The following is a 115,343-nucleotide window of genomic DNA, read 5'->3' as shown; positions in this document are numbered from 1 at the left end:
TCTCTAATAATGGTGGATTTACCTACTCCTTTAAGACCTTTAATTATGAGTAATTTCTCGTACTTGTTTTTGCCTGGTAAATCACTATTTATCCAAGTAAAAATTTCAATAGTTTCTTTTCTAGAAACATGAGTATTAGTGTTTTTGGAAAAATAATTCTTTAAATCTCTAACAAAGAAGGATGCAGACCTAAGTTCATGTTCTAAATCCAATTTCCCTGAAACTACAACTTCATGAATTTCATTAATAGCAGTTCGATAGTCGTGGTCAAAAACCTCGTTATAAAAATCATATTTTCTTAAATCTTCAATAAGATCTTCCCCATCATATAATTCTATGAATTCTTGGGATAAATTGTAATTGGCGATTTGCCTATTCTTCCAATCCGACCACCATTTATGCTCGCTAATACTTAGTTTTTCAGGAATACACAATATCCATTGACTTGGCATAAAATCATCAGATGTAATAATTTTCTTAAATGACTCTCTAATCTGGGACCTTTGGGAATCCTTGATCCCATCTACGAAAAATTTACATTGAACAATTTTGATTGGCTCTATTCCTAATTTACCTATAAAAATATCAATCCCTCCATCACCAACACTAACCCGCACTGACTTTACATTTTGACTAGGGAATTTTCTTTTGAACAGACTAGCACAAATCTCTTCAAATTTGTGTCTCGCTCCTGCGATACTAAATTTTTTTACAAGATATAGCCATTCATCAATCATGTTGATTTAAAAATATGTGATAAATTTTAATTAGAACTTCTAGAGACTAAACACTTTTCTGTTAATAAGTGAAAGACTGACTTTATGTTCAGCGGTTCTTGACTATCAATAAAACCATCATACTGTGTAATATATGGAGTTTATAATTAACAGCCATCCCCATATTTCCGAATTTCGTGTTCAACTCAACTAAACATAATTATTCATCTTGGTCCGACCTAAATACTTTCATGAATTTTTCTAATTCAAAATTCATTTGTTGTTCAAAAAAATTATCCTTTCGTGATTTATCGATTGGTCCATCATGATAAGCTGGCCCAAAAGACAGATCGTATTTAATATTATTAATTATAACTTTATTTATAGAATGAATTTTCACTTTACCCTCTTTAATAGGCCATCCAAATAAAGCGATGTTCGGAACACTTTGTGACTCAGCATATTTCTTCATAGGAGGGATGCGACGTATAGACATCCCATAAATGGTTTCAAAAGGAATTGCCCCAGTTCTTGAATGGCTGAAATAAGAAGGGAATATAATACCATCAAATCCTTGTTCTTTGATAAATTGCGCAATTCGAGAACAAATAGGATAAGCGTGTTTAGGAGCTAAGAACAGAAAATGAACAGCTAAATCTATACTAGTAAATTCATCTACCCCTTCTTCTGAAACTAGTGCCGCAAGATTTAACATTTTTAAAGGTTGTGATGGAACGAGTTTCGCTACATAAAGTTCATCTTCCACGGTTGCGCGGCATTCATGAATACAGAGTTCAAGATCCGGAGATGCATACATAATGGGTTCTCCATCAAAATTCAATCTATTTCCACTTCCAAATCCTTTCGGTGGAGTGTCATACTCAGGAAAGTTATATGGAGTATCTGGATTGACTCTAATTCGATAAAACGAATGATCTTGGTTTAAAATATGTTTTGGATAAAGTTTTAAAATACGTCCTAAAACCTTTTCAACTTCTACCTCACTTTGAAGGTTTTTAAGTGGTTCGATTTCTCCGAACATCCAAAATCTTGGACTGTAATAGAATAAGCCAATTTCTCCAGCTTGCTCAATAAGTTTCACATCTTCAGAAAGCCATTTAGACACCTTTATATCAGTATCATTATATCGCTCCTCATTCATTTGTACCAGAGGAAATCCACCATAATCAAAGCGCTCAATCGTTCCACGGACGAAAAACCTGTAACATAATTCCCGTACAATTTGCCTTGTCAGCTTTCTTCCATTGCTCGACGAGCAATTTTGGCACTTGATGTCTTTGTGTATTCCAATTTTGTATGCATCCAAACGGAGACCTTCGTCATGAAAACAATCGGAACACAAGATCAGGTTCCCCTCTTCTCTTTTGATATTAGAGAAATACGGGTACAGACCTTGAGTTTTCTTTAGTTCCCTATATATTAATTTATTATTTTCCATGAGTATATTTTACTATATGAGTTAACTGGATTTTTCAAGCTCCAACCTCCAAAAATACTTAAGGGGAAAAAGCTTTCCCCTTAAGTATCCCTTTCCCAGTGAAGGCTTCCCATTCTTTGGACAGTTTAAAATTAGACAGATAAATTTAGTTAATACTATTATTAAGGGTGTTAATTGTGGGTAACTTCTTGGAAGTTATCCACTGTTAACGCCCCATTTCTTTGGGCAAACTCCTTAGGGGACATGTCACCCAGGCTGTCATGGGGCCTGTTTTCATTGTAATCCATCATCCAATTTTTGGTGAGTTCCCTTACCTCCTCCAGGTCAAAGAACAGGTATCTGTCAAGGATCTCATTCCTGTAAGTTTTGTTAAAACGTTCGATATAGGCGTTCTGCATCGGTTTTCCCGGTTGGATATACTGTAGATCAATACCTGTGGAACGGCACCATTCCTTTAATGCCAAAGAAATGAATTCAGGACCGTTGTCCACCCTGATCCTTTCCGGCTAGCCCCTCCATGAGATAACTTCTTCCAGCACCCTGATCACCCTTTTGGCAGGGAACCCTGTTGCTATCTCTATTTGGAGCGATTCCCGGTTATAATCATCAATAATATTGAGCGTCCGAAAGCGTCTTCCCGATACCAAGCTATCGCTCATAAAATCCATTGACCAGCTTTTGTTTGCATACAATGGCTGTAACAAAGGCTCCTTTACCCTTTCAGGAACCCGCTTCTTGCCTTTTCTTCTCATGCCCAGATTCAATAGTTTATAGCCACGGTATACCTTTTTGTGGTTCCAACATAGCCCATCCTTACGCATTCTTTTATACAGTTTCCAGAACCCATAGCTGGAATGTTCCTCGGCTTTTTCACGCAATACATCCAAGAAAGTACTGTCATCTTTCCGGCTTTTATAATAGTGTCCTGAACGGCAGGTTCCCACCAAACGGCAGGCCCTGCTGATACTTACAGGGTAGTTCTCCGTTACATAACCGACCCCGTTCCGCTTCTCAGCAGGGGTCAGAACTTTTTTCCCAGAATATCTTTAAGGATTTTATTGTCAAGGGCCAGGTCGGCATACATTTGCTTGAGCCTGCGGTTCTCTTCTTCAAGCTCTTTGAGGCGCTGCACTTCCTTTACTTCCATTCCCCCGTATTTTTTCTTCCAATTGTAAAAGGTAGCCCGGTGGATGCCCAAATCCCGGCATAGTTCGTTAACGTCACGACCGGATTCATGTTCCTTGAGCGCTTTGATGATCTGGCTCTCTGTAAATCTTCCTTTTTTCATACAGTTCAAAGTTAGCAATTTTGTCGCCTTTTAAACTGTCCAGTTTTTGGGGGAGCTTACAGAATATTGATCAATTAATGCTAAGGCTAAACAGTCATTCAAGAGGTTCAGGTCATATAAGAAAGAAGAAAGTGTCTCAATTGAAACTTTAGCTTCATCTCCAATAAAAAATTCTCCATCTTCTTTGAATGTGAATTTAATTTTTACCGGAGATTTATAGTAATAGTAGTAATGCATTACAGATTGTGGTTATTTAGAGTTTCAAAAGAGTCTTTCAAAAATTGATACAAGTCGGCTGGATTGTCAGAATTTATTGCCCTTGATTTTAAGTCAAGCAATGCGTCAACCAAGTCGTCATTGTTGTTTATTTTGGTTGCACGATAAAGTAAGTTGTTGTATGCGTTGTCTATATATTGTTTGACTTCTGCAAACTTCTTGTCATACTCAGCTTTATTTTTTGTCTCTGACGCTGTCCCGATTGAGTTGTCAAAGTTATATTTCTTATAAAGTAAACTTTCCCAAGTGTCTGTGTTGGCACCTTTTTCAAACCTGTCACACTCCCAAGCTCGTCTAATGAAAAATTCGTAAGTTGTATTGTCCATATTTTTTGTTTTAAGTGTCTGTTTATAATGCCTGCTAACTTGTTTATGTGTCTGGTTTTATTTTTTTCAAAACCTAAAACTAAAAAGTCCATTTAATAAATAAAATACCCCAAGCGGGGTATTTTTCACCAAAACCCTATAAAAAAACCCTCCAGGCGAAGGGCTTTACCTAATATATCAAAAAGGGCTCAAACAACTTTTATTAATTTCTTATCTTTCTTAATTTAGCAAATATTTCTTTTTTATCCACTGTTTGTTTATAGTATGAAATTATTCAATACCTCTTTTACGCTGTTAATTACTCTTACCTTCTTTTCCTTTGTCCTTCAAAACGAGAAGTATCTAAAGGTCCAGAAGGTGTTTGCATAGACCCATTAAGATTATTTTCTCCATATTTTACTTTTTGCTTACCAATTCTATAATCAATTGCCTCTCCCCAAGTAGAAGGGGTTCTTTTTTTTGTAGTAAATCTTTCAATTAAATTTTCTGGTAGATGATCATCATAGTTGTGCATGACAGCTTTCACGTCAATTCCCACTTCATGAGCTGCCAATACTTTTGTATTAGTTTAAGCCCTCCGCCCTCCATTTTACAACATCTATAGGATCACCTATCCATGAAAATATTCAAACATTCCTCCTTCTACCACATGATCACATATTCACTTAGCAAGCATATCTTAGGGGAAACCACGATTTCTTCATCTTCAACTGTTCTTGTCTGACTGGTACTCCATTGTGCCAAGAGGGGAAAAGCCAAAAGAAAAATTGTCATCCCATATAATGAACAAAAGGACCTTACAACCTTCCACCACCTGAAAAGGAATAATATCCTTCAGTTGTGATGATAATATGATCCAATACAAGAAAAAGAACACAAAAAATGAAGACTAGTTACCACATAAAAATATTCGAATAGCAACTCATAAATAAAGAAATCCATTTTTAAAAGTAAAGGCCAGTGAATGTGTTTCTGGCGATTTCGAGTAATATATAGAAGGCTAGATGAATATATCACCTAGCCTCTCAATTACCTACTTTTAAATGAGACTCAAATTCAAGTAAATATAAAAGTTCAGGAAATGTTTTTTTTCACTAATGTAGCCCCTTGATTTTTCTTTCCTATTTTAAAATTCACACCCAATAAGCTAAATAGGAGTTAAAAATAATTTAAATTAGTTCAGTATTAATCTCCAGTTTAAGTATAACATTTCCAGGATCTTCGCTTTTAAACAATTTATATAATTTCTCTAATTCCGGATTTCCCTTCATATACATAGTCCATTCCTCTTCATTTAAGTTTTCTTTTATCCCGTCATATATACTAACGAATTCATATGGATCTACTTGACAAAAAAGAAAGTTATCATTTGACCCAATTACAATCTTGGAAAAATAATACAGTTCATCTTCAATAAAGTTATTCTCTTTAGTTCCAATCTTAGATACTATAACCGTTTTTTGATTATGCTTATTATAGAAACTTCTAAATCTATTCGATTTATATTGAAAGGTAAAATATAAATATTTATCTAAATTGTAAAAGTTCGTAGCCTGGTAGGCATAGTTGGATTCTCTCAAACGGGTAACAAATTCAACTACGTCTTCATAATTGTTTTCACGAATTTCTTGAGGTAAGGTGAAATCCCCAAAATTGATAGCATATTTAGGTACAATTTTATCTTTTTCCATATTATAAATTGTATCCTTAAATGAATAAGAAAATAAAATATTATTGCCATCATCCCAAAAATTATTGGCATCAATAAAAAAATCGTACTTATGCTCATCACCAATGGGGAAAAATTTACCTATTATTTTTTTATTGTCCGCTGACCATAAAAAGCATCTATAATCTAATCCACCATAGAAGGCCGCTCCTCCATATATAGCAAAATTATTATTATCCAACTTTGTAAATCCAATAGCTGTTGTGAAATTAGGATTCCTAAATTCTTCAATAAATTCCCCTTCATAATTATAAATGATAATTTTTCCAGATTTACCATCAAGTATGTTGATGGTAGAATCCTGTTTATCAATATATAAATCATTTACAGAAATATATTCACCTGGACCATTACCAGGCCTTCCTATCATTAATGCCCTATTTTCATTTAAGTTTGATCGAAATACTACATTATCAGATTCAAAAATCAGATTATCTCCAGCAACATTCACCTTGTTTATATTACTGATTATGTTTTCTTCATTCTTGAAAGTTAAAAATTCTACTGAATTAAAAATAGTCGAAGGCTTGACGTTTTTCGAGTTCGACGGGTCTACTGTAATATCAATTATGTTTTCGGTATTTATTATTTTATTGCCGATAGGATTATTGTTACATGAACTAATAAATAAAACTAATGATATTAAGGAAAATATTTTCATATTAATAAACTTAAATTTAAAATAGGTGCTTTATTTAAAGCACCTATATAAGAATTATTTACAATCATCGGAGAGTGTAAAAATGCTTAAGGATTTTTTTTCTATACAATAGTATGTGCTAGAGGTCTTCACAATTTGTTGAAGCTGTACATCTATCTAAAGAATTATTTGTTTCCTTACAACAATACGTATTCGTTTGTGTGTTTATAGCTGTTGCTCTCCCCTTTTCCTCTCCACTAGAACCTGTCCCAGAGCTAGAGCGAGCCATAGCTGTACTCACAAGTGAAAAACCTCCATTTAAACTAGTTTGAATATTAAAAATAAAAGCAAGTAAAAATAACGATGCCCCAAGGCTTTTAATGATTTTTTTTCTTTTCATTATTGTTTGGTTTATGTTCAAATAATTTCTGTTAAATATAGAATAATAATTGATATACTGCAAGTTTTAATTTAACATCACCTGTAATTATAGTTATTATTAATCAAGATATAATTTTAAATAAAAGCATTGCTTTCTTTGAACAACTTAAAATAAGATAGATTAATTTAGTTTCCCATTACTAATATCTCTATTCTGCGCCCCCCTCCTTGGGGACATATCACCCAGACCGTCATGGAGCATATTTTTATTATAATCACCTATCCAATTTCTGGTCAATCCCCTTGCCTTCTCCAGGCCCAAGATCTGGTACCTTTCAAGGAATTCATTTCTATAGGTTTTGGTATAACGCTCGATATAGGCATTCTACATGGGTTTCCCCACTTGGATATACTGCAGATCAATGCCTGTTTCCTTTATTAAGGCCAAAGTAATGAATTCAGTACCGTTGTCCACTTTGATTTTTCCGGTCGTTCATTTCAGAATGATCACTTCTTCCAGCACCTAAATCACCCCTCTTGGCGGAAAAGCCTGTTTCAATCTCAATATGCAGCGCTTCTTTATTATAGTAGTGAACTTATTTAAAACCCTTGTACCTCTTGGATTAGGTTGTAAAGTATAATGCAATCTTTTACTTCAATATATTGGAAGTTTAACTTAATAAAATTTCTGCTCAAATATTTATCATATCATTCTAAAAAGGTTTTGCAAAAAAAATGAAAGAATTTGTACATAAATCTACAAAAAAATCTTAGCTAAAATTAAATTAAAAAAACAAAAAGGTACTTTACATAATCAACAAAAACGAATAATTTTAAAATACAAGATTTTGATTTTTGCATATAAGATGTTATTACCCTAACCTCTACATTCTTATAAACACTTAAATTAACAATTAAAATTCGCCCTCATATGAAAGCTCATAATATTACCGATCAATAAATCCTTAACCATCTTAATTCCAAAAAAGATTATCTATTAATTGAATTAAAGAATATTGAGTTAGCTACTCAGGTATTCAATGTAAATTGAAATTCTAAAAAAGAAACGAATTCAAATATCAGTAAAATCGAAGCCCCAAAAAATACAACAAAAATGATAAAACTGATTTAAAAATCACTTTTGTTTTAAGCTAATTAAATCGAGCAGATAAAAATGAAATAGTTAATGAGATTTCAAATTTAGAGCCTAATAAGGACGAAAAGAAACTTTTAAACAATGTTTCTTTTCAATTGTCCTATTTACTTAAAAATAATAGATGAAAAGGCTGGTAGAAATTACATTTATTCCTTAGAGTAAATCTTGTATTGTTAATAATTACTCCACAAAAACACCGGCAAAGCCACAAATACCCCTACCATACTGAACACCAAACCGCCAATGGTGCCCATGGCCAAAGAAAACCAGAAAACCTCATTCTGTCCTTCCATGATAAAAGGGATCAGACCAAAACAGGTGGACAAAACGGTCAACAAAATAGGTATGGCCTTTCCTGCTACCGACTTTAATACATTGCGATTATAGTTTCCACGGTCCCGGTTATTCAGGTCATTGACAATAAAGATAGCTGCATTCACGGCCAAGCCTCCCAGCATCACAAAGGCCGCATAGCCCCCTTGGTCAAAATAAAAATCAAAAACCGAAAAGATCAGGAACAAACCTATAAAGGCAATCGGGATCACCGCAATGATATAAAAGGGCTGCTTGAGGTTTTCAAATAATACTCCGCAGATAAAGAAAATCGCCACAATTAAGACCAATAGCAGGGTATACTGTCGCTTGTTTTTTCCATAGCCCCAGCCATAGGAGGAGGTCTCTGCCGAATAGCCAATAGGCATACTGGTTTTCATTTCTTCCAGGACATCCTCCAGGTATTCATTTCCGAATTTCCTTGAGCCCATATATTCAAAAGCCACCCTACGGATATACTGCCTATCCTCTTTGTGCAGGGAGTTGGTGGTAGTTTCCTTTATCAGTGTCCCTAAACTGGACACTTTAAACATTTTGTCTTCCGAACTGATCAGGCTGGTCTCCTCCAAGTCAAAGCGGGAGAAGTCCTCTGTATGCTTTTCCCTGACGACCACACCATAATTCTTGTCCTCCAAATTCAAATATAGACTTGGTCCGGTAGGTTTGGACCTATCACTCAGGGCAGACATCACCTCATACTGATTGGTGCCCTGCAGGGCCAATTTTTTCTGGTCAAATCGGAGTACAAACTCTTCAGAACTACGGTCTCTATAGGCCAGCCTTTCATTGGTATTCACCTCTTGGATCCTTTTGTGCTGCAGGAGCTTTTCGGCCAGTATTTCAGACTGTCGTGCCAACTCATCATAATTATAGCCTTTCATCATCACCGTAAAGGATGGAATCCCTTCTCCCCCCGGCCCTGCACTAAAGCCCTGTCCTACTCCATAAATACTCCAATTTGCCCCGCTCCAGTCCGTGGCTTTGACCGACAGTCTTCCTTTCAGCTGATAAGGTAAGGCAGAACTTTCATAGGCTTCTTTAAATGTGATGGTAATGGAAGCATATTGCCCTGAGGAGACATTGCTGACAAACTTGTCCACACCTTCCACTCTCTTCAGGAATTCTTCAAACTCACGAATGATAAAGTCCATCTGGTCCAGGGTATTGCCAAAGGGCAGGCGCACATTCACATACAACCTCGTCTGGGCAGCTTCCCTATAGCCGGACTTTTCAAATACGCCCCGAACAAACATCCGCAAAGAACCGCCCAGGGCCTTGTCCACATAAGGCCGGATATCCTCCTGATAAAGGGTGCTTCCAATGGTTTTATTGTACCAATCCTGCCCTTCCCATTTGGCTGGCAGGTAAAATATGGGCAGGCCAAAAAGCAAAACCAAGCATATTACAAAAGTCTTACGATAATGGGATGTAAAGCGGATGAGCTTTTGATACCTCCCCAACCACCTGGCCCTTCTTCTGAGCTTGGACAGGGACAGTGACCTGCCAGCACCGACCTTCTCCCTAAAGAGCAAGTGGTACATGGCCGGGGTAAACAAAAGGGCAACCAAAAGAGAAACCGCCAACATCACGGCTACCACTACCGCAAAGTCTGTCAGGTTTTTCTGATCTTCTTCCGGTAATAAAAAAACCATCAACAAGGCCGCAATGGTGGTCAGGGAAGCCGCCAACAATGCCAAAAAAACCTTTCTGTTTTTGTGCTTGTGAAGGTGATCGATCATAATGATGGCATTGTCCACGATAAGCCCAAAGGAAATGGTCAAGCCAGCAATGCTGTACAGGTGCAAGTGTGTGCCCAAGCTATAGAGAATAATCCCAGTCACACTCAGATTGACCAGAATGCCCAAAAACAGCACGGTCAGGTAACGCCAGTTCCGGTTGATCAAAAAGATAAAGACCACCAAAATCAGGATGGACAGGCCAGATCTTTTGTAGATTTTGTTCAGCTCCTTGGACAGGTATTCGGTATCATCCTGCTCCAGACGGACCTCGTAGCCTGGAGGAAGCAGCGCCCCAGCTTCCTCCACTGCATGCTTTAGTTGCTGCGCCAAAACCACCTTGTTTACCCCTTCCCTACTCGTAATACTCATGGTCACGGAGTTATTGCCATTGATGCGGTAATAACGGCTGGGCTCGGCTTCCTCCAGGGTGAGCTGAGCCAAGTCCCTGAGATAAATCTCCTTGCCTCCCTTATTGGTGATCCGCAGCATCTCCAGTTGTTCCAAATCGGTCAGTGAGCGATCCACCTGAATAAAAAGTGCTTCTCCCTGATGGTTGAGGGCCATACCGGGATAACCGGTCCCAAAAGCACTACTTAGCACTGCATTCAACATGCTTCGGGTGACCCCATAAGCCTGAAGCTTCTGTATATCATAAGTCACAAAGAGCTGCAGGTCATTGGCCCCATATACCTTGACTTCCTCCACTTCATCAAAGCGGTTGATAACTGCCTTCAGCACATCCTCCGTCACCTTTTTGATTTCAAAAGGGGCAAAAGGTGCATTGATGCTGTATTGGAGTATGGGCGGCTCATTATTGCGCTGGGCAGACTGATAGACCAGTGGAAAGCTGACTTTGGCATCCAAGGAGGGGTATACCTGCCTGATTAGGGAAGTCACCTCAAATTTCTTGAACTCCATGTCCGTATGCTTATCGAAGCGCAAAGTCACCGAACCGCTATTATAAGCAGAAACCGACTCTATTTTCTTGAGCTCTGACAGCTGACTGAACAATCCCTCCAAAGGTGCTGTCCCCAATTTTTCCACTAATTCCGGTGAAGCATCCCGCACGGAATAGGAAACACGCAGGACCGGCTGCTGTTCCCTGGGATTCAGCTCCACGGTCAGTCCGGGCACCAAGGCAAAGCCTATTATGGCCAGGACAAAAAATGATATGACGATTCTAAATGGACTCAAATTTTGTTTTAGACACTAGATGTTAGACATAAGATTTTAGACTTTAGATTAGTCTTGAGATATGAATATTGAGTATTGAGCCTCAAGTCATGTTGTCCATTCAGCTGTGCTGATGGACCAATTAAATCTGAACCTGTGGCCCATTTGTCGAGCTGAAAGCTCTGATTTAACCGTGCCAGGGCACAGCCCTAGGCACAACGAGCTTTTTTTTCCCAAGACTTCGTACTAAATACTAACTACTCCATACTTCGTACTTGATACCTGATACTTCGTACTAACTAATAGCTACTCCAACCTTTCTTCTTTCCTCTTTATTCTTTTTTCTACAAAAAGCCCAATAACACAAAGGCACAAAATACAAGGCCGTCAAGGTACCTATGGTCAGGCCACCAATTACACTAAAGACCAAAGGCCGCTGCAAATCTGCCCCTAGCCCTGCACTGAAGACCACTGGCAGCAAGGCCAAAATGGTGGTTATGGAGGTCATCAGGATGGGCTTTAGCCGGATCGCTCCTGCCTCATATAGGGCCTTTTCCAGGATCTCCACAGAGGACAAATGGCCTTCCTTTTCCGCATACTTCACCCGTAGGCGGTTAATGGTATCGATCTTTAAAATGGCGTCATTGACCATAATTCCCAGCATCACGACCAAGCCAATGGCCGACATTACATTCAATGAAGTACCGGTCAGCCAAAGGACCAATAGGGCTCCTCCAATGCCCAAGGGCAAGGTAAAGATCACGATCAAGGGCTGCACAAAACTTTCAAACTGGGCAGCAAGGATAAAATAGAGCAGCAGCACGGCCACCAAAAGAATACCCATCAACTGCTGCAGATTTTCCCTGTCCTTGAAGTATTGCCCGGAAAAGGACACACTCAGGTCCCTTTCAAGTCCCCAGTTCCTAAGCTCCCTTTCCATGGTTTCCGGATGATCTTCGGTAATTTCCACCGATTGGTAAATCCCGGTCTTGTCCGCTGTCACATATTTATAATGGTCCTCATAGCTTACTTGGATAAAATTTGCCAAGGCATAGGACTGCCCATCTTTGGAACGGACATCATTATTGGATAAAATCTTGCTGTAATCTTCATTGCTTTCCAAAAGGTTGATGGGGGTCACCTCGCTGAACTGCTTGATCTCATCAATGGTATAGGGGCCAAAGCGCTTTTCAATCTGGGCCCTAAGTTCGGTGATATCTATTTGGTACAGGGCCAGTTTTTCCAGGTCCAAGCGAAAAACCACTGCAGCTTCTTCCTGCAAGCCGGGACCTTTCTTCCACTTTTTCACCGGCAATTCCTGCAGCCAGGGCTCCATGGTGGCTGCCTCCACGGGCTGCTTGTGCTTGAGTTCCTTCCATCGCATTTCATAGTAGGGCATATTGGAAGCAAAAAGCTGGTCAAAGGCATTGGGGGCATCCATCAGATGAATGCTGGCCTGTGGGTACTGGCTGCGGAGTGTTTTTTCCAGCTGGTTGGTATAACGCTCCTTACTGCTCTGATCCTTAAAATCGATATAAATGCTCGCCTGCTGCACAGCATTCTCCCCGTCGAAGAGCAAAAACTGCCTAAAGCCCAGGTCTGCCTCAGCATGCTCAAAATTATTTCCCAAAGTGGCCATTATATGCTTTACCCGGTCCCGGTTTTGTTCCACCCCAATGGGCTCATTCCAGTCCAGTTCCAGCAGCACATCCTTTTTCCCGATTGGCGGCAAGCCCTCTTTGGGCAATACCAGTCCGATCATCAAAAAGAGGGGAATAAGCGCCAATAATATGATCAGGCTCAGGCGCCTTTGGGCCATCAGCCTTTTATAGCCACTCTTATACAAAGCCAACACTCCTTTAAAAAAGCGGCTGTCCTCCTGTTCCCTGTGCCAGTCCTTATTGGCAAAGAAAAGCCTGTAAAGCAGGGGCAATAACACAAAGGCTACCAATAGGGACACAAAAAGAATAGCTGCTACCGACACCGCCTGATCAAAGAACAAGGCACCCGATATTCCACTCAAGAACACCAGGGGAACAAAAACTGCCAAGGTGGTCAATACCGAGCTGATCAATGCCGACATCACCTCGTTTCCCCCCCTGACACAAGCTTCAAACAGCGGCAGTCCTTCTTGTCTCTTGCGGGTGATATTGTCCAAAACAATAATGGCATTGTCGATCAGCATGCCCAGGCCGAGTGCCAGGCCACTTAGGGAGATCACATTGATGGAAATCCCAAAAGCATAAAATACCAGGAAGCTGATCACCAAGGAAGTGGGTAGGCTGACACCGATGATCAAGGGCATGCGGTAATTGCCCATAAAGATAAAGAGTACCCCAAAGGCAAAGATACCACCAAAGAGCAAACTGGTCTGCAGGTTGTTGATACCCGCATTGAGCAGATTGGATTGGTCTTGGCTGATGGCAAAATCCACTTGAGGATAATCCTGCTTAAACAGTTCCACGGACTCACTGACCTTCTCCATCAGCTCGTTCATCTTGGCTGCAGCCTGCTTATGCACGGTGATAACCAACCCCTCCCTTTGCCCATAAAGGTGATAACCCATGGGCGCTCCCATGCGGTATTGCACATGGGCCACTTTGGCCAGTTCGACTATATTTCCTTCTGGCCCCATGACGGGAAGCTTGGCAATATCTTCCGGCGTATCCACCCTAGTGGCCAAGCGCAGGAAGTAGCGGTACTGTCCATCCTTGACGCTTATTCCTGCCGGTTCGCTATTGCCAGAACGGATCGCATTGATGACATTTTGTTCCGTCATGCCCAGGCCGGCCAAAACCGCCTTTTTGGGTTCTACCGTAATCACCCTTTCCTGCTTGCCATTGATGTCCACCAAGGAAATGCCCTGCAGTTGCTCTATGCGCTTCTTCAGGACATTTTCGGCCAGTTTGGTCACTTCAGCGTAATCCGTCCCTTCCTTGGGTATGACCTGAATGCGCACCATGGGAATGTCATTGGTATTGATGCGGATGACCTGCGGACGGGAAAGCTCCTCGGGGAGGCCATTGGTCAGTCGATCTATTTTTTCATTGACCTCGATATAGGCCAGCTCCATGGAAGTGCCATAGGCAAACTGCAGCCTGAGCGTGCCTGTTTCACTGCCCGCCTTGCTTTCTATATCCTCCAGGCCATTCAGGGTGATCAGGCCTTCACGGATCCGGCTGAGCACATTCTGCTCAATGGCTTCCGGGGAGGCATTGGGATAATTCACCTTGACCACGATCTGTGGCACATCTATGGGGGGCAATAGGGATATGGGCAGCTTGGTAAAGCCTATCAGGCTAAAGACCATCAGTGCCAGAAAAACCATGGTGACCGCTATGGGCCTAGACAATAAAAAACGGACCATGGGCTATTCGTTTTCTTTGACGATCTGTACGGGTGCTTGGTGGGCCAGCTGAAGGTTATTGCTGGTGATGACCGTTTCCCCATCCTTGATCCCATCGAGTACCTCTATCTCCCGGCCATTGTCCTTACCTACCTCCACATAGTTCCATTTGGATTCCTCGCCATTGAGGGTAAAGACCACCGGGCGTCCTGAGCGGTAGACCAATGCCTGCTTGGGCACGACCACATTATCATTTTGCGGGGCGCGGATCACTGCCCGGGCATTCATCCCAGGAAGTAATTTCTCTCCATTTTTAAGCTTGATATTCACTTCCACCAGGCCGTTTTCATCCACCTTTGGATTGATGCTGCTGACCTTACCTGATAGGCTGCCCGTTCCTGCAGCAACAGGATATATCTCCGCCTCCTGAGCAAGGGAAATAAAGGGAATATCCGATTCCAGCACCTTGACCCTTAGGTTCAGTTCCTCTGTACTAAGGATCTCACAAAGCTCGTCCCCTGCATTGACCAGGCTGCCGGGCTTAAGCTGAAGGTCGGCGATCTTTCCTGATATGGGGGCTTTGATGCTGGATTTTTCCAGTTCCAGTTCTGCTTCCTTCAGTTCGATTTCAGCTGATAATAGCCCACTACTGGCCTTGAGCTGCTCCTGCAGTTCCGCAATCTTTTCTTGATCATCTCCTTCCATGATGGTGGAAAAGCCCAGCATTTCACTGTTATAGTTGGCCTGGGCATTTTTCAACTGCACCAAGGCCTTTTCCTTGCGGAAGAGGTTGTCCGTATTATCCATTTGGGCCAATAGGGTCCCTGCCTTTATGTACTGTCCTTCTTTTATACTAAATGCTTTGAGATAGCCCCTTCTTTCGATAAAGACTTTTACCTGCTGGGCGGCCTCCACCTTGCCAGAAGCATTGATCAGGTAATCAAAGGAACGCTTTTCCGCCTTGGCCACGGTGACCTTGGTGGCAGTCACTTCATTGCGTATGGATTCCAGGGAAATCTCCTCTGGTTTCTCCCCTTTGCTGTCGCAGGAAAAGCAGAGCGGAAGGGCTAAAAATGGCATTAAAAAATATGGTTTTAACTTCATGTATTTAATATAAAATTTTCCGATCCTTAATTAACTAAATTATTAAGTAAAAGAAAAGAAATATGGGGGAGATATTAGATTTGAGCCTGCCTGGCGATCAGACAGGATGGGAGGTAAAAGCTTAAGCACAGAATAAATTAAGAAGCCATTAAGGTAACTATATTTCTATCTTAATTCCTTTAACATCAAGTATCTATGGATCTAAATCTCTATTCTCCATATATAATTATAAATTATTGACAATTATTCTTTATACTATTTTTATAACATTTAATACTTACCAAGGACGCTCCACTTACTTAAAATATCTTTTGATTTTATTAACACTAAACTTATAACTAATTAAATATAATTCCAATAATCTATATACCAGAAAGTATAAATAAACAATCCAAACAAATATATAATTAAAGCTATAAATTTTTGTCGACTCAAATTGTCCAAAACATATTTTTCGATTAATTGAGAAAAGATAAAAAATAACCCAATCGAGCCCACATAAACATATCTATCTGCCATAAATACTCCTCTTGCCATAGGAACAATATGTAATGTTAAAAAAATATTAATTATAAAAAACATTAGCCCAAATAATATATATAAATTGATTTGTTTGTCTTTTTTTACTAAGGTGAAAATGAAGTAAAAAAAGGAAACAATAAACAAGGGATAAAAATAATATTTTAAGGGTAAAGGACTACCCGGTTCCATAGGAAAGCTATACCAGTATGAAAGTTTTATTGGTAAAAAAATTTTAAACAAATATTCCGAAAATGCATAGGTTGCTAGAATAGTTCTTTCAAAAAAAGGATAATATTCATTTTCAAGCTTATTTGAAAACCCCTCCTGCTGTGCAAATAGAGACACTAAACAAAAAACACCTGCTAATATTAGAAATGGAAGCTTTTCTAAAACCATTTTCTTTGTTCTAAAGGATCGGTCAAAAAAATAATCTAAAAGAATTAACAAAAAAGGAAAAACTACAATTTGCTCTTTAGCACCAAAACCTAAAACAAAGAAAAGCAATGACCAGATTAATAAAGAAGTTTTCAATTTTCTAACATATCGGATATATGATAAAAGACCACAAAATAAAAAAAAACTATAAAGAACTATCTTAGAGGCTGAAATCCACACAACAGACTCAACTTGAATAGGATGAATTAGAAAAAGTAATGCAGTCAAAAACGGAACAAAAGATTCCCGTCTCAAATATAACCTTGTTCCATCCCTAGAAGTTAATTCTTCAACTATTTTAAAAACTAAAACACTATTTAAAATATGTAATACCAAACTCATTAAATGGTAAGCAAAGGCATCCATCCCTATATAGTAGTAAATAATTCCATATAACAATGTGTTCAAGGGGGAATATTGCCCACTATAAAATCTAGTAAAATAGGTGGAAATTGTATCAAGATCCAATGAATACACATATGGATTATTATAGAGCATCCAGTCGTCATCTCCAGCTGATACTGAGAATCCATTGTTCCACAGTGGAATGTATAGGACCGTCCCAACTATAATTAATAATATTTCAAAATTATTCTTTAGGTACAGGCGATTCATAATTTAACTTTCAATTAATGTACTAGCCTCCTATTAACACAAATTTAATAGGAGTAAATATCTATATTTATCAACCAGGACATGCTTTATAAGACAGTCCATTAAATTAAGTGAAAAAAATGATTTAAAATATTAAAATGAAATATTATCTCAAAGTTGTTTATATCCCCCAATAATAATATTTTATATGTATCCGTTTTACTGCACGTATGGGTAAGTGCCCGCAATAACGAGCCTTTCAAAGAGTCCTTTGCCAAAATATCTTCGGTTCAATCTGTAAACAAACTCATTTAAATAGTTCTGTAAATATTTATAAGTTATCATGTGATATACCCCCAACAGCGTTCTTTTAAGATTACTGATTGCTTTGTGTACCCATTTTAAGGTGTCGTTTACGGACCCCTTTCCCGATGGAACGGCCAAATGGGTGGCCACCACTTCCTCTATTTTCGAGTAGGCCGTGTTCTTGTCTGTAAACAGTACCACATCCCCTACGGTATTGGCCCGGATAAAGGCATTGACACTCTCGCAGTCCACTTTGTCCATGACCCTCATTTTGAAATAGCCACAGCGCTTTGTTTTCTGCCCGGAATCCAGGTCTTCCAAGGGTACCGATTCGGCCGCCACCGCTACTGCGGTCTGTTTCTGGCTGCCTTTTCCACGTTTAAGCTGACCCAAGATCTGGTTCTCCTGTACGGTTTCCATATAACACTCGTCATATTCAATCATGTCACTGAGGATATAAAGCTCATCTCGTTGTCCCATGGCTGACCGTATCCTGTGCATCAGACGGAAAGTGGTCTCATATCGGCTAAGCCCCAGTTGCCGCTGGAGCTCAAGGCAGGAAAACCCTTTCTTGGTCGCCGACATAAACAGCATGGCCAATAGCCAGATACGGAGCGGAAGCTTGCTGTTTTCCATTACCGTCCCTGATTTAAGAGAAGAACGTCTCCGACAACTGCTGCATTCGAAAAACCTGCCGTTGGCAAACCAATAGTGTCGGGTTATCTTCTCACAGTTTTTGCACCGTATACCGCTTTTCTCACGGTATTTCTTGATGTATTGTTCACAACTTTCCTCATCTGGGAAATGGCCCGTAAATTCTATAAGGTTCATAGCTTTTCTTGTTTTTATGCAAGAAAACAACTATCCTGATACCTTGAAATTTAATGACACGTATTGTCATATTTTATTACGTGCACTCTTACGGATACACATATAATATTTTTATTCAAATTTAATATTTTAATGAACAAAAAAGAGATTATTTTTAATATTTCGGTCGTAATTCCTTGTTATAATGAAGCGTTAAATGTTAAAGACTTTTATAACAGGATTAAAAAAACCCTTAGTATTTATGAAAACTATGAAATTATATTTATTGATGACGGAAGTACAGATACTACTTTATTTGAACTTAAAAATATAGCCTGTATAGATACAAATGTTAGGTATTTATCATTCAGCAGAAATTTTGGCCACCAAAATGCACTTTTAGCAGGATTAAATTGGGCTAAGGGTGATTGCATTATCAGTTTAGATTGCGACCTTCAGCATCCACCTGAATTAATTCCTAAAATGGTGAAAATCTGGATGGAAGGATATAAAATTGTAAATACAATTCGAGAATCTACTCAAAAAATATCATTATTTAAGCGTATCAGTTCTTCATTTTTTTATAAAGCTTTCAATTATTTAACAGGTGAAAGGATAGAAAAAGGCACATCTGATTTCAGGTTATTAGATAAATCTGTAGTTAAAAATGTTGTGGAAATGGCCAAAACCTCTTTGTTTATAAGAGGCACTGTGTCATGGCTAGGATATAAAACAAAATATATCAAATTCAATGCCCCTCCTCGTTCAAAGGGAAAATCCTCGTATTCAGTCTTAAAAATGATAAACCTTGCAATAAGTGGTATCACTTATTTTGGAATAACTCCTTTAAGACTCTCATTTAATTTGGGGCTTTTTGTATCTCTTATTGCATTTCTCTATGGAATTTATGCTATTGGAATTCATTTATTTTCTAACAACGCAGTTCCAGGCTGGACTTCCGTCATTGTAAGCGTTCTTTTTCTATCTGGAGTACAATTGACTATGTTTGGAATAATTGGAGAGTATATTGGGAAAACCTTTCTACTGAGCCAGGATAGACCAAATTATATCATAGAAGAAACAAACATAAAATATGAAAAAGAATTATTTATTAAATAAATACGATTTATCTCTATACTTTCTGCTAATAACAGTTTTTATATTTTGTCTTCTTAATCATTATATAGGCCATTCTTGGGGGGATGATTTTTCTCTATATTTAAACCAGGCAAAAGCCCTTCTTAACGGAAGTGTTGAAAGAGTAGTATCTGATACTGTTTTAGCAACAACTAGATCTTCAATTCAAACATTTTCTCCTCAAGCATATCCTTGGGGTTATCCTATCCTATTAAGTCCCTGCTATTATTTTTTTAATATGAATATAAATCAATATAAAATTGTCCAGGCATTATATTTTATTTCCTTCTTAGGCACATTCTTTTTATTGATTAAAACAAGGATCGGGAATTTATCAGGTTTAATTGTAATTGGATTAATAGGCCTGAACCACACCTTTATTTTCTATACCAATCACATACTTACAGAAATCCCATTTATGCTATTTTCAACATTATCGTTACTAGCTATTGATAAAGGTATAAAGAGAGCACAGCAATCGATAATTATTCAAATTGTAATTGGAATACTACTTGTTTTTACATTTTCGATCAGAACAGAAGGTGGAGTTCTATTACTGGTCCTTTTAATTTCACAATTATTGGACATTAAAAACAAAAGGAAACTTAATTCGAAAGTAAAACTACATTTTTACTTAATTCCATATTTTGTTTTTTTCACTTTTTACCTAATCGGAAAAGAATATCTTCCAACAGGTTTTACTTCTCATTTTGGATTCTTAACAAATTTCAAAATTTCTAAATCCATTTCAAATCTAGAAATGATTATAAATTTATTGGGAATTTTTATTAACAGAAACATAAACATAGTAAGTCTTATAATTATTTTATCCATCTTTGTAATTGGGGTAATAAATAGATTTAAAAAGGACTTGTTTTTTTAGTCTATTGGATTGGAGTGTTAATTGTATTATTAATATGGCCTTACTTTTGGACAAGATATATGTATTCATTAATTCCATTTTTTTGTTATTTTCTCTTCGTTGGTTCAAAAATCACGAGTAAGTACTTGGTTAAAAAAGATTTATCATTTTATTTTTTCGGAATGTTAATCGCTTTTAATTTTTATTTTCTATTAACCAAATCTATCGAAAATTATTCATCAAATAGAATTATTAATGGGCCTGATACAAATGAGAATAGAGAAGCATTTTCTTTTATTCAAAAGAACGTCAAACGAAATGAAATAGTAATATTTGCTCTTCCTAGATTACTCAATTTTTATACTGGAAGAATGTCAGTCTTTAGGAATGATAGTATAGAAGATTTAATTAATACTGGGGATTATGTTATGATTTTTAAAAACTGGAACCATCATTTTCAAATCGTCAGATATCAAAGGCTAAATACAAATTCGAAGTTTAATAAAATTTATGAAAACTCTACTTTTATTCTTTATAAAATCCTAAAATAATCTATAATGAGTAACCAAAAAGCCATAATTATAGGGGCGGGACCAGCAGGACTAACTGCAGCTTTAGAACTACTAAGAAAAACAAAAATCAAACCAATCGTATTAGAGAAAACTAACTATGTTGGAGGGATATCTAAAACAGTAAATTATAAAGGGAATCGAATTGATATCGGTGGGCATAGGTTTTTTTCAAAGTCTGATGATATAATGAAATGGTGGACAGAAATTTTACCAATTGAGGGCGAAAAATCAATAAAATTTGATGAAATCGTAAACATATCATACCAAAATAAACACAGATCAATAACAGTTAATAGTAATGGACCAAATCCTGATTTTGAAGAAAAAGTAATGTTACTTCGAGAAAGACTTTCACGTATTTATTATCAGAAAAAGTTTTTCAGTTACCCCATTCAACTTTCAATAGAGACTTTAAAAAATTTAGGAACTATAAAAGTTTTCAAAGTGATATTTTCATATTTGAAAATCAAATTTTTTCCGCTGAAGGAAATTAATTCTCTTGAAGACTTCATTATTAATAGATTTGGAAAAGAACTATACATTACATTCTTTAAGTCATATACAGAAAAAGTATGGGGCGTTCCATGCCACAAATTAAGTGCTGATTGGGGAGCCCAAAGGATAAAGGGTCTTTCAGTAACAAAAATAATAAAACACGCAATTTTAAAAGTTGATAAGAATTCAATTAACCAAAAGAAAACTGAACAAAGTCTAATAGAACGATTTTTATACCCTAAATACGGGCCCGGTCAGATGTGGGAAGAAGTTGCAAAGGAAATTGTAAATATGGGCGGAGAAATAATTTTTCAAGCTAATGTCGATGGACTTACATTGCAAAATAAAAATATAACCGAAGTATATTATTCTAAAACTGGAAATAAGAAAGTAATAAATGCAGACTATGTTTTTTCATCAATGCCTATTAAAAAACTTATTTCCCTATTCGGTAATCATACACCAAAATTAATTAGAAATTTAGCAGATGGATTAAAGTATAGAGACTTTTTAACTATAGGTATCTTAGTTAGTAATCTTAAAATAAAAAACAAAGATGGAAGCGAAATAAAAGACAATTGGATTTATATTCAAGAACCTGGAGTTAAAATAGGCAGATTGCAAATTTTTAATAACTGGAGTCCATACATGGTTAAAGATAAAAACACAGTTTGGCTCGGTTTAGAGTATTTTTGTAATAAAGGGGACCAATTATGGGAAATGAACAATAAATCTATTATTTCATTTGGGTTAGAGGAGTTATCAAAGATTGGAATAATTAATAAAGATAGTTTCTTGGACGGAACTGTAATTAGAATGCCAAAAGCATATCCAGCCTATTTAGGCACCTATAATGAAATTCACAAAATTCAAGAATTCCTAGATTCTTTTGAAAACCTATTTCCCATTGGTAGAAATGGAATGCACAGATATAATAATCAAGATCATTCTATGTTAACTGCAATCGCTTCAGTAGATGATATTAAATATAATTTAGGAACTAAAAGCAAAATCTGGGAGGTCAATGAAACTAACGATTATCTAGAAAAGAAATAAGCCTGTTTTTAATAAAGCATTACAATTACAGAATACATATTACTCATTACTGCTAATTTGTTAAATGTAAAAAGTAAAAGCATAGCTCCGGGCCATACTCCCCCGCCCTGGTCAAGAGGTTGGAAAGCACTTTGGAAGGCCTCATCCGGGCCGTGGGCAACGGATCATTTACACCTACTCCAAACATAAATATTTTTTTGTATTGTTGTGAAATTTATTTTTGAAATATTTCTATTGAAATAATTGTGTAGGCGAATGGGGGAATTGATTAAGGATTATTTTCTGTTTACTTCCATAGGTTAATATAATAAAGCTATCAAATAGAAAAAATTCTATCTGACATAAAATTTGTGGTTGTTTCTTATTTTATGTCAAGATTTTAACCATAGTCCATTTCGATTGTTAATTACCCCCTAAAAGGATTTAGTTATCTCGGATTGATTTGGAAAAGGATATATTATTTTTTTTCCGAACAATTTAAAACATAATTAAGCGAATTTTAATTTACCAATCGCTTTAAATTGTTGATAAAAACGACTAATATTGAATTACAATCTAATGTTTTCTGTATATAAGATGTTATCACCCAATCCTCTAAATTCTTATATATGTTTAACTTGATTATTATAATTCACCCTATTATGAAAGAACAAAACATTACAGATCAACAGATACTAATTCATCTTAATTCTAAAAAGAAATATCTATTATCAGAATTAAATAAGATTGAGTTAGCCATTCAGGCTTTTAAAGGAAATTTCAATTCAAAAAAAGAAATGGAATCAAATTTAAAAAAAATCGAGATTCCCAAAAAATATAATAAAAATGACAAAACTGATTTAAAAATCGCATTTGTTTTAAGCAAATTGAATCGTGCTGATAAAAATGAAATAGTAAAGGAAATCTTAAATTTGGAACCTGATCAGGACGAAAAAAAACTTATCAACAATGTTTCTGTACGATTGTCTTTTTTACTTAAAAACAATAAGATTATTGCTGAAAAGGCTGGTAGAAATTATATATATTTCCTTGAATAAAGCTTGGGAGATTAAATATCTCCCATCCACCAAAACACTGGCATTGGCAAAATGCCCAACCATGCTAAAAACTAATCTGCCAATGGCCAATGAAAACCAAAAAATCTCATTCTGCCTATCCATGATAAATAGGACTAGGCCAAAACAAGTGAAAAGAATGGTGAGAAGGATGAGAACAGCCTTGCCTGCCGATGATTTCAGTACCTTGTGGTTATAGCTTCCGGTTTGGTGGTGGTTCAGGGATTGACGATAAAAATGGCTACATTCACTGCTAATCCCCTTAGCATTACAAAGGCCGAATAACCTCCCTGGTCAAAGTGAAAATCTTACCGACAAAAATTCAAAAACAACCAGATAAAGGAAATGTGAATCACGGCAACGATGTAGAATGGATGCTTTAGTTTTTCTAAGAACAACCCGCAAATAACGAAAATCGCTACGATCAGCACAACAGTAGGGAGTACTCCAATAGGACCATCCCATATCACAATTTGCCCAAGAAAGTTTCCAAAAAAAACTTTGGGTATGTTGTCTATAAAGAATGTTTCTTGGCTATTGTTAACATTCGATGGTTATTTGGCATTATCGGCTGTTTCAGAAAAAGAAAAATGTCAGTGGAAAACTATCCTATTGGTAGGGAGAAATTGTTTATGAACTTTTGCAGGTACTAACTAAATTTCATTGACTCTCGCAGGGGAACTGATAGAGGTGGAAGTGTTTCCGGGCATTTTTCCCAGTATCCAATATACTTACGTCCAGGCTATTATCAGCTAAGAACGGGAGAATTTTATCAGGTACCTGGTATATTCCTTTGGCTAGATGAACTGTGTCCTTTTTATAAATGTCTTGGACAAGCCCATGTCAGCAGTGGACCGAGCCTCCAAATATTCTCCTGGTCTCAACCAAACCATCTCGGACAAGGAGTTTCACTATGACCTTGCCTTAGATCCCACCTGCCTATATCATCTAAAGATAAAAGTTTGGAGGCAGGAACTAATTCCTTGTTCTTCCAAATGATAATTTTCCTTTGTTCGACGTTTTTTTTAACGTGAAAGAACACAATGGTTATCTGTCCAGCCCTGATCGGGGTAGCAGGAGGGGCAAGTTGTTGGATATCTAAAAGGAGTCCCTACTGCCCCTTCCAAAAAGTATTTACAGCATTCCTTATTATAGAAAGCCACTTTTCTAAAGTCCTCACATACCTATCGGGGAGAGGATAAATGCTACAAACGCCATTCCTGTCTCTATAAGGGCCTGAGAGTGGAATTACAGGACAACCAGAATACCTGGAGATTTAAATCGTCAGGAACGTATCGCTTGCCATATATGGGCTTCACAGTAGGTCCAATAATTGTTTGATGCCAGCAAAAAATGGACAATTTAAGAGATGAAATTAAGATAGAAGCATAATTAAATTTACATACTTTACAAATATTCACCAGTTTAAGTCTACTGGCATATAAAATGAACGCATTAATGAATTAACAATTCCCTTCAAATTAGACCTATTATCAACTTAAATTATCAGAAATAAAAAAAGGGCTTTATAGCCCTCCTTCATCAGCAAAGGAATAGTACCCCTCTGGAGTTAGGATAATGTTATCTAGTATCGGAAGTTCCAATAATTTACCCGCCTTTACCATTTTTTTTAGTCAGCAGTTTATCCTGTTCACTGGACTTCATGGTTCCTGAGGGCTGGTTATGGGCAATTATAATGGCGATGCTAACGATTTCATGGCAGCTCCAAATATTACTTTTAAGTCAACTACGGTTCCCGCTGTTCCTCCAGATGAGCCATTGATTATTCCAAGTACACGGTTGGCCCTGTCCAGGAGGATGACCTTAAATTCTTCAAAAAAAGCTGTTTTCAAATCATCCCAATTTGCCCTTAAAATCCTATTGGCTTTCAAGGAAGAGTCGATATACGGCTTTACAGAAATCTTTGAATTGGGACGATACCTTAGGCAACTTGGCTGGAAACGATGGCTTTATTCTTGGTATCCATAACATTTCGATTTAATGGTTAGAAATTAATTATGGTACCCATCACAGCTTGAGGGCAATCAAGGCCAAGTGGGAACGTAATAAATGAGGACCCTGCGAGAAGCCCTATGTTTATGCCGTAAGCTTTTGGCCGCTTCAGAAGCACAAAAGCTATCTTGTAACATAATAAATTCATAAATATAGTTTATGCTTTACCCCATTACAGCCATGTACTAACTCTTATTTAAAAAGGTCCCCCACCTGCTTGATATGATTTAAAAGTTCCTGAATATTAATCTGTTTCAATATTGACAAAGCGATCTTATAAGCTATAAAAAAATCATCCAATTTGTTTTCAAGATCAAGCAGGTCACTAAGATCAAAACCTTCACCATCAATTGTTAAATCGATATCCGATGATGGGTGGCAATGAACTGCCTCACAGAACCGGAACGAAATCTGGAAAAATAAAATTGGAAATGTTTGAAACCTAGCAGAGCGGGGGAGGGAAAAGGATAAATCACCATAAGCAACCAGAAACCCCACTATTATAACCTTTGATAAATTTAATCAGATGAAAGTAATTCTATATATTAATTAATCCACCTAAAATCAATCAAATTCCTCATCAAGGAAAAACTTTCTATAGATCTTCTATCTTTATATCCAACTTGTCAAAGGCATCCTCTTACTTATTTAATAAGTTCATTATTTCTTTCAATAAATAAAGCAAAATTAAATCTAGCTGTATAAGAACTAACATTCACATCGATTCTTAGTATTTCAACATATTGTTCATATGTGGATTCTCAAAGCAGAATGTTTTTTTTAAATATTTCAGTCATTTCATTACTAAAACTGGCACCAATAATTCTTCATAACAGTCTCTCATTCGGGCTAGCCAATTATAAATTGGGTAAATCATATTTAAATAGAGAATTTATCTGAGTTATACTGACACCGTAGATTGATTTTCTATCATGGGAAACTGTAAACCCTGTAATAGGCTGATCTAATTTAAAAGAATCAATCAAATCTCCTTGCCAATTCCAAATGGATAAGACTGGGTTAAAATTTTCATCAAAGAAAAAATCCTTACCGGTTTGATAAGCAGATAGCATAAAAATATATTTTTCACTACTTTGTATATGATAAGGGAACATTTTTAAATGTTTTTTGTTATTACTTTTAACATCTTCTAGATAAGATTTTCTTTCATACTGAATAGTATTAATTAATTTTCCTTCACTATTATAAATTTTAAATATTGGAAGATAATTGTAAAATGTACCAAAAAATTCTCCATTTTCAGATACAGCAGTTTCTTTCCCCAGATTTATATATCTATATGATGGATTAGGGTAACTTGAAATATCTTCCCCAAAATAATTCCCAAAACTAGATTTTATTTCCCCCTCTTCAATGTCAATTATTACATGTTCCTTTCCAAATTTATCCATCGGACCATTGGCAAAATAAGTTGATTGATTTATCTTTCTAATACGATTAAGAGGAAAATCATCAAATGGAAGTTTCTTTGAATACATTAATTCAAAAACATTATCTTTGCTTAGTCTAAATCTTTTTATTTTTAAGTTATCTATGACTTCGAACGAATTATTATTATGCTTAACAAAAGTTTTTGGATCTATTAGACTAAATTCACTTGGGCCATCTCCTTTTTTACCCCAACTAAATAAATATTTCATGTCAGATATTGAAAATACCTTAAAGATATCATTATCAACATTATCAAAAACTACTAAATGATTCTGCAAACTCACTATATATGTGGGACGAAATAAATCTATATCTATACTTATTCTTTGTCCTGTTATAGTTTCTCGATTGTTTAATGACATTAGATTATATGTCACATCTTCTCTATTATCTATAGATTCACAGGAAAACATAATAAACAAGCCCCAAACGGGGATCAAATAGTTGGTTAATACCTTCTTAAACATTATTCTTAGATATTTAAGGGCAAGTGCATTTTTGGCATGTAAATCCATAATCATAAGGTTGATCTGCTAAAGCTTGAACACAATCATTACACCTAATAACTACATAACAATCACCTACAATACACGTCCACCCTTGCATCACTCTACATGGGACCTCTTCATAATTAGGGCCTGATCCTCCTGATCCTCCTGTACTTTGAGCTAAAGTTATTGGAATTAAAGAAAAATCACCATTTAGACTCGTTTGAATATTTAACATAAGTGCAATTAAAAAAACTATCCCACTTATCAACTTAATTAAATTTATCTTTTCCATAATTATTATAATTAATTTAACTAATTACTCAACAAATGTTAATTTAATCAGTATTCCAACAAAAAAAAAGTATCACAACAAATATTTAACTAATTTAATTTCACAAAGAACATTAATTACAAACACAGTAAAAAACTAGTTAAATCACTGAATTTCATATACCAAAACGCATCAAACAGAAAAGTTAATAATTAATTAGTAATTTTAAGTAGACCGATTTAATTTAAAAATAAAATTATGAATAAAAAATCATTAATACCGATCTTATCATTTTACTTTCCTACTATTATTTTCTTTAAGTCTACTATTATAAGCAATCCTATCAATAGGATAGTTTAATTGAATACTTACATTTGAAGAAAAAGTTATAATACTTCGAGAAAGGTTTTCCAGCATTTATTACCAGAAGACGTTTTTCAATTACCCCATTCAAATTTCATTGGAGACTTTAAAAATTTTAGGGGCTTTAAAAGTTTTCAAAGTGATATTTTCTTAAGTAAAAATCAAGTTATTTCCGCTGAAAGAAATAATCCTCTTAAAGACTTAATAATTAATAGATTTGGCAAAGAGCTATACATCTCTTTCTTTAATAATAGTATGGGGCATTCTCTGCTACAATTTATTTGCTGATTGAAGGAGGCAAAGGATAAAATGTCTTTCAGGAACCAAAATAATAAAACATGTAATTTTAAAAGTTAATAAAAAATCAATTAGGCAAAAGAAAACTGAACAAACTCTGATAGAACGATTTTTATACCCTTAATATGGGCCCAGTCAGATGTGGGAAGAAGTTGCAAGGGAAATTGTAAATATGGGCGAAAAATATTAAACTACAACGGAAAAAACGAAGGTAGTAAATGCAGATTATGGTTTTTCATCAATACCTATCAAAATCTGATTTCCTTATTCGAAAATCGTATGCCAAAATTAATTAGTAATTTAGCTGAAGGATTAAAGTTTTGAGACTTTTTAATTATTGAAACGATGTCTTTGTTCTTGGTATCCATAACATTTCGATTTAATGGTTAGAAATTAATTATGGCACCCATCGCAGCTTGAGGGCAATCAAGGCCAAGTGGCAACGGAATAAATGAGGGACTTGCGGGGAGCCTCGTGTTTATGCAGTAAGCTCTTGGCCGCTTCAGCAGCCCGATAGCTAACTTGTATCATGATTAATGAATAAAATCTCACCCTCTATTTTTAACCTTGAAAAAAGGACATTTCCACCAACTGAAAATGCCCCTCTAACAGTATTAAATCAAGCTATTTTCAAACCCTCGCCCCTTTTCCCTTCTTGGGTTCCTTAGGAACGTTCTTCATTTCCGGGGCCTGGGTCTTTTTTGCTTGCTGGCCTTCCTTCACCTCCTTTCCCTGTTCTTTGGAAATGAGCAGATCCTTGGTCTTGACCATTTTCATTTCCGCATCCATCACATTCACGGATTTGAACTTGGGATTGGCAGACACGTACATAATCTCTTCTTTCCCGCCTTTCTCCATCGTCACCGGATAGACATTGCCTTTTTCAAAGGCCTTGATCATCCACTCTGACTTGGTCGGGTCCTGCAGTTCCTTGATGGGCAGTTTGGCGAGGGCTTCTTTGCTGTCATAGCCATAATTTTCATGATAGGAATCAATCTTAAAATTATTGTTCTTGTCCTTTTCGGTAAAGTCCAGTTGAACCCATGCTTGGTAGGGCTCCTTTTCTGCATTCAACATTCCCTTTTTCACTGCCCTTCCTTCCAATAGATTGAAAGCTTCCTTGGCCGTTATCGACTGGTTATTGTAAAAGGTATGGTCCTTTGGGGCGATCTCCGGATTGGCATTATGCAAGCTGGCATCGTACTTATTGAGAAAGTACCTTTCTGAGGTATTGGATTTTCTGAAATGTAGGTTAAAGTCCATTTTCCTACCGTCAATCTCCATGCTATGCGGTAGGTTAAAGGCCTCCATATTTGCTTTGATGTTTTTTTCCAATGCACTGTTCAGGTCCGTGTCGAATCCTGTATACTTGAGTTTCTCTTTTAAATAATCTAAATTTTCCTGGTCCATGATAGTTATGGTTTATGGTTGAACATGTTATAAATCCCTGACTTTTAGAATGTCCTTGTCCCTGATAATAAGGGATAGGTCCCTGTCGCCGTTTTCCTCTCGTAATAGGATCTGGACCTGCTTTTGGTCCGATATCGTGAATTGGGGAAATGCCAGCACCAAGGTATTTTCTCCATGGCCTTCCAAGCCATTCCCATTTTCCCATTTCCAGAGCAGAGGCTCCATAAATTCCTCTTTTAAGGAAGTATGCTTGGCCTGTTTTTTATCCTTTATGGAGATAATCGGTTTTTCAGGGGCATAGGCCAATGATGAGTTGTTCTTAAATTCCAGCTTAAAGAACAAAAGCCCATGGCTTTGATAGATTCCTTTCAGTCTTGCCCTTATTTTAAATTCTCTGCAGGTTTTGTTTAAAAATCCATCTTCCCCAAACACCGAAGCTGCCAATCCCTCCAGTTTATCCTTGTCCACAGGATAGTCTTTGAGCTGCAATGCCTTTGGGGCAGCTTTTGCCTGCTCGGCCATATTGATGGAACTTCCTTTCAAGGTCTCATTATAGCTGATCCTTAGGTGGTACAATCTTGCATCAGCGGTCACTACATGGAGATTGGTGGTTACAAAATCCCGCTTTCCTGCCTTGAGCAATAATAAATTGGGTGCTTTCCCGTCCACTTTGGCCAATACCTGCGCATGGCCCCTGTCGACGCTCAATACCTGTGCGGGAAATACCAAGGCCGTGGTATGGTCCCATCCCACATTTACAGGATAGGCCTTTATCATGGCTTCATGGGATAATGGTTTCACCGCTGTCAATGGCTCCTGTGCCATTACATTTACCGCCAAAAGGCAATAAGACATTAAAATCAAATTGATTCTCTTTTTCATCATCATTATGTTTTATATGCTAGATTGGTTGACCAGTAAAATGGGGTGGCCTGCCTTTAGGGTGATCTTGGCAGACTTTTGTTGCTTTCGGAAAAGGCCCTTTGCTGCCGATACGCCTGCTGAGGCCATTTGGTCTCCGAAGCTCATTCCGGCATTCATGCTTGGCATTCCGTTTATCAATGCGTCTCCTGCTCCTGTCTGGATTTCCTGCCTGAAATTCCCACTGATGGGGATCCCTGGCATGCCGTCAAAATCATGGCCTTCCAAGGCCACTGGAATAATACTTTTCCCCGATCGGATGGCTGATATGGTCAGGGCTACCCTATTGCCCTCTTGCTTGGCCATTCCATACAAAGTACTACCCCTCTTTAAATCCAATCCATTGACCTCGACAGCTTCCAAAAGCTTTATCTTCACCCTTCCGCTTCCCTGAATGACCGTGCTTTCCGCCAGTTCAGCTACCATGGCCTTATCAACTTCTTGTTCCATGACAGGTCCTTCCTCCAGTCCATAAAAACCGTTCTGGGAAGGAGCAATTTCCTTTGTTTTCTGTTTCGCTTTTGCCATAGGGTTCACCTGAAATCGAGGATTTTCAAGTTGTTTCTCCCGGTACCTTTCGGCTACCCTTTCTGGATGCTGCACATCGAGGATCTTGTCAAGCATTCCCTCCAATTGTTGCAGTTCCGGATCAGGGCCGCTGGGCTGCATGCGGTCCATCAAGGCTTCCAGTTCTCTGACATCCTGTGAAAGATCAGTTTCGGGCTTTTCCTGGGTAAAATCCTGACGAACAGTTTTTGCTGCTACTGGTACCGCTTCTGTCCGGGTAGTATTCAGTTGTCCCTGTAACTGTTCCAGTTTTTCCATTAAATCGGATTCCTTTTCCTCCAAGCCCAGTCCCATCAGACCTGTCTTGGTGGCCAATTCATTTTCTTTCCTTTCATCTTCCTTTTCCTTTAAATAAGGATCCATCCTGATCAACTCCCTTTGCCTTTTGGTTTCCTTCTCCCTTAGCTGGTAAAGCTCCATTTTGTTCAGGCTCCTTTCTTCCAATTGGGCCTGTGAAAGTGCTGTATTCAACCGAAGTTCCTGCTGAGGTCCATCTGTGGACCATTCCTGCTTTGCCCATGAAAATGCCAGTATAAAAGGCAGTACAAACAGGGGCAGGACCAATAAAATGATGCGTTGTTTAGTGTTGATCGTTTTCATGTTTTTTTGTTTTGGAGTTATTTGATAAAGAGTCTGTAAGGGCCCAAAATTCATCCGGCCCCTTGTCCATGGTCATGGCCATGGTTTCGTTCTTCGAGCCTTGATAGGCCTGGTACAGAATAGTAGCCGACCAGATGCCTAGCAGCATGATCCAGACGGCAATCCTGATTTTGGGACTTTGTTGCTTGTCCCAGGCATTCAGTGTCCCTGCTATGGACTTTGGTAGTTTGATCAAGACATGGACCGTTGCCATTAATGGGTTTTGGCCCATAGGTATATTTAATATTGCTTTCATCTTTTTTTGATTTTGATATCCCTGTTTTCAAGTGTTTCCCATTTTTCGATCAAAAAGCCATGGGGATTATGGCTGGACCTGGCCACTTCCCTCAGGGCTCCCCTTGTAATCAGGCTCCTGGTCAGTTGGGAAGTGGGGCGGGTAATTTCCTGTTTGCCATAAAACCAGAAGCGGTAAGGCCGCTGGGACATATCCAGGGCGATGCTGTCCATGCTCAGCTCCTGCCGGATATTTCCGGTGACCAAGCGGTTATAATAGCCCTGTTCCTTGAGTACCTGATAGGCTGCCTGTGCCGAACCATCACTGAGATAGAATGCCTTGGCCAACTGCCCATTGATTTGTGCTTCATCAGGGGAAAGAGAAAAGAAATGGTGATGGAAGCGCAGCACATGCTCCCGCGCTTCCACTTTTAGGTTGGATTTTCGGTCTGAGGCCATAGCTTCCAGCACCTTTCCGTCCATAAGGATATAGACCTTTTCAGCTGCCTGCTGTTGGAACCTGTAGGATAGCCACACACTTCCAAGGGCCATCAGGATCGCCCCAATGGACAGGATCAGGCTAAAGCGCTTCACATGTTGGAAGGCCGTTTCGATATTGGTAAAGTAATTGAACATATCAGATCATGGCTTTGGCAGCAGTGGTAGGACCTTTGGTTACCATGCTGCTGGTTTTGTGCAATAGCGTATCCCTTCCCGCCGCATAGACGATATAATTGGCCACGGAAGGAACCGTGAAATAACCGATGATGGCAATGACCAAAAAGATCAGGTAGGCCGTATCGGTGGATGAGAAAAAGGTCTTTCCCGCATTTTCTATCTGTCCTATATCCAATTCGATCATTTTTTCCTGGATCCTTCCTATAATGGCCCCAAAGATATTGGCCACCGGGAGCCACATGTACACGTTGATATAGCGGGCGATCCAGGAAGTGAGCGTATGCTGGAAACCATCGAATACTGACAGGCCAAATACAATGGGCCCCAATATGGACAGGATGATCAAATAGAAGACCCTGATGGTATTGATACAAAGGGCCGCTGCCTGATAAAGCACTTCAAGGACCTCGCTCATCCACTTTTTAATGGAATTGGAGAAATTGAAGGAGGCCTTTTCCATGGCAAACTGTATATCATTGCCCAGACCATCCCAGAACCCTTCTTCCGTTCCTTCAGGATGGGTGTATTCATACCAGCTGTCCCGGTCACCGCTGCCACTTTCCCCTACATACATCTCCCAATACTCGGTGGCCTCCATGGCCCTTTGTTTTTCTGCCAAAAGGCGTTCTATGGCGGCATTTGAACCCTTAACCATACTTCCGGTATGCTTGGCAAGGGGACTGAGGACCCCATTGAGCACATCCAATACATTGGCGAACAGCAGGATGGCCATGCCCAAGGCAAAAGGTCTAAACAGTGGATAAAAGTCTATGGATTCAGCCCTTGCGATATGGCCCCATACCCTGCTGGCAATATAGAAAAGGGCCGCAAATCCTGCGATGCCCCTCGCCACGCCTATCAGGTCAGCCGCCAGGGGCACCATCTCATCATATAAACTATCCAGTACCTCATGCAGTCCTCCCTCCCCACCACTGACTCCTTGGGCCGAGGCAGAAAAAGAAACCAACATGGCAAGTATCAATAGCCAATACTTCATGGCTGGAGATCTTTTAGGGTATTGATTTCCCCCTGTTCCCTTTTTCGCTGGAGCTTGAGCACAGCGGCTTCATTGTTGAATACCCGCACAAATACATAGCGGTCCTTTATCTCATCAAATATCCGGTCAATTGCCGCCATCCTTTCCTCATCGCTCATCTGCAGCTTTCCACCCGTGATGACCAGAAGCAGTTCTTCCATGTTCCGGGCACTCATGTCCAGTAGGTTCCAATAGACCAGGGCCATGTATTCCAGTTCCTCCCTGTTAAAGTTTCCCCGTGCCATGAACTGCCTGCTGGCCCTTTGGTATTCTTCAATAATGATCTTCTGATAGTGGATCATCTGGCCTACCTTATGGTACCTTTTGACCACTGGGCTGACCGCTGACAGCCCATCGATAAAGGCCTTGTGCAGGGAGAAGTTCCCTGAGGCCACGTCCCTGACCATATTATAGCCCTTACTCAGGGTCTGGTATCCCTTGTACATATCATTGAGTATCTGTTTGAACTGGCTGAGCTTTTCCACATTGAGCAGCAGCTGAGCAGATTCGCCCACCTGAGCTTGGCTCAAATTGGGCACCATAACCATAAGGCCCAGTAGCATAAACTTTAAACATTGTTTTTTCATGGCGTATGCAGTTGATAAAGTGATTGGATCGTTTTGGTATCTCTTCCTTCCCAGGCCCTATGCCGGAGCAACTGGTAATTCTCCCTGTTAAATGCCCTTACAAAACCGTTCAGCTCCTGCAGCCTTAAATAGACATCATCGATAATGGCCAGACGATTGGCCTCGTTCAATTTCAGTCCCGGCTCCATGGCCACACTCATCATTTCCTCCAAAAGATCGGAGGCCACCGAAAGTGAGCGATCAAATACCTTATCCAGATAAATTCTTTCACTTCGCTTGATTTGGGCATGGGCAGCAAACAGTTTTCGGGAGGTTTTGATATTTTTCACCAGTCTTAGCTGAAGGTCAATAAACTGGGGGATCCTTTCATATTTGGACACGGCAGGACTGATCCTGGCCAATCCCCTAAAGGAATCACCGTGCAGCCTGAATTCTCCCTCCCTCAGCTGGTGCACCGTATTCCATCCCCACCTCAGGGTCTCATAACCTTCTTTGGCATAACCAATGTACAGCTGTAGGCCGACCACCTGTTTGGCCAAGTATTCCTTGGCCGTCTTCTTTTGGCTGAACCATTCCCTGAAGGTCTGTGAGGAGCATGGTGCCAGGACCAATAGGAAAAGGACCATGGTCCCGATGAACTTGATGTTTCTAAATTCCATGCCTTTTGGATGTTTTTTTTGCCTGTTGCCTGCTCATTATGAGTCCAAGGGCGAGTTTTTTGGAGGGCAGGTCAATAACAGACCTGGGCTTCAGGGATACTTCCTTCAGGGTTTTGTTGAACCTGTCAAGCCTGCTGATTTCCATTCCTTTGATATGCCAGCTGCCCTTTTCGTTAAGGGACAATTTGATAAAGGCAAGTGTTCTGGGGAAGGCCTCCCCTTTCCATTCCAGGTAGGTGGCCAATAACAGACCCTTTCTGGGATCTTCCTCCCTACCCTGCAGATGGGCCTTCAGGAAGGCTTTGACAGCATCCTCAAAACTTCCAGGATAGGCACTGTTGCACAGGAATGCTCCGTCATAATCCTTGGCAGCCAATACCGGTTTCCATCTTTGGACCGTTTTCCATAGGTCCCTTACTTCTTTGATTGCTATATTATTCATGGATGTCTTTTAAGGTTTTGATTTCCCCCTTGGCATAGGCGCGCTGCCTGTTGATCAAAAGGTTCCTTTCATTGAAGCGCATCAGGTCGTTGAGGTTAAAGCGTACTTTCCTTTCCACTCGATTTATGATTTCCAGCCGCTCACCATCGCTCATCTTCAGGTTAAAGGCATTGATGACTCCGGTCACTGCTTCCAGATTCTGTACTGAATGGTCCATGATGCCCAGGTAGACCTTTTCCATCCATCTGAGCTCTTCGGAAGAAAAATGGCCACTTCCGACAATGACATGCCAGGCCTTTTGGTATTCGGATACCAACCGCCCCTGCATTTTGGCAATGTCCCTGACCTTTTGGTACTGGGTCAGCACACTTTTCACCTTCCAGAGGCCTTCATAATAATCCCCGTACAACTCCTTTTGCCTTTCGCCCCATTCGGCAATCTCTTCCAGTTTGAGCTTGTTAAGGGTGTTTTCCAACACCTTCTGGGCATTCTGAAGCCAGATGGTATTGTTCTGTAGCCTTTGGATCTTCAGGTCGATGGCCACGATGGCCTTTTTCACCCCCTGCCGGATGATCTCCAATATATAGGCCGGAACTGCTGCATCCGTGCGGGGCATTTGGGGAGCCCCAAAACACAGCAGTCCGGCCAACAATCCTATTTTCAGTACTTTTTTCCATTTCATAGAATATCTCCTTTCATTTCCGCGGCCAGGGCAGCAATACCCTTTTCCAGGTTGCCACCGAAAGCCTTGGCCATTTGGTTTACCTTCATTTTCTCGGTCTGCTCGGTCGTATAGCTGAGGTATTCTTCCGGTGACACTTCAGTTCTGTAAACTTTGCTTACAGGCCCCAAACCGATAAATACTTCCTTGTATTTTCTTCCCGGTTCGTTGGCCTTGTTGATGGACATGATCTGCATGGTCTCTTTTTCGGTAAGGCCCAAAAGGTCCCGGATACCGTCAAACTTGTTGCGGTATTTGGACTGGTCCAACAGGATTTTGCAATCTGAGTTGTTGATAATGGCCTGTTTGATGATGGGGCTGGAGATGATGTCCTCTACCTCTTGGGTGACCACCACAGCCTCTCCAAAAAACTTCCTGACCGTTTTGAACAGGTACTTTATATATTCTGCCATGCCCTCCTTGGCAATAGCCTTCCATGCCTCCTCAATCAGGATCATCTTACGGACCCCTTTCAGCTTGCGCATCTTGGAAATAAAGATCTCCATGATAATCAGGGTCACTACCGGAAAAAGGATGGGATGGTCCTTGATATTGTCCAGCTCAAAGACCATAAAACGCTGCTCCAGCAGGTCCAGGTTTTCACGGGCATTGAGCAGGTAGTCAAATTCCCCGCCCCTGTAATAGGGCCTGAGCACATAAAGGAAATTGTCGATATCAAAGTCCTTTTCCTTTACACCCTTTCTCTCCAGGTCAGCCTTGAACTCATTGGAACAGAATTCAAAAAAGCTGTCAAAACAAGGGAAATCGCCTTTCCCAAGGCTTTTATAAAAAGCCCCCAGGGCATTGGAAATGGCCACATATTCACTGCGCGTGAAGGTCTCGTCATCTTTTTTCCAAAGAGCCAGCAGCAAGGTCTTGATGCTTTCCTTCTTTTCTGTATCCAAAGGCCTTCCCCCCAGATAAAAGGGATTGAAACGGATGGGATTAAGTGCTGTATATAAGCTGAGGAATTCTCCTGTTGCGCTTCTTCCCAAATACCGCATAGATTGCTCAGGTAACTGGCGCCCATTTCAGCGGTCAGTTCTTCCTTGCTATAAGCATTCTTATCCTTATCAGATACATCCCATAGTTCCTTACGGTTAAGCCTTTTCTGGTGGCCGGTTGAATGTACCAGCTCATGGAAAAGCGTCTGGTAATAATGCCCTTCATTGCTGAACAGTTCCTTATCGGGCATATTGATATAATCCTTTTTCGGATAATAATAGGCCTGTGCCCTTTCATATCTTATTTCTGGCATATCAGGCACTTTTCCCAATAAATCCTCACAGACCTTGATCGGTTTGAAGGGTTGTTTAGAACTGGTTTCTGGCAGCTCCCAACCCACCCCTTCCACATCAGCGATATTGAACACATTATAATATTTCAGAAAGGCACGCCTGTCCACCAGTCACTTGGGCAGTTTCCTAGCTTCTTGTTCAGTTAGTTTTTTGCCTGTCTCCTTATGCTGATAGACAAAATTCCAGTAAACGATCGGGATGGATTTGGAGCCCTTCTTTATCTTTCCCCCCAAGCTTTCTGCTTGTTTGAAGGTCAGGTAATAGGGCTTCCCATGGCCACAGCTTAACAGTAGCCAAAGGTTGATCCCTTTATACACTTTCCCGGACTGGTAGTTTTTGGGCAGTCCCATGACCGACCATGGTTGCTTCCAAGGGATAATGCCCTTTTCAAGGCTGGACATGATCCTTTCATTGACAATCTGGTAAACATCTTTTCTGGAATGCTTTGTTGAACGCTTCATAATAACATCGTTTTGGTGAATGATTTTAATTATGAAGCATCCCCAGGCAGCAGGGCACATTAAAGGCAAGGAGGATCGGAATAAACAAGCCAAGGAAACAGCAATGGCTTTATGCAGAAGTTCCTTGTCCTGTATGGGCCATGGCTGCCTAACTTAGCTGGGTAATTGAATAAGAAATAAAAATTATCGCTGTTTTAGGTCTCATACATTATATTTACCCCAAATGAAAAAATTATATATTATAGCTGGATGTAATGGGGCTGGAAAAACCACAGCATCCTATACTATACTTCCAGAAATACTAGATTGTAAGGAATATGTAAATGCAGATGAAATCGCTAAAGGGCTGTCCCCTTTCCGCCCTGAAAAGGCCAGTATACAAGCTGGAAAATTGATGCTTACCCGGATCAAAAGTCTGATAGGTGAAGGGGAAAGTTTTGCTTTTGAAACCACCCTTTCCACTAGGAGCTATACCAAATTGATTAAAGAGGCTAAAGAAAAAGGTTTTGAGGTTTACCTTCTTTTCTTTTGGTTACATTCTCCCCAACTTGCAGTTGAACGAGTGAGGGTAAGGGTGCTGGAGGGTGGACATAATATCCCTTACAATGTAATCTTAAGGAGGTATGATAATGGATTAAAGAATTTTTTCAACCTATATTTGCCCATAGTAGACCAATGGTTCCTGATCAACAATTCAGGGGAACCCTATGAAATCATTGCAGAAAACCCAGAAGGGAAGCTTAACGTTTACGATTCTGAGATCTGGAACAACCTTAAACTAAATTATCATGAAAAAGGCTGACGATACAAGAAAAAAAATCATTAAAGGATTGGAAGAAACCTACAAGAAGATGGTTGAATTCAAAAAGCAAAAGAACAGTCCCTTGGTAGTATACAAGGATGGAAAAATTATAGAGTTGGACCCCTTTGAAGCCAGTCCAGCGACAAAATACCTTCACAAATCCAAATAACTATCACCCCCTCTGGATAATCAAACCCATTAGTCCCGGGCTGTCCATCATCCTTTCCAGTTCCGATTCTATCAGCTCGTTGACCTCGGCTTTGATTTTTTTATAGTTGTCCATCACCTCCTTTTCTCCCAGTTTCCTACAGACGGGGATATCCTTATAGGCACTTTCTTCCTTTCTAATTTGCTCATGGTCATTGATGATTTTGGCATGAAAGCCCTTAAGTTCCATGGGCTGCTCAGGAGTATCGGCCACCAATCCCACAAACTCCCCTGAGGACAAAGAAGCAATGGTGGACTGGGGCACGGCCAGATCCAGTTGGGTTGAATGGCTAACCGAAGTATCATTGGAGTTGATCGATCGGCTTTGCCGATGCTGCCTGATCTTCCCAAAACGGTCGGAAAGCTGCTTGGCCGTATCTCCCAATACCTGACCTGAAACAATATTGCCTACCGTGTTCATGATCACCTCTGCCTGTTCCCTGCCATAATCCTTTTTCAGTTGGCTGTAGTCCTGTACCCCCAGACAGGTAGCCACCTTATTGCTCCGGGCCGTGGCGATCAGGTTGTCGATCCCATTGAAATATATAGTCGGAAACTCATCGAAAATCAGGCTGGACTTTAGTTTTCCCTTTTGGTTGACCAGTTTGGTAATCCTGGAAATATACAAACTCAATACTGCTCCATAGACTTGTTGCTTCTGTGGATTGTTTCCCATACAGACTATTTTTGGTTTTTCGGGATCGTTGATATCCAGGGTAAACTCACTTTCGGAAAGCACATAATAAAGTTGTGGGGAGGACAGCCTGGCCATGGTTATCTTGGCACTGGCAATCTGTCCTTCCAGCTGATCTGATGCCCCTTGCAGGTATGCCGATACAAAGGGGTTGATCAGCACTTCTATTTCCGGCTCACAACGAAGCACTGAGAAGAGCTTATCATAATCAGTCTGCATCATTTCAATGACATGGGGCAGGGTGCAGTATTTCCCATTTTTGTAGCGTTTGAGAAACCAGATCACTGCAGTAAGAAAATTGATGGGCGACTCTACAAAGAAGTCCCCTTGCTTTTTGATCCACTCCCTATTGAGCCCCATCATAATGGTACGGGAAGATTCACTGGCATCAGTGATGTCCAACATGGTTGAAGGCTCCAATGGGTTACAACGGTGGCTATGGTTCAGGTCATCAAAATTGATGGTATAAAATTTGGGAAAACCTGATAGGCTCCTTTTGATTTTAGCAGGGCATTATAGGCTATTCTAGATAAGTCATCATATTTAAAGTCATAGACAAACATGGAAAAGCCTTTGGCAATATGCTGGGTAATCACATGGCGGATCACAAAATAACTTTTCCCGGATCCAGGTGTTCCCAACACCAAAAGGGCACGGAAAGGGTTGATAATATTTATCCAGCTTTTCCGTATTTTCCGTTTCAGTTGATACTTCGCAGGAAGATTGACCGAATACTCATTGACAAGCTTCCGCTCCTCTTGGGGAAAGGTTTCATTTTCTTTATTGAACACCCCTTTACTGCCTTGGTCTTTCAGGTATCTGGAAAGCCTCCCTCCTCCCCATAATACCAATAGGTAGCCCATTGCCAATAAGCTCGCATATACATAATCCCCTAGCAGCTTGCCCATGACAAATCCCCTAAAATAATTGGGCATCATCAGTAGGCCTCCCCCTACTATTATGGCTACCATGGCCATTGTCCAACTGATCCGAACATCTTTTTTTCCCTTGGCCCCCATCAGGCTGATCAATAATAGTCCCAGGGAAAGCCCTTTGGTATAGAGTGGAATTCCCAAAAAGGGCAGTTTCGAAAAGTTTTGTAGTAAATTATCCCAAAGAGGTTGGACCAGTCCCCAACTTTCAAACAGTCGGGGCATTGCCAGATATGCATGGATCAGGATAATGGCGATGCTGATCTTCCGTGTCATATCGAGTATCTGGCGAAGTGCCTGCAGGTTTTCTCCAGTGGCCATGGTCAATTCAATTTTCGTCGTTTGCGTTTTTTCTTTCTTTGTTCGAAAGGTTCATTTAATTCCTGACTTTCGGGTCTCCCAAGGCTTTCCAGCAGGGACAAAAATTCCATTAGTACAGGGATACCCTCAACTTTCCAGACAGGGGCTTCCTGCCTGTCTTGATTTTTTCCATTGGTATTCCTATCCTCCATGACAAAGTCACTTGAATGATTGGTAATGGATGGTCTTTCCAATAATCCATTTCGATCTTCCACCATTTGGATGACCTTCTTTCCGCTCCAATTTCGTGAAAGCTCGGATGCTTTGAATACAGCCCTGTTTTGATGGTCGATCAGGCTTAAGCCAAATACCTCTCTTGTTTTGCTATAATGGAATTCCGCTACAAATCCCTTTTTATAAAGCGCCCTTTCAAAGTGCGCCTTTCCCTTGCCCATTGAATCCTGCAGAATCGATCCAAAAACCTTCCTTGCTCCTGGGACCAACTTTTCCTTGGTCTTCCTATTGCGTTCCATTCTTTTCTCCAACCTGCCCATGGTAGGCCGTGCATAAAAAGCACTTGCCTTGATGGGCACACCTATACGCTTGCCTTCTTTATCCAGAATGGAATAGGCCAAACCTTTATTGGTCCTCATTTTGCTTCCCTCCTCCCCCTGAATCAAGCCAATATTGAACTGTTTGAGGATGGCAGAAAACTCGGACAGGGAAGCGTAGGCGTAGGTTCTCATCACCTCGGTGATCACATTGCTCATAGCCGCCTTGCTTTCCCTCTTTCCATATTCCACCTTCTCCAATGGACGGAGAGCGGGTATTTGTTCCTTTTGCTGTGCTGCTTTGACCAATCCTATCTCCACTTCCAGTTCCTTACGGGCCTTCTCCGATTTTTCCCTTCCTAGGTTATGCGTTTCAATCCTCTTGCCCTCAGTGGTGATATTGGTCGAAACAATATGGACGTGTTGGTGTCCTGCATCAAAGTGCTCATAGACCAGATAAGGCTGGGCTCCAAAGCCAATTCGCTGCATATATTCCTGGGCGATGAACCTTAACTGATCCTTGTCCAATGACTCTTTAGGCGAAAAGTTCAGGGAGACATGGAAGGCATTCAGCTTGGCCCTTTGGTTTTGATCGGTAAAGAACCGGAACCTCCTGTGCTTTTCGGAAATGCTCCCTTCCTTTGCATTTGCACCAAAACCATTGGCAGAAAGTAAAATCCCCTTTCCCTCCTGTACCTTTTCTTCATTATAGTATAGCAGGCCAAGGATGTTTCTTCCCAGGCTTATTTTCGCCACCATCAGAGAAGACTTTCCGTGACCAGTTTTTCCAAACCGTCCACCTTTATCCCTGTTTCGGTCAATAGTTTCTCCAACTTTTTGACCAGTACCTTCTTTCTAAGTGGATCTTCCAGACTGTTGAAATAGCGGGTCACCTGGTTGATGTTCACTCCGATGGCATGGATTTCCATTTGGATGGACAAAATCCTGTCCATGAGCAGGTCATAGGTTTCATCATGCGTTTTGCAGACAATGGTCTTATTGGACAGGACATCCCTGATCAGGGAGCTCATGGTTGGGTTTTGGGACTTGGTGAGCAGATCAAGTAATTCCCGGTATCGGGAAGAGGGAATCCTCGACTGAACTAGCATTAAAGGGGCTTTGTGTTTATTTCCCATGGCCGGTCAGTTTTCAAGGTTATACAACCATTCCTCGGCTGCTTCCTTCCAATTGCGAATGGGCATCCCACTTTCGGCATGCCAACCCATAGACTGGTAATAGTAAAAAAACACTTCCGCCTCAGCCACCGGAACGGCCATTTCTGAAAAGAAGGTCTTGATTTCCTCGAGTTGGGGCGGTACGATATGCCCAAAGCTGAACTGAGATTGAAAATTATTCATGATATTTTCCATTTTGGTTCATGACCAAATTGAAAAACCATTGAAACAAAAATTCACCAGTTGTACCCCAGTAGGGTAAAAAAGTCAACCATGAATTCCTCAATTATAATTTTATTCCAACAAATACCTACACCCTAACGTTATTGTTTTTCCTCACCTTCCCCAATCGCAACAGACTCTATCAGAAAGGTTAGAACCTTCCATAGTCAACTAAAAGGTTAGTAATATTAAATACAAGATTTCAATGGAAAACAGGCATTTCCTGCCCTCTATCGATATTGTACAGCGATTAATGAAGGTGTTTACCGTAAGTGCAGACAACCTTTTGAACGATAGTGAAAACAGCGTGGTCGAGCTTCAAAATCACGAACTCAACGAACAACTGATGCTCATTAACCAACTGGACGAGGAAGAAAAAAACGCCCTTATCAAAATCATCAACTCGATGCTGACCAAAAAACGGATGAAAGACCTAATGGATGGTAAGGCTAATTTTTAGGCATTAAAAAAGCCTCCGATCTCTCAGAGGCTCTCCAAATTCATTGATTTATATGATTACCCTCCCAGTCCGTCAAATTAAGCTCGTGAAGTTCATGCCATCTATCTACAAAAAAGTCAATATTGCCAAGGTCTTTTTCGATTCGCTTGCTTAATTCTCTTATTTGCCTATCATAACCTGTCTTGGTATGATAAGACCGTATTTTATGCCCTCCAAACATAAAATGATAATCCAAAAGAGGCATTCCTTTTATATCATCGCTTCTCAATCGCATTTTTGTCAAACTGTTTGGGGGCAAATGATATTGAAGACCATCAACTCCTTGTAATTGCTCTAAAGATCTCAAATCTGGTGATAGTTTGAATATGTTTAAAAATACTTTTATCCACTGATCTCCTTTTGAAATATGTGTTACAAAAATTTCCAATATTGAACCTTTTCGCACTCTACATAATTCATAAGTAAAATCACCTAAATTATTTTTCCCAAACCACGCTGTAGAAAATGGCGATTTCCCAAATCCGTTCTTTTTAAGTGCTGGTAAACATTTGTCAAGGAATATTCTATCCCGGATTAGAAGCAACTCTTTTTCACATACTTTGTAAAACAATCCCATCTTTAGTAATCTCTTTCTTTTTGGGTGACAACACCAGCTCCAGCACCAGAAGTTGCGGCTCCAGCAGCTAGTCCAACATGCTGACTCGTTGGATTACTTATGATTAAACCTCCAGGGGTGGTTACATTTCCTGCAGCAGCTTTTTGATTTCCAGTTAATCCACTTGTGTTAAACTTACTTTCTACAGTCAATTGCTTACCAGTAACAGGATTTTTAAAAGCGTGGTCATACTTAGCGACTTGCACCCTTCCTGTGGCTGTTTTTTTACCAGTTTCAACAACTGCCTTACCACTATTTACTATCCTTTTGCACCATATTTTACATTTGTAAGTGCTTCTCCCAACTTCCCTTTGGCTGCATTTGACAAATCATCTACCGCTCCACTAACTGCATTTCCAACCACTTTACCTCCTGCACCAAGTGCCCCACCTATTGTAGCATCAAGAGCAACATCTCCAATGTTTGTTTCTTGTCCTTGTATTGCTCGGTTTGCAGCACCTCCCGCCGCATTTGCTGTTCCCGCTACTCCTGCTGTAACTACTAAACTCGCTCCGCCTGTGAATCCTGCTGCACCTCCGGTAATCCCTCCTTGCAAAGCACTACCTCCAACAGCACTCCAATTTGTAACAGAACCATTATTATAAAGCTGTGTAGCGACTTCTATCCCCCCACCAACTAATGCCCCAATTCCTGCACCGATCAGACCTGTAATGCAATTTGGACATCTTCCATCCGGATCATTGTATCTTATAGGGCTGTTCCAGAATGCAGCATAAGGAGACTTATCTATTTGTTCAGGAGCATCTGCCAATGGGTCCACAGACATCCAGCGGCCTAAATCCGGCATGTACATCCTAGCTCCGTAGTCGTACAGACCCAGGTTCAGATCGTCCAGCAGTTCCTTGCCGTTGTAGAGGTACTTCTGGCCAACAGAACTTGGCCTCGTATACGAGTTAAAAGACAGGCCAAAGGGATAATAATCATCCTTCTGTACGACTGGGCTGTTCTTATAGGTAATCTTGAAATCGTCAAAGAACACTTCAATGGGAGAAGAACTCTCATTGGATAGGTAAATATACACAAATCCTGGCTTTTCTATGGTTACCGAACTGATACTTATATAAAGATGGTCTTTATCGGTACCATCTTCTTCCGCCTCTGCTGTCACTGTCTCATAAGCTGAGTAGAGCAGGTTATATTGCTCATCAAAGACCAAAATATTCAAGTAGGCCTGGGGGCCATCAGAATCATCGTCTTCATAGCCCATCAGGCCCTGAAAAAGTAAAGGCTCCGTGCCTGCCGATGCCCCGTCGACCACTACCGATGATGCATTATTGCCCAAATCCTGGATAAGTTGGGCCCAGGGACTCCCCGGAGTCCCTGTGGTAGATGGATCCAAATACTTGACATACACTTCTGCATCTATCCAGTCCCCTGGCTTTACCGCAAGAGACTTGGCAAGTCCCTCTATCTCATTGCCAGTACCATTCAAACGCATGGAGTAAGTATCCCCGGTTCCATCATCGGTGTGGTCGAAAATATCGGCATTGATCCTTGTCACCTCCCCATATCGGCTGAAGTAGGTGCTTTCGTAATCCTGGTCCTCCGGTTCAAACGTGGCAAGATATTTTTCTTTCTGTATCTCTCCCTTGAATGTGGCCCTGACATTTCCCAGATGGTCCTTTAGATGGTATTGGTATTCTATACCCTCTATATCACCCTCCTCATCCCTCAGTGCTACCACACGTCCTTCGTCATGTTGAAGAAATTGCAGCTTATTATCCTCATATACGAATCCTGCTATATAATCAACCACCTTGGTATCCCCTCCGTCCACTGTTTTCTGCGACACCTTGGTCCCCGAGGCATCATAAGTATACTCAATATACTTCGTAGGGCTAAAGGTTACTTTTATTGGCAAATTCAGGTGATTGTACTCTATGGAGTCTATTCCTTTGTTTTCATCCTTTACTATATTGCCATTGCCATCATAGAGGTATTCCGCTGATTGGTCAGCCCCATCCGTGAAACCGCTCTCCCGACCTGAGCCATCATCCACCTTCACCAATTGGTTTCCGTCATCATAAATATAGGTCAGGTCATCTATGATGAGGTTAACCGAGTCTGCATGGTTGCCGTAGCGTTGTAGGCTTTCTATATTACCATTATAGTCATAAGTGATCAGAGGTACATCAAAACCCATTTCACTGATCAGTGCACTCGCACTTTGTTTTTTACTCATTACTGACTTTTTTAGAGGTGAATAAAGTTAATAAACCTCTATCTTAATTTCATCTCTTAAACTGTCCACTTTTTGCTGATGTCAAACACAAAATATCTATTTGAAATAAAAAATGAACTCAAAAAACTGTATAAGGACGTATAGCATTTCACTTTAATTAAATAAGAAGACAATTTCTATCACCTAACTATGATTTATATCTGATTTTGAATACCATTTAAGATCGCTACAAATATCTGCTTAAAATGCTTGCCCAACTATTGGACACCAATTTGTAGAAGATGCAGGAATTATAACACATGATCTAAAAAATCGTAAAAACAACCTTTTTGGAAATAAGGACGCTAATTAACAAATACCTTATTTCTTAGCTAGTTTAAAAAATGACCATACCTTACCATTCACTCCTCTTGGATGCCACCTTATAACGGGAAGGAATAAAGGTCAAGGGTGCTGACGACAGGAAGCATTTATCCTGCCCTTGACCGTTTTCTTGACCGGCATAGCTTTGCAGCAAGGTGGAGTGGATACCGATGAAACCCTTAAAGAAATAACAGATAATTTGAATTCTTCCCCCCTGATTTAAAGGGTATAGTTGACTTTTTACCCAGATCTGCCACAACACATTTCAACCATTATGGCCCAGGCTTCCCTCCATCAAAAGGCTGCGAGTCCCGAGCACCTTTCCACCGACTTCGGAGGCTGAAAAGAGGGTTTTGTATACAAAACTACATCTTGCTGATTGCCGGAACGCGATCCCTGTCTTCTGAAGAAGCGGATGGTTCACACCGCTTCAAATAGCATGGAACTGTACTTATCACAATTGCACAATGGATTGTGATCCATTACCTTATACACGGTGCACTACTTGAATGTTAATTTAGTGTGACTTTTCCAGAGCATATTGACTTCTTGATCTTGAAAATATCCAGAGGTTAAAACGGGACTTGAATACCGGTTCTCAATTGCAACTCACGTGAATACTATCCTCACAATGTAATGTTTCAATAAGGATTCTGAGGCTGTATCAAAAGTAGATTTTAAAATTTTGGGCATCCAATAGAGGTACTAGGAGCCGGTTTTGACGAATCAGCCCTTGTTTTTAACCAGGGTTTACTATTACAATATTTGATTAAGTTGGATTTTCCTTTTTAGCTTTTCAGGAAAGGGTTAAAAATGAGGGGATTATGCCCTCAAAAAAAGTATATATCGGCACTTGGTCGTCAGTGTGAATACCAGTTATTCTAACGGAACGGCCCTAAAAAATATCCCGGGCCGCACTACCCTTACCGGAAGGATCAAATAGTACAGTTATAGAAAGAAAGCAATAAACTTTCATTATAGGCTTTCCTGCCACCGCCTAGATATTGTCAAATCAAAAATGCCTAATTATGCTGACTGAAAAGAGTTTCCCAATATGAAACCACCTTTACACTCTTAGCAGTTTGACCCTAAAATACCAATCAATAATTTAGAAATAAAATCACTTAATAAAACGAATGAACCACTCCGAGGCAGAGCCACCGAGGTATCAAAATAATGTTAGTTGATTTGCAGGTAATTTTTTATAATCTTTCTCAACTTCTTGATTTTTAACATATGCTTTTATTACCTCTTCGTTTGCATATTGGCCAACTGAATATCCACTCGTCCAGAACTTTCCGCCAGATAATTTCACCCTTCTATCTGGAAACCGTCTAAACAACTCCTTCCCCGTTATACTTTTTAACATATTTGCCATTTTTAAATTGAATAGCTCGAGACACTTTATGAACTAAAAAAAGAACGTGATCTGGTTCATGACCGATCTCGACAAAATGAATCTCATAGCGTTCTGAAATTCCCAAACATATCTGTTTCAAACCTTCTCCTACTTCATCGGTTATTACTGATTTCCTATACTTTAAAGGAAACACTAAATGATATAGTAATAGCGTTTTATTATGTCGCTTAATATATGATCTCCCATTTAGCGAAAGTACTCTTTTTCAAAGTGTCTTGAAAAACTCTTTGTTTTTCAAATTTTTCAGCTTACCCCGACGCAGAGCGTCGAGGAATTCTTTAGATTAAAATCATTAAAAATAAGTTAATTATTAAAAATTAAGTTGAAATTGAAAAATTAATTTTTAAATTCACAGAGATTGCGCAATTGTTTAATTCTAGATATTTTAAAACGATAGTCGTTAGCTACTATCAAGTTTATTTTCAAAAATTAATTTTAATAAAAATGAAAAACAACAAGTTAAACAGAAAACTCAGCTTAGGAAAAAAAACAATAGCAAAGCTGGGTAGAAATGAAATGAGTCAAATTCAAGGTGGTGCATTTACAGATGGCTGTACAGATGGCTGTGGACCGCTTCAAACAGCATGGAACTGTACTTATCAAGATTGTACAGTAAATTGTACTACAGGTAATAATACAAACGTTCAATCAGGTTGTGAACAGTCGAGAAACTGTGATTATTCTAAAGGAAGTATATGCTTATGTGGAGGATAAGTTGAGTAAAAGGAAGGGGAGCTCCCCTTCCTTCATTATTAGTTATTAATTTTATCTTTTTTGTTAATATAAATAGTTTGAAATTGAATAAAAAAAATATATTGATTAACGAGATCGATTATATCTATAACCTATTAAATAAGGATTTTCACAAAAATTCGAATATCGGTTTAATGGGGGGTAAGAGTGGAATAATTCTATTCCATATTAATTATTATAAATTATACGGTAAAACAGAGCATTTAGAACAGTGTTATAACATGCTTTGTGAAGTGCTGGATTATGTGGAACAAGAAGAGTTGGATTATAGTTTTGCAAATGGAATAGCAGGTATAGGATGGCTTATAGAATATATTAGTAAAAATGAGTTAATGGGCCTAAACTCAGACATTTTATTAGAAGAATTTGATGAAATTCTATTTCTTGAATTAAAAAAAATGTGTGAAATTGGAAATTTTGACTTTTTACATGGAGCGCTAGGTCTGGGTTTATATTTCCTTAAGAGAAGGGAAAACGAGTTGACAAGTAATGCCCTTTCATTAATTGTCCAGTCCTTATATTTTTATAGTGAGACTAATAATGAGGTAGTTTCGTGGAAAAATTGGCAAAACCGTAATAGACAAGAAGATGAGATGTATAATTTAGGAATAGCACATGGGATACCTGCTATTATTTTCATACTAAGTAATATATTAGACAGAGGGCTAGAAAAAGATAAGGTAAAAAAACTACTTTCAGGAGGAACTAAATTTCTTTTAAATAATTCCTTGGACCATAGCCATTTTGGATTTTATTTCCCGCATTCACTGCCATTTGATAAATATAAGGATTCTTCTAGACTGGCATGGTGCTATGGAGATTTAAGTGTAGGCCTTTCCCTCTGGGAAGTAACTAAAAAAAGCGACTTTGAGTATGTAAAGCCTTTTTTGTTAGAATTATTTCTTTTCTCATCACAAAGAAGGGACATGAAGACAAACTATATAAATGATGGTTGTCTATGCCATGGTACTTCCGGTTTAGCCATCATTTTCAACAAACTTTACAATGAAAGTGGAATTAAGGAATTTAATGATAGCTCAAATTTTTGGATTAATAAAACTTTGGACTTAAGAATATTAGATGATTCATACAGCAGATATCGATTTTTAGAGTCCCAACTTACAAAAAGATGGAGCTATAAGCCTGGAGTTCTTGATGGATTGGCCGGTATTGGATTAACTTATATTAGCAAATTGAACCCTGATCAATCATGTAATAGCTGGACAGAACTTATATTATGTTAATATTTAAAAATATATTATATTATTTATGAATAAATATAAAAAATGGATAATTGGAGTAATTTCATTTATAATTTTATCATTAGCCTTTTATAATTATTTTCTTTTGAAATTCTTATTTCCCATCGATAAAAATATTAAAGAATTCATTTCCAACAATTATATAGTTATTGATTCTATAGATCCGATGGCAGAAAGCTTTGATGACTTAATTTTTTTGAAGCAATCAATAGGAAAATCAGATATAGTATTTTTAGGTGAGCAAGATCATGGTGACGGTCCGACCATGCTAGCCAAAACTAGAATAGTGAAATTTCTATATGAGGAAATGGGGTTTGATGTAATAGTATTTGAGAGTGATTTTTATGGATTGAATAATGCATGGGAGAAAGACCTTAAAAGAAATTCAAAAGGAGGGGAGTATATAGAAAACATCTACCCGATATGGACTGAATGTAAAGAGTGTAATGCCCTTTTTAAATACATTGATCAAAAATCTAATACCAAAAGACCATTACAAATCGCAGGAGCTGATCCAAGACATTCATTAAAATATTCAAAGAATAATTATTTGCATGAGTTAACAGATTTCCTGGATGAAAGAATTCACAAGATAGATAGTTCCCAAAGGAGCTTCTTTCTTAACACAATTAAGAATACAATTGAAAATGAATATAATATAAAAATAAAGGCTACAGACCAAAAAAAATTGTTTGGATTGATTAACAAATTCAAAGAAGAAATAGAGTCTAACTCTTTTTGGTACCAAGAACTTAATAATTTAGAAGGGTTTGTACGTAATTCACTTGACACCCTTAAAAGCAATAATATTCGGGATATTCAAATGGGAAACAATTTATTGTGGTTGATCAAACATAAATATAAAGGGAAAAAAATTATTTTTTGGAGTTCTAATTTTCATATTATTAAGGAGTTCAAACAATTAAATAAATACTCTCAGTTCACAAATAATGCTGATACAATTAATACCGGAAGCTATATCTATGAAAAACTTAAAGATAAACTATTTGTATTAGGCTTTACATCCTATGAAGGACGAGGTGGGAGAATTTTATCAGAAGCCTATACAATTCCTGAGCCTACATTAAATCATTTTGAATCATTAGTATATAATGAAGGTAGTGATTATGGCTATTTAGATTTTAAAAAAGGCAGAAAGAAAAATTCTGAAAAGGCATTTTTTATGAAAGCTATGGTTCATAAACCCGTTCTAGCAAGTTGGTTTAAAATGTTTGACGGCATTTTTTATATAAAAAATATGTACCCGTGTAATACAATAAATGGTAATAATGAAAAATAGCAAAATCTCAATTTGTACAACCTGTATGAATAGAACTCATCACTTAAAAAAAACTCTATCAAAAAACATAAAAGATAATTCTGATTATGATAATGTTGATTTTGTTGTTTTGAATTATAATTCGTCTGATGATCTAGATACATGGATTCATCAAGATATGAGAACCTATCTCAATTCTGGAAAAATAAAGTACATAAAGACTGATTCCCCTAAATATTTCCACATGAGCCATGCTAAAAATATTGTTGCTAAATATGCAACCGGAGATATTATTTGCAATGTTGATGCAGATAATTATACGGGAGTTAGTTTTGCAAGCTATATCAATCAAGTTTTCAATACTAACAAGGATGTCTTTGTTGTCCCAAAAAACAATGGAGGAACAACTAGTATTCTTGGCAGGGTCTGTGTTTTGAAGGATGATTTTTTAAAAGTTAGGGGATATGACGAAGAAATGAAAGGTTATGGGTGGGAAGATATTGATTTTTATAATAGGCTAGAGTTAATCAGTAGAAAGAAATTTTTTTTAACTAATTCCAAATATTTAAAAACTATTGAACATGAATCTGATATTAGATATTCAAATTATAAACCATTTACAAATATTAATGATATATATATCAGATATATAACTCCTAAAGAATCTGATATAATCTATACATTTAAGGACTATACATTTGAAAAATTCAGAATTCTTTCAAATGGAAAAGATTTCACAGATTCCTTACCTGGAATTTTGGAAGAATTTTCTCAAAAGGGTTTATATAATAAATCAAATCGAAAAATTTCCTTTGGTGATAAAATTTTTAATATATGTGATTCTAGCACTATTTCCAACAGTGAAAATACTTTTTACAAAATCTCAGATAATAATTTCCTAGAAGAGGTTAAACGAAAATATTCCCTTATTTGGAATTACAGCAAACTATTAAAGAATAATAAAGAGGGTCTCAAAAGCGTAAACAGATTCTCATTTGGTGAACTCGAATTCTAACAAATATTTTATCATGAATACAAAAAATGTATTAAGTTATGCTATCTACTATGATCCAAAACGAATGGATTATTTAATTTTAGACTTTTTAGTGAATACGTATTATAAATTAATTAAATCCAGAAAAGAGATAAATTTTTCCTTTATCAGGAGTAAACACAAAGGTGATAATGTATTAATATCTTTTCAATTCAAATCCACTTCAAATAAAAAATTCGTGTTAGAGTTTGAAAGTGAAATAAAAAAATATCTTTTAAAAAGCCCCTCATTATTAAAATCAAATTTAATTCCGAAAAAAAGTCTTTTCATGGAATTCCAAAATAACCAAATTGAATTAGTGGAAGGTGTAAATCTTCCTTTTTACGGATATAATCGTGATTTAAGTGCTTTTAAACAATTTACTAATATAAGTTTAATTAGTTTTAAGTTATTACAAGACAAAGTAGAAGACGATGATGCTGATATATTCTTTTTAATTTTATTTTTTGAAAAACACTTTAAATTGTTAATGAAAGAAGAAAATAGTAACGAGTTAGAAACCCATATTCTAGAATTGCTAAATCATTTTATTACCCAGTACAATATTCAAAAGGATGATTATAATGAATTATATTTAGATACTACAAAAGTCCTTAAAAATTTTGATGAGGACATTGAACAAATACTAATCCAGAAAGAAAACAATCTAAAATTGGAATTAAAACAGGCCATTAATGACTTATTTGAAACCGACCATTTTAAAATAAACAAATTCAACTTATACGATATTATCCTCAATCAATGCTCTATTTCAGTACTTTACTTTATAAGGGCATTATTAATTGTTAAATTCCATATGCTTGAAGTTAAACTTTAGAGATTATTAAAATGAAGAATTCTATTTTAGAACAAGAATTAGTAATTATAAAAAATCAGTTAATTACCCATAAATACAAGGAAAATGAAATTGGATTAATGGGAGGAAAATCTGGATTAATTATTTTTTTTATTTATTATTATAGACACACCCAAGATCGAAAATATTTAGATTTTGCATTATCTGAACTTGAAGCAAGTTACAATGCCCTCTCTAATTATGATTTTAACTTTACATTTTCAAGCGGACTATCAGGTTTTGCTTGGACAGTTGAGCATATAAATACTTTTGGTTTTTACAAATTAGATACCGAAAATATACTAGGTGAATTGGATTCTTATATTATTGAACAATTAAAGTTATTAGCAAATAGAAAAAATTTCGATTTTTTACATGGTTCAATAGGAATAGGAATATATTTTTTAAGTAAAGATAAAATAAATATCAAAATAAAAGAAGCTATTACATTCCTTGTTAATGAACTATATAAAAATGCCATTTTCGACAGTAATGGGCATGTGACATGGGCAAATATGGAAAATGGCAACATACTGCCAATTAACTTAGGATTGTCTCATGGGATTCCTGCTATTTTAGTTTTTCTAGGAAAGGCGATTGAAAAAAAAATTAATACTAAGAAAGCAGAGGAAATGATAAATGGAGGAATTAAATTTCTTCTAAATAACAAGCTATCTACAGATTTACATGGTTGTTTTTATCACTATACCACTGCACCAAATAAATATAGCTCAAAATCACGATTAGCCTGGTGTTATGGTGACTTAAGCGTTGGATCAGCTTTACTGCAGCTTTCAAATATAGATGGATTTGAATATTTAAAAAATTCGGCTATTGAAATTTTCCTCCATAGTACAAAAAGACTTTCTCCAGAGGAAAATTTAGTAAAAGATGCTTGTCTATGTCATGGAGCAATTGGAATAGCTTATATTTTCTATAAATCATATTTGAGTTATCCAGATCCAGATTTACTTACCTGCTCAAATTACTGGTACAGAGTAGGCTTAAAAATGAGAAAACAAGATGAAAACTATCACTTTATACTTGATCCAAGGACTGAAGTTCCGGAAATAAATTATGGTTATTTGGAGGGAACCGCTGGGGTTGGATTAGGACTACTTGGTAGACTTAGTAAAAATCAATCATGGGACTCCTCACTTTTATTGTCATAAATTTTATCTATAATGCAAGTTAACATTCTAAATTCATTCGTAGTCAGAACCCCCCTACACCCATTAAATCATTTGGAAGAATTCCTTAAGCTGAAAAATGAGGAAATAATTAAGTTCTTATTTGATTTTTATGAAGAACCTATTAATCAACAAGCATTAAACATAGCATCTCCTGGTTTATTAAACGTAATAATAAAAGCTAAGGAAAAACAATTAGGTGAAAAAGAAATGAATAAACTAATTATCACCTTAACTAAATATTTCTTAAGAATAACCTCAAGAGAAACTCCTTTTGGCTTTTTTGCAGGTTGTTCTACTGGAAAGTTTAGTGATCATTCAAATTTCACTGTAAGTAACAAAATTGACCATTCCATTGCCACGAGGCCTGATATGCATTTCATGTGCCAACTTTTCAAACAAATAATGGAAAGTGAACATATTAGAAGTAGTACTAATTATAGATTAAATACTTCATTATTTTCATTGGGTAAAAATTACAGATATATCGAATCAAAGTTTAACGGCAGCAGTAAAAAATTTGAAATAAGTGAAGTCCCCAAGTCAGAAATTATTGATAAAGTAATTGATCAGTCAAAAAAGGAAATATCTTATATTAAATTAATAAATTCTGTCAAGGAATTAGAGCCAAATTTGGGTAATGAGGAAATCGAATTCTTTATAGATGAATTAATCGAAAACCAAATTATCATTCCAACGATTGAACCAACGGTAAGTGGAAGCTTTTATCTAGATTTTCTTCTAGAGAAGCTTACCGAAATACAGGAACAAAATAAAGAGACTGTAAAACTTTACAACCTATTATCAGAAATAAAAAAGAATTTTGGGCAGAGAAGTCTAAATGATTTTAATTTTACAAAACTACTAGATAAGGTTAGTGAAATCGAAGGTCTAAATTTTAAAATAGACCCAAAGATGTTCGTTCAAGTAGATTTATATATTTCAAATAAATCAAATTTAATAGATGATTCCATTCAGGCAAATGTCAAAGATGGATTTTACGCATTATCAAAATTATGGACTAGCTTTCAAAATAAAAATTTGACCAAATTTATTGAAGATTTTGTAAGTAGATATGGAGAAGAAGAAGTTTGTTTATTGGAAGCTCTTGATCCTGAATATGGAATCGGGTATGGACACAATATCAACATAGAAGACTTAGGCGAGTATACAGGACAGATTCCATTTTTTATAAGTAATAAAAACGGTGAGCTTTTCAATTGGAATCCTACTTTTGATTTAATGTTAAGAAAATTAATAGAAGCAACAAGTAATAAGGAATATGAAATAAAGCTCACATCTGCTGATCTCAAAGAGTTAAAGTCAAATGATGAATTATTTGATTTTAGTACATTAAGTGCGGTTTCGAATATTTTTAATGAAAATGGTATTTCCAAGGTTCATGTATCATCAATTTGGGGTCCTTCTGCTGCAAAAATATTAGGTAGATTTGCAAATGATAATAACGCAATTAAGAAAACAATTGAAACAATAAATGAAAAAGAAAATGGTCTTGTTTCTGAGGATTGGATATTTGCTGAAATCGTACACTTGCCTGGTAGCAGAGTTGGGAATATATTACTAAGACCTGATATTACTCAATATGAAATTCCCTATTTGACAAACTCATCTAAAAAAGAAGATAATCAAATTGTACCTAATGATATTTATATATCTATAAGTGGGAATAAGGTAGTCTTAAGATCTAAAAAATTAAATAAATTCATAATTCCAAAATTAACTAATGCCCATAACTATCAAAATACGACTCTTCCAATTTACCATTTTTTATGTGACATGAGTGCACACAACTGGATACAAGGAATACAATTTAACTGGGGTCCGCTGGAATCAACTTACAAATTTTTGCCAAGAGTAACCTATAAAGGCGCTATAATATCATTGGCTAAATGGCATTTTTCTTCAAATGAATTAAAAAATGCTTTAACTAACCAAAACTTAGAAGAATTTGCTAAATGGAAAAAGAAATATTCTTTACCAAGCTTAGTTACAATGGACGAAGGTGACAATAAACTTCTCATTGATTTTGATAATAAATTAATAAGAAACATACTCGTTGAATCATTAAAGAATAAATCTAAAATTCAACTGACTGAGTTTATCCATGATTCAAAAAATGCTATTGTTAGAGATACCTCAGGCCAAGGCTTCGCTAGCCAATTTGTATTCACATTAACTAATAATTCAGATGTATACTTGCCACAAATCAATAAAGATTATTCTTCCATTAATGGAGTGAAAAGAAATTTCAATATTGGTGATGAATGGATATTTTATAAGTTCTATTGTGGTCCAAATTTTTCAGACTCTATATTAATTGAGTTTATTTCTCCTTTGATTAATCAATTGAAACAAAATAATTTTATGAAGAAATGGTTCTTCATTAGATATTTTGATGAAAAAGGTTACCATTTAAGAATTAGAATCGAACCTTCCGATAAGTCGTATTTCTCAATTATAAATAATATTGTAAATGAAATTGGAGAAAAACTAATTAATGACAGATTAATTTCTGATTATAATTTATCGGTATATCGACGAGAGCTAGAAAGGTATGGAAGTAAATATATAAATCTTGTGGAGTCCCTTTTTTACTTTGAGAGTGATCTAATTCTTGCAATCCTTGCAAAATTAGATTTTGAAACATTAGAGCAAAAGAAATGGAACTTTGCTACAATGCTACTTAACCAAATTCTAGAAAATTTTAAATGTAATATTGAGGAAAAACACATGATTTTATTAAACCTATCCGATAATTTCGGAAAAGAATTTGGCAAAAATAAATTTACAATTAAAAAATTAAATAAATTATATCGTAATATTCGGAATGATTTAAATTCAGTATTAAAATCTAATCAATTTGATGATAAAGAACTGGAGATAATAAAGTTAGCCATCGATAATTATTCAAATAGAAGTTTGGTTACTATTCAATCAATGGTAAGCATATCCTCCAATAGAAATGAGCTGACTAATCTTTTATATAGCTTTTTGCATATGGCAATGAATAGAATTTTCAAAAATTCACAAAGGAAATATGAAATGGTAATTTATGATGTTTTAAATCAATTTTATAAGTCAGAGTTAGCTAAGATTAAATATAATTGACAACCTAAATATTTAGTAGGTCAAAAAAAGCATTTATTCTTAGTATTGTTTTAGTGTAATCTAACTAATTAAAATATTTCACAACAAAGTTGTGAGCAAATTTAAAATCACCTTGAAAAAATTTCCAACATATAAACAACTAGATGAAAAAGATTGTGGCCCAACTTGTTTAAGAATTGTCTCAAAATATTACAAAAAAAATTTTTCTTTAAAAACCCTAAATGAATTAAGTGAAACAACCAGAGAAGGAACAACTCTTTTAAATTTAAGTGATGCTGCAGAGAAGTTAGGGTATAGGACCATCGGATTAAAATTAACTTTTTCTGAACTTCTATCTAGAATTAATCTTCCTTGTATAGTTCATTGGGAAAATAAACATTTTGTTGTTGTCTATAAAATTAAAAAGGACAAAGTAAGCGTATCTGATCCCGCTTTTGGACTAATAAGTTACCCTAAAAGGGAATTTATTAATCATTGGGTAGGAGAAAATTCGGAAGAAAAAGCTGGGATTGTATTAATGCTTGATCCTTCTCCAAGTTTTTATGAAAATGAAGATGAAAAATCTGAAGCAGGATCTGATTTTGCGTATATTTCAAGCTACTTACGAAAATACAAGGCCGTCTTTCTTCAAATCTTTCTAAGTCTCCTTTTTGGTAGCCTTCTCCAATTGATATTTCCTTTCCTAACCCAAAGTATAATAGATGTTGGAATTCAAAATAAGAATATTGACTTTATTAATATCATATTGATTGCACAATTGTTTCTATTCCTGGGAAGACAAGGGATTGAAATTGTCAGAAACTGGATACTTGTAAATATCAGTGCCAGAATTAATATTTCTCTTGTCTCTGACTTTTTTATTAAACTATTTAACCTACCAATTTCATATTTTGATTCCAAAAGGACCGGAGACATTCTAGAAAGAATTAATGATAATTCGAGAATTCAGCAATTACTAACCAGCACCTCTATTAATGTTCTGTTCTCCATATTAAATTTACTGATTTTTGGCGGCGTATTAATATATTATAATGTAGATATTTTCCTTTATTTCTTTTTCGGAAGCTTCGCTTATTTGCTATGGGTATTTCTTTTTCTTAAAAAAAGAAAAGAAATAGACTACAAAAGATTCTCTTATGTCAGTAAAGAAAAAAGTAAAATAATTGAATTTATCAATGGAATGCAGGAAATAAAATTACATAATGCGGAAAAGTTAAAAAGATGGAATTGGGAAACACTCCAAGTTAAGTTATTTAATCTTAGTCTTAAAAATATAATTATAGAACAATTTCAAACTTCTGGTTCATTAATTATAAACGAGTTAAAAAATATCTTCATCACTTATTATTCAGCAAAACTTGTAATAGATGGGGAAATAACTTTAGGAATGATGCTGTCAATATCTTACATAATTGGACAACTAAATTCTCCAGTAGGACAACTTGTTGATTTTACCCATTCAATTCAAAACGCAAAAATAGGCTTAGAAAGACTGAGAGAAATCCTGAATAAAGAAGACGAGGACTCAAATTTAATAGGAATAAATAGTATCCCGGAAAACAGCAGTATCCATCTCAAAAACCTTTCTTTTAAATATACTGGTTCAGAAAAAGAAGTTTTGTCAAAGATAGATTTGACTATCCCCTCAAATAAAGTAACTGCAATTGTTGGGGAAAGCGGGTGTGGGAAGACAACCTTATTGAAAATTCTATTAAATTATTACGATATTAAAAACGGCGAAGTTTCAATTTCGGGAGTGAGGCTTCAGAATATAAGTAAATCCGATTGGAGAAAAAAATGTGGTGTTGTAATGCAAGAAGGGTATATTTTTAGTGGTACAATTTCAGAAAATATTGCACTTGGTGATGACAGAATAGATAGATTAAAACTCCAAAAAGCTTCTCAAGTTGCTAATATAGAAGATTTCATTAATTCACTACCTCATGGATATTTAACTGAAATTGGTAATGACGGTCTTGGATTAAGTACAGGTCAAAAGCAAAGATTATTAATTGCTAGAGCAGTTTATAAAAATCCTGAATTTATATTTTTCGATGAGGCCACTAGTGCTCTTGATGCTAACAATGAAAGTAAGATAATGGAAAACTTAAATCTTTTTTTCAAAAACAAAACAGTGGTTGTTATTGCCCACAGGTTAAGTACGGTTAAGAATGCAGATCAGATAGTTGTCATGGAACAAGGGAAAATTGTTGAACTAGGTTCTCATAGTGAATTAATAAATTTGAAAGGAAGGTATTTCAATTTGGTTAAGAATCAATTGACTTTGGAAAAAATCAGTTCTTGAGAGTGATGAATGAAGATTTGGATATAGAAAAATCCGAGGACTACAATGATGTAGTAAGTAATTTCTCAGATTGGAGCACAAAATATGGGATGCTTATATTTGGACTTATTATAACAGCTATAGTTTTGATGAGCTGGTTTATCCAATATCCTGATTTGGTTGAAGGAGAAATAATAATTACAACGAAAGATCCAATAACCAAACTTGTTGGTAAAAAAACCGGCTATATATCACAGCTACATGTTAAGGATAACCAATATGTTAAGAATAATGAGATTATCCTTGAGTTCGAAGATAACGTTACACTTAGATCGATAAAAAAAGTTAAATCCATTCTAAATACCATAAAAGAAAATTTAGGACACAAATCCTTTTTTCGTGAGACTCCATCCTATTTTGAAAATGTAAATCTTGCTGAAAACCAAGAAGTTTTAAATAGTTTAATTTTATTACTAAAAAATTATTCAGAATTTTTAAATGACAATTATTATGAAAAGAAATTTGAAGTTTTAAACAATCGAATAAAAACAAACAATACGTTAATTAGAACATACATGGTAAATGATAGTATTTCTAAGCTTCAGTATAGTCTAAATAAAAAGATTCATCTAATGAGTGAGCAGATGTATCAAAAAAAAATCATCCCAGACTCTGAATATCTTGGAGACAAGGTAGCCTTTCTTGAAAAAGAAAAACAGATTAATATAAACAAACAAATTATTTTGGAATCCAATATTGTAAAGAATAACTATATAGATCAATTAATTGAATTAAAACATGAAAAAGAAAAAAGAAATAGGGACTTTGTAAATCAAATTTCCCAAAATTTAAGGAAACTAAAAAGTATAGTAAACTCTTGGGAATACCAAAATATTATTAGAAGCCCTGTCGATGGAGAATTAAATTATTTAGTAGATATTCATAAAAACCAATATATAAATTCTGGGGATGAATTATTTGGAATAGTCCCTAAAGGTCATAATTACATGGGAATATTAAATTTAACTTCAAATGGGTATGGTAAACTGAGAGTGGGACAAAGGGTAATTATTAAATTAAAATCATTTCCAGCTCACGAATTCGGAGCTTTAGAAGGAAGTATAACCGACCTTTCTAATCTCCAAAAAGATGGGATATATAGAGTATTAGTCGAAATAGAAAATTCTTCAAATACTTCATACAACAAGGCAATCAAGCTAAAACCTGAAATGATAGGTTCAGCACAAGTTATCACGGAAGATTTAAAACTTTTCCATAGGATATTTGGGAAAATAATAGATATTTTTGAAAAATAACTGGACTTTGACCTAAACTCTGTCTAGGACTTAAAAAGCTGCGGGTGCAGGCCAGGGACCTATCACTGTTGTCGAACCTGATCAAACTGTACTAAGCATCAATACGGAAACCTAATTATTTAGTGAGAAATTTTCCCTTCCCGGGGCTAACCCCCGGGAAGGGAAAGGACAGCTAACACTCCCCACTTATCAAACTATATAAATAAATTCTTCCCGTCTTTTTTCCTTTAATCATTTCTTTCTTCAACAGGTAAGATAATCTTACTGCGATATTACCCTCTAATTTCTTAGTATCTTGACTTGGTTCTTGTCTCAATATTTCAGTTATAATTGTAGACTTATCAGCTTCCTTTAATTGACTTAAAGCAAAGGCTATCTTATTATCTATTGTATCCCCTTTACTATATTTTTCAGGAGGAACTAATTTACCTTGACTTTTAACACTTCTATTTAGAGTTTGTTTTTCGTCTGTAGCATTACCGAAAATTTTTCCTCCAAGAGCCTGAATCGCTAGGTCAATTTTACTTAATTCTGACAATAAGCTGTTTCTTTTTGAATTAAGGTGCTTAAGAATTTGTCGATCTGTTATCCTTTCTTCTTTCATAATTTTAGGGTGATTACAAATGAAGATATAAACCTTACTATATCTATGATCAATTTAAGTTGAATAAATTTTATAGAGAGTAACTCAGTTCTTCCTTACAAGCAAGAAATTTAAATACAGGGTGAAATCTAGCTTGTATATTGTTACCCGAAAGTAGCAATTAATTTTAACAATTCTTAGAAAATTCAGAATTTATAACTTTCAATTACTTGCTATTACATACTGGAATTAATTGGTTCAGCAATTATATTTGAATTAGTTTACGGTAAACTGATTAATTATGCAGGGGGCATCTATATCAGAGACCATCTGCCCAGACTCTTGCAGGTAATCATACAGGGTCTTAATCCGTGCCTTATAGCGCTGAATACTGGACCCTGAACGCTTGATACTCCTTGCGTATTCAATAAATCCGTTAAATGCAATACCCAATTTTCCGGTAAAGGTGATAGGTGGAACTAGGAGCCGTTTGCCGGAAAGGCTGCCATTTTCCTGATAATTCGACAGCATTTCTATATAGCGGATTCTGTCTTTGCTTGATTTTTTATAATCGGCATAGGGCATATCGCCAAACCTTTCTTTGATATGAGCATCGCCAACTGCTCTTGAATAAGTGGTGATACCCAACTTAACCATGTACTTGTCCAGGTGATCCCAAGATTGAATAATCTTCCTTATACAGGCGGGTCGATACTTCGCAGCTTTTAATACTATCATAAAATCCGCGGAAAGATTAGATAAGTGTTTTGTTTTCATAATAACCTGATATTTATAGACTTAAGATCTATAAAATACGATTATTATGTAAAGAACTTACCTAAAGAACAGTATGGAAATAGGTGGAAAAAAAGGTAGAGAGGTTGGTTGAAGAATAAACTTTACATAATATTACTGTTTACATAAGCGATTATTCATCGGGACTATATTAACCAAGGCAGGGATATCAAAGTGGGTATTTATGATGATATTGTGAATATTGTATCGCCTGGTAGCTTGCCCAATAATATAACCATGGATGATATTTTTAATGGACGGAGTGAGGTTCGCAACAGAGTATTGGCAAATGTATTTAAGGAGCTAGGTTTGATCGAACAGTGGGGAAGTGGAATTAACAGGATTATCAATGCTTGTAAAAGCTATGGGCTTCAGTCCCCAAAAATCCAAGAGAAGAATGACTATTTTGACATTGAATTTATTCGACCACAGATAACCGCATCCTCAAAGGAACGCATTGAGCAAGACCAATCAATAAGACAGGATCACGAACGATTACGAACGATTAGAGAAAGAAAAACAAACCATCCTTTTATACTTACTTGAAAAAGGAAAAATCTCAAGGAAAGAGGCTAGTAACTTATTAGGATTGAAAAACACCAAAACTTACGAAATTCTCACTGAAATGGTGGACCAAGATCTTATCAAAAAACAGGGCAAAGGGAGAGCCACTTACTACAAACTATAGTGGCTCCTCTCCAGACTTCCCCAAAACTATAAGCTTCTCTATCATTTCCATTTCATCCAAAAAAGAGTTCGATCCACGTAGCGCCAGCTCCAGCTGACGGTATTGTAAACAATTATTCTTTGTATTGATTTCTTTAGAAAATTTCAAAACCTCCTTCCAATCCTTCACAAAACGGTTCAAAAAACACTGAATATTCAACAAAAAACCCATTACATAATGCTGTTTTTGTTGTTTTAAATCTATCCAGTCTTCAGGTTACTTTAAATACCATATATCCATTTTGTTTTAATGCCCCTTCTTTTTATCTCTAATTATTTTTTTTTATTTGGCTCCCAAAATTTAAACATTTAACTATTTTTAAATTCGATCGCTTATCTGACCAATGATTCAGTTCTTTCTAGAATATTTTTTGTTACTTACATTAAGTGCATTAATACAGAATTCATATGAAACCCGTAAAATCAAATTCAACATATCCAAACCTACCACAAAGGTTGTTCTGGGATTTCGATTTAGATAAACTGGATTGGGATAAAAGCTATAGAACAGTCATCGAAAGGGTAATTGAGCGGGGTACTAAAACTGAATGGACTGAAATGACCAGGTATTATGGCAAAAACTTAATTAAGTCTACTTTAATAAACGAGATCAATTATCTTCCTGAATATGCCATTGACTTGGTTGAACGAAATTTTGGATTAAAAAGAACCCAACTTAAATGCTACAAAAAGAAACAGTCTCGGCATCAACATTGGCTTTGATTAAGCTGTTGATGAAAGATGAGAAAATCTAAGATTTTTATTTAGCCGGAGGCACTGCTCTGGCTTTGCAGCTTGGACATCGAAAATCAATAGATATTGATCTTATCATAGGATCAGGATTTGATAGCGATGAACTTGGCGACCACCTAAATGAACCGTATAAATTCGAAGTTACCTATTCAGGAGGAAACACCATTTTGGGTTTTATTGGGGATGTCAAGGTCGATCTTATTGCCCATCAATACCCCATGATAAACGATGTCGGTTTAGTGGAAGATGTAAGAATGGCTTCCTTAAAGGATATTGCAGCAATGAAGCTTAACGCTATAGTGCAAAATGGATCAAGGTTAAAAGATTTTGTCGACATTTCCGGGAGTATCTCATAAACTGTGTAAGTCCACAAATCGGGCTTACCAGTAAAAGGATAGACCTCGAAAATATCAGTGTGATTGGTACAATCGCACTGATATTTTGAGGAGCCTGCGGCAGGCACTATACCGATCAGTGTGTGAATAAATGTTTAACTTTAAACGCACATTGATTGAAGATGAAAAAAGAAGACCTTTTAAACGACGATTTCCTAAAGCAGTTCAAGAACGGAGAAGAACTGCAAACTTTTTTAGGTGAGCTCCAAAAGCGGGCAGTGGAAAAGATGCTAGAAGGAGAACTGGACAGCCATCTTGGATACCGAAAAAACGAACAGTCAGACAATCCCAACTCACGCAACGGACACACTTCCAAAAAGATAAAGAGCAGTTTTGGGGAGTCACATATCAATGTCCCCAGGGACAGGGACGGCAGTTTTGAGCCGGCACTGGTACCCAAAAGGAAAAGCATGGCAGAAGGTGTGGAGAACGTGATCATCTCCATGTATGCCAAAGGGATGTCCAACCATGACATAGGGGAACAGATCAGAGAGCTCTATGACATCAACGTATCGGCATCTACCATATCCAGGGTTACCGATGCGGTGTCCGAGGATATTGTGGCCTGGCGGAACCGTCCGCTCGACCCGGTCTATCTGATCGTATGGATGGACGGGATATCCTTCAAGGTACGGGAGAACTCCAAGGTGGTCAACAAGACCGTTTACATTGCGGTAGGGCTAAAGACCAACGGATTAAAAGAGGTCCTGGGGCTCTGGCTGGGAAAAAACGAATCAGCGGCCTTTTGGATGGGCGTACTCACCGATATGAAGGCACGGGGTGTCGAGGACATCCTGATCACGGCCACCGATAACCTTAACGGCTTTACCGATACGATCAAGGCCTCCTTCCCCGAATCGGTCACCCAGATATGTGTAGTACACCAGATCAGGAACGCCTGTAGATATGTGGTATGGAAAGACAAAAAGGCCTTCACCAAGGATATGAAAGAGGTCTATACCGCTCCAAATAAGGAAGCTGCCGGGGCCGCCCTGGAAGATTTTGCCGAAAAATGGGAAAGCAAATACTCATATGCCATTAAAAGCTGGAGGGACAACTGGGATGAACTGACCGTTTTCTTTGACTATCCCGTGGAAATAAGGAAGATCATTTATACCACCAACCTGATAGAAAACCTCAATGGAAAGGTCAGAAAATACACCAAAAACAAGCTGTCCTTCCCAACTGATGAGGCAGTTATCAAATCGGTATTCCTTGCCCTGCGCGAAGCCACCAAAAAATGGACAATGCCGATCAGGGACTGGGGAATAATCCTTAATAGTTTTCTGCTTATATTTGGAAAAAGGGTCAGGCTAAACTAAACCTGACCCCACTAATTGAAATTTTAGTTTACACACTTTTTGGGATAGTGTCACATTTCCTGCCTGCTTACTTTATTGCCTCTCCAAAAACTATTAGAGGCCTACGAGCAAAAATACCCAGACGTAAGTGGTGCAATAGCTCAAAAAGCGTTAGTTTACTTTGAAGACATAGATTTCTCTGTTCCTCTTGAGTATATGCCAAAATTTAACCACAAATGGGCAGTAATTAAAAGCCAACTTGAAAAGGTAGTACAACAACCCAACCACACTATCTTAATAAATAAGAATTCCCCATATAAAGGGCGTAAACTCCAATAATAAAGTGGAATTTTTTCTTTTTTACCTTCGTACTCCTCTAATCATTAAACTCAAAACACCTCTTTCTTCAATCTTTCAAACCAGCAAAGCCACCAAAAATATCTAATAACTCCTCCAAATTCTCAACAAAACGATCCGAAACAAGTACCGAATAGTTAACCACTCGGTACTAAAAAGCTACAGAAAAACCCATTCTAATCGTACTATCTCAATACTTTATCAAACCGTTCTGAGCCTATTTTTTTCACTTTCCATCAACCTCCTCACATCCTCAAAATCATAAAACATCAAACCTCCTACTTTTGTAAATGGCAATGTTCCATTAATTCTCAAATTTTGCAAAGTGCCTGGGGAGATCCCTAATAGCTCCCTAACTTCATATGATTTAAGCCACCTTTTCGCGGGAGTTCCGGTTTGCTTTTTAAAGAATTGGTCCAATTCTTGGAAAAATTGTTCCTTAAATTCCATGAGGTCCTGTTTTGTGATAATCTCTATGTCCATACCTTAAATTTTATATAAAATAGTTTAGGTTAAAGGTAAAAGATGCCATCCATCAACATTCACCAGTAGAACCCAACTCAGGTGTTTTTTTTTCAGACCATCAGTTTCCAGTATTCAAAAATTACATTTTAAAGGTAGTTACCTGTAATCTGGAAATTTAGAAATTTTGACATCTTTTTCTTTAATTTCTTTATTCGATAAAATATTACGTAGTTTCTCCATATCATCGCTAACTTTCGACTCCACTACTTTTGCATAAATCTGGGTGGTTGTTATCTTGGTATGTCCCAAAACCTTACTCACAGTTTCTATAGGCACACCATTTAGTAAAGTAATAGTTGTAGCAAATGTGTGCCTGGCCAAATGAAAGGTCAGGTATTTATTCAGCCCGCATCCTGCTGCAATATCCTTCAAATTTTTGTTGAGCTTTTGGTTACTAGCATAGGGAAAAATTGTACCTCTATCCAAGGCCCTACGATCCTCTTTATATTTCTCAATCATCCTATCGGCAAAGGGCAATATTGGAATTTTGACTTTTACACCAGTTTTTTGCCTAGTTGTATAAATCCATTTCCCGCCATCTATTCCACGTATAATATGGGTCAGGCTCAAATTCATAATATCCACATAGGATAATCCTGTATAGCAACTGAACACAAAAAGGTCTTTGGCCAGTATGAGTCTTGGAAGTTCAAATTCAGTATTTTCTATAAGCTCTAATTCATCCTGATCCAAAAAACCTCTCTCTACTTTATCAAATTTTATCTGATACTTAGCGAAAGGATCTTTTTCCAACCACTCCAACCTTTCCCCAAATGAGGATAGCTTTTTAAGCCTTACAAGATGTTTCATGATCCCATTGTTGCTCAGCCCTTTATTTCCTTCCTTTGGAAAAGTCTTTCTTAGGAAAAACTCAAAATCAGATAAAAAGCGATAGTTTATTTCACTTAAAAAAACATCCGAAACCCTTAACCATTCTTTAAAATATTTCTTTAGGTATTTTTCCGTGGTCCTATAATTTTTCAAACTTCCTTTGGAAAGTGTATTGGCAAAGGTAAGATTATGGTATTCCATCAAGCGCAACAATGTATACTTTTCCTCCCCACCCCTTAAATAATAATTCTTTAGATCATCAATATGAAATGCCCGCCTTTTATTGGCCAATTCATGATAAGCTTCATAAATCTGGCTCCTAACCTCCTCTATAAAGAAATTGGTATCGGAGGCATTTCGACGAGTCCCTCTTAACTTTCCCTTATTTTTGTCCCATTCGCTCTCTTTAACATACTTTTTAAGGGAAATTTCTCTCCTTGATCCGTTCAGACTAATTCTAACATAAATTTGGCACATCCCGGCCTTGGATCTAGATTTCCTGATTATAAAGTGAATTCCAAACGTGTTATTTACTTTCATTTTATTTCATTTTGCATCATTTTGACTAATAATTTCAATTCACTCACCCTAAACAGGTGAAATGGAAATCAAAAGGAATCAAAATAAATTGAAAAAATTAACCACAAACAACTGTAAAACAGTCACTTAAAGCAATTATAATAAAATAAAATCAATAAATAGTGTTCACCTAATTGCTCTCATACATCTTAATATATTATGGTATATCTTGATGTATTTAAAAACAAAAAAGCCTGTAAACCATATGATTTACAGGCTTTTACATTCGAAAGGATTCGAAAAAGTCGGAGTGGCAGGATTCGAACCTGCGACCTCCTCGTCCCAAACGAGGCGCGATGACCGGGCTACGCTACACCCCGAAAATAAAAAGGATTCGATTGAATCCTTTTTGTAGAGAGTGGGGGATTCGAACCCCCGGTACGGTTTGACCCGTACGACAGTTTAGCAAACTGCTGGTTTAAGCCACTCACCCAACTCTCTATTTGCCTGAAAAACCTTCTCGTTTTTCCCTTATTGCGATGCAAATATAAATCATAATTGTTCACTAAACCAAACATGGATAGCTAAATAATTGATGGTATTTTGTCCTTTTTCAGCATATTTATAATAACAATCTGTGATTCAGGCAGAAAAAATAACATAAAGAAAAAATAAAAATATGACAACACGATTATTTGAATCAATTGGAAATATCATCAAGATCCGTTTGTAAAGGATACTATCTTATAAATCCAAGGCTGATGAAGCAAAAAGTATTCGAAAATCAGCAATTTGCCTACGTCCAACTTTTACCTCCTAAGCTATTTATGCGCCATAATCATCATCAAAAATCAATGAAAAGGATAGTATTAATTCGAAACAATTCACCAGAATTGGAATAAAAACTACCCAAATTCTTTTCAATCACGGATATCAAAGTATATGGTCTTGCCTTACATTTAGATCATTTGAAAATAAGCTATTGGAAGCCCTCAAAGGGTTTCTTTTGTGATTTGCTTGATAACTTCATCAAGTTCATTGGCTGATTGCATGATATAGTCTAATATTTCATTGGTATTTTGCTGATTATCCTTAGCCGATTCCAAATAATTCACCAATGTCATGATCCTGGCTAGTGGTGCTCTTACTTCATGTGATTGCTTCCAAGCGATTTCATTAAGCTTACTGTTTTGGAGCTGAACCAATTCCATTTGCTTTTTCATTTCAGAGACATCTTCAATGGCACCTACTGTCCTATTGGGCATACCTCGTTCGTCTCTCATGATATAGCATCTATCAAATACATGCATATGTCCACCCTGCTTGGTCTTAACTTTATATTCCCGCTGCCAATAGTTCTGATGCTTATCGGAACATACCAACATAAAAGATTTCCATACTTCTTCCCTATCACTTTCATCAATATTGCACAACCAAGAATCAGTAAAGCTAAGTTTATCCATTTCCTTGTAGTTCACCTTTTCTAATAAGGATTTACTCCGGTATACCATCCCCAATTCATGGTCTACATCCCAAATCATTTCCTTGATGGCTTTCAAGGCCAAATTGAAACGGTCATTGCTTTCTTTTAACTTTTCCTCAATTAACTTTTGATCGGTAATGTCCTGTATTACACCTTCAATCCTATAAGGTACCTTATTATCATCAGTCAAAACATTGACCGTTTGCGTTACCCACCTTACCTCTTGGCTGGCAGTAATGATCCTATGGGTATATTTCTTTGGGCTTTGTTTTGCGAGTTCTTCAAAAGACAATTCCCCCATGATATGCCTGTCATCAGGATGGAGCGTTTTCAGCAAGTTCTCATAAGTAGGGATAAACTCCCCTTCCTTATAGCCATAAACTTTGTAGGTTTCCCCAGTCCAAATGGATAAATCCTCATCTAAATTTCTGGACCAATAGCCTAGCTTTGCAATTCTCTGGGCTTGGCTTAGCCTCTTCAAGGTTTCCTGAAGTGCTAACTCAGATTTTTTCCTTTCGCTGATATCCTGACCCATCACAAAAAACAACTTCTCCTCCCGGCTGATATTTCTTTTCCACAAAACCCATGAGTTTTCTCCTCTATCTACTTCACATTTACATTCCACCATCGAATGATCCTCATCAGGATTCAGAAAGTCTTGTAATTTTCCTTGGTCTATCCCAAATGTCAATGAGCCGAATTCTTCTCCTATTATATTTTTGTTCTTAAACAGTTTTGAAAATGCGGTATTTACTTTTTTGATTTTGCCATCAAAACCGACGATGGCAAATAAGTTGCTGGAAATATTGAAAAAGGTTTCCATTTCCGTCTCAAATATTTTGTGCTTTATGGCAGACCCTACATGCTTTGCTGTTTCAAACAGAAAATCTTGCCATTCATGAACGCCAACTCCAGTCTTAGAAGAAAAAAGTAGGAAAACCCCTATGATTTCATTTTCATGGATAATAGGGATGCCTATTCCCTTATCCAAGCCTACCGACTCTACCAAATCTGATCTTTTGAAAATCAAATGCTTTCCTAGATTGCTCCAAAACAGCGGTTTCCCTGATTCCCAAATTGCCCCTGGGAAGCCCTCGCCTTTTTTGGCCTTGTTAAACTGATTGAGCAATTTAAATTTTGGATTTTTATAAACCGAACTATTTAGATCCAGATAATTGCCATCTTTGGACTTGATCCAAATTTCACAAAGATCCAATCCTGTGAAATCCAGCATTTCCTTCATCCCCTTCTTTAGGGCAACGGTCAATTTACCGGGTTGGCTTATGGCCGTGGACATCCTGAACTTTAGATTATCCATTCGGTCCTTTTGAATTGACTTTGTAATATCCCGAACTATCCCCACGATTCTCATTGCAAGGCCATTTTCATCTCTAATGGCACTACAATAATCCACCACAATGGCATAAGTTCCATCTGATCGCTTTAAGCGATAATTAAGCGATAGATGTGTGTGGTTTTTGTTCTTTATAAATTGTTCAAACCTCCAAAGAACCTTTTTGCGATCATCTGGATGAATATTTTCCTTCCAAAAATCAATATGATAGGTATTGTCTACTTTATCAACATACCCAAATGACGTTTCCATGGCCTTGCCCATCCTAATTGCCTCTCCAGTAAATAGGTTCACGTCGTAAATATGATCTTTGGAAGCCAAAGTGGCCAAACGATAGCGTTCATTGACCATATTTATTTCTTCCGCTTGTAGCTTGAATGCCGTCACATCCATTGAATTGGCCACAATACCTTGAATGGATGGCAAATCAAACATATTCGTCAAGGTCGTCTCTATCCATCTATATTGACCGTCTTTGTGTCTAAACCTAAAGGGGGAAATTTTGACATGTTTATTTGTGAATACCTTTTTAAATTCCTCCCCGACTCTTTCTTTGTCTTCAGGATGAATAAATTCAAAAGCGTTCTTGCCTATAAACTCCACAGGATCGATACCCAAAACATGGTTGGAAGTAGGGCTTACATAAGTATACTGTGCCTGTTCATTCAAAACGGCGATAAGGTCAGTCCCTTCCTGCACCATGGTCCTGAATTTCTCTTCCCTTTCTCTTAATTGCTTATACAACATCCATTTTTCTACAGAATGGGATATTTGACTGCTAATAGTCGAAATAAAGGTACAATCAATGTTTTTTCTGGGAGATTTGGAATTTGTCAGTAGAAATAGAAAAAAACCTACTGTCTTTTGCATGCTCCTAATCGGAATAATCAGAAATTCATTGTCTTTACATTCCCATAAATGTGAAAACATACTTCCCTCCTTTGAGTTTATGGAATAAATTCCCGGCAAAACAGAATCCAGATCATGCAAGCAAATACTGTGGGAGTCCAATAATAGCGAAGTTCCTCGATGAGGATAAATGGTGAAATCTGAAACACCTGATTCGTTTGTTTTTTTAAGTTTCAGAAAACAGGCAAGATCAGTAGAGAAATAGCCGCAAAGCAGGGTAGTCAATGGTTCTATAGCAGTCGTTAAACTACTGCTTTTCATTAATTCCCTATAAATCTGATCAAGCAATTGCAGCTGTGATCTTTGCGTTTCTATCTCCTGTGTTAGATTGAAGCGTTCTGTTTTATCCACAGCCGTAATTACTTCTGCCTTTTTTCCTTTAAAAATGACACGCTTTCCTCTTATCAAAACTTTTATTAAAGAACCGTCTTTCTTTCTATGAACATACAAATCCCTATACAGCGGAGATCCACCTTCCCTTACGGCATTAATGGCCAGCTCAAGCTTTGGCAACTCTTCTTTTGGCCTGATATCACGAAGTGTCATTGCCAAAAATTCATCTCTGGAATAACCATAATGGGAAACAGCTTCATCGTTCACCTCTAAAAACCTTAATGAATCGATATCATATATCCACATTGGAAAAGGAGAATACTCCAATAAACCAGTAAATTCGATTTTCAATTCCTTACTATGAAGATTTTCCATATTTGATTTTGTTTCCAACTTCCTTCATCGATATATAAATACCTGGCGGAAATATAGTGCCATTTTAAATAATATGCTTTCTACTCTTTGTATAGTTCATTAATGCAATTTCCTACTGTATGCCAAATTCATTCCAGAAGTTTATGAGCCATCAAATTTCATCCTCATTAAGCGAATATTATACTGTTTTAGATATTACGAAATGAAGATAATTTGAAAATCCAAATTTTAAAACATTGGGGATTACAAAATGAATTACTCGATTTTGACTGCTATTGATGACCATACATGAATAGCATCTTAGCAGGATCTTCCAAAAAATAGTGAAACGGCTATTACAAAGAGGAGGCTTAAATCAAAAGCTTGTTATGAGCTGTTTTGAATTACACTACGGGCCGATACAGGTTTATACATATATTATTTTATTGATAAAATATAAAATAATGTACCTCAACACTAAAATTTAAACAAAATACAATTTAATACATGTTTAGTTCTATTTAGCTTAAATCTAGGGTCATCGCTTTTTCATAATTTTGTGTTTCCACAAAGTCACCATCATAAATAATTAATGCTAAAAGTACAGGTCATCACCAACAATGAACTGATTGAGGACAACCTATTTGATATGATCAGCAGCTTGGGTGCACAACCAATAGTGTTGCCTATGGACACATGCTGGGAATCCCTTGAAGTTATACCTAATCTGGTTTTGATTGATCCAAGCCCCTTACAAATTTCCCCCGAGCAACTTGCAATAGCTATTCACTTCAATAATAAGGGCTGTCCTGTTTTGTTGCATGGCTATGCTGCTGATTTATCCCGAAATGGAGATTTCATATCCAATAAAGAAAATTTCAACTGTCTTTTTCATCCTTACCCATTGGAGTTGTTTAAAACAAAAATCCATAAAATGTTGGGCATAAGCAGGTAGGTATTCCAGTCTTTATCTATTTTATTAGTAGTCTGAAAATATTTGCGACTTTGCTCTTATTTAGAGAAACGAAATACTTAAGGGAAATCCTTGCATATGCCTTTGGGTAAATTGAGCCAAAAGTACCATAACCGGAAGCAAAATTTCGATCTATTTCGCTCTATTTGGCTACCTTGCCCGTCTAAGCCAGCAGGCTCCATGTACTAGATCTCCTGCCCATCGTAGGCGATATTTACCAGTATTTTCAGCAATAGCCTAAGGATGCTTTTTGGAAGAAATATGAAGTATTCATGATGACCATCACAAATAAACACGATCAGAATAAAAGCGAAAAAACCAATAAAGCAACAACAATATTGAGTTTGCCTACCTGTAACATCACAGATACTCAGTTTTCAATATTATACCTCTCTAAGAAAATTTTGACTTTTACATTATTGTTTATCAGATAATTATTAACTTCTAAGAGTTAATAGTTTGAAATATGAAGACAGTATTTTTAAGAGTTTTTTTTAGCAAAGTTCTGCTTTCTTTGGCTTCAGTCCAATATGCCAAATCCCAAGCCATGCTACTGGTGCTTTTATTTGGGGATAATGCGGCAACAGAAAATTTCTTTTTCAGTATTGAAGGAGGAGTAAATTTTGCATATTTGCCTGGAATGGATGGGAGACTGAGTCTACAGCCTAATTTTGGAGTTGGGGTAAATATGAAAATGAATGACCATTGGTACTTTGTGCCTCAGTTCAAACCAGTCTCCCGAAAAGGGCAAAAATTAGTAAATGTCAACAATCCATTTCCAGAAGCCTTGAATGCAGCTATCAAGACATCAGAAACTTCACTTCGAATGAACTATTTGGATATTCCACTGATGTTCAGATATGGATATAATGATAAGGTCTTTTTATCTGCTGGGCCACAGATAAGTTTTTTATTGGATGCAAAAGCGATCACAGAGGGTGAAACGAATAATGATGGTGAGTTCAAATATGCTAAAAATGTCAAAAATGAGTTAAATAAAATAGATTTTAGTTTTCCTATTGAAGTTGGATATACACTTGTCGGCCTCAATAAAGGAAATGGTTTGGACTTAAAATTAAGATATGCCCATGGTTTTGCAGAAGTTTTCTCGGAAGGAACAGGAAGGTCTGCAACCAACTCGGTTGTCCAATTGATCGTTGGATTCCCCTATCTTAAATCCCCAAAACCAGCCGTAGAATAAATATCAAGACATTTATCGGTATTGCGAGCAGTGGCTTGATAAGCTTGCAAACAGATAAAGAAACTACATATAAAGTATTGAAAAAGAAGCGAGTAATCCATTTTATCATTAATCCAATTTCAGGTAAAGGGAATAATTTTTTGGATAAAGTTCTGCTACAGGGAATATTTCCAGAGTCAAAATATGAGCTTATTATTAAAATCACAGGCCATCTTGGGCATGCTTCTGAATTGGCCCTTGGCTCCATTTCAGAAGCTGCAGATGTCATTGTGGCCTGTGGCGGGGACGGCACTATCAATGAAATAGCCTCTTGCCTGATAGGACATAATATACCATTGGGCATTATACCTTTAGGTTCGGGCAATGGTCTGGCATCCAATCTTGGCATACCATCACAAGTGGATAAGGCCCTGAAAATCCTCTCCAATGGCACAATAAGAGAAATTGATGTTGGCAGAATCAATGAGAAATATTTCTTTAGTAATATGGGGATTGGCTTTGATGCAGCTTTGATAGCCCATTATAACCAACTTAACAGAAGGCAATTAAGAGGATATTTTACGGCATTGATCAGCACCTTGAAAACCTATAATTCAACGGGGAATATTAATATTACCCTGAATGGTAAAAACTTCACTGTAGACCCTTTTTTACTGTTTATTTCTAATTCCAACAGAATGGGGTATGGCTTTACACTTACCCCAAATGCTAGTTTAAGTGATGGGAAATTGGATATGGTTTTAGTGAAAAAGTTGTCCAAATTTCAAATGTTCTTATTAAGTTTATTTACGGTCACAAAAAGTATCAAGGTCATGAAATCAGTAAATTACCAACTGATTGATCAAATTGAAATTAATGCCAATAACAATCTATTTCAATACCAAATTGACGGTGAACTGATATCCGAAAGGGTGAGAAAATTAAATATATCCTTAGCTTCTGAAAAGCTGACAGTCTTAGTCCCCAATAATTGAGTTTAACATTTAGGAAAAATCATTTGAGGACCTGGCTTATTCCAATCTATTCGCAGGATGTGAGCCTGGTCAAAACCATCAATGATTTAAGCAATGTTCTTATATTTGACATTGAAGTAGATAGTTTACAACGATTCATAATACCCTTCCAATGAAAAGCTTTCTAGCGCCACTATTTTTACTGTTGTCCCTTTTTGCATGTCAAAATCCATCAAGCAGCCATCTTAGTATTGCGACTGCAGCGAACATGCAATATGCTATGGATAAACTGGTCGAAAGATTTGAAGAAGAAACGGGCTTTGAATGTGAAATTATTCTTGGTTCATCAGGAAAATTAACTGCTCAAATTATGGAAGGGGCACCTTATGACATATTGGTGTCTGCAGATATAAATTATCCAAGGACAGTCCATGAAGCAGGTTTTGCCCATCAAGCTCCTAAGGTTTATGCCCTTGGCAAATTGGTTCTTTGGAGCATGAATGAAAAATTTAAGCCGGATATTGAAGCGCTATCCAATCTTGAAATCAAGCACATCGCTTTGGCCAATCCAAAAACAGCTCCTTATGGAAAAGCCGCCATGGAATTCATTAAAAACAGAGGATTGGAGCAGCATTTGGCGGACAAGTTGGTCTATGGCGAATCCATTTCCCAATGTAACCAATTTATATTATCAGGTTCTGCAGAGATGGGCTTTACTGCTAAATCGGTAGTTTTATCACCCCAGTTAAAGGATAAAGGACATTGGATGAGCATAGATCCTGCGATGTATTCCCCCATCGAGCAGGCAGTGGTTTTACTTAAATCAAGTCCTGAAAAAATGAATATGGCAGTGAAATTTTATGAATTCTTATCTTCTAAGACGGCCAAGAGTATTTTATTGGACTATGGTTATGATGTTCCATAATAGACTAGATATGCATAACTTGTTAGAAATTTCTACAAAAGCCAATTATCCCTCATTCTATATTTTAGCTCCATGAATCAAATTGAAGGTCAAATTTCCAGTATCCAGTCAACCGAACATATGTCATTGGTTGGTTTGAATATGGGCAACGGAATTGAATTCCAATCGATATTACTGGACACAGTGGCTACAGCCAATTACCTTCAAATGGGCAAAAGGATAAATGTTCTTTTCAAGGAAACAGAACTGGTTATAGCCAAAGAAGTCAATATCAATATAAGCTTAGAGAACAAAATCTCTGGAACCATTACTGAAATAGAAAAGGGAGAAATTCTTAGTCGAATAAAATTGGACTCCGTGCTGGGTGATTTGATAGCTTTGGTGTCCACGCTTAGTTGCGATAGTTTATCACTTGAAGTGCAAGATCAAGTATTGGCTATGATCAAATTCAACGAAGTAATATTGTCGCCGATATGAACTTGGCCCCTCTAATATTGACCCTTCAACTGGCATTGGTCACTACTTTGGTACTTTTTGTATTGGCCATTCCACTCTCCTATTGGTTATCAATAAGTAAATCCAAAATCAAACCCATCATAGAGGCTTTGGTAAGTATGCCTTTGGTATTACCCCCTACCGTTTTGGGATTTTACCTATTATTGGCGTTCAGCCCACACAATACTTTTGGGGCTTGGTTGGACAGTTGGTTTGGAATTCGCTTGGTTTTTTCATTTACAGGTTTAGTGGTGGCCTCATGTATTTACAGCTTACCATTTATGGTACAGCCCATCCAATCTGGTTTAGCCAGCATTCCTTCATCTTTCACTGAAGCAGCCAGTTTATTGGGCAAAAGCAGTTTAAGTACACTTTTTTATGTTCTCTTACCCAATATCAAACCATCCATCATTACTGCATTGGTCCTTACCTTTGCCCATACAGTTGGTGAATTCGGCGTAGTGCTGATGATTGGAGGAAATATTCCTGGAAGGACCAAAGTGGCTTCTATAGCCGTTTATGATGAGGTGGAATCACTGAATTACGCATTAGCGAATAAGTATTCCTTAGTTTTGGTAATCCTTTCTTTTATTACCTTATTGACTGTCTATATGATAAATGGAGGCCATTTAAAAAGGTTAATGCGATGATCGAATTAAAGATCCAAAAAGCTTTGCGTTCGGGAGATCAAGAAATGTTACTGGATTTGGATATTTCCATTAACACGGGAGAATTTGTGGCCTTCTATGGAGAATCGGGATCAGGAAAGACATCTACGCTTAGGATAATCAGTGGCTTGTTGGAAGCGGATACTGGCAGTATATATGTAGATGACACTTGCTGGTGGGACAAAGCAACCAAAATCAATATAAAACCGGCCAAACGCAATATAGGCTACGTCTTTCAAGACTATGCGCTTTTTCCCCATATGTCAGCCTATGAGAATTTGGAATTTGCACTTTCCAAAAATCATGATAAAGCTATCATTGAAGAACTGATAACCATTATGGATCTTGAGCCAATTTTGAGCCTTAAGCCAGCTATGCTATCAGGTGGACAAAAACAACGCGTGGCCCTGGCCCGTGCCTTGGTCAATCAACCTAAAATACTTCTACTTGATGAGCCGTTATCTGCTTTGGATAATGTCATGCGCCTACGACTTCAGGATTATTTATTGAAAATCCACCGAAAATACCAGTTGACGACGATTTTGATCAGTCATGATATAGGCGAAATCATCAAGCTTTCCCAAAAAGTATTCGAATTCCAAAAGGGAAAAATCATACGATCTGGTAATCCTAAGGAGTTATTTACTCATGGTAAGAACAGTGCTAAGTTTCAATTTACAGGGGAGGTAATTGAGATTTCTCAAGAGGAGGTAGTAGGAATCCTCTCAGTTCTAATCGGACAAGATATCGTAAAGGTGGTTTGTGATCTAACTGAATTAAAGGATTTTAAGATTGGCGACAAGGTAATGGTAGGCTCCAAAGCTTTTAATCCCATTATTCACAAAATCTAACTTGCATCATTCCTTTTATAATTTTCTTCTCAGGTATACCCTCCAGAAGCTCTCTTATTATTCAATAAAATCATCTACCTGAATAAGTAACCTTATTTTACGATATCAGTTTAAATGGTATTAAGTTCTTGTTTCCTAGATTAAGCCTAATTCAATACATATGACCATTCATCCGCAATTTGGAGCTTCTGTGAGAAAGACCGACTTGGAGAACTTCAAAAATTCCCCACAATGGAATGGAAAGAAATTTCAAAATCTCTCCACTACCACCATGAATGTCAGCCTTAAGACCCTTCCCAAATTATTAAAAGAAAATTTCACCAATACTGCCGACAGAATGCCCCATCAATCTTTGACCGTTATGGGATTGGATGAGAAAGCATTTATGGCAGATGAAGAATCACCCAAATTTGTTTGGTATGGTCATTCTGTATTGTTGATGCGGCTAAAAGGAAAAAACATTCTGATAGACCCCATGTTTGGAGACAATGCCTCTCCTATTGCCCCCTTCAAAACCAAAAGGTTCAGTGAAAACACACTTTCCATCATCGATACATTACCTGACATAGATGCGGTTTTTATCACGCACGACCACTATGATCATATCGATTACAAAAGCCTTCTAAAACTCATTCCAAAAGTAAATAACTGGTTTGTAGCACTAGGAGTGTCCAGACATTTGGAGAAATGGGGATTGGATGCCGCTAAAATCCAAGAATTCGATTGGTGGAATGAAGGTGAATTTGAAGAAGTATCCTTTGCTTTTACTCCTTCCAGGCATTTCTCTGGCAGAGGAGCCTTTGATCGGGCCAAATCCCTTTGGGGAGGCTGGGTATTCAAAACATCCGATCACAGTATCTACTGGAGCGGTGATGGCGGCTATGACCATCACTTCACTAAGGTGGGTGATAAATATGGTCCTTTTGATATTATGTTCGTGGAATGTGGCCAATATAATGAACATTGGCACCAGATTCATTTATATCCGGAAGAAGCGGTCAAAGCAGTAATGGATGCCAATGCCAATATAGCTGTTCCTGTCCATTGGGGAGGCTTTTCATTGGCTCCACATCACTGGAAAGACCCAATCAGCCGCTTTGAAATTGAAGCATTAGAGCAGAAGCAAGCACATTTTACCCCTTCTCTTGGGCAAGTTTTTGGATTTGATGATATGAATAGTCCAAATCCCTGGTGGAAGAATATCGATTAAAAACACTTAAAATAATATGGCTGCAGGACCTGAAGATCATAACAATACAGGCCACCGGATTTAGAAATTTCATCCATTTTTATATTTATCTACTATGGCAGCAGCATATTTTACACTTCAAAACATTTCGCAAAGACAGACCAATCTCGCAGAAAAGATCCCCCCTGTATATCTTCAGCTAGAACGGGGGAATCTCAGCCTCAAGCAGGACAGGCTGTGGGAAATAAGGTAATTGGTATGAAAATGGTCCAATATTAATGTATTTAACATTTTTAACGTTCTTGATTTAACCTATGTTTAACCCCTAGTTAAGCCGTGTTTATCCCGTGTTTTAGCCGTGTTTTTCTTATTGGAAACTTAGGGAAATCTATACCATATCCCAGACTTGTCGTAGAGTCACCTTAGGCTTGGCCACATCTTAAATCCAAAGAAATAAGGAAACATACCATTCAGTATTTTAGTTGGAAGCCGTTTAAGATCCTCTTTTTCTTTTGGATATATCAATATTTCTTCAACAATCAAGGAGCTGAATGGCTTATTTGAATATTCGAATAAGTGGCGAATACCCAGTTTAATTTTTTTCATTTATTTTTAGTGAAACTATAGGGTGAATGCTTTTTACGGTGTCTATATAGTATCAGGAAGTACTTAAGAGATCAAATTAAACCTCAACTTAAGCAAAAGGTGGGATACGCTACAGAGCTTGATTTGGAACAAGCGTCAATCATTGATGAGAAAGTATTCGAAAAGACTTTTAAAGGTTATTTTCAGGGCCTTCATGCCTATGCCTCTGTCCTCCTTAAGGATGGTGATGAAGCAGAAGAGATCGTCCAAAATGTCTTTTTGAAGTTATGGGAAAAAAGAGAAAAAATTCAAATAGAGAGCTCTCTTAAAGCTTATTTGTACCAAATGGTATATAGAGATAGCATGAATGCCCTGAGACATGAGAAAGTGAAACATAAACACCAAAATATTACAAAGTATCAATCTGCCTCTGCCCCAATACTGAAGGATGAAGGCCATGACGCTGAACTGATGGAAAACTTAAAACGCGCTTTAGAATCCTTGCCGGAGAAATGTCGGAAAGTATTTTTACTCAGCCGATATGAATCATTGAAATACCAGGAAATTGCTGATCGCCTAGGCGTATCAGTCAAAACAGTAGAAGCGCATATGGGGAAAGCATTGAAACATTTGAGGGTGGAACTGGCAGATTTTCTACCTATCCTATTATTCCTGTTTACAAATATATAATCTTATGAATGACAGCAAACTTATAAAATATCTGTTGCAGGAAACTGATGAGATGGAGAACAGGGAAATTCAGCAGTGGATTGACGCTGACCTAAACCATCAAAAGCAGTATGAACGCATTCGAATGATATGGGAAAAAAGTCTACTTCCATCAGCTTCCAAACAAATTGATGTGGAAAAAGCATGGTTAGATTTCACAAGCAGAAAAAATAGAAAGCGCCCTTTTTTGACTAAGCAGCTCTTTCTAAAACCATGGTTAGGGATAGCTGCTTCGGTAGGTTTGGCTTTCATTGCGTCATGTGTAATCTATATCCTTTTCATGTCTCCTGACAATAAACTGATCTCCAACTTAAATTTAGAAACAACCAATAAATCCCTATCCCATACAGTTTTTGATGGCTCTATTATTACCTTAAATAAGGATACTAAATTATCTTTTAACCAATCTCTTATAAATACTAATAGAAAGGTAAATCTGTATGATGGAGAAGCCTTTTTCCAAGTGGAAAGAAATGAACACAGGCCTTTTGAAGTAAATATTGGAGCAGCCAAAGTTACCGTATTGGGTACCTCATTCAATATAAAAAAACAAGAAGAGGAAATTGAAGTGATCTTGAAATCAGGAGCTGTAAAGGTAGATTATAAAGGAAAAGTTTATAAGATGAAACCCGGTGATAAGCTTTTTATAGATCTCACAAAGGGTTTGTTGACCATGTCCCCTGTAAAGGATCAATTGTACAATTATTATGTTGGTGATTATTTTGAGGCCAAAGAAACCCCCCTTTGGAGAATAGTAGAAATATTGAACCAAGCTTATGATGCCAATATTATCATTGCCAATGAGCGTTTGCGAAATTTACCATTAACCACTACCTTCAGTAACAATTCTCTTGAGAATAACCTTGAAGTGCTAAAAGCTACCTTTGGTCTACAAATTCTAAGAGAACCGAATAGGATCCTCATCAAATAATTCAATTATAAAATGACAGCAAATGGGCTGACCAAAGGGGGCATCACCCTTTTTTTAGTATTTTTTTCGCTCATTTATGGCATATCCGCACAAGGTAACCTAAATAAGCAAGTTACCCTCGCTGAAATGAAAAACATTAGCATTGAGGAATTTCTCAAAAAAACCTCCCAAGCTCAGGATTTTTTCTTTTCCTATAATAGCCATATCATCCCAAAAGATAGCTTAATCAGTTTCCCTGCATATTCAGGTAATATCAGCGGAGCATTATTAAAGGCTTTAGGGCCAAAATATGAGTTTATTGAGACACCTGGGTATATTGTGATTCGTTATGCTCCCAACAAATTATACCTCGATGAGGGCATCGACTCGCAGCAGGGAAATTCCTGGCTGATCACGGGGCAAATAAGAGATCTAGGAAGTGATGAATTGATCGCCTATGCCAGTGTCTATGAACGAAGCATGCTAGCCGCTTCCATGACGGATAAAAATGGCTATTTCGAGCTGAAGCTTAAAAACCCAGATAAATCAGTCTTGTTGACCATCAGTAAGGAACATTACAGGGATACTACCTTTATGCTTTTGCCTCCTTTTGATATTGCTGCCAAAAGGAAAAATCCCAAATACAAATTTTACCCCACTGCTGAAAATGGAGAGCGTGTTGAGGAAACCTACTTGGGTAGAATGTTTACGGGTTTCAAACAAAGGATGCAGGGACTCAATATAGGAGGATTTTTTGCTGAGGTCCCCGTACAGGTTTCCTTGGTGCCTGCAGTAAGCACCCATGGTATGATGAATAATCAAACCGTAAACAATGCCTCTATTAATATTTTTGGCGGTTATTCCGGAGGAGTTAATGGTGTAGAATTGGCTGGTTTATTTAATATCAATCGAAAAAATGTAGATTATTTACAAGTAGCGGGTCTTTTCAATTTGGTAGGAGGAAATACCAAAGGTGTCCAGTTAGCTGGCTTAGCCAATATTGTTTTGGAAAACAGCAGTGGATTCCAAGCCTCAGGTCTTTTCAATACCAGTGAAAATGTAAAGGGATTTCAATTGGCAGGCTTGATCAACCAATCAAAGTCCCTAGAAGGATGGCAAATAGCAGGCTTAAGCAATCATAGTTCTGAAGAAGCCGGCACGCAACTGTCGGGCTTGGTTAATAAAGGAAAAAATGTGACAGGATGGCAAATTACAAGTTTATTGAATGTCGCAGATAGTAGTAATTATCCCATAGCTTTTATCAATCTCATCAAATCTGGTGAAAAAACAATTTCATTGTCATTTGATGAAAGCCAAGTCCTTCAAGTCATCTTTAGATCAGGGGGTACCTACACTTATGGGCTTCTGGGATTAGGAAATTCATTGTTAGCCAACAGCAACTCATTGGTGTTTGATGCTGGACTGGGTTACCATCTGATAAAAACCAAGACTTTTCATACCAATACGGAATTGGTATCTAGAAGCTCCATTGGCCCACATGGAAAAAATTATTTCAGTTTCTCCATAAAACTCCTTCCGGCTTTGAATTTAGGTCAGTCTTTCAGGTTTTATATGGGGCCTTCCATAAATTATGGATCTTATGAAAATGTAAATTGGAAAGTCCCTGGCTGGGAGATTCAGCGCGAACCCAGAGATGATGGCTTCCATGCTATTTTTTGTGGTTTAGGAGCAGGCATCCAAATTATTTTATAGCTTTTCATTAGGGAGATTTCCATTCCAAGTGTCTTAATAGAAAACATATTCCATTTCTTTTAAGATCAAAGTCATGAAAATCTTGAATTTACTGATAGTAGCCATACTACTCTCTCTGCCTACGGTTCTTCTAGCACAAAGCGAACATACCAGCCGCGTTGTATATACGGGAATCTATAATCAAGTACCTGATAATTTTGCTTACCCATTGATAGGCTTTATCAATCACGCCCAGGGAAATCATAAGGGTGCACAAGTTGGTTTCCTTAATATGAACGAACAGGACTTTAAGGGTAGTCAAATTAGTTTTGTAAATACAAATGGCGGTTCATTGGATGGAACTCAAATTGGTTTTAGCAATACAAATGTAGATCAGATACATGGAGTGCAAACAGGTTTTATCAATACTACGGCCAAAAACCTAATCGGAACACAAATTGGTTTTGTCAATACAGCTGTTAAATCATCAGATGGCGCACAGATTGGTTTTGTCAATACAGCCGGGGAAGATTTAAAAGGCACCCAAATTGGCTTTGTCAATATCAGCCCTAAAGAAGTCACTGGTGCTCAAATAGCCTTTGTCAATATCGTAAAAAAATTGAACAGCGTTCAAATTGGCTTCTTAAACTATACAGATAGCATAGGACCATCAGCTGTTCCCATTGGTTTTTTATCCATCATTCGAAAAGGAGGTTATAAAGCTCTTGAAATAGGATTTACAGAAACTCACCCTATTAATGTGGCTTTTAAAATAGGCGTCCCCAAATTTTATACGACATTAAACACAGCTTTCAATCCAGATTTTAAAAATGCCTTTGCATTAGGAGGAGGATTTGGAAGCGTAATGGGCCTTGGCCCCATTCTTTACTTCAATCCCGAAGTCTATTACATAAACCATATAGGATCTAATAAGGATATGGCCAGGTTAAATTTAAACTTTGGATTTACCTTGGGTCAAAAAATCGATCTAATAGTCGGCCCGAGCGTTGTTTGGTCAGGTACGAATCGGCCTAATGATTTTGTTGAACCCATCTTTAATATTTATAAAGAAAATATTGATTACAGAAATGAATTATTATTAGGACTAAATGCAGCCTTAAGATATAATATATCATACTAAATGATTTGGAATGCCTATCATTCGAGTTGCCTTGTACGTACATCCCCCATAATATAGCCCTCCATTATCATTTTCTATAAATGCCATAGCACTTACACCATACCTACAAGCCCAATTCATATAGTTTTAGGTTTAAGCGGCTAATTAATCTGAAAACCATGCCATTAAAACGAATCAAATAGTAAGTAAAAGATAATATTTCGAAATGATATAAAAATACAATTCAATCCAAATACATAGGTTTAACACCTTTTATTTAACCTTTCATATTATTAATATCACTTTTTTAATTATACCCAAACCAATTATGCGGCTACAAATCAACGCCAATATTATTGTATTTTCATCTAATGAATCACCAAGTGGAAATTTTCTATCGTATTATTAATCAATTCAACTTTTATAATTATATTTTGAATTATTGTCCACCATCTTATTTATATAGATGATGAAATACAGATAGGTAAAATTAATTCAAAAAAATAACCTTTAATTAATATAATTATACAGAAAAACGTTTATATTAAGTCAAAATTAATCAATCGCTTAAGGCGCTTGAAATGTAAAGATAAACCCAAAATGCTGTAATTTTTTTTCCACTAAGCCTAATGAATCATCATGATTACCGCTTTAATTTTATTACACTCGCTAATTTATTAGCTGTGACTTTAGGAATAATTACCATTATCATATTATCTGCTTTTAAAGATGGTAATGGAAAGTCACGAAAATTCTTAAGTATTACACTAATTATAATGGTGATCAATATCCTGGCTAGGCTTGTTGCTGAAAGTAATTTGCTTGTTCAGTTCCCCATTGCTTTTAAAATCAGCAATATTCTTTGCTTTTTATTTGTCCCCCTCTCCTACCTTTATATAAGAAATCTCCTTTATGGACTGTCACTTTCGACCAAGGACTTGGTTCACTTGATTCCGTTTATATTGGTGTTAATTGACGACAGTATCCCCTTTTGGGTATTGTCTCATGAAGAGAAAATAAATATGCTGGGCATAGGTGCTTCAGAGATGAACCATGATGCTATTTTTATGCAACTGTCACTTATACCTGCAGAATTGGTGAATGTGATGTATCATGTCTTTTTTGGAATATATTTCATACTACAATTAGGACTGGTAATCAAATTTATAAGAAGAGAAAGAATTCAAAGAAAGCAATCAACCAGTACTAAATTGGATCTACTTTTTTCTTTCTATCCAATTTTTTCTTTTTTATCCCTATTTTATATACTCCTATAATCCATTTTCGACTGGCCATTATGAAAACTTGAGTAAAAGTGCCGGCGCACTGGTTTTATTAAGCATAAGTATTTACCTCTTTAGACAACCTAAAATCCTGTATGGCTTTACAAATATTCTTGCGCCATCTTTACAAAAAATAAAAGGCAAAAAAGATAAAAATAAAGCGACAAATGGAAACTCCTATACCTCAAAATTCTTAAGTGAAGCAAGAATTATTGAAATAGATCAAAAATTAAGCAGTCATATAGAAAACAACGCACCTTACTTGAACCAAGGTTATAATCTGAATGATTTGTCTGAGGAACTTGACATTCCATTATATATCCTAAGTTCTTTTATCAATAAACAAAAGGGAGTAAATTTTAATGATTTTTTAAATAAATATAGAATTGAACATTGCAAGCAAAAAATCAAGGCGGGTGATTGGAAGAACATCACACTTGAAGGCCTTGCTTTTGATTGTGGCTTTAGTAATAGAAACTCATTTAGAGCAGCTTTTAAGAAATTCTCTGGTCAACCCCCTCTGAGTTTATCAAAAACTTCAAATGATCAAAACTTAGCCAAAATTATAAATATTGGCATCTCTATTTTTTTATGTTCATGTTCCTGAAAAGTATTTTTTAATTTATCTGAACTTATGCATTAGCAACCGCTATGAGGCTTAGGACTTCAAATAACAAGGCTGTTGGAAGATTCAAGGTGTCTGTCATGTCTGATCAGGACGCAATAGATAACCTAATGGATATTCCGGGTTCAACTACAGTACTTCCCTACTCTAAGTGACTGAAAGTTTGATGATATGTTAATCTTTAAGCTGTATTTCTTCATGCATAACCTCTAAAATTAAGTCAAGATGATGGAGGTGGCATTAATATTACTGTAATGATATGCAAATAAACATCTCTTTAAGTACTCTGGTCCAGTTGATGGCGGCCACCGCCTCACTCATTGCGGCCTTGGTACTCACATCATATCCAAGTAATATCAAGGATCAGAAATATGCTATGCGACTGCTGAGCCTAATGTTTATTTGTCTCTTTTGCTGGATTGCACTTGATATCCTCTCTTCCATTGAAAAATTGAATTTTTCCTCCTCACCTATCAAACTGAGTTTTTTCTCCTTGGTGTTCATGTCCTTCTTTGTCCCCTTACATTATATACACATTATCTTTTTGATCAATAAAAGGTTAGAACTGCTCCCTATCTTGATCCATTTTGCTATGCCCATATCCATATTTACTATCGGGATGATCAACTTTAATGATCCCAAAATAGCTACATTAGAAGCTACAGTAATGTGGTTGGTTTATATACAATTGCTTCTTTATTGGTTTTTTGAGCTACGGACAGGTCTTAAAATTTTGTGTCTAAAGAAACAAAAAAGACTTAGGATACATAAGGGTTGGCTGAAATGGGTAAAATTCTATATAATTATCCTTCCCTTTTTATTCATTCCTTTTTTCCTCTTCAAAGTGGCTGGATATTCAACCCAAGATGCCATATTAATAGATATTGCTGAATCTATCGTCATCCTATCGATTAGCCTGGCCCTATTTTTAAGACCGGATTTCCTGTTTGGCCTCATACCACTAAGCTTTGAACAAAGAAAAAAAACTTATTTAAATCCTGTAATAAATACCAACAGCCGGTTAAATGCAGACCAATACAAAAGGCTTCTAGAGCAAATAACTCTCTATCTAGACGAGCTTAAGCCACATTTGGAGGAGCATTTCAGTATAGAACAAATGGCCAAGGAATTAAAGGTCTCAACCAAGGAGCTTGAAAACTATTTCTGGGAGCAGGAAGGCTTGAGTTTTGAAGAATATATCAACCAACAGAGAATCATCTACAGTCAAGCGATTATCCAAAAGGGCGCTATTTCCAAACTCACCTTGGATATATTGGCCAAGAAAAGTGGCTTCAAAAACCGGATTGTTTTTATCAATTGTTTTAAAGAATTTACCGGTTATAATGCCCTTGATTATATCAGCCATTTTTTGAAAATCCCCTCCAATAAATGATATAGGATATGACAATATTTATAACAATTGTCAGTATTCTTGGAACAGTATTCGGACTTCAGGCACATCCTATTTATATTATTCTTAATTCTTAATCAATCACTTAAGAAGTATCTAAATGATAACAATATGGATGAAATCATGAGAAAAATAAAACTACTGATTGTTTTACTTTTTTATCCACTTTTTTCTTATTCACAAGAAAAGTCAATTGACTCCACAGCGGTGTATATTCTTGACCATATGAGTGAAGTCATTGGTCAATTAAGTGCTTGCAGTTTTCATCTTTATACATCATCCGATCAAGAAAACATTTATCCTTTCATTGCTTCTTCTAAAGAATTTACTGAATATGAGGTAATCATGCAAGGGGCAAACAAAATGATGGTTCTTGCCAAAGGATATCCCGGTAATCGAGGTTTTTACTATAACGGAACTTCATTTACTAGGTATTCATTTGATGAGAACAACTATACGACCATTGGAGCTCCAGACAATACCCTGAGCATGATTGACAGCATAAACCACAGTTTTGGGGTCGAATTTCCTGCCGCTGACTTTTTCTATCCTTCATTCACAGATGATCTCATTGATGATTTTGATGAAATTCACTTTCTAGGGAAAAAGACCATAAGAGGCAAAGAGGCCTTTCAAATAGCTGCCATCAAAGAAGGACTCAATGTGCAAATATGGATATCCAATGATGCATTAATCCTACCATTGAAATTATTGATCATCAACACTGCTGACGAGACACCAATACAATATGAAGCCACCTTCTCGGATTGGCAAATCAATACACTTTACCCTGAAAAAATATTCGACTTTACCCCACCACCAGGCGCAAGAATTGTAGCCATCCTCCCCAAACCTTTATAGAAGAGAACAATGATAAATTTCCCAAAACTAAAATTAATACTAGGGCTTGGTATTTGTCTCTCAATGACCTTACCGGATTTATCAATGGCCCAAAGGTTAAATCATGCGCCTTCACGGTCTAGAACACAAGCAAGGCCTTCTACAGGAAGAACCATAAACGGCGGTGCACAAAGATCAAGGCAAAGACCTGCTTTTAATAACTCCAGGCCTTCAACTGCAAGACCAAATCAAGTTAGGCCGAGTACCAGTAGACCGACCACAAGGCCCAGTTATAATAGACCTAGTAATGCAAGGCCCAGCACCAATAGACCTTCTTACAATAGACCAAATAATCAAAATCGCCCTAATCATTCCAGACCTGCAAATCATGTTAGACCCTCGGCCAACAACCGAATAAATATCAATAGAAGTACAGTAGTAATCAGGAGCCCCTACCCCCTTATCATAGACCACCATACCACTATGGCAGATATAGGTATTATAGTTATAGGCCTTATTTTTACCATCCTTTCACGCCCTACTATTGGGGCCCAGCATGGCATCCCTGGGGCTTTTTTGTGGCTTCACTGGCAGCTACAGCCATTGTGATTTCCATCGAGAATCAAAAATACCACTATGATAATGGTGTTTATTATATACAAAACAACAATGGCTACACAGTGGTGGAAGCACCTGTAGGAGCTACCGTTCCAAGCTTACCTAATGAAACTACTACAGTGGTCGTCAATGAAACGACCAATAATTATTACTACGGCGGCACCTATTACGAAAAGACGGATAAAGGCTATACTGTAGTCCCCCCTACTGCTGGAACAATAGTAGAAAACCTACCTGAAGGGGCTGAAGAAGTCAAAATTGGAGATCAAACATACGTACAATATGGAGAAACTTATTACCAACCCATTCAGCAGGACGGCAAGAATATGTATGAAGTTGTACAGGTGGAAGAGGAAACAACATCATAAAATCAATCAGTGTTGCTAGGGTTTCATAGAAGGATTTGAACTCCCTCACTCTTTATATAAGTAAAATACAATATTACAACACTATAATTTAATATTTATTGATAATAATACACTATTTAAAATAAAGTTGAGTAATATCCATATTTCACTAAACCGAAATACTTATGATTAAAAATTTAATTTTACTACTCTCATTTTGTATGCTTATTTTTCATACTACACATGGTCAAAATGATTCCCTGATCTTTAAAAACAAAGACGTTATCGGTGGAGAAATCAAATCAATGGACAAAGGCGTGGTAATTATTGAAACAGACTATAGTGACAGTGATTTTGAAATTGAATGGCAAAAAATCAGCGAGGTATATTCAAAGCGAAATTACCTGATTACACTGACTTCTGGTCAACGACATAACGGGTATTTAAAATCCTCCTCACCCAATCAAATCATGATATACACGATGGATGGTGACTCGTTGAATGTAAATGTTAATGAAATAGTATATTTCAAGACTTATGAAAATGACTTCTTGAGCAGGCTATCAGCCAATATCGATGTAAACTATAGCTTTACCAAAGCCAACAATTTGAGTCAATCAGGTTTTAGGACTTCATTGGGTTATGTAGCGCCCAGATGGTCAGCATCTGCAGGATATAACCTAATCCGCTCAAACCAAGATGAAGTGGATCCTATACGAAGGGAAGATGGAAGTTTTTCATACAGAAAATTTCTTCCAAAAGATTGGTATGTCCCTGCCAATTATTCTTTCCTGTCCAATACGGAACAAAAACTGGATCTGAGGAGTATTTTCAAGCTTGGAATGGGTAAGTATATCATCCATACCAACCAATCCTACTTTGGTGTAGAAGGTGGATTTTCATATGTAAATGAACGGTTTTCTAGTGAAGACGAGGACAGAAACAGTATGGAAGGGTATGTAGGGAGCGAACTTAATCTTTATGATATTGGCGACCTTGATTTGCTGACCAAAGCCGTGCTTTTCCCTGGTATTACAGAAAAAGGTAGATGGAGGTTTGATTATAATATAGATGTCAAATATGATCTTCCACTTGATCTATATATCAAACTTGGATTTACCTTGAACTTTGATAACCAAGTAGTGGCTGGAGCCAGTAAAGCGGATTATGTTCTTCAGACAGGAATAGGATGGGAATTATAATGGCTTAAATGACGATTAGCTGCCGCATTTCTCAAATCTCCCTTTTCATATGGGCCCAAATATATCGTTTTAGTGATAGTGGAAAGTAAAATGGAGGTACTTTTATAATCTGTAAAAGTAGCACTAGATCATTGCGCCCAATACTGGGCATAAAAATTTGAAAAAGCTGATTACTTTTGCAGATCAGATGAAATTATAGCCAAAAAGAAAATTAATCCAATATGAAAAAACTAGTATTTGTACTCGCAGCTGTAAGCATCCTATTCAGTTCTTGCGAAGATAAGAAGAAAAGTAAATTATCCAAAAAACTGGAAAATGTTGAGGAAAAAATAGAGAAAGTCGCTGATGATGTAGAAGATGCAGCTGAAGATATCAGTGAATCTTTGGAGGATGCAGCCGACAAACTGGATGAAAAAGCGAAAGAAATTCAGAAAAATCTAGAGGAATAAACAACAAAGCCCAAGAAAAAAACTTGGGCTTTGTTTTGTAGTCTTTCTGCTTAATGCTCAGTCCACCAAAGCTTATTCTGGGACACTCCTAATAGATTGGACATTCTATAAAGCACCCTTGCGCCTACATTTCCATCAAATTCATTACCGTCTTCTCCTGGAGCTACTTCTACCACGTCAAAGCCGATGATTTTCTTGCCCGATTTAACCAATAATTTCATCAAATACATGATTTGCTCCAAATCAAATCCTCCAGGAACAGGAGTGCCGGTATTCGGACAAAGTTTTGGATCAAATCCATCAATATCGATGGTTATATACACTTCCCTAGGCAAAGAATTGATAATCTGGTTACAAATTGACCTCCATGTAGCTCCTTCAAACATGGATTCCTTGATATCCTTATCATAAAAAGTATGAATTCTTGGATCTTCTTTTGCTCTGTCAGATTCTTCCTCGCAATAATCCCGAATACCCACTTGTACCAATTTTTCTACCTGAGGGATCTTCATAAAATTATGGGAAATACTGGCGTGTGAATACTCAAAATTCTCATAGGCTTCCCTTAAGTCCGCATGTGCATCTATTTGTAGCACACCAAAACTCGAATATTTTTCAGATAGTGCCTTGATATAACCAAGCGGCGTACTATGATCTCCTCCCAATAAAGCTACCAACTTTCCTTGGTTAAGGTAGTTTTTGGCTGTTTTATACACCCAATCATTCATCTTTATGCAGGCCTTATTCACAAGATCAGGCACTGCCAAATATTTTTCATTATCTTCCTTTTGCTTCCCTTTTTCCAACCACTCTATATAATCATCGGCTATTTTACGATGATTGGAATTGCTCAGAGCCAATTCAGCCGGTATAGGTAACATATAAATGCCCATTGTCCAAGCATCTACTATATCATCCTGAAACAGATCTACCTGAGCCGAAGCATTCAATACACTTTCCGGCCCTTTGGCTGTACCGTGTGAATAACTTACGGTAACTTCCCATGGTACCGGAACAATGATAAGGCTTGCCGTTTCCTCGTCATAGGGCAAACCAAAAATATTTCCCTGTGATGCTACTCCGTTTGGATCAAAATGATTAATTACTTGCTGTTTCTTAGTAATCATAACCTTATTATTCTACTGTTGTTTTTTAAAAAGACTTTGTTTTCTCTTCCATAAGAGAAATTAAATTCCTTATATAATTTACTGAAATTCCGCCAATTTACCCATTATCAAAAATGATAATTCAAGGCATTTTCATTGTAAGACTTCTTTTAAACTGCCCATTCCCCTATTCAAGCCCACTTCCCAAGAATCTGTATAAAGCTCAAGCATGGCCATCATTCCCGGGGCTAAATTGATTTGGTAATCATTGGTAAGCAGGGCTAACACAGCACTGATTCCCGGATTATGCCCTACTAACATGATATGATTAAAATCATCAGGGCTTGTTTTCAATGCTTCAAAAATGACTTCAGCATCTGCCAAATACAATTGCATTTGAGCCTCCTTTCGGGAAATCGATATATAATTATTAATGATTTCTGCAGTTTCGAGCGTCCGTAGAGCGGTACTGATATAAGATACATCAAAAGCCAGTTCCCTGTTCTTTAATACGTTTCCAAGCCTATTTAATTTGTACTTTCCGCTCTCACTAAGGGGCCTATAAAAATCCTCATTGAACCCTTTGGCCGGTTCTGCCTCTCCATGTCTTAACAATGTCAGATATTTTGTCATATTACCTTGATATCGATGAAAAATTATTACAATATTACAACGAAATAACCATGCCAAAATCAATATGAGATCAATTTATATTTGGAGGAGAATATAATCGCTTCTATTTTTGAATTTTGTTGAGCATGATTATAATAATCACCGCTTCCAGATAAAACATATCACTATGCCAAAAAATTTAGTCATTGTCGAATCTCCCGCCAAAGCCAAAACCATCGAAGGTTATCTCGGTAAGGATTTCAAAGTAGCATCTAGCTATGGACATGTCCGTGATTTGCCCAAAGGAGATAAGGCCATTGATATAAAAAATAAATTCCATCCAACTTACGAAGTTACTTCTGATAAAAAAGAGGTGATCAAACAGCTTAAAAGCTTGGTAAAAGACGCAGAGACCATTTACCTAGCAAGTGATGATGACCGCGAGGGAGAAGCCATTTCATGGCATCTTAAAGAGGTGCTCAAGTTAAAAGAGGACAATACCAAGAGGATCGTATTTAGGGAAATCACCAAAAACGCAATCATCAAAGCCATAGAAAACCCAAGGTCTATAGATATAGACCTTGTCAATGCCCAGCAAGCCAGAAGGATTTTGGACAGATTGGTAGGTTTTGAATTATCCCCAGTACTTTGGAAAAAAGTTAAAGCTGGTCTCTCAGCTGGTAGAGTACAATCCGTCGCTGTAAGGTTTATTGTAGAGAGAGAAAGAGAAATTGAGAAGTTCGAATCAAAGTCTTCCTATAAAATAACAGCAATTTTTGATGTTAAGGGTAAGGTATTGAATGCTGAGCTACCGAAGAAGTTTGAAACTCAGGAAGAAGCCGAGGAGTTTCTTAAGAACTGTTTGGATGCCAGCTTCTCCATCAAAAACCTGGAGAAAAAGCCAGCAAAGAAAACCCCTGCAGCCCCTTTTACCACTTCTACCCTTCAGCAAGAAGCAAGTAGGAAACTGGGCTTCTCGGTTTCCCAAACCATGACCATTGCCCAAAGGTTATACGAGGCAGGTAAGATTACTTATATGAGAACAGATAGTGTAAACCTATCTGCTGAAGCCATGGAAAGTGCCAAAAACCAAATAGTCAGTGCATTTGGCAGCGAATATCATAAGGCAAGAACATATACCTCCAAATCTGAAGGTGCGCAAGAGGCCCACGAAGCCATCAGACCAACCAATTTTTCCAATCTTGAAGCCGGAACGGAAAGAAATGAAATAAGACTATATGAGCTCATATGGAAGCGGGCGATTGCCTCCCAAATGTCTGATGCTCAACTGGAAAAGACGCATGTAAGTATCGCTATCAGCAATTCCGACCAGAACTTAAGTGCTCATGGTGAGGTGATCAAATTTGAAGGTTTCTTAAAGGTTTACCTTGAAAGTACTGATGACGAAGATGAAGAGGATAACAACCAAAGTAAAGGCTTATTGCCTCCATTGACCATCGGTCAGGAACTGGACCTGACAGAAATGAAGGCCAGACAAAGCTTTACAAGGCCTCCTGCCAGGTATACTGAAGCCTCTTTAGTAAAGAAACTGGAAGAAATGGGAATCGGTAGACCTTCTACTTATGCCCCTACCATTTCGACCATCCAAAAGCGTAATTATGTCATCAAGGAGTCCAGAGATGGAAAACCTCGTAATTACACCGAAATGATCATTAAAAAGGGTGCATTTTCAAAAAGTGAAAAAACAGAAAATGCGGGTTCTGATAAGAACAAACTTTTCCCTACCAATATTGCCATGGTTGTCAACGACTTTTTGGTAGAACATTTCCCGAATGTCATTGACTTTAAATTCACCGCTAAGGTTGAAAAGGAATTTGATGATATCGCCCATGGTTTACAGGAATGGGATGATATGATCGAAAACTTCTACGGTAAATTCCACAATACCGTTGAAGAAGCGGAAACAGTGGAAAGGGCCAATGTGAGTTCCTCTAGAGAACTAGGGACTGATCCTAAGACTGGCAAACCAGTAATTGTCCGTTTGGGTAAGTTTGGACCTTTGGTGCAGATAGGTGACCAAGATGATGAAGAAAAGCAATTTGCCAGCCTTAAAAAAGGACAGTTTATAGAGAGTATTACCTTTGAAGATGCCATGGAACTTTTCAAACTACCGAGAGATGTCGGCATGTTTGAAGACAAAAAGATTGTCGCGGCTATAGGTAGATTTGGTCCTTATATCAGACATGATAGTAAGTTCGTTTCTTTAGGAAAAGAACTGGATCCATTAAGCATTACAGAGGCTGAAGCGATACAACTTATCAAAGACAAGCGGGAAGCGGATGCCAAGAAACACATCAAGAGCTTTGATGAAAATCCAGATATCCAAATCTTGAATGGTAGATGGGGGCCATATATTAAGTTTGGGAAAAACAATTTCAAAATTCCAAAAGATAAAGTGGCAGAAGAGCTCAGCTATGAAGAAACCATTGAGATCATAGAAAACCAACCTGAGAAGAAAAAAGGGAGGTTTTCCAAAAAGAAAAAATAATTTTTAAACCGGACTTTGTTCCGGTTTTTTTGTGCACATACAAAAGACTGATAACATACGGAACCTGATGCTAGCTTAAACGTATTCTAGAAACTTTGTTTATTTTTATACTATAGAAAGTAAAGTAAGATGAAAAAGAAATTGGTGGTTTTGTCAGGTGCTGGAATATCCGCAGAGAGCGGAATCAAGACATTTAGAGACAGTAATGGACTATGGGAAAACCATGATATTATGGAAGTGGCTTCCCCTGAAGGCTGGCGAAGGAACAAGGAAATTGTTTTAGAATTTTATAACCAAAGGAGGAAACAGGCATTAGACGTAAAACCAAATGCTGCTCATTATGGGTTGGCAGAACTTGAAAATGATTTCGATGTCACCATCATTACCCAAAATATAGACAACTTGCACGAAAGGGCTGGTTCCACTAATATCATTCACTTACATGGTGAACTTTTCAAATCCCAAAGTACCCTAGATCCCAAATTAGTCTATGATATGGATTCATGGGAAATTAAATTAGGAGATAAATGTGAAAAGGGAAGCCAATTGCGGCCTTTTATTGTCTGGTTCGGAGAGATGGTACCAATGATGAATCCAGCAATTAAAGCTGCGCAAGAGGCCGATATATTTGTTGTCATTGGGACTTCTTTACAGGTGTACCCCGCAGCAAGCCTTATTCAGTATACAAACCATTCCACCCAAAAATACATTATTGATGTAAACATCCCGATAACTGGACTCAAAGAAAATTTGACCATTATTCAAGAACAGGCAAGTATAGGAGTAGGGAAATTGAGGCAATTATTAAAGTAAATGCAATGGTCTCCAATACAAGCAACTAATTAAATATGACTACAATGAAAACCGTTTTACATAAGGCGAACAGTCGTGGAAATGCCAATCATGGTTGGCTTAACTCTTTTCACACTTTCAGTTTTGCCAATTATTATAACCCTGATAGGATTCATTTTGGGAAACTACGGGTACTAAATGATGATGAAGTGGCTCCTGGAATGGGATTTGGTACCCATCCTCACGACAACATGGAAATTGTTTCAATTCCACTTGAGGGTGATTTGGAACATAGAGATAGCATGGGAAACACAACGGTTATTAGAGAAGGAGATATTCAAGTGATGAGCGCCGGAACAGGTATTCTCCATAGTGAATACAATAAAAACAAAGATAAACCTGTAAAATTCCTTCAAATATGGATTATCCCCAACAAAAGGAATGTTGCCCCAAGGTATGATCAAATCACACTTGGAAAAGAAATCCCAAAAAATCAGTTGATTCAAATCCTATCTCCCAATCCAGATGACAATGGGGTTTGGATACATCAAAATGCCTGGTTTCATTTGGGCAATTTCGAACAAGGCAGCTCAGTTGATTATACCCTTAAAGATCCTAAAAATAATGGTGTATATATTTTTGTTCTCGATGGAAAACTTGATTTGGATGGTATTGAATTGAGTGCAAGAGATGGCTTGGCTGTGTCTGACACTTCTAAGTTCAATCTAAAATCTCATGCCAACTCTCAAGTCTTACTGATGGAAGTACCCATGAATTAATTAAAGAAACGGGCTCTTGAATTTTTCAAGAGCCCGTTTCTATTAGTAGACAATAATATCCCTACCAAATCAACACCTCCTTGGCATGCTTTCTTTCGTTGGTCCTGAATAGGTTGAATATGGCCATGAACTCATGGGTATTGCCGGGCAAGAGATAACTCCCATTGGTCGGGAACTCATAGACATAGCCCACCTTCACCCGTTTCAAGAGGAAGCCCAGCTGCAAATTGTTCGCATAATCCACCCGGTGCCCTGCCCCTAGCCAGAACTTGTCCATCAAAAGAGCCTTCAGGTTAAATTCTATATTGTCCGGAAGGTCCTCCTGGTTGCGGTAAAAGAAATTCCCGATTACGGACACCTGATCACTCAGGGCCTCCCGGTAGCCCGCCTGTACAATATAGTTGATCGGCCTGCCTTCCATAAATTCATCTCCGCTGGAAATGCTGCCCCCATTAACCTGGTGCATGGCATAGGACAGGTAGTACTTTTCGTGCGTCAGTGCCAGGCCTACATTGAAGTCGATGATCTGCATATCGGAAAAGCCGCCGATATACTGGCCCAGCAATTCGTCGTTCTGCTGCTCCACGGTCATGGACGTGCCGTCCAGTTTGACATTGGTATAGCTTACCCCCGCACCCAGGCGCAGGTTGTGCTTTTCTGTCAGCCTGATCCTGCTGGCATAGCCCAGCACCAGGGAGGTTTCCCTGAAGGCCCCGTACTCATCGAACAATAGGTTGAGGCTGGCCGCATTTTTGCCCATCAGGGCAGGATCTTCCTCTCCTTTCATTTCCCCGAAATCCAGCTCCGCACTAAAGAACATGGTCCTTGGCGCTCCTTCAAAACCACTCCATTGGTTCCTGACAAAGCCCCTTAAAGTACTGCCCTCATAACCGGTCAACCCGGGGTTATAGTAACTCTGGAAAAAGTTGAACTGGCTAATGTATTTTCTCGACTGCCCCAGCACCATCAAAGGTGCCGACAGCATGAACATCAATGTATAAACTAAAACCTTTTTCATTTGATTAACTGGCTTTCTATTTCCAAAACAATCTTTAATTACTTGACAAAACCTTTTCATCATTTCAATAAATTAAGGGTGCCTCTTCGTACCTTATCATCTTCCTTGGACTCGATTACCCAGAAATAGCTCCCTACTGCCATTTCCTTGCCCTTATAGGTTCCATCCCACCTTTTTTCAGGATTTTCGGTATAGAAGAGCCTGTTACCACTTTTTTCAAATATCATGATCCTTACACCGGTCTGGTACCTGAGCTCCTCAACACCCCAAGTATCATTGGTACCGTCTTCATTTGGACTGAAGGTATTGTAGATCACGATATCGTTCAGGGATTTTCTCAGCCTGTTGACCTCAAAGACCTTGGAAAGTGTATTGCCATCGGCATCCACCACCATCACCTCGACCGAGAAAGCAGTTCTGCCCGCCAATGCTTCCTGGCTGTCCCAGTACAGGCTGTTGCCAGAAAGGGAGAAATAGCCATTGTCCGCTGCTCCGGAAACAAGTTCCAAAACATGTTGGTTATCCACTGGATCCACCACCGTGATGCTGCCTATCGCTACAGGGCCGTTCTGGGCCTCGAAACTGTTATTGTCAAGGACAAGGTCCACTGGGGCCGGCTTGGCATTTACATTGACAAACATAAACGGTACAGGTAGTCCTTCTCCCAAGATGGTTCCTGGTAGTTGTAAGGTCCCCGTTATACGGTAAGCTCCCCTGTTCCTGGTATCCACTGTGGATACATTCCAATTCACCTCCAGATTAATGAATTCATCTTGTTCGGTTCTCACCAATACTGTTTCAGGCAAAGGTATTTCGACCAAATCGATTCCCCAGTCCACGGTAACCGCAGTAGGTTCGTAAACCTCCTCTATTTTTCTGGCCAGTATGGTAAGGCTGGCCGCTTGGTAAACAATATTATAATTATCTCCAGCAGACAAGCTGCCCAAATTGATGGCATAAACTCCGATGTCTTCTCCGGCAGCCCTACTCAGTCCTCCTGTCAAAATGCCGTCATCATCTCCATTGACAAAGCCGGAAGCAGTATAACTCAATATAGGATCTACTGTTCCATACACCTTGCTCTGGTCATCGGCTGATACTGTCAAGCTCGCCTGTGTGATCTCAAAGTTGCCATTCACATAGCTGATCGTATAGTTAGATGAAGTATAACCAGAAGCGGTAATCGCATAGTTACCAACATCCTCTCCAGCAGTTCGGCTAATAGCCAAGGTGCCGCCCAAAGCAGTTTTATCATCACCATTCACAAATCCCGAATAACTTACTGTTAAAGCACCATCAACCTCACCGTAAACCTTGCTCTGGTCATCGGCAGTAACTGTCAGGGCTGCTTGGGTAATCTCCAAGTTGCCATCCACATAGCTGATCGTATAGTTACCGGAAGTATAACCTGAGGCAGTAATCGCATAGTTACCTACATCCTCTCCGGCTGCTCGGCTAATAGCCAATGTGCCGCCCAAAGCAGTTGCATCATCACCATTCACAAATCCCGAATAACTTACTGTTAAAGCACCATCAGCCTCACCGTAAACCTTGCTCTGGTCATCGGCAGTAACTGTCAGGGCTGCTTGGGTAATCTCCAAGTTGCCATCCACATAGCTGATCGTATAGTTACCGGAAGTATAACCAGAAGCGGTAATCGCATAGTTACCAACATCCTCTCCAGCAGTTCGGCTCATATCCAATGTGCCGCCCAAGACAGTTGCATCATCACTATTCGCAAATCCCGAATAACTTACTGTCAAAGCACCATCAACCTCACCGTAAACCTTGCTCTGGTCATCTGCGGTAACTGTCAAGGCTGCCTTCGTGATCTCAAAGTTGCCATTCACATAGCTGATCGTATAGTTACCGGAAGTATAACCAGAAGCGGTAATCGCATAGTTACCAACATCCTCTCCAGCAGTTCGGCTAATAGCCAAGGTGCCGCCCAAAGCAGTTTTATCATCACCATTCACAAATCCCGAATAACTTACTGTTAAAGCACCATCAGCCTCACCGTAAACCTTGCTCTGGTCATCGGCAGTAACTGTCAGGGCTGCTTGGGTAATCTCCAAGTTGCCATCCACATAGCTGATCGTATAGTTACCGGAAGTATAACCTGAGGCAGTAATCGCATAGTTACCTACATCCTCTCCGGCTGCTCGGCTAATAGCCAATGTGCCGCCCAAAGCAGTTGCATCATCACCATTCACAAATCCCGAATAACTTACTGTCAAAGCACCATCAACCTCACCGTAAACCTTGCTCTGGTCATCGGCTGATACTGTCAAGGCTGCCTTCGTGATCTCGAAGTTTCCATCCACATAGCTGATCGTATAGTTGCCGGAAGTATAACCAGAAGCGGTAATCTCATAAGTGCCTACATCCTCTCCGGCTGCTCGGCTAATAGCCAATGTGCCGCCCAAGACAGTTGCATCATCACCATTCACAAATCCCGAATAACTTACTGTCAAAGCACCATCAGCCTCACCGTAAACCTTGCTCTGGTCATCGGCCGTTACTGTCAAGGCTGCTTGGGTAATCTCAAAGCTGCCATCTACAAAGCTGATCGTATAGTTACCGGAAGTATAACCGGATGCCGAAATCGCATAATTGCCCACATCCTCTCCGGCTGCTCTGTTTACTGTCAATGTACCACCCAAGACAGTTGCATCATCACCATTCACAAATCCCGAATAACTTACCGTTAAAGCACCATCAGTCTCACCGTAAACCTTGCTCTGGTCATCTGCGATAACGGTCAAGGCTGCTTGGCTAATCTCAAAGTTGCCATCCACATAGCTGATCGTATAGTTACCGGAAGTATAACCAGAGGCAATGATCGCATATTTACCTACATCCTCTCCGGCAGTTCGGCTAATAGCCAATGTACCGCCCAAGGCCGTTTCATCATCACCATTCACAAATCCCGAATAACTTACTGTTAAAGCAGGATCAGTTTCACCGTAAACCTTGCTCTGGTCATCAGCGGTAACTGTCAAGACTGCCTTCGTGATCTCCAAGTTGCCATCCACATAGCTGATCGTATAGTTCGGTGAAGTATAGCCTGATGCCGTGATCGCATAGTTGCCCACATCTTCTCCGGCTGCTCGGCTCACATCCAGTGTGCCGCCCAAGACAGTTTCATCATCACTATTTACAAAGCCCGAATAACTTACTGTTAAAGCACCATCAGCCTCACCGTAAACCTTGGATTGGTCATCAGCTGTTACTGTCAGGGCTGCCTGCGTGATCTCCAAGTTTCCATCCACATAGCTGATCGTATAGTTACCGGAAGTATAACCAGAAGAGGTAATCGCATAGTTACCTACATCCTCTCCGGCTACACGGCTCACATCCAATGTGCCGCCCAAAGCAGTTGCATCATCACCATTCGCAAATCCCGAATAACTTACTGTTAAACTTGGATCGGCTGCTCCGTAAACCTTGCTCTGGTCATCTGCGGTAACGGTCAAGGCTGCTTGGGTGATCTCCAAGTTGCCGTCCACATAGCTGATCGTATAGTTACCGGATGTATAACCAGAAGCGGTAATTACATAAGTGCCCACATCCTCTCCGGCTGCTCGGCTTACATCCAGTGTACCACCCAAGACAGTTGCATCATCACCATTCACAAATCCCGAATAACTTACTGTTAAAGCACCATCAGCCTCACCGTAAACCTTGCTCTGCTCATCAGCGGTAACGGTCAAGCTCGCCTGCGTGATCTCCAAGTTACCATCCACATAGCTGATCGTATAGTTACCGGAAGTATAACCGGAAGCGGTAATCGCATAGCTACCCACATCTTCTCCGGCTGCACGGCTTACATTCAGTGTGCCGCCCAAAGCTGTTGCATCATCACCATTCACAAATCCCGAATAACTTACTGTTAAACTTGGGTCAGCTGCTCCGTAAACCTTGCTCTGGTCATCAGCGGTAACTGTCAAGGCTGCTTTCGTTATCTCCAAGTTGCCATCCACATAGCTGATGGTATAGTTACCGGAAGTATAACCAGAAGCGGTAATCGCATAGCTACCCACATCTTCTCCGGCTGCACGGCTTACATTCAGTGTGCCGCCCAAAGCTGTTGCATCATCACCATTCACAAATCCCGAATAACTTACTGTTAAACTTGGGTCAGCTGCTCCGTAAACCTTGCTCTGGTCATCAGCGGTAACTGTCAAGGCTGCTTTCGTTATCTCCAAGTTGCCATCCACATAGCTGATGGTATAGTTACCGGAAGTATAACCAGAAGCAGTGATCGCATAGTTGCCCACATCCTCTCCGGCTGCACGGCTCACATCCAAGGTGCCGCCCAAAGCAGTTGCATCATCGCTATTCACAAATCCCGAATAACTTACTGTTAGACTTGGATCGGCTGCTCCGTAAACCTTGCTCTGGTCATCGGCGGTAACGGTCAAGGCTGCTTGGGTAATCTCAAAGTTGCCATCCACATAGCTGATGGTATAGTTACCGGAAGTATAACCTGAAGCGGTAATCGCATAAGTGCCCACATCCTCTCCGGCTGCTCGGCTCACATCCAGTGTGCCGCCCAAGACAGTTGCATCATCACCATTCACAAATCCCGAATAACTTACTGTTAAATTTGGATCGGCTGCTCCGTAAACCTTGCTCTGGTCATCGGCGGTAACGGTCAAGGCTGCTTGGGTAATCTCAAAGCTGCCATCCACAAAGCTGATGGTATAGTTACCGGAAGTATAACCAGAAGCGGTAATCGCATAAGTGCCCACATCCTCTCCGGCTGCTCGGCTCACATCCAGTGTGCCGCCCAAGACAGTTGCATCATCACCATTCACAAATCCCGAATAACTTACTGTTAAATTTGGATCGGCTGCTCCGTAAACCTTGCTCTGGTCATCGGCGGTAACGGTCAAGGCTGCTTGGGTAATCTCAAAGCTGCCATCCACAAAGCTGATGGTATAGTTACCGGAAGTATAACCAGAAGCGGTAATCGCATAAGTGCCCACATCCTCTCCGGCAGTTCGGCTTACATCCAGTGTGCCGCCCAAAGCAGTTGCATCATCGCTATTCACAAATCCCGAATAACTTACTGTTAGACTTGGATCGGCTGCTCCGTAAACCTTGCTCTGGTCATCGGCGGTAACTGTCAGGGCTGCTTTCGTTATCTCAAAGTTGCCATCCACATAGCTGATCGTATAGTTACCGGATGTATAACCTGAAGCAGTAATCGCATAGTTACCTACATCCTCTCCGGCAGTTCGGCTAATAGCCAATGTACCGCCCAGGGCCGTCTCATCATCACCATTCACAAATCCCGAATAACTTACTGTCAAAGCACCATCAGCCTCACCGTAAACCTTGTTTTGGTCATTGGCCATTACTGTCAAGGCTGCCTTGGTGATCTCAAAGTTGCCATCCACATAGCTGATCGTATAGTTACCGGAAGTATAACCGGATGCCGTAATAGCATAGTTGCCCACATCCTCTCCGGCAGTTCGGCTTACATCCAACGTGCCGCCCAAGACAGTTGCATCATCACCATTCGCAAATCCCGAATAACTTACTGTTAAAGCACCATCAGCCTCACCGTAAACCTTGCTTTGGTCATCTGCGGTAACTGTCAAGGCTGCTTTCGTGATCTCAAAGTTTCCATCCACATAGCTGATCGTATAGTTACCGGAAGTATAACCAGAAGCGGTAATCGCATAGTTACCTACATCCTCTCCGGCAGCACGGCTCACATCCAGTGTGCCGCCCAAGACAGTTGCATCATCACTATTCACAAATCCTGAATAACTTACTGTTAAAGCACCATCAGCCTCACCGTAAACCTTGCTTTGGCCATTGGCCGTTACTGTCAGGGCTGCCTGCGTGATCTCAAAGTTTCCATCCACATAGCTGATCGTATAGTTACCGGATGTATAACCAGAAGCGGTAATCGCATAGTTACCTACATCCTCTCCGGCAGTTCGGCTTACATCCAGTGTGCCGCCCAAGACAGTTTCATCATCGCTATTCACAAATCCCGAATAACTTACTGTTAGACTTGGATCGGCTGCTCCGTAAACCTTGCTCTGATCATCGGCCGTTACTGTCAGGGCTGCCTGCGTAATCTCAAAGTTGCCTTCTACATAGCTGATCGTATAGTTCGATGAACTATAGCCCGATGCCATAACCGCATAATTGCCGACATCCTCTCCAGTTGCTCTGCTTAAATCCAATGTGCCGCCCAAGGCTGTTGCATCATCACCGTTCACAAAACCTGCATAGCTAACGGTCAATCCTGGATCAGTGGAACCATAAACCTTAGACTTATCATCGGCGGTTACTGTCAAGGCTGCCTGCGTAATCTCAAAGTTGCCTTCTACATAGCTGATCATATAGTTCGATGAACTATAGCCCGATGCCATAACCGCATAGTTGCCGACATCCTCTCCAGTTGCTCTGCTTAAATCCAATGTGCCGCCCAAGGCTGTTGCATCATCTCCATTGACAAAGCCCGCATAACTGACTGTTAAACTTGGGTCAGCTTCACCATAGACTTTGGATTTATCCTCGGCTGTTACCGTTAAAGTAGCTGATGTGATTTCCAGGTTTCCTGCCACATAGTTGATGGTATAATTGGCTGAAGTCTGGCCGGAAGCGTTGATGGCATAGTCGCCGACATCCTCTCCGGCTGCTCGGCTCACATTGAGTGTGCCACCCAGATCGCTTTCATCGTCCCCATTTTCAAATCCGTCATAGCTAACCGTCAAGGCTGGGTCAGCTTCACCATAGACTTTACTTTGGTCATCGGCGGTTACCGTTAAAGTAGCCTGATTTACGGTTAACGTATGGGCCACTGGCGTGGCAGCTTGGGTTGTCCCGTCCCCGCTCTGGGTGGCGGTAATTTGGGTAGATCCAGCCGTTAAAATGGTCGCTTGGTTTCCTGTGATGTCCACTACTGTGGGGTCATCTGATGTATAGGTTACGGTCAAGCCCTGATCGGTCTGTGCATCACCTAAGGTAAAGGAAGCATCTCCATAAGTTTTTGTAGGAATACTTGGGAAAGTGATGGTCTGTCCGATTTTTACAGGGCCTTCCAAATCGCTCTCTACCGCGGTTCCTGCAAGGGTACCGTCATTGGGTGTCACTTCAAAGCTAATATATTTGCCCTGATCTGCGGCCTGGAGGGTGTAATCTTGGTTTTCCGCTCCGGTAATAGCGGTTTTACCGGTTCCACCATCGTCGTCAGCCCGGTACCATTGGTAGGTGGATCCGCTTTCCGCATCATTGTCCACATCCGCATAAGTATAAGTACCATTCAGCTCTTCACCAACGGTCAATGTACCACTAATGGCTACACCGCTTGCGGTAGGCGCATCGTTTACAGGGGTGATATCAATGCTGACCGTCCCGATGGCTATATCGTTTCCTCCCCCGGATCCGGTATTCCCATTATCGTTTATGGACACTTCCACGGAAGCGGCTCCATTTCCATTAAGATTGGCATCTGGTCTAAAATAGATATTGCTTGGGCTATTTATATAATTGTTTAAGTCCGTCAAATTACCCGTCAGTGTTAATAAACCAGACATATGACCTGTTATGGTGATTCCTGTACCGGCCGCTATATCAAATATTCCTCCTGTAGCTTCCAGTGTTATTGTCAACTCCCCACTTTCCGCATCGATATCGCCGATGGTGGCTGCTGAAATATCAAAAGGATCCTCAGTCGCATCTTCCTCTACCGTGATAGAGGATGGTAAACCTATGATGGTAGGATCATCATTTACCCCAGCAATATCAAAGGTAACCGAAGCGGTATTGGAGTTATCCGTACCATCATTGGAAATAAAAGAAATGGTCGCTACCCCGGGGCCATATAAATCAGGAGTAGGTGTAAAAGTAGCGGCATCCAAGGCGGCATTGATATTGGCCAGGGTGCCTAAAGCGGTGAAACTACTGCTTCCATTCATTCCACCACCGAAAGTAATCCCGGAAGTCCCCAGCGTCAGGGTTCCCCCGGTAATGGTAAAGGTCACCGTTTGGCCATCTCCATCCGCATCGCTGATCTGGATATCGTTGGATAAGGCCACATTGGTATCATCCTCCTCCACGGAGGGTACTGAAGGAGCGGTAGCGGTAGGGGCGGCATTCGATTCGGTAGCCGATAACCTGAAATTATCCACGGCCCATTCTTCAGTGAAAGTATTATTTGAATAAGCTCTCAGGCGGATGGTAAGTTGATTTCCGGTTCCGGATATGGATTTACTAAATTCTTGGAAACTTTTTGTTAATAAAGTTCCGTCACCTATCCCGTCATTGTTAGTGTCTTCGTAAAGCTTTTTGTTTTCTATGTCAGTTGTTGAATAGAAAGAGATCAGAGGTACATAAATTCCACCATCGATGCTATATTCTACAATAACATAATCCGAATGAGAATACCCGGCAAGGACATTCTCAAAGGCATCATTAGTGGACTGTGCGCCAAATAAGCCTTTAAAAGTAATACCTGTTTTTCCGGTAATATTAATGCCACTCCAGACAATATTTTGTTCATCGTTTGCAAAGGGTCCATCATGATCTTCACCGGCCCAAAAATAAGTGCCTTGAAAGTTGGAGTAATTACCATCTGATGCGGTTGTTAAATCTAAGTCAGCGTTTGTAGCTCGTTTAAAATAGGCACTACTGCTTCCCCCGTTATTTGAAGGTGTTCGGATACCGCTGGAAGGGGAAGTGGGATCCTCAAAGTCGTCGGACCAAAACTGGACCTGACCTAAAACCGATAGGTGCATGCCTAGCAGTAACACTATGAGTAAAAGTTTTTTCATCATTTCATGTCTTTATGATTGTTGTTCTTATCGTTTCAAAACAGGTTAATAGATCGTTGACGATAGACAGAGGTTTGATCACTACTTTACCCTATCTGTTTTTCAGGAGTGACGATTAACCGGTGTTGCTGTACTTATTTCTACTGAAAATGCATCGCCTTTTCAGTTCCCAATACCCCTGAGAACTGCGGTACCCTAGAAAAGAAAATCGGTGCAGGTTCTGTTCCGTAATCACTACTAACTATTTCCAAGACCAACACCTCTTCATCCACACAGGCAATATGCACCTGCCCCGTTCCTGATAATATCGTCCCGGGAGCTTGCTGATGCTTTTCTCCTATCAGTTTTTTGGCCTTGATCAGTTTAAATGAAGTCCTTCCCCAAGCGGTATCCGCTCCCCCATTCCAAGGGTTACAGGCCTGGCACAAGTGTATGATTTCATTGGCATTCATATAGGCCCAATTGATCGACGTGTCCCGTTGGGTAGGAAAAGGACAATAGGCAGATGAATCGGGCTGGGGGCTGGAAGGTAAAACACTGCCAAACTGAAGCATTTGAGAGGTGTTTTGTGCCGCTAGGGCAATCTGCTCCGCAAATTTTACCGCTAAGGAACCGAAAGTCTCCACCTCATCCAGTTTGATCTCTTCTTCCCAAATGATATTTCCCCGGTCAAAATCTTTATCCATTAAATGGATCGTAAGCACTGCTTCTTCTTCTCCTGCTTTCAGGGTTTCAAAAATCGGCATGGGGCCTCGATAATCCGGTAATTTGCCCATATGGAAGTTGATCCACTTTTGAGGGTAAGCTTCCAACAAACTTTCCGGCACCAAATAAGGGAAACCAATACAAAACAGGGCATCAGGAGCAATGCGCTCGAGCCACTTAGTTAATTTACCAAAATCAAACTTGTTTTTAATAGTAATTTGGGAGATCGATGATCCATAGATGGCAGATAAACCAGACTCCAATTCGGAGACATGACCACCTATAACCACTCCCGCCAAACACCCCTCCAAATGTAGGACCTGGCAAGCAGGAAGGGCTGACTTTCCGGCACAAAAAACCACTATCTTTCTTGCGGTATTCATATGCAGGTATAGCTGTTGATCCATCCTGAGGTAGCATTATTCAACGGGATGCTGACCATACTATCGTAAGTATCGAAAACCTGTCCAAGGTCTATTTCTTCTTTTACATTTACCTGGCTCATCCGCTTCTCATCTGGAACAACCTCCGCATGATACATTGGAGCGATAGATGTTTGTGTAGCCTTATGAAATACCACCTTACCTCTTGGGGTCTGGAATTCCATATCCATCAAGCTTTTGCATGCTTCTTTTCCATTTTGATGATTCTCTGCCATTAACTTAATGATAACAGTTACAAAGAATGCGGCCTCATATCCCAACAAGGAAAATAGATTGGCAATCTTACCGTTTTGAAGCATTTGGTCTATGAAGTTACTATTTTCCTTATTCCCCAAGTTTTTGCTCCAAGCAGCCACCCCCATTATCTTTTGGTTTGGAAATAAGGTTTCGGACAATACCGATTCTTCTAAGCCAAATGGAGGAAGTATTACGGTATATTCATCCGAATTAAAATGCTTGTTTAGTTCCTGAAAATACCACTGTACATAATCTCCACTAAAAAGTGACAGAAAACAGTCCGTACTTTGTGATAATGCTAGGTGCTCCTTTAGTGCTGTCAGGTTAAAATCTTCCTTCTTATAGCCAGTAGCATGGTTAAATAGAATATTACCACCTGAATGCGTATAGCCCACAAAACCTGCATGAGTATGCAAGTAGCCCCCATCATAATATCCCGTAATTGATGCAGCTTTTTTTAAACCGACTTGTGATGCTTTTTCCCCAGCCAACCAGTTCCCGAGTGAATTATGCAGGGAATGGTATAGCGTATTGGTCGAACTCGGCCATTCCTGAGGCAAATTAGCACCACTGTCCAAAACCACCAAGATTTTATTGGCGGCCTTAAACAAGGGTCTTAAGAGCTGGGCTGTTCTATGGCTGATATAGGCTAGAACAACATCCACTTCCTCTGTTAGCAAAAACTTTTCAACCACCTCATAACATTTTTGATGATCGGTACCAAATCCTATATTCTCCGATATGACGGATATATCACAATCCCCCTGTGCAAGTAGGCCTTGCTTAAGTCCTTCATGCATATCAAAACCAATTGAGGCATAATAAGTCGATCTGGGCAATAGTAGTCCAACTTTTTTCATAATAAAAAAGAATACGGTCCAAACCTTAAAGTTTTGGACCGTATTATTAAAATTAGTTTCTACTCGGAAAGATACCCACCGTAGCTATCGAATAATTCATAGCTAAAAAAGGATTAACTATACTTATTGGAATATTTCCACCGGTAATTCCAGTAGTTCCTGATACCTGAACATTTCCGTAAAAAGCATTAGGATTACTATTGTAGTTCTCTGAAGTGGATAAAGCCAAATAACCGTCTACTGGAGAGCTTTCTTCAGCTAGATTGGATGAAACCGGTATTTTAACATTAACTGGAGCTGCACTATGTTCGTGAGCTGGCAAATTAGAAGTTAAAATATTTGTACTGGTAGTCCCTCCTTTTTCACCTATAGTGTAATTAGGTAAACCAGGTCCTTGATGCTGACCTATTGGCATTCTACCTCTTAAGTCAGGTAAGGCAAAGGTCGTGGTTCCATTTCCTCCATAATAGGTCCCTATCAAGGAAAATAATGCGGTATTGGTAGAAATTGGTAATACTTGGCCTTCACATAAGGAATAGCCTCTTGGTGCAAAATTGAAGGCAAACAACTTTACTTCGCCTATAAATGGTTCTGTTGACATAACATTCGTTGATTAAAAATGAAAAATAATTGTTAAATATTAACAAATTTAAGTTGAATATACACAAATATTTACGGATTGACTAATTTTGATATTTTATTTAACAGCTGACCAAACTTTTTTTTTGCGAAATCATATTTTTAAGCTTTTCCTATTGATCTCTGCACCACTTAATAACTAGCTTAGATTAATTGATGGCTGCACTTAGAAATATTGGTAAAATCAACCAGTTTTGTTCACAATCCTGTTTGAACAAATTTCAAATAAGCGTTTTTTAATATGTTAAAATCAAATTTCTTGGAAAATGAGCTTCTACAACAGCGTAAAAATCCTAGTTTAACAAATCAGGTAGAAATACTTGGTTGGTCTAATACCACAATCTTTGCCCTCTAAAAAACTATATAATGGCAGTACTTTGCTGGGAACACATCAAATCTTTCTACACAAAAACAAAACCTTATTCATCAAAACCGAGCGGATCAACCAAATCGGAAAGCTCAATGATCCCATGCTGTAAGCCATATACAATCAAGCCCACAACATTCTTGGAATTGGTCTTTCCTAAGAGATTATTCCTGTGCCCTTCCACTGTCCGCTCACTTAAAAATAATTTTTCGGCGATCTCCTGGGTCTTGTACTGTTTACAAAGCAGCAAAAGCACTTCTCTTTCCCTTTTGGTAATAAAACCCGCATCCAGCATGGAAAGCCTGTTTTTCCCGTTTTTTGTATGGAAATCTTCATGGATAACTTGAAGTACCTCATCACTATAATAAAACCCCTTGTGGCTGACTTCCCTTAATGTATCCAACATTTCCTCGGGACTACAGCTTTTAGTAATATAAGCTGCTGCCCCTAAATTGAGCATATTGAGGATAAAGGGTTTACCTTGATGGGTAGTAAGGGCCACAACCTTAAGATGCGGATATTTCTTCGTAATTATCTTTGTAGTTTCTACACCATTTAATTCCGGCATCTTTAGGTCCATCAATATCAAGTCTGGAAAAAGTCCTTTGCTTGTTTCTTCCAATTTTTGAGTCAGCTCAAGGCCATTTCCCACGTCGAAAAGCACTTGATAATCCCCTGTATCTTCAAGCATTTTTTTCATCACGGTCCGGAATAGGACCTCATCATCAGCCAAGGCTATTTTTATCATTTTACCCATGATATGTTTTTTTTATGGTAATCTTGAGCCCAGTGCCTACACTACTTTCCATATCCATTTGTCCCTGCATCATCTCTACCCTATTCCGGATATTTAGCATCCCAATGCCAGAGGAATTACTTTCAATGTCCATTCCCCTGCCGTCATCTGTATAGATAAACACCAAGACATCTCCCTTTGTACTTAATGACATGCTTAAATTCTGGGCATTGGCATGTTTTAATGTATTGTTGAGCAGTTCTTGGCAAATCCTGAATAAAATCAAGCGTGTTTCCTTATCCAATCTTGATTCATCGAAATCAAATTGAAGATACACTTGTGGTTTTTCCCCTTGAATTAAATCCGCTACCAATTCTTCCAAACCTGCTTCCAAACCAAACTTTTCAACAATCAAAGGAGAGTAGGCATGGGATATTTCCCGGGTTCTGTCCACTACCTTTTCGGACAGCCCCAAAAGTTCTTCACCCAATTTACCATGCTCACCTGAGGAAAAAAGCTGATGCAAACTCAGTTTTAAAGTGGTTAATTTGGAACCTATATCATCATGCAAGGCATCAGAAACCCTCCTGCGTTCTTCTTCCTGCGAACGGATGACAGTATGCAAAAGCTCTGTCTGATGCTTAAGCTTAAGCTCTGCATTCAACATTTTTTCATTCATTACCTTCTTTCGCATATATTCTATGGAAACAATGATGATAATGGTCAGTACCATTACCAGTATCAGTGCCAATAATATATAATTGGTTATCTCCTGATTTTCCATATTTCTATTGCATAAAAAACTTGGTAAAGAAGATGCAAAACAATATTGATGATCAGAATGGGCACTTGTCCCCCGATACCTAAATTACCCAGTTTGTCCCCGAGTAAAAAGATAATGGAACTGCCCCCCGAATAAATCAACATGGCATAATTTAAATACCTAAAATCCAAGGCCAGATCATTCAGGATATCATGCACCAAATAATAAATTGAGAAGAAAACAAAGCTAATATTCAGGGCAAAATAACCATAGCCACCGTATACATTGTAAAGCTTTTCCCAATTCAAATAGTATTCAACCAGAATAATGGCCATTGAAAAGAACATTAAGCCCAAGGCAAAACTTTTGGTTTTATTGGCCGGAAGGATCAACCAATAAAACAGGTTATAGCCAATAAACTGTATAAGCAGCATAAGATGGAAGAACAGTAAATTATTTATGGCCAACTTGGCAAAGACCAATGAAAGCAGTTGTACGAAGTACAATAAACTAAAAACAACGGTAAATACTTTGGTTGGAAGCTTAGCATTTAAGAAAGACCTCCAACCAAAGATCACCATTAAAGTGTAAAAAAGGAGATGAAAATAGGTTAACCAATTATATAGATACATTTCCTTTTTTAGCAAGAAAATTTAAATGCTTAATAGTCCATCTGGTGCCATCTCTCCGCACATTGGTGGACATGGTTGTGTGAAATCATAGATACTTTGGCCTTTGGCTTCATCTATCATGTCATTACCATTTTCATCCACTCCCACTATGAGCAATTTTTCCATATCATTATCATCGATACCTATATAGGTTCTCACATTTGTTACTCCTGGCTCTGCCATAACCTCTTGCAAATCAATCAATGGAATTAAAAAACCATTTACAGGAGTTTTTTTATTATAATCCTTCTCCATGTTTTTCCACTTTTTCATCCACTTCTTGGCGGTTTCTTTTGGAACAGTATTTTTCATTTGATTTTGGTTTAATTAAAAAACTTAATTTTAAAAATTTGATTAGTGACTTTCAAAACTATTGCAAGCTACTTGTAAAAATAAGATTATCAAAACCTGAAAAGAGAAAATAAAAAATATATCCATTCCTTTCATTGACAAAATTACTTTGCTTACTGACAAATTCATACCTTTTACTAACGAACAAGGCTATCATAGCCTTAAGTTTTTGGCCCCTCTCAGTAGATTTTATCAAATTATTTTTACATTTGGTTATTCATAATAGTTTATATCCCCAATCTTGATTTATTAAATAATGAAATGGCAGGCTCTTAAACACTGCGTTTCAAAATAAAATTGATGTATCATTAATTGTAATCTATTGTGAAAGCTAACTATTCCAAAAAAGAAATTTCCCCTCTCCAAAACATTGAGGATTGGGAAAAAGATCTCATCGCCAGATATCCGGATCCTGCAGAAGATAAATCCAAAGAAGAGTACCGTAATTATCAGGATGGAAGCCGACAGGAAACTGTCAAGGAATTTTACCGACTGAACCACCAGTACCAAACATTGGATTTTGTAAAAGCAAAGGAAGATGAATTCCTACAATTCAATAAAAAAGAAATGGGCTTCTGGGAAGCTGTGGACTTTTTGAACACCTTGGTAGACGATTCAGACCCTGATACAGACCTTGACCAACTCCAACATTTGCTACAAACTTCAGAGGCCATCAGAGCTGATGGACATCCGGATTGGTTTGTTCTAACGGGTTTTATCCATGATTTTGGAAAAGTACTTTGCTTATTTGGAGAACCACAATGGGCCGTTGTAGGTGACACCTTTCCTGTAGGCTGTGCGCATTCTGATAAGATTGTCTTTCCCGAGTTCTTTGATGCTAATCCAGATAGTAAAAACCCTGAGCTAAATACCAAATACGGGATTTACAGTCCAAATTGTGGTTTAGACAATATAAAGATGTCTTGGGGCCATGATGAATATCTCTACCAAATGGTCAAGGATTATCTTCCAGAGGAAGCACTATACATGATTAGGTACCATTCTTTTTATGCCCAGCATAGAGAAAATGCCTATGAACACTTGATGAATGAACATGACAAAAAAATGTTTGATTGGGTGAACAAATTCAACCCTTATGATCTATACTCCAAGGTTCCTGTCCCACCGGATGCAAAAAAGTTAAGACCCTACTATGAAGATCTTGTGGCAAAATACCTGCCAACTACTTTGAAATTTTAAATCCCAATTTTAATCCCTGCAGCTATCTTTCATACTGCAGGGATTTTTTAATTTTATACCGATTACTCTATATCTAAATCCCACTCTTCGTTCATCTGAGTAATCGCATGATGGGCTGTCATATCAAACTGGCAAGGCACCACAGACACATAATTATTGGCAATGGCCCACTCATCATTATCTTCCCCTTTGTCAAAATTCACAAAATTACCCGCCATCCAGAAATACTTTCTTCCATTGGGGTCATAGCGCTCATCAAATTCCTCTTGCCATTTTGCCCTGGCCTGTCGACATAATTTGATTCCTTTGATAGCTTCATTGCGCTTCGGAGGGAAATTGACATTTAAGGCCACGCCTTTGGGCATTCCATGCTCAAGTACTTGTTTGGCGATTTTATAAACATAATCTTCTACATGGCTAAAATCAGCTTTTGAACTATAGTCACAGAGGCTAAACCCAATACTTGGGTAACCTTCAATCGCTCCTTCAATCGCTGCGGACATGGTTCCTGAGTAAAGCACACTGATGGATGTATTACTACCGTGATTGATACCACTGACAATCAAATCCGGCTTCCGGTCATTAAAGACATAATGCTTTGCCAGCTTTACACAATCTGCTGGGGTTCCGCTGGATTTATAGGCCAAGACATCATCAAAAATCTCTTCTTCATCCAAACGAAGTGTATTACCAATGGTAATGGCGTGTCCCATGCCTGATTGCGGACTATCGGGAGCAACTACAACCACGTCTCCCAGTTTCTTCATGCTATTTACCAATACTCTAATTCCACGCGATGTAATACCATCATCATTGGAAACTAAAATCAAGGGTTTTGCCATTAAAATATAATATTTAAAAGGTTAAGCTATTTATTCAAATTTAAGGAAAGAAATAAAATATTCTCCCTAAAATGAAGAATGATGGATTTAAATCCATCATTCTTCATACTTATATTATATTATGTATATCCGCAATTTTACCATTCAGAACATTTCCTAAAAAGAGAACACATATCCCTCAAAAACACTAAATTAAATCTGTGTAGATCCGTGGAATCTCCCGATAAATCGGGACATGCTGTGAGAAATAAGTTTACAGGTGTTAAAACGGATAATCATATATTATATAAATAAATTTTATTCTTTCAATTGATTATAATATGCCGTAATTCTTAATAAATCTCCCCTACTATCATGAGATAGCCTGTTTTTACGCATATACAATTTGACTTCGTCTTCCCTGTCTCCCATATAGGTCATCAATTCTTTCTTCTTTTGACTATATTTCTGAATTTCTCCCTCGGTGAAAAAGTAATAATCAAAATCTAATTTGTT

102 protein-coding genes, 2 tRNA genes and 4 pseudogenes (2 of these 108 only partly in view) are annotated in these 115,343 nt (G+C 38.2%); 46 read left to right on the top strand and 62 right to left on the bottom strand.

What is annotated here, in order from left to right:
* The 14 genes and pseudogenes from KZP23_RS17395 to KZP23_RS17330 form a co-directional block, all read right to left on the bottom strand.
* Positions 1-737, bottom strand: partial view of an AAA family ATPase gene (locus KZP23_RS17395; RefSeq protein WP_226333058.1) — the 5' end (the start) only. 3,547 nt of this gene lie to the left of the window's left edge; 737 of the gene's 4,284 nt are visible here — the first part of the coding sequence; it begins with the start codon at positions 735-737; its stop codon lies off the left edge, out of view.
* A gap of 199 nt (positions 738-936) precedes the next feature.
* A complete protein-coding gene (locus KZP23_RS17390) occupies positions 937-2,175 on the bottom strand; it encodes an RES family NAD+ phosphorylase (RefSeq protein WP_226333057.1) in 1,239 nt (412 codons plus the stop codon).
* Between the two features lie 170 nt (positions 2,176-2,345).
* Positions 2,346-3,463: pseudogene (locus KZP23_RS17385) on the bottom strand (IS3 family transposase).
* A 30-nt stretch (positions 3,464-3,493) separates the two neighbouring features.
* The gene (locus tag KZP23_RS17380) at positions 3,494-3,700 is read right to left on the bottom strand and encodes a hypothetical protein (RefSeq protein WP_226333056.1); all 207 of its coding nucleotides are present in this window, start codon (positions 3,698-3,700) and stop codon (positions 3,494-3,496) included.
* On the bottom strand, positions 3,700-4,065 hold the full coding sequence (locus KZP23_RS17375; RefSeq protein WP_226333055.1) for a hypothetical protein: 366 nt from the start codon (positions 4,063-4,065) through the stop codon (positions 3,700-3,702). The genes KZP23_RS17380 and KZP23_RS17375 overlap by 1 nt, the downstream gene beginning before the upstream one ends.
* 304 nt (positions 4,066-4,369) lie before the next feature.
* Positions 4,370-4,618: a hypothetical protein gene (locus KZP23_RS17370; protein ID WP_226333054.1), complete on the bottom strand. Its 249-nt coding sequence runs from the start codon at positions 4,616-4,618 to the stop codon at positions 4,370-4,372.
* 616 nt (positions 4,619-5,234) lie between these two features.
* Entirely contained in the window at positions 5,235-6,455 is a 1,221-nt protein-coding gene (locus KZP23_RS17365; protein WP_226333053.1) for a 6-bladed beta-propeller, read from the bottom strand.
* A gap of 118 nt (positions 6,456-6,573) precedes the next feature.
* Positions 6,574-6,834, bottom strand: coding sequence for a hypothetical protein (locus KZP23_RS17360; protein WP_226333052.1), 261 nt, complete (start codon positions 6,832-6,834; stop codon positions 6,574-6,576).
* A gap of 162 nt (positions 6,835-6,996) precedes the next feature.
* A complete protein-coding gene (locus KZP23_RS23175; protein WP_226336544.1) occupies positions 6,997-7,191 on the bottom strand; it encodes an integrase core domain-containing protein in 195 nt (64 codons plus the stop codon).
* A gap of 953 nt (positions 7,192-8,144) precedes the next feature.
* Positions 8,145-11,237: an efflux RND transporter permease subunit gene (locus KZP23_RS17350; RefSeq protein ID WP_226333051.1), complete on the bottom strand. Its 3,093-nt coding sequence runs from the start codon at positions 11,235-11,237 to the stop codon at positions 8,145-8,147.
* Between the two features lie 274 nt (positions 11,238-11,511).
* Positions 11,512-14,583, bottom strand: a complete 3,072-nt coding sequence (locus KZP23_RS17345) for an efflux RND transporter permease subunit (RefSeq protein ID WP_226333050.1) — start codon at positions 14,581-14,583, stop codon at positions 11,512-11,514.
* Positions 14,584-14,586: 3 nt separating this feature from the next.
* Positions 14,587-15,642, bottom strand: coding sequence for an efflux RND transporter periplasmic adaptor subunit (locus KZP23_RS17340; protein ID WP_226333049.1), 1,056 nt, complete (start codon positions 15,640-15,642; stop codon positions 14,587-14,589).
* Between the two features lie 366 nt (positions 15,643-16,008).
* Positions 16,009-17,238, bottom strand: a complete 1,230-nt coding sequence (locus KZP23_RS17335; RefSeq protein WP_226333048.1) for a hypothetical protein — start codon at positions 17,236-17,238, stop codon at positions 16,009-16,011.
* A 198-nt stretch (positions 17,239-17,436) separates the two neighbouring features.
* Complete coding sequence (locus tag KZP23_RS17330; RefSeq protein ID WP_226333047.1) at positions 17,437-18,354, bottom strand: IS1595 family transposase; 918 nt, start codon at positions 18,352-18,354, stop codon at positions 17,437-17,439.
* A 132-nt stretch (positions 18,355-18,486) separates the two neighbouring features.
* Between KZP23_RS17330 and KZP23_RS17325 the strand changes: the two genes are divergently transcribed.
* The 5 genes from KZP23_RS17325 (at position 18,487) to KZP23_RS17305 (ending at position 23,709) form a co-directional block, all read left to right on the top strand.
* On the top strand, positions 18,487-19,452 hold the full coding sequence (locus tag KZP23_RS17325; protein WP_226333046.1) for a glycosyltransferase family 2 protein: 966 nt from the start codon (positions 18,487-18,489) through the stop codon (positions 19,450-19,452).
* On the top strand, positions 19,427-20,353 hold the full coding sequence (locus KZP23_RS17320; RefSeq protein WP_226333045.1) for a hypothetical protein: 927 nt from the start codon (positions 19,427-19,429) through the stop codon (positions 20,351-20,353). The genes KZP23_RS17325 and KZP23_RS17320 overlap by 26 nt, the downstream gene beginning before the upstream one ends.
* Before the next feature lie 536 nt (positions 20,354-20,889).
* Positions 20,890-22,455 (top strand): NAD(P)/FAD-dependent oxidoreductase, encoded by a 1,566-nt coding sequence (locus tag KZP23_RS17315; RefSeq protein ID WP_226333044.1) that lies wholly within the window; start codon positions 20,890-20,892, stop codon positions 22,453-22,455.
* 641 nt (positions 22,456-23,096) lie between these two features.
* On the top strand, positions 23,097-23,492 hold the full coding sequence (locus KZP23_RS17310) for a hypothetical protein (protein WP_226333043.1): 396 nt from the start codon (positions 23,097-23,099) through the stop codon (positions 23,490-23,492).
* A 61-nt stretch (positions 23,493-23,553) separates the two neighbouring features.
* A complete protein-coding gene (locus tag KZP23_RS17305; RefSeq protein WP_226333042.1) occupies positions 23,554-23,709 on the top strand; it encodes a hypothetical protein in 156 nt (51 codons plus the stop codon).
* A 1,327-nt stretch (positions 23,710-25,036) separates the two neighbouring features.
* On the opposite strand, the gene KZP23_RS23070 is transcribed toward KZP23_RS17305, so the two are convergent.
* Positions 25,037-25,135 carry a JAB domain-containing protein gene (locus KZP23_RS23070; protein ID WP_262904703.1) on the bottom strand — a complete coding sequence of 33 codons (99 nt, stop codon included), beginning with the start codon at positions 25,133-25,135 and terminating at the stop codon, positions 25,037-25,039.
* The gene (locus KZP23_RS23210; protein ID WP_449506053.1) at positions 25,119-25,202 is read right to left on the bottom strand and encodes a hypothetical protein; all 84 of its coding nucleotides are present in this window, start codon (positions 25,200-25,202) and stop codon (positions 25,119-25,121) included. Before KZP23_RS23210 ends, KZP23_RS23070 begins: the two co-directional genes overlap by 17 nt.
* Here KZP23_RS23210 and KZP23_RS23205 point away from each other — a divergent pair.
* Positions 25,194-25,499 carry a hypothetical protein gene (locus KZP23_RS23205; protein ID WP_449506047.1) on the top strand — a complete coding sequence of 102 codons (306 nt, stop codon included), beginning with the start codon at positions 25,194-25,196 and terminating at the stop codon, positions 25,497-25,499. The genes KZP23_RS23210 and KZP23_RS23205 overlap by 9 nt on opposite strands.
* 881 nt (positions 25,500-26,380) lie before the next feature.
* Here KZP23_RS23205 and KZP23_RS17295 read toward each other — a convergent pair.
* From KZP23_RS17295 to KZP23_RS17225, 15 genes and pseudogenes are all read right to left on the bottom strand, one after another.
* Positions 26,381-27,490 (bottom strand): BF3164 family lipoprotein, encoded by a 1,110-nt coding sequence (locus tag KZP23_RS17295; protein WP_226333041.1) that lies wholly within the window; start codon positions 27,488-27,490, stop codon positions 26,381-26,383.
* A complete protein-coding gene (locus tag KZP23_RS17290) occupies positions 27,456-27,758 on the bottom strand; it encodes a hypothetical protein (RefSeq protein WP_226333040.1) in 303 nt (100 codons plus the stop codon). Before KZP23_RS17290 ends, KZP23_RS17295 begins: the two co-directional genes overlap by 35 nt.
* Positions 27,759-29,027: 1,269 nt before the next feature.
* Positions 29,028-29,807 (bottom strand): hypothetical protein, encoded by a 780-nt coding sequence (locus tag KZP23_RS17285; protein ID WP_226333039.1) that lies wholly within the window; start codon positions 29,805-29,807, stop codon positions 29,028-29,030.
* A gap of 27 nt (positions 29,808-29,834) precedes the next feature.
* Positions 29,835-30,689 (bottom strand): DUF4138 domain-containing protein, encoded by an 855-nt coding sequence (locus tag KZP23_RS17280; RefSeq protein WP_226333038.1) that lies wholly within the window; start codon positions 30,687-30,689, stop codon positions 29,835-29,837.
* Between the two features lie 12 nt (positions 30,690-30,701).
* Positions 30,702-31,895 (bottom strand): conjugative transposon protein TraM, encoded by a 1,194-nt coding sequence (traM, locus tag KZP23_RS17275; protein WP_226333037.1) that lies wholly within the window; start codon positions 31,893-31,895, stop codon positions 30,702-30,704.
* Positions 31,876-32,190 carry a hypothetical protein gene (locus tag KZP23_RS17270; protein ID WP_226333036.1) on the bottom strand — a complete coding sequence of 105 codons (315 nt, stop codon included), beginning with the start codon at positions 32,188-32,190 and terminating at the stop codon, positions 31,876-31,878. Before KZP23_RS17270 ends, traM begins: the two co-directional genes overlap by 20 nt.
* Positions 32,187-32,804: a conjugative transposon protein TraK gene (traK, locus tag KZP23_RS17265; RefSeq protein ID WP_226333035.1), complete on the bottom strand. Its 618-nt coding sequence runs from the start codon at positions 32,802-32,804 to the stop codon at positions 32,187-32,189. Before traK ends, KZP23_RS17270 begins: the two co-directional genes overlap by 4 nt.
* A 1-nt stretch (position 32,805) precedes the next feature.
* Positions 32,806-33,843 (bottom strand): conjugative transposon protein TraJ, encoded by a 1,038-nt coding sequence (gene traJ / locus KZP23_RS17260; RefSeq protein ID WP_226333034.1) that lies wholly within the window; start codon positions 33,841-33,843, stop codon positions 32,806-32,808.
* Positions 33,840-34,469 (bottom strand): TerB family tellurite resistance protein, encoded by a 630-nt coding sequence (locus tag KZP23_RS17255; protein WP_226333033.1) that lies wholly within the window; start codon positions 34,467-34,469, stop codon positions 33,840-33,842. The genes traJ and KZP23_RS17255 overlap by 4 nt, the downstream gene beginning before the upstream one ends.
* A complete protein-coding gene (locus KZP23_RS17250) occupies positions 34,466-35,128 on the bottom strand; it encodes a hypothetical protein (RefSeq protein ID WP_226333032.1) in 663 nt (220 codons plus the stop codon). Before KZP23_RS17250 ends, KZP23_RS17255 begins: the two co-directional genes overlap by 4 nt.
* Positions 35,118-35,570 (bottom strand): hypothetical protein, encoded by a 453-nt coding sequence (locus tag KZP23_RS17245; protein WP_226333030.1) that lies wholly within the window; start codon positions 35,568-35,570, stop codon positions 35,118-35,120. The genes KZP23_RS17250 and KZP23_RS17245 overlap by 11 nt, the downstream gene beginning before the upstream one ends.
* A complete protein-coding gene (locus KZP23_RS17240; RefSeq protein ID WP_226333029.1) occupies positions 35,563-36,252 on the bottom strand; it encodes a dynein light chain family protein in 690 nt (229 codons plus the stop codon). The genes KZP23_RS17245 and KZP23_RS17240 overlap by 8 nt, the downstream gene beginning before the upstream one ends.
* Positions 36,249-37,295: a TraG family conjugative transposon ATPase gene (locus KZP23_RS17235; protein ID WP_317198007.1), complete on the bottom strand. Its 1,047-nt coding sequence runs from the start codon at positions 37,293-37,295 to the stop codon at positions 36,249-36,251. The genes KZP23_RS17240 and KZP23_RS17235 overlap by 4 nt, the downstream gene beginning before the upstream one ends.
* Positions 37,296-37,297: 2 nt before the next feature.
* Positions 37,298-37,486: pseudogene (locus KZP23_RS23065) on the bottom strand (zincin-like metallopeptidase domain-containing protein); the annotation flags it as partial.
* A gap of 213 nt (positions 37,487-37,699) precedes the next feature.
* On the bottom strand, positions 37,700-38,050 hold the full coding sequence (locus KZP23_RS17225; protein WP_226333028.1) for an ArdC-like ssDNA-binding domain-containing protein: 351 nt from the start codon (positions 38,048-38,050) through the stop codon (positions 37,700-37,702).
* 223 nt (positions 38,051-38,273) lie between these two features.
* Between KZP23_RS17225 and KZP23_RS17220 the strand changes: the two genes are divergently transcribed.
* Positions 38,274-38,852, top strand: coding sequence for a zeta toxin family protein (locus KZP23_RS17220; protein ID WP_226333026.1), 579 nt, complete (start codon positions 38,274-38,276; stop codon positions 38,850-38,852).
* On the top strand, positions 38,839-39,021 hold the full coding sequence (locus KZP23_RS17215; protein WP_226333025.1) for a hypothetical protein: 183 nt from the start codon (positions 38,839-38,841) through the stop codon (positions 39,019-39,021). The genes KZP23_RS17220 and KZP23_RS17215 overlap by 14 nt, the downstream gene beginning before the upstream one ends.
* A gap of 3 nt (positions 39,022-39,024) precedes the next feature.
* Here KZP23_RS17215 and KZP23_RS23200 read toward each other — a convergent pair whose 3' ends face one another.
* Genes KZP23_RS23200 through KZP23_RS17195 form a run of 5 tightly spaced genes read right to left on the bottom strand, consistent with a single transcriptional unit; the run spans position 39,025 to position 42,894 of the window.
* Positions 39,025-40,200: a type IV secretory system conjugative DNA transfer family protein gene (locus KZP23_RS23200; protein WP_449506052.1), complete on the bottom strand. Its 1,176-nt coding sequence runs from the start codon at positions 40,198-40,200 to the stop codon at positions 39,025-39,027.
* Positions 40,197-41,006, bottom strand: a complete 810-nt coding sequence (locus tag KZP23_RS23195; RefSeq protein WP_449506046.1) for a YWFCY domain-containing protein — start codon at positions 41,004-41,006, stop codon at positions 40,197-40,199. The genes KZP23_RS23200 and KZP23_RS23195 overlap by 4 nt, the downstream gene beginning before the upstream one ends.
* 2 nt (positions 41,007-41,008) lie before the next feature.
* On the bottom strand, positions 41,009-42,295 hold the full coding sequence (locus tag KZP23_RS17205) for a relaxase/mobilization nuclease domain-containing protein (RefSeq protein WP_226333023.1): 1,287 nt from the start codon (positions 42,293-42,295) through the stop codon (positions 41,009-41,011).
* Positions 42,295-42,672, bottom strand: coding sequence for a plasmid mobilization protein (locus KZP23_RS17200; RefSeq protein WP_226333022.1), 378 nt, complete (start codon positions 42,670-42,672; stop codon positions 42,295-42,297). Before KZP23_RS17200 ends, KZP23_RS17205 begins: the two co-directional genes overlap by 1 nt.
* 6 nt (positions 42,673-42,678) lie before the next feature.
* On the bottom strand, positions 42,679-42,894 hold the full coding sequence (locus tag KZP23_RS17195) for a hypothetical protein (protein WP_226333021.1): 216 nt from the start codon (positions 42,892-42,894) through the stop codon (positions 42,679-42,681).
* Between the two features lie 244 nt (positions 42,895-43,138).
* Here KZP23_RS17195 and KZP23_RS17190 point away from each other — a divergent pair, with 244 nt between their 5' ends.
* Positions 43,139-43,393, top strand: a complete 255-nt coding sequence (locus KZP23_RS17190; protein ID WP_226333019.1) for a DNA-binding protein — start codon at positions 43,139-43,141, stop codon at positions 43,391-43,393.
* Positions 43,394-43,433: 40 nt separating this feature from the next.
* Here the strand turns inward: KZP23_RS17190 and KZP23_RS17185 are convergent, their stop codons facing one another.
* The 5 genes from KZP23_RS17185 to KZP23_RS23170 all read right to left on the bottom strand — a co-directional run bounded on the left by KZP23_RS17185 (position 43,434) and on the right by KZP23_RS23170 (position 48,206).
* Positions 43,434-44,009 carry a hypothetical protein gene (locus KZP23_RS17185; protein ID WP_226333018.1) on the bottom strand — a complete coding sequence of 192 codons (576 nt, stop codon included), beginning with the start codon at positions 44,007-44,009 and terminating at the stop codon, positions 43,434-43,436.
* A gap of 2 nt (positions 44,010-44,011) precedes the next feature.
* Positions 44,012-44,254, bottom strand: a complete 243-nt coding sequence (locus KZP23_RS17180; protein WP_226333017.1) for a hypothetical protein — start codon at positions 44,252-44,254, stop codon at positions 44,012-44,014.
* 53 nt (positions 44,255-44,307) lie between these two features.
* Positions 44,308-46,251, bottom strand: a complete 1,944-nt coding sequence (locus KZP23_RS17175) for an RHS repeat-associated core domain-containing protein (RefSeq protein WP_226333016.1) — start codon at positions 46,249-46,251, stop codon at positions 44,308-44,310.
* Between the two features lie 1,531 nt (positions 46,252-47,782).
* Positions 47,783-47,992, bottom strand: a complete 210-nt coding sequence (locus KZP23_RS23060) for a transposase (RefSeq protein WP_262904701.1) — start codon at positions 47,990-47,992, stop codon at positions 47,783-47,785.
* Positions 47,949-48,206 (bottom strand): transposase, encoded by a 258-nt coding sequence (locus tag KZP23_RS23170; protein WP_394370984.1) that lies wholly within the window; start codon positions 48,204-48,206, stop codon positions 47,949-47,951. The genes KZP23_RS23060 and KZP23_RS23170 overlap by 44 nt, the downstream gene beginning before the upstream one ends.
* A gap of 272 nt (positions 48,207-48,478) precedes the next feature.
* Here KZP23_RS23170 and KZP23_RS17165 point away from each other — a divergent pair, with 272 nt between their 5' ends.
* The 9 genes from KZP23_RS17165 (at position 48,479) to KZP23_RS17125 (ending at position 61,136) form a co-directional block, all read left to right on the top strand.
* Positions 48,479-48,748 carry a class I lanthipeptide gene (locus KZP23_RS17165; protein WP_226333015.1) on the top strand — a complete coding sequence of 90 codons (270 nt, stop codon included), beginning with the start codon at positions 48,479-48,481 and terminating at the stop codon, positions 48,746-48,748.
* 83 nt (positions 48,749-48,831) lie between these two features.
* Positions 48,832-50,031 (top strand): lanthionine synthetase C family protein, encoded by a 1,200-nt coding sequence (locus KZP23_RS17160; protein ID WP_226333014.1) that lies wholly within the window; start codon positions 48,832-48,834, stop codon positions 50,029-50,031.
* A gap of 25 nt (positions 50,032-50,056) precedes the next feature.
* Positions 50,057-51,349 carry an erythromycin esterase family protein gene (locus KZP23_RS17155; RefSeq protein ID WP_226333013.1) on the top strand — a complete coding sequence of 431 codons (1,293 nt, stop codon included), beginning with the start codon at positions 50,057-50,059 and terminating at the stop codon, positions 51,347-51,349.
* Entirely contained in the window at positions 51,330-52,343 is a 1,014-nt protein-coding gene (locus KZP23_RS17150) for a glycosyltransferase family 2 protein (protein ID WP_317198006.1), read from the top strand. The genes KZP23_RS17155 and KZP23_RS17150 overlap by 20 nt, the downstream gene beginning before the upstream one ends.
* A 13-nt stretch (positions 52,344-52,356) precedes the next feature.
* Positions 52,357-53,199, top strand: coding sequence for a hypothetical protein (locus tag KZP23_RS17145; protein WP_226333010.1), 843 nt, complete (start codon positions 52,357-52,359; stop codon positions 53,197-53,199).
* A gap of 11 nt (positions 53,200-53,210) precedes the next feature.
* Positions 53,211-54,389 (top strand): lanthionine synthetase C family protein, encoded by a 1,179-nt coding sequence (locus KZP23_RS17140; protein ID WP_226333009.1) that lies wholly within the window; start codon positions 53,211-53,213, stop codon positions 54,387-54,389.
* A gap of 12 nt (positions 54,390-54,401) precedes the next feature.
* Positions 54,402-57,536, top strand: coding sequence for a lantibiotic dehydratase (locus KZP23_RS17135; protein WP_226333007.1), 3,135 nt, complete (start codon positions 54,402-54,404; stop codon positions 57,534-57,536).
* Between the two features lie 112 nt (positions 57,537-57,648).
* On the top strand, positions 57,649-59,841 hold the full coding sequence (locus KZP23_RS17130; RefSeq protein ID WP_226333005.1) for a peptidase domain-containing ABC transporter: 2,193 nt from the start codon (positions 57,649-57,651) through the stop codon (positions 59,839-59,841).
* 5 nt (positions 59,842-59,846) lie between these two features.
* Positions 59,847-61,136, top strand: a complete 1,290-nt coding sequence (locus KZP23_RS17125) for an HlyD family efflux transporter periplasmic adaptor subunit (RefSeq protein ID WP_226333004.1) — start codon at positions 59,847-59,849, stop codon at positions 61,134-61,136.
* Between the two features lie 172 nt (positions 61,137-61,308).
* Here KZP23_RS17125 and KZP23_RS17120 read toward each other — a convergent pair whose 3' ends face one another.
* Positions 61,309-61,740, bottom strand: a complete 432-nt coding sequence (locus tag KZP23_RS17120; protein ID WP_226333002.1) for a hypothetical protein — start codon at positions 61,738-61,740, stop codon at positions 61,309-61,311.
* 255 nt (positions 61,741-61,995) lie between these two features.
* Positions 61,996-62,457 carry a hypothetical protein gene (locus KZP23_RS17115; RefSeq protein WP_226332998.1) on the bottom strand — a complete coding sequence of 154 codons (462 nt, stop codon included), beginning with the start codon at positions 62,455-62,457 and terminating at the stop codon, positions 61,996-61,998.
* 231 nt (positions 62,458-62,688) lie between these two features.
* Between KZP23_RS17115 and KZP23_RS17110 the strand changes: the two genes are divergently transcribed.
* Positions 62,689-63,060, top strand: a complete 372-nt coding sequence (locus tag KZP23_RS17110) for an ATP-binding protein (RefSeq protein ID WP_226332997.1) — start codon at positions 62,689-62,691, stop codon at positions 63,058-63,060.
* Positions 63,061-63,196: 136 nt separating this feature from the next.
* Here the strand turns inward: KZP23_RS17110 and KZP23_RS17105 are convergent, their stop codons facing one another.
* Positions 63,197-63,412 (bottom strand): hypothetical protein, encoded by a 216-nt coding sequence (locus tag KZP23_RS17105; protein ID WP_226332995.1) that lies wholly within the window; start codon positions 63,410-63,412, stop codon positions 63,197-63,199.
* Positions 63,413-63,648: 236 nt separating this feature from the next.
* On the opposite strand from KZP23_RS17105, the gene KZP23_RS17100 reads away from it, so the two are divergent.
* The 3 genes and pseudogenes from KZP23_RS17100 to KZP23_RS17090 all read left to right on the top strand — a co-directional run bounded on the left by KZP23_RS17100 (position 63,649) and on the right by KZP23_RS17090 (position 65,710).
* Positions 63,649-63,963: a DUF6922 domain-containing protein gene (locus KZP23_RS17100; RefSeq protein WP_226332994.1), complete on the top strand. Its 315-nt coding sequence runs from the start codon at positions 63,649-63,651 to the stop codon at positions 63,961-63,963.
* Between the two features lie 47 nt (positions 63,964-64,010).
* A pseudogene (locus KZP23_RS17095) lies at positions 64,011-64,349 on the top strand (nucleotidyl transferase AbiEii/AbiGii toxin family protein); the annotation flags it as partial.
* Between the two features lie 161 nt (positions 64,350-64,510).
* Positions 64,511-65,710 (top strand): IS256 family transposase, encoded by a 1,200-nt coding sequence (locus KZP23_RS17090; RefSeq protein ID WP_137404701.1) that lies wholly within the window; start codon positions 64,511-64,513, stop codon positions 65,708-65,710.
* A 537-nt stretch (positions 65,711-66,247) separates the two neighbouring features.
* Here the strand turns inward: KZP23_RS17090 and KZP23_RS17085 are convergent.
* From KZP23_RS17085 to KZP23_RS17065, 5 genes are all read right to left on the bottom strand, one after another.
* The gene (locus KZP23_RS17085) at positions 66,248-66,529 is read right to left on the bottom strand and encodes a helix-turn-helix domain-containing protein (protein ID WP_226332992.1); all 282 of its coding nucleotides are present in this window, start codon (positions 66,527-66,529) and stop codon (positions 66,248-66,250) included.
* 138 nt (positions 66,530-66,667) lie between these two features.
* Complete coding sequence (locus tag KZP23_RS17080; protein WP_226332991.1) at positions 66,668-67,942, bottom strand: site-specific integrase; 1,275 nt, start codon at positions 67,940-67,942, stop codon at positions 66,668-66,670.
* 284 nt (positions 67,943-68,226) lie between these two features.
* Positions 68,227-68,301: transfer RNA gene (locus tag KZP23_RS17075), tRNA-Pro, on the bottom strand.
* Between the two features lie 32 nt (positions 68,302-68,333).
* Positions 68,334-68,422, bottom strand: a tRNA-Ser gene (locus KZP23_RS17070).
* Between the two features lie 491 nt (positions 68,423-68,913).
* Positions 68,914-72,375, bottom strand: a complete 3,462-nt coding sequence (locus KZP23_RS17065; RefSeq protein WP_226332990.1) for a PAS domain-containing protein — start codon at positions 72,373-72,375, stop codon at positions 68,914-68,916.
* 571 nt (positions 72,376-72,946) lie between these two features.
* On the opposite strand from KZP23_RS17065, the gene KZP23_RS17060 reads away from it, so the two are divergent.
* The 19 genes and pseudogenes from KZP23_RS17060 to KZP23_RS16970 all read left to right on the top strand — a co-directional run bounded on the left by KZP23_RS17060 (position 72,947) and on the right by KZP23_RS16970 (position 91,420).
* Entirely contained in the window at positions 72,947-73,309 is a 363-nt protein-coding gene (locus KZP23_RS17060; RefSeq protein ID WP_226332989.1) for a hypothetical protein, read from the top strand.
* A gap of 484 nt (positions 73,310-73,793) precedes the next feature.
* Positions 73,794-74,528, top strand: a complete 735-nt coding sequence (locus KZP23_RS17055; RefSeq protein WP_226332987.1) for a porin family protein — start codon at positions 73,794-73,796, stop codon at positions 74,526-74,528.
* A gap of 44 nt (positions 74,529-74,572) precedes the next feature.
* Positions 74,573-75,502 (top strand): diacylglycerol/lipid kinase family protein, encoded by a 930-nt coding sequence (locus KZP23_RS17050; RefSeq protein ID WP_226332986.1) that lies wholly within the window; start codon positions 74,573-74,575, stop codon positions 75,500-75,502.
* A gap of 151 nt (positions 75,503-75,653) precedes the next feature.
* On the top strand, positions 75,654-76,406 hold the full coding sequence (gene modA / locus KZP23_RS17045) for a molybdate ABC transporter substrate-binding protein (RefSeq protein ID WP_226332984.1): 753 nt from the start codon (positions 75,654-75,656) through the stop codon (positions 76,404-76,406).
* 72 nt (positions 76,407-76,478) lie between these two features.
* Positions 76,479-76,883, top strand: coding sequence for a TOBE domain-containing protein (locus tag KZP23_RS17040; protein WP_226332982.1), 405 nt, complete (start codon positions 76,479-76,481; stop codon positions 76,881-76,883).
* The gene (gene modB, locus KZP23_RS17035) at positions 76,880-77,551 is read left to right on the top strand and encodes a molybdate ABC transporter permease subunit (protein ID WP_226332980.1); all 672 of its coding nucleotides are present in this window, start codon (positions 76,880-76,882) and stop codon (positions 77,549-77,551) included. The genes KZP23_RS17040 and modB overlap by 4 nt, the downstream gene beginning before the upstream one ends.
* The gene (locus tag KZP23_RS17030; protein ID WP_226332979.1) at positions 77,548-78,420 is read left to right on the top strand and encodes an ABC transporter ATP-binding protein; all 873 of its coding nucleotides are present in this window, start codon (positions 77,548-77,550) and stop codon (positions 78,418-78,420) included. Before modB ends, KZP23_RS17030 begins: the two co-directional genes overlap by 4 nt.
* A 160-nt stretch (positions 78,421-78,580) precedes the next feature.
* Positions 78,581-79,630, top strand: coding sequence for an MBL fold metallo-hydrolase (locus tag KZP23_RS17025; RefSeq protein ID WP_226332978.1), 1,050 nt, complete (start codon positions 78,581-78,583; stop codon positions 79,628-79,630).
* Between the two features lie 684 nt (positions 79,631-80,314).
* On the top strand, positions 80,315-80,884 hold the full coding sequence (locus KZP23_RS17020) for an RNA polymerase sigma-70 factor (RefSeq protein WP_226332977.1): 570 nt from the start codon (positions 80,315-80,317) through the stop codon (positions 80,882-80,884).
* 4 nt (positions 80,885-80,888) lie between these two features.
* Complete coding sequence (locus KZP23_RS17015; RefSeq protein WP_226332976.1) at positions 80,889-81,854, top strand: FecR family protein; 966 nt, start codon at positions 80,889-80,891, stop codon at positions 81,852-81,854.
* A gap of 126 nt (positions 81,855-81,980) precedes the next feature.
* Positions 81,981-83,546, top strand: a complete 1,566-nt coding sequence (locus tag KZP23_RS17010; RefSeq protein ID WP_226332975.1) for a carboxypeptidase-like regulatory domain-containing protein — start codon at positions 81,981-81,983, stop codon at positions 83,544-83,546.
* A 73-nt stretch (positions 83,547-83,619) separates the two neighbouring features.
* Positions 83,620-84,666: an LA_2272 family surface repeat-containing protein gene (locus tag KZP23_RS17005; RefSeq protein WP_226332974.1), complete on the top strand. Its 1,047-nt coding sequence runs from the start codon at positions 83,620-83,622 to the stop codon at positions 84,664-84,666.
* A gap of 662 nt (positions 84,667-85,328) precedes the next feature.
* Complete coding sequence (locus KZP23_RS17000) at positions 85,329-85,922, top strand: hypothetical protein (RefSeq protein WP_226332973.1); 594 nt, start codon at positions 85,329-85,331, stop codon at positions 85,920-85,922.
* Between the two features lie 28 nt (positions 85,923-85,950).
* Positions 85,951-86,535 carry a helix-turn-helix domain-containing protein gene (locus tag KZP23_RS16995; protein WP_226332972.1) on the top strand — a complete coding sequence of 195 codons (585 nt, stop codon included), beginning with the start codon at positions 85,951-85,953 and terminating at the stop codon, positions 86,533-86,535.
* Between the two features lie 277 nt (positions 86,536-86,812).
* Entirely contained in the window at positions 86,813-87,946 is a 1,134-nt protein-coding gene (locus tag KZP23_RS16990; RefSeq protein ID WP_226332970.1) for a helix-turn-helix domain-containing protein, read from the top strand.
* Positions 87,947-88,087: 141 nt separating this feature from the next.
* Positions 88,088-88,825 carry a DUF2092 domain-containing protein gene (locus KZP23_RS16985; RefSeq protein ID WP_226332969.1) on the top strand — a complete coding sequence of 246 codons (738 nt, stop codon included), beginning with the start codon at positions 88,088-88,090 and terminating at the stop codon, positions 88,823-88,825.
* A gap of 491 nt (positions 88,826-89,316) precedes the next feature.
* Positions 89,317-89,790 (top strand): annotated as a pseudogene (locus tag KZP23_RS16980) (DUF6515 family protein); the annotation flags it as partial.
* 164 nt (positions 89,791-89,954) lie between these two features.
* The gene (locus KZP23_RS16975; RefSeq protein WP_226332968.1) at positions 89,955-90,971 is read left to right on the top strand and encodes a DUF481 domain-containing protein; all 1,017 of its coding nucleotides are present in this window, start codon (positions 89,955-89,957) and stop codon (positions 90,969-90,971) included.
* A 221-nt stretch (positions 90,972-91,192) separates the two neighbouring features.
* The gene (locus KZP23_RS16970) at positions 91,193-91,420 is read left to right on the top strand and encodes a hypothetical protein (protein ID WP_226332967.1); all 228 of its coding nucleotides are present in this window, start codon (positions 91,193-91,195) and stop codon (positions 91,418-91,420) included.
* A gap of 50 nt (positions 91,421-91,470) precedes the next feature.
* Here KZP23_RS16970 and KZP23_RS16965 read toward each other — a convergent pair whose 3' ends face one another.
* Positions 91,471-92,547 (bottom strand): agmatinase family protein, encoded by a 1,077-nt coding sequence (locus KZP23_RS16965; RefSeq protein WP_226332966.1) that lies wholly within the window; start codon positions 92,545-92,547, stop codon positions 91,471-91,473.
* 132 nt (positions 92,548-92,679) lie between these two features.
* The gene (locus KZP23_RS16960; protein ID WP_226332964.1) at positions 92,680-93,159 is read right to left on the bottom strand and encodes a SixA phosphatase family protein; all 480 of its coding nucleotides are present in this window, start codon (positions 93,157-93,159) and stop codon (positions 92,680-92,682) included.
* 166 nt (positions 93,160-93,325) lie between these two features.
* On the opposite strand from KZP23_RS16960, the gene topA reads away from it, so the two are divergent.
* The 3 genes from topA to KZP23_RS16945 all read left to right on the top strand — a co-directional run bounded on the left by topA (position 93,326) and on the right by KZP23_RS16945 (position 97,218).
* A complete protein-coding gene (gene topA, locus KZP23_RS16955; RefSeq protein ID WP_226332962.1) occupies positions 93,326-95,647 on the top strand; it encodes a type I DNA topoisomerase in 2,322 nt (773 codons plus the stop codon).
* Between the two features lie 129 nt (positions 95,648-95,776).
* Positions 95,777-96,460 (top strand): SIR2 family NAD-dependent protein deacylase, encoded by a 684-nt coding sequence (locus tag KZP23_RS16950; RefSeq protein WP_226332961.1) that lies wholly within the window; start codon positions 95,777-95,779, stop codon positions 96,458-96,460.
* A 44-nt stretch (positions 96,461-96,504) separates the two neighbouring features.
* Positions 96,505-97,218 carry a pirin family protein gene (locus tag KZP23_RS16945; protein WP_226332960.1) on the top strand — a complete coding sequence of 238 codons (714 nt, stop codon included), beginning with the start codon at positions 96,505-96,507 and terminating at the stop codon, positions 97,216-97,218.
* Positions 97,219-97,279: 61 nt separating this feature from the next.
* Here the strand turns inward: KZP23_RS16945 and KZP23_RS16940 are convergent, their stop codons facing one another.
* From KZP23_RS16940 to KZP23_RS16920, 5 genes are all read right to left on the bottom strand, one after another.
* Entirely contained in the window at positions 97,280-98,236 is a 957-nt protein-coding gene (locus KZP23_RS16940; RefSeq protein ID WP_226332958.1) for a PorP/SprF family type IX secretion system membrane protein, read from the bottom strand.
* Positions 98,237-98,295: 59 nt separating this feature from the next.
* Positions 98,296-107,037 carry an MBG domain-containing protein gene (locus KZP23_RS16935; protein ID WP_226332957.1) on the bottom strand — a complete coding sequence of 2,914 codons (8,742 nt, stop codon included), beginning with the start codon at positions 107,035-107,037 and terminating at the stop codon, positions 98,296-98,298.
* Between the two features lie 137 nt (positions 107,038-107,174).
* Positions 107,175-108,122, bottom strand: a complete 948-nt coding sequence (locus KZP23_RS16930) for a methionyl-tRNA formyltransferase (protein ID WP_226332956.1) — start codon at positions 108,120-108,122, stop codon at positions 107,175-107,177.
* Positions 108,119-109,279 carry an ABC transporter substrate-binding protein gene (locus KZP23_RS16925; protein WP_226332954.1) on the bottom strand — a complete coding sequence of 387 codons (1,161 nt, stop codon included), beginning with the start codon at positions 109,277-109,279 and terminating at the stop codon, positions 108,119-108,121. Before KZP23_RS16925 ends, KZP23_RS16930 begins: the two co-directional genes overlap by 4 nt.
* Positions 109,280-109,331: 52 nt before the next feature.
* Positions 109,332-109,880, bottom strand: coding sequence for a phage tail protein (locus KZP23_RS16920; protein WP_226332953.1), 549 nt, complete (start codon positions 109,878-109,880; stop codon positions 109,332-109,334).
* A gap of 194 nt (positions 109,881-110,074) precedes the next feature.
* Between KZP23_RS16920 and KZP23_RS23165 the strand changes: the two genes are divergently transcribed.
* On the top strand, positions 110,075-110,158 hold the full coding sequence (locus KZP23_RS23165; protein ID WP_226336542.1) for a hypothetical protein: 84 nt from the start codon (positions 110,075-110,077) through the stop codon (positions 110,156-110,158).
* Positions 110,159-110,337: 179 nt separating this feature from the next.
* On the opposite strand, the gene KZP23_RS16910 is transcribed toward KZP23_RS23165, so the two are convergent.
* From KZP23_RS16910 to KZP23_RS16895, 4 genes are read right to left on the bottom strand one after another with little or no spacing between them, the layout of a single operon-like run.
* Positions 110,338-111,042 (bottom strand): response regulator transcription factor, encoded by a 705-nt coding sequence (locus KZP23_RS16910; protein ID WP_226332951.1) that lies wholly within the window; start codon positions 111,040-111,042, stop codon positions 110,338-110,340.
* Positions 111,035-111,805: a sensor histidine kinase gene (locus KZP23_RS16905; RefSeq protein WP_226332950.1), complete on the bottom strand. Its 771-nt coding sequence runs from the start codon at positions 111,803-111,805 to the stop codon at positions 111,035-111,037. The genes KZP23_RS16910 and KZP23_RS16905 overlap by 8 nt, the downstream gene beginning before the upstream one ends.
* Positions 111,787-112,416, bottom strand: coding sequence for a hypothetical protein (locus KZP23_RS16900; RefSeq protein WP_226332949.1), 630 nt, complete (start codon positions 112,414-112,416; stop codon positions 111,787-111,789). Before KZP23_RS16900 ends, KZP23_RS16905 begins: the two co-directional genes overlap by 19 nt.
* A 21-nt stretch (positions 112,417-112,437) precedes the next feature.
* Entirely contained in the window at positions 112,438-112,767 is a 330-nt protein-coding gene (locus KZP23_RS16895; protein WP_226332947.1) for a hypothetical protein, read from the bottom strand.
* Between the two features lie 363 nt (positions 112,768-113,130).
* Here KZP23_RS16895 and KZP23_RS16890 point away from each other — a divergent pair, with 363 nt between their 5' ends.
* Positions 113,131-114,006: an inositol oxygenase gene (locus tag KZP23_RS16890; protein ID WP_226332946.1), complete on the top strand. Its 876-nt coding sequence runs from the start codon at positions 113,131-113,133 to the stop codon at positions 114,004-114,006.
* Positions 114,007-114,068: 62 nt separating this feature from the next.
* Here the strand turns inward: KZP23_RS16890 and surE are convergent, their stop codons facing one another.
* Positions 114,069-114,848: a 5'/3'-nucleotidase SurE gene (gene surE / locus KZP23_RS16885; protein WP_226332944.1), complete on the bottom strand. Its 780-nt coding sequence runs from the start codon at positions 114,846-114,848 to the stop codon at positions 114,069-114,071.
* Positions 114,849-115,145: 297 nt separating this feature from the next.
* Positions 115,146-115,343, bottom strand: partial view of a hypothetical protein gene (locus tag KZP23_RS16880; RefSeq protein WP_226332943.1) — the end only. It continues 435 nt past the right edge of the window; 198 of the gene's 633 nt are visible here — the last part of the coding sequence; its start codon lies off the right edge, out of view — the gene reads right to left on this strand; the stop codon is at positions 115,146-115,148.

Origin of the sequence: Echinicola marina (assembly GCF_020463795.1) — a bacterium.
In the GTDB taxonomy this organism is placed as follows: Bacteria; Bacteroidota; Bacteroidia; order Cytophagales; family Cyclobacteriaceae; genus Echinicola; species Echinicola marina.
The sequence above is the reverse complement of the archived record's forward strand: the minus strand, read 5'-3'. Positions and strand labels throughout refer to the sequence as shown.

What these genes read in the sequence shown, in the direction of transcription:
- KZP23_RS17390 (WP_226333057.1), bottom strand. Translation starts at nt 2,175, where the DNA reads ATGGAAAATAATAAATTAATATATAGGGAACTAAAGAAAACTCAAGGT.
- KZP23_RS17380 (WP_226333056.1), bottom strand. Translation starts at nt 3,700, where the DNA reads ATGCATTACTACTATTACTATAAATCTCCGGTAAAAATTAAATTCACA.
- KZP23_RS17375 (WP_226333055.1), bottom strand. Translation starts at nt 4,065, where the DNA reads ATGGACAATACAACTTACGAATTTTTCATTAGACGAGCTTGGGAGTGT.
- KZP23_RS17365 (WP_226333053.1), bottom strand. Translation starts at nt 6,455, where the DNA reads ATGAAAATATTTTCCTTAATATCATTAGTTTTATTTATTAGTTCATGT.
- KZP23_RS17360 (WP_226333052.1), bottom strand. Translation starts at nt 6,834, where the DNA reads ATGAAAAGAAAAAAAATCATTAAAAGCCTTGGGGCATCGTTATTTTTA.
- KZP23_RS17345 (WP_226333050.1), bottom strand. Translation starts at nt 14,583, where the DNA reads ATGGTCCGTTTTTTATTGTCTAGGCCCATAGCGGTCACCATGGTTTTT.
- KZP23_RS17340 (WP_226333049.1), bottom strand. Translation starts at nt 15,642, where the DNA reads ATGCCATTTTTAGCCCTTCCGCTCTGCTTTTCCTGCGACAGCAAAGGG.
- KZP23_RS17335 (WP_226333048.1), bottom strand. Translation starts at nt 17,238, where the DNA reads ATGAATCGCCTGTACCTAAAGAATAATTTTGAAATATTATTAATTATA.
- KZP23_RS17330 (WP_226333047.1), bottom strand. Translation starts at nt 18,354, where the DNA reads ATGAACCTTATAGAATTTACGGGCCATTTCCCAGATGAGGAAAGTTGT.
- KZP23_RS17325 (WP_226333046.1), top strand. Translation starts at nt 18,487, where the DNA reads ATGAACAAAAAAGAGATTATTTTTAATATTTCGGTCGTAATTCCTTGT.
- KZP23_RS17320 (WP_226333045.1), top strand. Translation starts at nt 19,427, where the DNA reads ATGAAAAAGAATTATTTATTAAATAAATACGATTTATCTCTATACTTT.
- KZP23_RS17315 (WP_226333044.1), top strand. Translation starts at nt 20,890, where the DNA reads ATGAGTAACCAAAAAGCCATAATTATAGGGGCGGGACCAGCAGGACTA.
- KZP23_RS17310 (WP_226333043.1), top strand. Translation starts at nt 23,097, where the DNA reads ATGAAAGAACAAAACATTACAGATCAACAGATACTAATTCATCTTAAT.
- KZP23_RS17305 (WP_226333042.1), top strand. Translation starts at nt 23,554, where the DNA reads ATGCTAAAAACTAATCTGCCAATGGCCAATGAAAACCAAAAAATCTCA.
- KZP23_RS23070 (WP_262904703.1), bottom strand. Translation starts at nt 25,135, where the DNA reads ATGGTAAAGGCGGGTAAATTATTGGAACTTCCGATACTAGATAACATT.
- KZP23_RS23205 (WP_449506047.1), top strand. Translation starts at nt 25,194, where the DNA reads ATGGGCAATTATAATGGCGATGCTAACGATTTCATGGCAGCTCCAAAT.
- KZP23_RS17295 (WP_226333041.1), bottom strand. Translation starts at nt 27,490, where the DNA reads ATGGATTTACATGCCAAAAATGCACTTGCCCTTAAATATCTAAGAATA.
- KZP23_RS17290 (WP_226333040.1), bottom strand. Translation starts at nt 27,758, where the DNA reads ATGGAAAAGATAAATTTAATTAAGTTGATAAGTGGGATAGTTTTTTTA.
- KZP23_RS17285 (WP_226333039.1), bottom strand. Translation starts at nt 29,807, where the DNA reads ATGGACCAGGAAAATTTAGATTATTTAAAAGAGAAACTCAAGTATACA.
- KZP23_RS17280 (WP_226333038.1), bottom strand. Translation starts at nt 30,689, where the DNA reads ATGAAAAAGAGAATCAATTTGATTTTAATGTCTTATTGCCTTTTGGCG.
- traM (WP_226333037.1), bottom strand. Translation starts at nt 31,895, where the DNA reads ATGAAAACGATCAACACTAAACAACGCATCATTTTATTGGTCCTGCCC.
- KZP23_RS17270 (WP_226333036.1), bottom strand. Translation starts at nt 32,190, where the DNA reads ATGAAAGCAATATTAAATATACCTATGGGCCAAAACCCATTAATGGCA.
- traK (WP_226333035.1), bottom strand. Translation starts at nt 32,804, where the DNA reads ATGTTCAATTACTTTACCAATATCGAAACGGCCTTCCAACATGTGAAG.
- traJ (WP_226333034.1), bottom strand. Translation starts at nt 33,843, where the DNA reads ATGAAGTATTGGCTATTGATACTTGCCATGTTGGTTTCTTTTTCTGCC.
- KZP23_RS17255 (WP_226333033.1), bottom strand. Translation starts at nt 34,469, where the DNA reads ATGAAAAAACAATGTTTAAAGTTTATGCTACTGGGCCTTATGGTTATG.
- KZP23_RS17250 (WP_226333032.1), bottom strand. Translation starts at nt 35,128, where the DNA reads ATGGAATTTAGAAACATCAAGTTCATCGGGACCATGGTCCTTTTCCTA.
- KZP23_RS17245 (WP_226333030.1), bottom strand. Translation starts at nt 35,570, where the DNA reads ATGAATAATATAGCAATCAAAGAAGTAAGGGACCTATGGAAAACGGTC.
- KZP23_RS17240 (WP_226333029.1), bottom strand. Translation starts at nt 36,252, where the DNA reads ATGAAATGGAAAAAAGTACTGAAAATAGGATTGTTGGCCGGACTGCTG.
- KZP23_RS17235 (WP_317198007.1), bottom strand. Translation starts at nt 37,295, where the DNA reads ATGCGGTATTTGGGAAGAAGCGCAACAGGAGAATTCCTCAGCTTATAT.
- KZP23_RS17225 (WP_226333028.1), bottom strand. Translation starts at nt 38,050, where the DNA reads ATGAAGCGTTCAACAAAGCATTCCAGAAAAGATGTTTACCAGATTGTC.
- KZP23_RS17220 (WP_226333026.1), top strand. Translation starts at nt 38,274, where the DNA reads ATGAAAAAATTATATATTATAGCTGGATGTAATGGGGCTGGAAAAACC.
- KZP23_RS17215 (WP_226333025.1), top strand. Translation starts at nt 38,839, where the DNA reads ATGAAAAAGGCTGACGATACAAGAAAAAAAATCATTAAAGGATTGGAA.
- KZP23_RS23195 (WP_449506046.1), bottom strand. Translation starts at nt 41,006, where the DNA reads ATGGCCACTGGAGAAAACCTGCAGGCACTTCGCCAGATACTCGATATG.
- KZP23_RS17205 (WP_226333023.1), bottom strand. Translation starts at nt 42,295, where the DNA reads ATGGTGGCGAAAATAAGCCTGGGAAGAAACATCCTTGGCCTGCTATAC.
- KZP23_RS17200 (WP_226333022.1), bottom strand. Translation starts at nt 42,672, where the DNA reads ATGGGAAATAAACACAAAGCCCCTTTAATGCTAGTTCAGTCGAGGATT.
- KZP23_RS17195 (WP_226333021.1), bottom strand. Translation starts at nt 42,894, where the DNA reads ATGAATAATTTTCAATCTCAGTTCAGCTTTGGGCATATCGTACCGCCC.
- KZP23_RS17190 (WP_226333019.1), top strand. Translation starts at nt 43,139, where the DNA reads ATGGAAAACAGGCATTTCCTGCCCTCTATCGATATTGTACAGCGATTA.
- KZP23_RS17185 (WP_226333018.1), bottom strand. Translation starts at nt 44,009, where the DNA reads ATGGGATTGTTTTACAAAGTATGTGAAAAAGAGTTGCTTCTAATCCGG.
- KZP23_RS17175 (WP_226333016.1), bottom strand. Translation starts at nt 46,251, where the DNA reads ATGAGTAAAAAACAAAGTGCGAGTGCACTGATCAGTGAAATGGGTTTT.
- KZP23_RS23060 (WP_262904701.1), bottom strand. Translation starts at nt 47,992, where the DNA reads ATGGCAAATATGTTAAAAAGTATAACGGGGAAGGAGTTGTTTAGACGG.
- KZP23_RS17165 (WP_226333015.1), top strand. Translation starts at nt 48,479, where the DNA reads ATGAAAAACAACAAGTTAAACAGAAAACTCAGCTTAGGAAAAAAAACA.
- KZP23_RS17155 (WP_226333013.1), top strand. Translation starts at nt 50,057, where the DNA reads ATGAATAAATATAAAAAATGGATAATTGGAGTAATTTCATTTATAATT.
- KZP23_RS17150 (WP_317198006.1), top strand. Translation starts at nt 51,330, where the DNA reads ATGGTAATAATGAAAAATAGCAAAATCTCAATTTGTACAACCTGTATG.
- KZP23_RS17145 (WP_226333010.1), top strand. Translation starts at nt 52,357, where the DNA reads ATGAATACAAAAAATGTATTAAGTTATGCTATCTACTATGATCCAAAA.
- KZP23_RS17140 (WP_226333009.1), top strand. Translation starts at nt 53,211, where the DNA reads ATGAAGAATTCTATTTTAGAACAAGAATTAGTAATTATAAAAAATCAG.
- KZP23_RS17135 (WP_226333007.1), top strand. Translation starts at nt 54,402, where the DNA reads ATGCAAGTTAACATTCTAAATTCATTCGTAGTCAGAACCCCCCTACAC.
- KZP23_RS17125 (WP_226333004.1), top strand. Translation starts at nt 59,847, where the DNA reads ATGAATGAAGATTTGGATATAGAAAAATCCGAGGACTACAATGATGTA.
- KZP23_RS17120 (WP_226333002.1), bottom strand. Translation starts at nt 61,740, where the DNA reads ATGAAAGAAGAAAGGATAACAGATCGACAAATTCTTAAGCACCTTAAT.
- KZP23_RS17115 (WP_226332998.1), bottom strand. Translation starts at nt 62,457, where the DNA reads ATGATAGTATTAAAAGCTGCGAAGTATCGACCCGCCTGTATAAGGAAG.
- KZP23_RS17105 (WP_226332995.1), bottom strand. Translation starts at nt 63,412, where the DNA reads ATGGGTTTTTTGTTGAATATTCAGTGTTTTTTGAACCGTTTTGTGAAG.
- KZP23_RS17100 (WP_226332994.1), top strand. Translation starts at nt 63,649, where the DNA reads ATGAAACCCGTAAAATCAAATTCAACATATCCAAACCTACCACAAAGG.
- KZP23_RS17090 (WP_137404701.1), top strand. Translation starts at nt 64,511, where the DNA reads ATGAAAAAAGAAGACCTTTTAAACGACGATTTCCTAAAGCAGTTCAAG.
- KZP23_RS17085 (WP_226332992.1), bottom strand. Translation starts at nt 66,529, where the DNA reads ATGGACATAGAGATTATCACAAAACAGGACCTCATGGAATTTAAGGAA.
- KZP23_RS17080 (WP_226332991.1), bottom strand. Translation starts at nt 67,942, where the DNA reads ATGAAAGTAAATAACACGTTTGGAATTCACTTTATAATCAGGAAATCT.
- KZP23_RS17065 (WP_226332990.1), bottom strand. Translation starts at nt 72,375, where the DNA reads ATGGAAAATCTTCATAGTAAGGAATTGAAAATCGAATTTACTGGTTTA.
- KZP23_RS17060 (WP_226332989.1), top strand. Translation starts at nt 72,947, where the DNA reads ATGCTAAAAGTACAGGTCATCACCAACAATGAACTGATTGAGGACAAC.
- KZP23_RS17055 (WP_226332987.1), top strand. Translation starts at nt 73,794, where the DNA reads ATGAAGACAGTATTTTTAAGAGTTTTTTTTAGCAAAGTTCTGCTTTCT.
- modA (WP_226332984.1), top strand. Translation starts at nt 75,654, where the DNA reads ATGAAAAGCTTTCTAGCGCCACTATTTTTACTGTTGTCCCTTTTTGCA.
- KZP23_RS17040 (WP_226332982.1), top strand. Translation starts at nt 76,479, where the DNA reads ATGAATCAAATTGAAGGTCAAATTTCCAGTATCCAGTCAACCGAACAT.
- modB (WP_226332980.1), top strand. Translation starts at nt 76,880, where the DNA reads ATGAACTTGGCCCCTCTAATATTGACCCTTCAACTGGCATTGGTCACT.
- KZP23_RS17030 (WP_226332979.1), top strand. Translation starts at nt 77,548, where the DNA reads ATGATCGAATTAAAGATCCAAAAAGCTTTGCGTTCGGGAGATCAAGAA.
- KZP23_RS17025 (WP_226332978.1), top strand. Translation starts at nt 78,581, where the DNA reads ATGACCATTCATCCGCAATTTGGAGCTTCTGTGAGAAAGACCGACTTG.
- KZP23_RS17015 (WP_226332976.1), top strand. Translation starts at nt 80,889, where the DNA reads ATGAATGACAGCAAACTTATAAAATATCTGTTGCAGGAAACTGATGAG.
- KZP23_RS17010 (WP_226332975.1), top strand. Translation starts at nt 81,981, where the DNA reads ATGAAAAACATTAGCATTGAGGAATTTCTCAAAAAAACCTCCCAAGCT.
- KZP23_RS17005 (WP_226332974.1), top strand. Translation starts at nt 83,620, where the DNA reads ATGAAAATCTTGAATTTACTGATAGTAGCCATACTACTCTCTCTGCCT.
- KZP23_RS16990 (WP_226332970.1), top strand. Translation starts at nt 86,813, where the DNA reads ATGCAAATAAACATCTCTTTAAGTACTCTGGTCCAGTTGATGGCGGCC.
- KZP23_RS16985 (WP_226332969.1), top strand. Translation starts at nt 88,088, where the DNA reads ATGAGAAAAATAAAACTACTGATTGTTTTACTTTTTTATCCACTTTTT.
- KZP23_RS16975 (WP_226332968.1), top strand. Translation starts at nt 89,955, where the DNA reads ATGATTAAAAATTTAATTTTACTACTCTCATTTTGTATGCTTATTTTT.
- KZP23_RS16970 (WP_226332967.1), top strand. Translation starts at nt 91,193, where the DNA reads ATGAAAAAACTAGTATTTGTACTCGCAGCTGTAAGCATCCTATTCAGT.
- KZP23_RS16965 (WP_226332966.1), bottom strand. Translation starts at nt 92,547, where the DNA reads ATGATTACTAAGAAACAGCAAGTAATTAATCATTTTGATCCAAACGGA.
- KZP23_RS16960 (WP_226332964.1), bottom strand. Translation starts at nt 93,159, where the DNA reads ATGACAAAATATCTGACATTGTTAAGACATGGAGAGGCAGAACCGGCC.
- topA (WP_226332962.1), top strand. Translation starts at nt 93,326, where the DNA reads ATGCCAAAAAATTTAGTCATTGTCGAATCTCCCGCCAAAGCCAAAACC.
- KZP23_RS16950 (WP_226332961.1), top strand. Translation starts at nt 95,777, where the DNA reads ATGAAAAAGAAATTGGTGGTTTTGTCAGGTGCTGGAATATCCGCAGAG.
- KZP23_RS16945 (WP_226332960.1), top strand. Translation starts at nt 96,505, where the DNA reads ATGAAAACCGTTTTACATAAGGCGAACAGTCGTGGAAATGCCAATCAT.
- KZP23_RS16940 (WP_226332958.1), bottom strand. Translation starts at nt 98,236, where the DNA reads ATGAAAAAGGTTTTAGTTTATACATTGATGTTCATGCTGTCGGCACCT.
- KZP23_RS16935 (WP_226332957.1), bottom strand. Translation starts at nt 107,037, where the DNA reads ATGATGAAAAAACTTTTACTCATAGTGTTACTGCTAGGCATGCACCTA.
- KZP23_RS16930 (WP_226332956.1), bottom strand. Translation starts at nt 108,122, where the DNA reads ATGAATACCGCAAGAAAGATAGTGGTTTTTTGTGCCGGAAAGTCAGCC.
- KZP23_RS16925 (WP_226332954.1), bottom strand. Translation starts at nt 109,279, where the DNA reads ATGAAAAAAGTTGGACTACTATTGCCCAGATCGACTTATTATGCCTCA.
- KZP23_RS16920 (WP_226332953.1), bottom strand. Translation starts at nt 109,880, where the DNA reads ATGTCAACAGAACCATTTATAGGCGAAGTAAAGTTGTTTGCCTTCAAT.
- KZP23_RS23165 (WP_226336542.1), top strand. Translation starts at nt 110,075, where the DNA reads ATGGCTGCACTTAGAAATATTGGTAAAATCAACCAGTTTTGTTCACAA.
- KZP23_RS16910 (WP_226332951.1), bottom strand. Translation starts at nt 111,042, where the DNA reads ATGGGTAAAATGATAAAAATAGCCTTGGCTGATGATGAGGTCCTATTC.
- KZP23_RS16905 (WP_226332950.1), bottom strand. Translation starts at nt 111,805, where the DNA reads ATGGAAAATCAGGAGATAACCAATTATATATTATTGGCACTGATACTG.
- KZP23_RS16900 (WP_226332949.1), bottom strand. Translation starts at nt 112,416, where the DNA reads ATGTATCTATATAATTGGTTAACCTATTTTCATCTCCTTTTTTACACT.
- KZP23_RS16895 (WP_226332947.1), bottom strand. Translation starts at nt 112,767, where the DNA reads ATGAAAAATACTGTTCCAAAAGAAACCGCCAAGAAGTGGATGAAAAAG.
- surE (WP_226332944.1), bottom strand. Translation starts at nt 114,848, where the DNA reads ATGGCAAAACCCTTGATTTTAGTTTCCAATGATGATGGTATTACATCG.